At 40.3% G+C, this 115,343-nt stretch carries 107 protein-coding genes, 4 tRNA genes and 1 riboswitch (1 of these 112 running past the window's edge); of the genes, 64 read left to right on the top strand and 47 right to left on the bottom strand.

What is annotated here, in order from left to right; genetic code table 11:
• Positions 1-2,142: the end of an EAL domain-containing protein gene (locus tag RF53_RS16120; RefSeq protein WP_039038276.1), read on the top strand. The gene continues 2,385 nt to the left of window position 1, outside the view; the window shows 2,142 of its 4,527 coding nt (coding positions 2,386-4,527); its start codon lies off the left edge, out of view; its stop codon occupies positions 2,140-2,142.
• Positions 2,143-2,266: 124 nt separating this feature from the next.
• On the opposite strand, the gene RF53_RS16115 is transcribed toward RF53_RS16120, so the two are convergent.
• Entirely contained in the window at positions 2,267-4,936 is a 2,670-nt protein-coding gene (locus RF53_RS16115; RefSeq protein WP_039038275.1) for a bifunctional acetate--CoA ligase family protein/GNAT family N-acetyltransferase, read from the bottom strand.
• Between the two features lie 113 nt (positions 4,937-5,049).
• On the opposite strand from RF53_RS16115, the gene RF53_RS16110 reads away from it, so the two are divergent.
• Positions 5,050-5,766, top strand: coding sequence for an SIMPL domain-containing protein (locus RF53_RS16110; protein ID WP_010556584.1), 717 nt, complete (start codon positions 5,050-5,052; stop codon positions 5,764-5,766).
• A 135-nt stretch (positions 5,767-5,901) separates the two neighbouring features.
• Here the strand turns inward: RF53_RS16110 and RF53_RS16105 are convergent, their stop codons facing one another.
• The 8 genes from RF53_RS16105 to RF53_RS16070 form a co-directional block, all read right to left on the bottom strand.
• A complete protein-coding gene (locus RF53_RS16105; protein WP_039038274.1) occupies positions 5,902-6,570 on the bottom strand; it encodes a hypothetical protein in 669 nt (222 codons plus the stop codon).
• Between the two features lie 114 nt (positions 6,571-6,684).
• Positions 6,685-8,517 (bottom strand): DUF885 domain-containing protein, encoded by a 1,833-nt coding sequence (locus RF53_RS16100; RefSeq protein ID WP_006793198.1) that lies wholly within the window; start codon positions 8,515-8,517, stop codon positions 6,685-6,687.
• An 85-nt stretch (positions 8,518-8,602) separates the two neighbouring features.
• Positions 8,603-9,739: a radical SAM family heme chaperone HemW gene (gene hemW, locus RF53_RS16095; RefSeq protein WP_033019380.1), complete on the bottom strand. Its 1,137-nt coding sequence runs from the start codon at positions 9,737-9,739 to the stop codon at positions 8,603-8,605.
• Complete coding sequence (locus RF53_RS16090; protein ID WP_006793196.1) at positions 9,736-10,335, bottom strand: XTP/dITP diphosphatase; 600 nt, start codon at positions 10,333-10,335, stop codon at positions 9,736-9,738. Before RF53_RS16090 ends, hemW begins: the two co-directional genes overlap by 4 nt.
• 4 nt (positions 10,336-10,339) lie before the next feature.
• Positions 10,340-10,786, bottom strand: a complete 447-nt coding sequence (locus RF53_RS16085; protein ID WP_039038273.1) for a DUF4426 domain-containing protein — start codon at positions 10,784-10,786, stop codon at positions 10,340-10,342.
• A gap of 59 nt (positions 10,787-10,845) precedes the next feature.
• Positions 10,846-11,379, bottom strand: coding sequence for a YggT family protein (locus RF53_RS16080; RefSeq protein WP_006793194.1), 534 nt, complete (start codon positions 11,377-11,379; stop codon positions 10,846-10,848).
• 27 nt (positions 11,380-11,406) lie between these two features.
• A complete protein-coding gene (gene proC / locus RF53_RS16075) occupies positions 11,407-12,228 on the bottom strand; it encodes a pyrroline-5-carboxylate reductase (RefSeq protein ID WP_006793193.1) in 822 nt (273 codons plus the stop codon).
• A 17-nt stretch (positions 12,229-12,245) separates the two neighbouring features.
• Positions 12,246-12,959: a YggS family pyridoxal phosphate-dependent enzyme gene (locus tag RF53_RS16070; protein ID WP_039038272.1), complete on the bottom strand. Its 714-nt coding sequence runs from the start codon at positions 12,957-12,959 to the stop codon at positions 12,246-12,248.
• Positions 12,960-12,961: 2 nt separating this feature from the next.
• On the opposite strand from RF53_RS16070, the gene RF53_RS16065 reads away from it, so the two are divergent.
• Together RF53_RS16065 and RF53_RS16060 are read left to right on the top strand one after the other, a co-directional pair.
• Positions 12,962-14,002 carry a type IV pilus twitching motility protein PilT gene (locus tag RF53_RS16065; RefSeq protein WP_006793191.1) on the top strand — a complete coding sequence of 347 codons (1,041 nt, stop codon included), beginning with the start codon at positions 12,962-12,964 and terminating at the stop codon, positions 14,000-14,002.
• Positions 14,003-14,011: 9 nt separating this feature from the next.
• A complete protein-coding gene (locus RF53_RS16060) occupies positions 14,012-15,142 on the top strand; it encodes a PilT/PilU family type 4a pilus ATPase (protein WP_039038271.1) in 1,131 nt (376 codons plus the stop codon).
• A 73-nt stretch (positions 15,143-15,215) separates the two neighbouring features.
• Here the strand turns inward: RF53_RS16060 and ruvX are convergent, their stop codons facing one another.
• The 6 genes from ruvX to RF53_RS16030 all read right to left on the bottom strand — a co-directional run bounded on the left by ruvX (position 15,216) and on the right by RF53_RS16030 (position 19,799).
• Complete coding sequence (gene ruvX, locus RF53_RS16055) at positions 15,216-15,665, bottom strand: Holliday junction resolvase RuvX (protein ID WP_006793189.1); 450 nt, start codon at positions 15,663-15,665, stop codon at positions 15,216-15,218.
• Between the two features lie 128 nt (positions 15,666-15,793).
• On the bottom strand, positions 15,794-16,351 hold the full coding sequence (locus RF53_RS16050; RefSeq protein ID WP_008132397.1) for a YqgE/AlgH family protein: 558 nt from the start codon (positions 16,349-16,351) through the stop codon (positions 15,794-15,796).
• Positions 16,352-16,519: 168 nt separating this feature from the next.
• Positions 16,520-17,470 (bottom strand): glutathione synthase, encoded by a 951-nt coding sequence (gene gshB, locus RF53_RS16045; protein ID WP_008132396.1) that lies wholly within the window; start codon positions 17,468-17,470, stop codon positions 16,520-16,522.
• Positions 17,471-17,546: 76 nt separating this feature from the next.
• Positions 17,547-18,281: a 16S rRNA (uracil(1498)-N(3))-methyltransferase gene (rsmE, locus tag RF53_RS16040; RefSeq protein ID WP_008132394.1), complete on the bottom strand. Its 735-nt coding sequence runs from the start codon at positions 18,279-18,281 to the stop codon at positions 17,547-17,549.
• 74 nt (positions 18,282-18,355) lie between these two features.
• Positions 18,356-18,832, bottom strand: coding sequence for a hypothetical protein (locus RF53_RS16035; protein WP_006793185.1), 477 nt, complete (start codon positions 18,830-18,832; stop codon positions 18,356-18,358).
• Positions 18,833-18,905: 73 nt separating this feature from the next.
• Positions 18,906-19,799: a DUF350 domain-containing protein gene (locus RF53_RS16030; RefSeq protein ID WP_006793184.1), complete on the bottom strand. Its 894-nt coding sequence runs from the start codon at positions 19,797-19,799 to the stop codon at positions 18,906-18,908.
• Positions 19,800-19,876: 77 nt separating this feature from the next.
• Between RF53_RS16030 and glnE the strand changes: the two genes are divergently transcribed.
• Positions 19,877-22,669, top strand: a complete 2,793-nt coding sequence (glnE, locus tag RF53_RS16025) for a bifunctional [glutamate--ammonia ligase]-adenylyl-L-tyrosine phosphorylase/[glutamate--ammonia-ligase] adenylyltransferase (protein WP_039038270.1) — start codon at positions 19,877-19,879, stop codon at positions 22,667-22,669.
• Between the two features lie 96 nt (positions 22,670-22,765).
• Here the strand turns inward: glnE and RF53_RS16020 are convergent, their stop codons facing one another.
• The 3 genes from RF53_RS16020 to tolC all read right to left on the bottom strand — a co-directional run bounded on the left by RF53_RS16020 (position 22,766) and on the right by tolC (position 25,748).
• Positions 22,766-23,338: a toxin co-regulated pilus biosynthesis Q family protein gene (locus RF53_RS16020; RefSeq protein WP_006793182.1), complete on the bottom strand. Its 573-nt coding sequence runs from the start codon at positions 23,336-23,338 to the stop codon at positions 22,766-22,768.
• Between the two features lie 44 nt (positions 23,339-23,382).
• On the bottom strand, positions 23,383-24,309 hold the full coding sequence (lpxL, locus tag RF53_RS16015) for an LpxL/LpxP family Kdo(2)-lipid IV(A) lauroyl/palmitoleoyl acyltransferase (RefSeq protein WP_010556574.1): 927 nt from the start codon (positions 24,307-24,309) through the stop codon (positions 23,383-23,385).
• Between the two features lie 98 nt (positions 24,310-24,407).
• A complete protein-coding gene (gene tolC / locus RF53_RS16010; protein WP_039038269.1) occupies positions 24,408-25,748 on the bottom strand; it encodes an outer membrane channel protein TolC in 1,341 nt (446 codons plus the stop codon).
• A 151-nt stretch (positions 25,749-25,899) separates the two neighbouring features.
• Between tolC and RF53_RS16005 the strand changes: the two genes are divergently transcribed.
• The 9 genes from RF53_RS16005 to rraB all read left to right on the top strand — a co-directional run bounded on the left by RF53_RS16005 (position 25,900) and on the right by rraB (position 34,985).
• Positions 25,900-26,538: an NUDIX domain-containing protein gene (locus RF53_RS16005; RefSeq protein WP_008110587.1), complete on the top strand. Its 639-nt coding sequence runs from the start codon at positions 25,900-25,902 to the stop codon at positions 26,536-26,538.
• A 33-nt stretch (positions 26,539-26,571) separates the two neighbouring features.
• On the top strand, positions 26,572-27,030 hold the full coding sequence (locus RF53_RS16000) for a DUF1249 domain-containing protein (protein WP_008128954.1): 459 nt from the start codon (positions 26,572-26,574) through the stop codon (positions 27,028-27,030).
• Complete coding sequence (locus RF53_RS15995; protein ID WP_039038268.1) at positions 27,017-27,802, top strand: metallophosphoesterase; 786 nt, start codon at positions 27,017-27,019, stop codon at positions 27,800-27,802. The genes RF53_RS16000 and RF53_RS15995 overlap by 14 nt, the downstream gene beginning before the upstream one ends.
• Positions 27,787-28,347: a YqiA/YcfP family alpha/beta fold hydrolase gene (locus RF53_RS15990; RefSeq protein WP_006793176.1), complete on the top strand. Its 561-nt coding sequence runs from the start codon at positions 27,787-27,789 to the stop codon at positions 28,345-28,347. The genes RF53_RS15995 and RF53_RS15990 overlap by 16 nt, the downstream gene beginning before the upstream one ends.
• A gap of 42 nt (positions 28,348-28,389) precedes the next feature.
• A complete protein-coding gene (gene parE / locus RF53_RS15985) occupies positions 28,390-30,279 on the top strand; it encodes a DNA topoisomerase IV subunit B (RefSeq protein ID WP_006793175.1) in 1,890 nt (629 codons plus the stop codon).
• 29 nt (positions 30,280-30,308) lie between these two features.
• The gene (locus RF53_RS15980; protein WP_039038267.1) at positions 30,309-31,403 is read left to right on the top strand and encodes a PQQ-dependent sugar dehydrogenase; all 1,095 of its coding nucleotides are present in this window, start codon (positions 30,309-30,311) and stop codon (positions 31,401-31,403) included.
• A 10-nt stretch (positions 31,404-31,413) separates the two neighbouring features.
• A complete protein-coding gene (gene parC, locus RF53_RS15975) occupies positions 31,414-33,711 on the top strand; it encodes a DNA topoisomerase IV subunit A (RefSeq protein WP_039038266.1) in 2,298 nt (765 codons plus the stop codon).
• A 225-nt stretch (positions 33,712-33,936) separates the two neighbouring features.
• Positions 33,937-34,650, top strand: a complete 714-nt coding sequence (locus tag RF53_RS15970) for a 1-acylglycerol-3-phosphate O-acyltransferase (RefSeq protein ID WP_006793172.1) — start codon at positions 33,937-33,939, stop codon at positions 34,648-34,650.
• A complete protein-coding gene (gene rraB, locus RF53_RS15965) occupies positions 34,650-34,985 on the top strand; it encodes a ribonuclease E inhibitor RraB (RefSeq protein ID WP_006793171.1) in 336 nt (111 codons plus the stop codon). The genes RF53_RS15970 and rraB overlap by 1 nt, the downstream gene beginning before the upstream one ends.
• 219 nt (positions 34,986-35,204) lie before the next feature.
• Here rraB and RF53_RS15960 read toward each other — a convergent pair whose 3' ends face one another.
• Positions 35,205-36,176 (bottom strand): zinc transporter ZntB, encoded by a 972-nt coding sequence (locus RF53_RS15960; protein WP_039038265.1) that lies wholly within the window; start codon positions 36,174-36,176, stop codon positions 35,205-35,207.
• A gap of 266 nt (positions 36,177-36,442) precedes the next feature.
• On the opposite strand from RF53_RS15960, the gene RF53_RS15955 reads away from it, so the two are divergent.
• The 3 genes from RF53_RS15955 (at position 36,443) to RF53_RS15945 (ending at position 38,891) form a co-directional block, all read left to right on the top strand.
• Positions 36,443-36,865 carry an ATP-dependent zinc protease family protein gene (locus tag RF53_RS15955; protein ID WP_006793169.1) on the top strand — a complete coding sequence of 141 codons (423 nt, stop codon included), beginning with the start codon at positions 36,443-36,445 and terminating at the stop codon, positions 36,863-36,865.
• Positions 36,866-36,940: 75 nt separating this feature from the next.
• Entirely contained in the window at positions 36,941-37,846 is a 906-nt protein-coding gene (gene rimK / locus RF53_RS15950; protein WP_006793168.1) for a 30S ribosomal protein S6--L-glutamate ligase, read from the top strand.
• On the top strand, positions 37,833-38,891 hold the full coding sequence (locus RF53_RS15945; RefSeq protein WP_006793167.1) for a succinylglutamate desuccinylase/aspartoacylase family protein: 1,059 nt from the start codon (positions 37,833-37,835) through the stop codon (positions 38,889-38,891). The genes rimK and RF53_RS15945 overlap by 14 nt, the downstream gene beginning before the upstream one ends.
• Before the next feature lie 60 nt (positions 38,892-38,951).
• Here RF53_RS15945 and RF53_RS15940 read toward each other — a convergent pair whose 3' ends face one another.
• From RF53_RS15940 to recQ, 4 genes are all read right to left on the bottom strand, one after another.
• Entirely contained in the window at positions 38,952-39,524 is a 573-nt protein-coding gene (locus tag RF53_RS15940) for a mechanosensitive ion channel domain-containing protein (RefSeq protein WP_006793166.1), read from the bottom strand.
• Between the two features lie 119 nt (positions 39,525-39,643).
• Positions 39,644-41,293 (bottom strand): BamA/TamA family outer membrane protein, encoded by a 1,650-nt coding sequence (locus tag RF53_RS15935; RefSeq protein WP_425273080.1) that lies wholly within the window; start codon positions 41,291-41,293, stop codon positions 39,644-39,646.
• Positions 41,294-41,457: 164 nt separating this feature from the next.
• Positions 41,458-41,742, bottom strand: a complete 285-nt coding sequence (locus RF53_RS15930; protein WP_039038263.1) for a DUF3630 family protein — start codon at positions 41,740-41,742, stop codon at positions 41,458-41,460.
• A gap of 7 nt (positions 41,743-41,749) precedes the next feature.
• Positions 41,750-43,573 (bottom strand): DNA helicase RecQ, encoded by a 1,824-nt coding sequence (gene recQ, locus RF53_RS15925; RefSeq protein ID WP_039038262.1) that lies wholly within the window; start codon positions 43,571-43,573, stop codon positions 41,750-41,752.
• Between the two features lie 107 nt (positions 43,574-43,680).
• Between recQ and RF53_RS15920 the strand changes: the two genes are divergently transcribed.
• Positions 43,681-44,136: a thioesterase family protein gene (locus RF53_RS15920; RefSeq protein WP_200888056.1), complete on the top strand. Its 456-nt coding sequence runs from the start codon at positions 43,681-43,683 to the stop codon at positions 44,134-44,136.
• Positions 44,137-44,187: 51 nt separating this feature from the next.
• Positions 44,188-45,108 (top strand): EamA family transporter RarD, encoded by a 921-nt coding sequence (gene rarD, locus RF53_RS15915; RefSeq protein ID WP_039038261.1) that lies wholly within the window; start codon positions 44,188-44,190, stop codon positions 45,106-45,108.
• 8 nt (positions 45,109-45,116) lie between these two features.
• Here rarD and RF53_RS15910 read toward each other — a convergent pair whose 3' ends face one another.
• Complete coding sequence (locus RF53_RS15910) at positions 45,117-46,352, bottom strand: GGDEF domain-containing response regulator (protein WP_039038260.1); 1,236 nt, start codon at positions 46,350-46,352, stop codon at positions 45,117-45,119.
• Between the two features lie 85 nt (positions 46,353-46,437).
• Complete coding sequence (locus RF53_RS15905; protein WP_039038259.1) at positions 46,438-46,812, bottom strand: DUF413 domain-containing protein; 375 nt, start codon at positions 46,810-46,812, stop codon at positions 46,438-46,440.
• 91 nt (positions 46,813-46,903) lie between these two features.
• On the opposite strand from RF53_RS15905, the gene RF53_RS15900 reads away from it, so the two are divergent.
• The 8 genes from RF53_RS15900 (at position 46,904) to ung (ending at position 54,537) form a co-directional block, all read left to right on the top strand.
• Positions 46,904-47,758, top strand: coding sequence for a LysR family transcriptional regulator (locus RF53_RS15900; RefSeq protein ID WP_008128976.1), 855 nt, complete (start codon positions 46,904-46,906; stop codon positions 47,756-47,758).
• Positions 47,759-47,943: 185 nt separating this feature from the next.
• Positions 47,944-48,873, top strand: a complete 930-nt coding sequence (locus RF53_RS15895; RefSeq protein ID WP_039038258.1) for a porin — start codon at positions 47,944-47,946, stop codon at positions 48,871-48,873.
• A 47-nt stretch (positions 48,874-48,920) separates the two neighbouring features.
• Positions 48,921-49,059: riboswitch (cobalamin riboswitch) on the top strand.
• Positions 49,060-49,135: 76 nt separating this feature from the next.
• Positions 49,136-49,936 (top strand): ABC transporter ATP-binding protein, encoded by an 801-nt coding sequence (locus RF53_RS15890; RefSeq protein WP_008128979.1) that lies wholly within the window; start codon positions 49,136-49,138, stop codon positions 49,934-49,936.
• 1 nt (position 49,937) lies between these two features.
• Positions 49,938-50,942: a FecCD family ABC transporter permease gene (locus RF53_RS15885; protein WP_039038282.1), complete on the top strand. Its 1,005-nt coding sequence runs from the start codon at positions 49,938-49,940 to the stop codon at positions 50,940-50,942.
• A 2-nt stretch (positions 50,943-50,944) separates the two neighbouring features.
• A complete protein-coding gene (locus RF53_RS15880) occupies positions 50,945-52,426 on the top strand; it encodes a cobyric acid synthase (protein WP_039038257.1) in 1,482 nt (493 codons plus the stop codon).
• A complete protein-coding gene (cobO, locus tag RF53_RS15875; protein ID WP_039038256.1) occupies positions 52,419-53,018 on the top strand; it encodes a cob(I)yrinic acid a,c-diamide adenosyltransferase in 600 nt (199 codons plus the stop codon). The genes RF53_RS15880 and cobO overlap by 8 nt, the downstream gene beginning before the upstream one ends.
• Positions 53,018-53,875, top strand: a complete 858-nt coding sequence (locus tag RF53_RS15870) for a cobalamin-binding protein (RefSeq protein ID WP_039038255.1) — start codon at positions 53,018-53,020, stop codon at positions 53,873-53,875. The genes cobO and RF53_RS15870 overlap by 1 nt, the downstream gene beginning before the upstream one ends.
• Positions 53,875-54,537, top strand: coding sequence for a uracil-DNA glycosylase (ung, locus tag RF53_RS15865; protein WP_039038254.1), 663 nt, complete (start codon positions 53,875-53,877; stop codon positions 54,535-54,537). The genes RF53_RS15870 and ung overlap by 1 nt, the downstream gene beginning before the upstream one ends.
• 69 nt (positions 54,538-54,606) lie before the next feature.
• Here ung and RF53_RS15860 read toward each other — a convergent pair whose 3' ends face one another.
• Together RF53_RS15860 and tal are read right to left on the bottom strand one after the other, a co-directional pair.
• Positions 54,607-54,795, bottom strand: coding sequence for a DUF3545 family protein (locus RF53_RS15860; RefSeq protein WP_006793150.1), 189 nt, complete (start codon positions 54,793-54,795; stop codon positions 54,607-54,609).
• A 300-nt stretch (positions 54,796-55,095) separates the two neighbouring features.
• Complete coding sequence (tal, locus tag RF53_RS15855; RefSeq protein WP_006793149.1) at positions 55,096-56,046, bottom strand: transaldolase; 951 nt, start codon at positions 56,044-56,046, stop codon at positions 55,096-55,098.
• Positions 56,047-56,267: 221 nt separating this feature from the next.
• Between tal and yaaA the strand changes: the two genes are divergently transcribed.
• From yaaA to RF53_RS15840, 3 genes are all read left to right on the top strand, one after another.
• Positions 56,268-57,047 (top strand): peroxide stress protein YaaA, encoded by a 780-nt coding sequence (gene yaaA, locus RF53_RS15850; protein WP_039038253.1) that lies wholly within the window; start codon positions 56,268-56,270, stop codon positions 57,045-57,047.
• Between the two features lie 96 nt (positions 57,048-57,143).
• Positions 57,144-57,554, top strand: a complete 411-nt coding sequence (locus RF53_RS15845; RefSeq protein WP_039038252.1) for a hypothetical protein — start codon at positions 57,144-57,146, stop codon at positions 57,552-57,554.
• Between the two features lie 289 nt (positions 57,555-57,843).
• Positions 57,844-58,800 carry a mechanosensitive ion channel family protein gene (locus RF53_RS15840; protein ID WP_039038251.1) on the top strand — a complete coding sequence of 319 codons (957 nt, stop codon included), beginning with the start codon at positions 57,844-57,846 and terminating at the stop codon, positions 58,798-58,800.
• A 769-nt stretch (positions 58,801-59,569) separates the two neighbouring features.
• Here RF53_RS15840 and RF53_RS15835 read toward each other — a convergent pair.
• Together RF53_RS15835 and srmB are read right to left on the bottom strand one after the other, a co-directional pair.
• Positions 59,570-59,890: a BON domain-containing protein gene (locus RF53_RS15835; protein ID WP_006793146.1), complete on the bottom strand. Its 321-nt coding sequence runs from the start codon at positions 59,888-59,890 to the stop codon at positions 59,570-59,572.
• Positions 59,891-60,130: 240 nt separating this feature from the next.
• Complete coding sequence (srmB, locus tag RF53_RS15830; protein WP_039038250.1) at positions 60,131-61,357, bottom strand: ATP-dependent RNA helicase SrmB; 1,227 nt, start codon at positions 61,355-61,357, stop codon at positions 60,131-60,133.
• Positions 61,358-61,432: 75 nt separating this feature from the next.
• On the opposite strand from srmB, the gene RF53_RS15825 reads away from it, so the two are divergent.
• Positions 61,433-62,134, top strand: coding sequence for a tRNA1(Val) (adenine(37)-N6)-methyltransferase (locus RF53_RS15825; RefSeq protein WP_039038249.1), 702 nt, complete (start codon positions 61,433-61,435; stop codon positions 62,132-62,134).
• Positions 62,135-62,285: 151 nt separating this feature from the next.
• Positions 62,286-64,295: an alpha-amylase gene (locus RF53_RS15820; protein ID WP_039038248.1), complete on the top strand. Its 2,010-nt coding sequence runs from the start codon at positions 62,286-62,288 to the stop codon at positions 64,293-64,295.
• 136 nt (positions 64,296-64,431) lie between these two features.
• Here the strand turns inward: RF53_RS15820 and fldB are convergent, their stop codons facing one another.
• Positions 64,432-64,953, bottom strand: a complete 522-nt coding sequence (fldB, locus tag RF53_RS15815; protein ID WP_039038247.1) for a flavodoxin FldB — start codon at positions 64,951-64,953, stop codon at positions 64,432-64,434.
• Positions 64,954-65,047: 94 nt separating this feature from the next.
• On the opposite strand from fldB, the gene xerD reads away from it, so the two are divergent.
• From xerD to RF53_RS15745, 14 genes are all read left to right on the top strand, one after another.
• Positions 65,048-65,974 carry a site-specific tyrosine recombinase XerD gene (gene xerD, locus RF53_RS15810; RefSeq protein ID WP_006793141.1) on the top strand — a complete coding sequence of 309 codons (927 nt, stop codon included), beginning with the start codon at positions 65,048-65,050 and terminating at the stop codon, positions 65,972-65,974.
• Positions 65,975-66,036: 62 nt separating this feature from the next.
• Positions 66,037-66,765 carry a bifunctional protein-disulfide isomerase/oxidoreductase DsbC gene (gene dsbC / locus RF53_RS15805; protein WP_039038246.1) on the top strand — a complete coding sequence of 243 codons (729 nt, stop codon included), beginning with the start codon at positions 66,037-66,039 and terminating at the stop codon, positions 66,763-66,765.
• 80 nt (positions 66,766-66,845) lie between these two features.
• Positions 66,846-68,567 carry a single-stranded-DNA-specific exonuclease RecJ gene (gene recJ / locus RF53_RS15800; protein ID WP_039038245.1) on the top strand — a complete coding sequence of 574 codons (1,722 nt, stop codon included), beginning with the start codon at positions 66,846-66,848 and terminating at the stop codon, positions 68,565-68,567.
• 144 nt (positions 68,568-68,711) lie between these two features.
• Positions 68,712-69,810, top strand: a protein-coding gene (prfB, locus tag RF53_RS15795) for a peptide chain release factor 2 (RefSeq protein WP_096801177.1) whose coding sequence is annotated in 2 segments (ribosomal slippage) — positions 68,712-68,786 and positions 68,788-69,810 — 1,098 coding nt in all. Because the reading frame shifts where the segments join, the coding sequence is not laid out codon by codon here.
• A gap of 26 nt (positions 69,811-69,836) precedes the next feature.
• Positions 69,837-71,372 (top strand): lysine--tRNA ligase, encoded by a 1,536-nt coding sequence (gene lysS, locus RF53_RS15790; RefSeq protein WP_006793137.1) that lies wholly within the window; start codon positions 69,837-69,839, stop codon positions 71,370-71,372.
• A 425-nt stretch (positions 71,373-71,797) separates the two neighbouring features.
• Complete coding sequence (locus RF53_RS15785; RefSeq protein WP_006793136.1) at positions 71,798-71,980, top strand: hypothetical protein; 183 nt, start codon at positions 71,798-71,800, stop codon at positions 71,978-71,980.
• 128 nt (positions 71,981-72,108) lie between these two features.
• A tRNA-Ser gene (locus RF53_RS15780) sits at positions 72,109-72,201 on the top strand.
• A 35-nt stretch (positions 72,202-72,236) separates the two neighbouring features.
• Positions 72,237-72,313, top strand: a tRNA-Arg gene (locus tag RF53_RS15775).
• Positions 72,314-72,360: 47 nt separating this feature from the next.
• A tRNA-Arg gene (locus tag RF53_RS15770) sits at positions 72,361-72,437 on the top strand.
• Between the two features lie 49 nt (positions 72,438-72,486).
• Positions 72,487-72,563 (top strand) — tRNA-Arg (locus tag RF53_RS15765).
• A 505-nt stretch (positions 72,564-73,068) separates the two neighbouring features.
• On the top strand, positions 73,069-74,244 hold the full coding sequence (locus RF53_RS15760) for an exo-beta-N-acetylmuramidase NamZ family protein (protein ID WP_039038244.1): 1,176 nt from the start codon (positions 73,069-73,071) through the stop codon (positions 74,242-74,244).
• A gap of 9 nt (positions 74,245-74,253) precedes the next feature.
• Positions 74,254-75,906 carry a penicillin binding protein PBP4B gene (gene pbp4b / locus RF53_RS15755; RefSeq protein WP_039038243.1) on the top strand — a complete coding sequence of 551 codons (1,653 nt, stop codon included), beginning with the start codon at positions 74,254-74,256 and terminating at the stop codon, positions 75,904-75,906.
• 177 nt (positions 75,907-76,083) lie between these two features.
• A complete protein-coding gene (locus tag RF53_RS15750; RefSeq protein ID WP_006794362.1) occupies positions 76,084-77,460 on the top strand; it encodes a Na+/H+ antiporter NhaC family protein in 1,377 nt (458 codons plus the stop codon).
• Between the two features lie 183 nt (positions 77,461-77,643).
• Positions 77,644-79,314, top strand: coding sequence for a KAP family P-loop NTPase fold protein (locus RF53_RS15745; protein WP_039038242.1), 1,671 nt, complete (start codon positions 77,644-77,646; stop codon positions 79,312-79,314).
• Positions 79,315-79,393: 79 nt separating this feature from the next.
• Here the strand turns inward: RF53_RS15745 and RF53_RS15740 are convergent, their stop codons facing one another.
• The 3 genes from RF53_RS15740 to RF53_RS15730 are packed head-to-tail and all read right to left on the bottom strand — an operon-like array spanning position 79,394 to position 81,232.
• The gene (locus RF53_RS15740; RefSeq protein ID WP_039038241.1) at positions 79,394-80,005 is read right to left on the bottom strand and encodes a hypothetical protein; all 612 of its coding nucleotides are present in this window, start codon (positions 80,003-80,005) and stop codon (positions 79,394-79,396) included.
• Positions 79,992-80,582, bottom strand: a complete 591-nt coding sequence (locus RF53_RS15735) for an RNA polymerase sigma factor (RefSeq protein ID WP_039038240.1) — start codon at positions 80,580-80,582, stop codon at positions 79,992-79,994. The genes RF53_RS15740 and RF53_RS15735 overlap by 14 nt, the downstream gene beginning before the upstream one ends.
• A gap of 14 nt (positions 80,583-80,596) precedes the next feature.
• Positions 80,597-81,232, bottom strand: coding sequence for an energy transducer TonB (locus RF53_RS15730; RefSeq protein WP_039038239.1), 636 nt, complete (start codon positions 81,230-81,232; stop codon positions 80,597-80,599).
• 146 nt (positions 81,233-81,378) lie between these two features.
• On the opposite strand from RF53_RS15730, the gene RF53_RS15725 reads away from it, so the two are divergent.
• The 3 genes from RF53_RS15725 to RF53_RS15715 all read left to right on the top strand — a co-directional run bounded on the left by RF53_RS15725 (position 81,379) and on the right by RF53_RS15715 (position 82,964).
• Positions 81,379-81,885: a DUF3087 domain-containing protein gene (locus RF53_RS15725; protein ID WP_008129031.1), complete on the top strand. Its 507-nt coding sequence runs from the start codon at positions 81,379-81,381 to the stop codon at positions 81,883-81,885.
• 21 nt (positions 81,886-81,906) lie between these two features.
• A complete protein-coding gene (locus RF53_RS15720) occupies positions 81,907-82,356 on the top strand; it encodes a low molecular weight protein-tyrosine-phosphatase (RefSeq protein WP_039038238.1) in 450 nt (149 codons plus the stop codon).
• 95 nt (positions 82,357-82,451) lie between these two features.
• Positions 82,452-82,964, top strand: coding sequence for a hypothetical protein (locus tag RF53_RS15715; RefSeq protein WP_039038237.1), 513 nt, complete (start codon positions 82,452-82,454; stop codon positions 82,962-82,964).
• Positions 82,965-83,023: 59 nt separating this feature from the next.
• Here the strand turns inward: RF53_RS15715 and RF53_RS15710 are convergent, their stop codons facing one another.
• Positions 83,024-84,136: an energy transducer TonB gene (locus tag RF53_RS15710; protein ID WP_039038236.1), complete on the bottom strand. Its 1,113-nt coding sequence runs from the start codon at positions 84,134-84,136 to the stop codon at positions 83,024-83,026.
• Positions 84,137-84,780: 644 nt separating this feature from the next.
• Between RF53_RS15710 and RF53_RS15705 the strand changes: the two genes are divergently transcribed.
• The 6 genes from RF53_RS15705 (at position 84,781) to csrA (ending at position 90,849) form a co-directional block, all read left to right on the top strand.
• Entirely contained in the window at positions 84,781-85,404 is a 624-nt protein-coding gene (locus tag RF53_RS15705; RefSeq protein ID WP_006794352.1) for a GTP cyclohydrolase II, read from the top strand.
• A 77-nt stretch (positions 85,405-85,481) separates the two neighbouring features.
• Positions 85,482-86,270 carry a BPSS1780 family membrane protein gene (locus tag RF53_RS15700; RefSeq protein ID WP_039038235.1) on the top strand — a complete coding sequence of 263 codons (789 nt, stop codon included), beginning with the start codon at positions 85,482-85,484 and terminating at the stop codon, positions 86,268-86,270.
• The gene (locus RF53_RS15695; protein WP_006794350.1) at positions 86,270-86,722 is read left to right on the top strand and encodes a regulatory protein RecX; all 453 of its coding nucleotides are present in this window, start codon (positions 86,270-86,272) and stop codon (positions 86,720-86,722) included. Before RF53_RS15700 ends, RF53_RS15695 begins: the two co-directional genes overlap by 1 nt.
• A 19-nt stretch (positions 86,723-86,741) precedes the next feature.
• Positions 86,742-89,342 (top strand): alanine--tRNA ligase, encoded by a 2,601-nt coding sequence (gene alaS / locus RF53_RS15690; protein ID WP_039038234.1) that lies wholly within the window; start codon positions 86,742-86,744, stop codon positions 89,340-89,342.
• 6 nt (positions 89,343-89,348) lie between these two features.
• Complete coding sequence (locus RF53_RS15685; protein WP_006794348.1) at positions 89,349-90,566, top strand: aspartate kinase; 1,218 nt, start codon at positions 89,349-89,351, stop codon at positions 90,564-90,566.
• Positions 90,567-90,657: 91 nt separating this feature from the next.
• On the top strand, positions 90,658-90,849 hold the full coding sequence (gene csrA / locus RF53_RS15680; RefSeq protein ID WP_004587515.1) for a carbon storage regulator CsrA: 192 nt from the start codon (positions 90,658-90,660) through the stop codon (positions 90,847-90,849).
• Positions 90,850-90,900: 51 nt separating this feature from the next.
• Here csrA and RF53_RS15675 read toward each other — a convergent pair whose 3' ends face one another.
• From RF53_RS15675 to RF53_RS19310, 3 genes are all read right to left on the bottom strand, one after another.
• The gene (locus tag RF53_RS15675; protein ID WP_010556539.1) at positions 90,901-91,368 is read right to left on the bottom strand and encodes a YcxB family protein; all 468 of its coding nucleotides are present in this window, start codon (positions 91,366-91,368) and stop codon (positions 90,901-90,903) included.
• A gap of 130 nt (positions 91,369-91,498) precedes the next feature.
• Positions 91,499-91,690, bottom strand: coding sequence for a hypothetical protein (locus RF53_RS15670; protein WP_006794346.1), 192 nt, complete (start codon positions 91,688-91,690; stop codon positions 91,499-91,501).
• Between the two features lie 51 nt (positions 91,691-91,741).
• On the bottom strand, positions 91,742-91,915 hold the full coding sequence (locus RF53_RS19310) for a DUF1328 family protein (protein ID WP_006794345.1): 174 nt from the start codon (positions 91,913-91,915) through the stop codon (positions 91,742-91,744).
• A gap of 512 nt (positions 91,916-92,427) precedes the next feature.
• Here RF53_RS19310 and RF53_RS15660 point away from each other — a divergent pair.
• From RF53_RS15660 to RF53_RS19535, 5 genes are all read left to right on the top strand, one after another.
• On the top strand, positions 92,428-92,673 hold the full coding sequence (locus tag RF53_RS15660; protein WP_006794344.1) for an OadG family protein: 246 nt from the start codon (positions 92,428-92,430) through the stop codon (positions 92,671-92,673).
• 11 nt (positions 92,674-92,684) lie between these two features.
• Positions 92,685-94,466 (top strand): sodium-extruding oxaloacetate decarboxylase subunit alpha, encoded by a 1,782-nt coding sequence (oadA, locus tag RF53_RS15655; protein ID WP_006794343.1) that lies wholly within the window; start codon positions 92,685-92,687, stop codon positions 94,464-94,466.
• Between the two features lie 13 nt (positions 94,467-94,479).
• Positions 94,480-95,610 carry a sodium ion-translocating decarboxylase subunit beta gene (locus tag RF53_RS15650; RefSeq protein ID WP_010556538.1) on the top strand — a complete coding sequence of 377 codons (1,131 nt, stop codon included), beginning with the start codon at positions 94,480-94,482 and terminating at the stop codon, positions 95,608-95,610.
• Positions 95,611-95,749: 139 nt separating this feature from the next.
• Positions 95,750-96,721: an aldo/keto reductase gene (locus tag RF53_RS15645; RefSeq protein WP_039038233.1), complete on the top strand. Its 972-nt coding sequence runs from the start codon at positions 95,750-95,752 to the stop codon at positions 96,719-96,721.
• Between the two features lie 12 nt (positions 96,722-96,733).
• Positions 96,734-96,910, top strand: a complete 177-nt coding sequence (locus tag RF53_RS19535) for a hypothetical protein (protein ID WP_010556537.1) — start codon at positions 96,734-96,736, stop codon at positions 96,908-96,910.
• Positions 96,911-97,058: 148 nt separating this feature from the next.
• On the opposite strand, the gene RF53_RS15640 is transcribed toward RF53_RS19535, so the two are convergent.
• Positions 97,059-98,372, bottom strand: a complete 1,314-nt coding sequence (locus tag RF53_RS15640; protein WP_010556536.1) for a peptidoglycan DD-metalloendopeptidase family protein — start codon at positions 98,370-98,372, stop codon at positions 97,059-97,061.
• A gap of 323 nt (positions 98,373-98,695) precedes the next feature.
• On the opposite strand from RF53_RS15640, the gene tyrS reads away from it, so the two are divergent.
• Entirely contained in the window at positions 98,696-99,895 is a 1,200-nt protein-coding gene (gene tyrS / locus RF53_RS15635) for a tyrosine--tRNA ligase (protein WP_006794338.1), read from the top strand.
• Between the two features lie 66 nt (positions 99,896-99,961).
• On the opposite strand, the gene RF53_RS15630 is transcribed toward tyrS, so the two are convergent.
• From RF53_RS15630 to folE2, 4 genes are all read right to left on the bottom strand, one after another.
• Positions 99,962-100,906, bottom strand: a complete 945-nt coding sequence (locus tag RF53_RS15630; protein ID WP_039038232.1) for a cobalamin biosynthesis protein CobD/CbiB — start codon at positions 100,904-100,906, stop codon at positions 99,962-99,964.
• Entirely contained in the window at positions 100,907-101,614 is a 708-nt protein-coding gene (gene mtnN / locus RF53_RS15625) for a 5'-methylthioadenosine/S-adenosylhomocysteine nucleosidase (protein ID WP_008130923.1), read from the bottom strand. It abuts the gene before it with no gap.
• A gap of 113 nt (positions 101,615-101,727) precedes the next feature.
• Positions 101,728-102,321, bottom strand: a complete 594-nt coding sequence (locus RF53_RS15620) for a DUF2726 domain-containing protein (RefSeq protein WP_006794335.1) — start codon at positions 102,319-102,321, stop codon at positions 101,728-101,730.
• 106 nt (positions 102,322-102,427) lie between these two features.
• Positions 102,428-103,348 (bottom strand): GTP cyclohydrolase FolE2, encoded by a 921-nt coding sequence (gene folE2, locus RF53_RS15615; protein ID WP_039038231.1) that lies wholly within the window; start codon positions 103,346-103,348, stop codon positions 102,428-102,430.
• Positions 103,349-103,562: 214 nt separating this feature from the next.
• Between folE2 and arcB the strand changes: the two genes are divergently transcribed.
• Entirely contained in the window at positions 103,563-105,881 is a 2,319-nt protein-coding gene (arcB, locus tag RF53_RS15610) for an aerobic respiration two-component sensor histidine kinase ArcB (RefSeq protein WP_039038230.1), read from the top strand.
• A gap of 7 nt (positions 105,882-105,888) precedes the next feature.
• Here arcB and arcA read toward each other — a convergent pair whose 3' ends face one another.
• From arcA to trmB, 4 genes are all read right to left on the bottom strand, one after another.
• Positions 105,889-106,605, bottom strand: coding sequence for a two-component system response regulator ArcA (arcA, locus tag RF53_RS15605; RefSeq protein ID WP_006794331.1), 717 nt, complete (start codon positions 106,603-106,605; stop codon positions 105,889-105,891).
• Positions 106,606-107,057: 452 nt separating this feature from the next.
• Complete coding sequence (locus RF53_RS15600; protein WP_039038229.1) at positions 107,058-108,662, bottom strand: sensor histidine kinase; 1,605 nt, start codon at positions 108,660-108,662, stop codon at positions 107,058-107,060.
• Between the two features lie 147 nt (positions 108,663-108,809).
• Positions 108,810-109,835 (bottom strand): methyltransferase, encoded by a 1,026-nt coding sequence (locus RF53_RS15595; RefSeq protein WP_039038228.1) that lies wholly within the window; start codon positions 109,833-109,835, stop codon positions 108,810-108,812.
• A 45-nt stretch (positions 109,836-109,880) separates the two neighbouring features.
• Positions 109,881-110,606: a tRNA (guanosine(46)-N7)-methyltransferase TrmB gene (gene trmB, locus RF53_RS15590; protein WP_039038227.1), complete on the bottom strand. Its 726-nt coding sequence runs from the start codon at positions 110,604-110,606 to the stop codon at positions 109,881-109,883.
• A gap of 162 nt (positions 110,607-110,768) precedes the next feature.
• Between trmB and mutY the strand changes: the two genes are divergently transcribed.
• Together mutY and RF53_RS15580 are read left to right on the top strand one after the other, a co-directional pair.
• Positions 110,769-111,830 carry an A/G-specific adenine glycosylase gene (mutY, locus tag RF53_RS15585; protein ID WP_039038226.1) on the top strand — a complete coding sequence of 354 codons (1,062 nt, stop codon included), beginning with the start codon at positions 110,769-110,771 and terminating at the stop codon, positions 111,828-111,830.
• 34 nt (positions 111,831-111,864) lie between these two features.
• A complete protein-coding gene (locus tag RF53_RS15580) occupies positions 111,865-112,137 on the top strand; it encodes an oxidative damage protection protein (RefSeq protein ID WP_006794326.1) in 273 nt (90 codons plus the stop codon).
• A 62-nt stretch (positions 112,138-112,199) separates the two neighbouring features.
• On the opposite strand, the gene RF53_RS15575 is transcribed toward RF53_RS15580, so the two are convergent.
• Positions 112,200-114,974: an ATP-binding protein gene (locus RF53_RS15575; protein WP_039038225.1), complete on the bottom strand. Its 2,775-nt coding sequence runs from the start codon at positions 114,972-114,974 to the stop codon at positions 112,200-112,202.
• Between the last annotated feature and the right edge of the window lie 369 nt (positions 114,975-115,343).

Below are 115,343 nucleotides of genomic sequence, written 5' to 3'. Positions count from 1 at the left end.
TTTTTATTTTTTATTGCCATGTGGGTCAGGCGACGTAATAAAATTCAACGTATCTTATTGGCTGCGCATAAAGAAAGTAAAGACAGTGAGTCCCGTTTAAAGCTTGCCCTTGAAGGCAGTGAGTCTGGCGTATGGGATTGGCAGTCAAGTAATCCAAGTATTTATCAGCCTCGTTTAAGTAATGAGCTGGGTTATAAACACGATACTGTAAGCCTTGATGAATACTTGGCTAAAATACATCCGCAAGAGAAACAACTATTTCGTTTAGAGTGGTTAGAGTTTTTGTCGACTGATAAAGGCTACTTTAACTGCACATACCGTGTACGCCATGCCAAAGGCTATTGGCGTTGGTATAAAGACTTTGGCAAAGTGGTTGAGTGGGATGAAAAAACGCCTCAAAAAGTAGCGGGTACATACACTAACATGACCCGTGAAATGGTATTTGAAGAGCACGCACGCTTATTTACTGCTGCATTTGAACAAACTCGTGATTGGGTTTTTATTCTCGATAAAAACTTTAATGTTCGTGCATCTAATAAATCACTTCAAACCGCTTTTAACTTTGCTGCAGAGCCCATTTCAAGCAGGGCGTTAAACTTAGGTATGTCGCCTAAAAGCCGTGTTGATTACTTACGTATTATGAAAAAGCTCTCAGAAGGGGAGCATTTTTCTTGTGAAGATATGGTACGCCTTCACAATGGAGAGTCGCGCCATGTGCTAGTTAAAATAAGTGCGGTTGCTGATACAGAACAACGCTTAAGCAGCTACGTGATTATTTTAACGGATATACATGCACAAAAACTGGCAGAAAGTGAACTGCACCAACTCGCTAACTTTGATGTGTTAACCGGCTTACCAAATCGTACGTTGTTTAATGATAGGGTTGAGCATGCCCTTGAGCAAGCCCAAAAGCACTTATGCAAAGCTGCGCTTTTACATATTAATATTAAGCGCTTTAAATATTTTAATGATTCATTAGGCCACGAAGTCGCCGATGAACTTATTAAAAAAGTTGCAGAGCGATTAAAATGCTCACTACGTTCATCAGACAGTATTGCACGATTTGGTGGTGATGAATTCGTGGTCCTGGTTGAAGATATTCACCAAATAGAAGAGGTATTACTTATTTGTACCAAACTTATGGATTGCGTGAATCAAAATATAAGTATTAACGACCAAGTAGTGAATATTAATTTAAGCATTGGTGTTGCTATTTCTCCTGATGATGCAACACAAAGTGGTGCCTTACTGAAGGCGGCAAACATTGCGCTCTATCATGCCAAAGGTGCGCTTGAAAGTAATTATCAATTTTACAAACAAGAAATGAATCAGCATGTTCAAAAAGCCCTTCATTTAGAATCACAGTTAACAAAAGCTTATCAAGAGCATGAGTTTTGTAATTACTACCAACCTATTATAAATGCTCACACACATCAAACTGAAGGCTTTGAAGTATTACTTCGCTGGCCTGAAAATAAACGAATCCAAACACAGGAGTTTTCGTTAGCGGCTGAAGGTGTTGGTTTAATAACTAAAATAATGCTACAAACCTTTGGCAGAGCATTGAATGAGCTTAACGAATGGCGAAAAGCATCTCCTGATTTGTATTTATCGATTAACTTATCGGCATTAGATTTTGAATTTATAGAGCTTGTGCCAGAGATTAAAAAAGCGCTTATTAATGCTAACGTGCCATCAGAGGCTATTGTATTTGAAATAACAGAATCTATTTTAATGCGTGACTCAAGCCTTGCACTGCAAAGTATGAAAAAGCTAAAAGAGTTAGGCTGTAAACTCTATATGGACGACTTTGGTACCGGCTATGCATCGCTGACTTACTTAAAGCGTTTTCCTATAGATGTGCTTAAGATTGATCGAAGTTTTGTTCAAGACATCGGCATTGATTCTGATGATGAGGCAATTATTGAATCAACACTCACATTGGCACACAGTTTAGGCAAAGAGTGTGTGGCTGAGGGCGTTGAAAGCCTTCAGCAGCTTCTGTTTTTAACCGCGTTAGGGTGCAAGCATTTTCAGGGCTATTTATTTAGTAAGCCTGTTCCAAGTGAAGATGTACCAGCGCTCATAGTACGTGACTGGCAAGATATTTTTAGTAGTAACCTACACGCAGATCATAGATAAGCGGTCATAAATATCAAAAATGGTGTTATTAGCCTTTTTGAGCACAGTGCACGTTAAGTTGCAATATTATAGCGCCTTACTGGTTTTAGGCGCTCTGAACATAACGTAAGTTATTGGGCTGAGTTTATTTTGTGTTGAGCACCATGTTAATGCTGCCTTCTTCAAAATCGCGGCTTACTTTAAAGCCCAGCTTGCGGGCAAGTTCAATCATACCTGTGTTTTCTGGTAGTGTTATACCTTCAATCCATTCAACGCCTTGGCGTTTACAATGGTTAATTGCAGCATTCATTAAAATTCGACCTAGCCCTAAGCCTTGGCAATCAGAACGAACCACAATAGCAAACTCAGCATGCACGTTGTCGGGATCCATAATCACACGCGACACCCCTAAGGTACGGGTTTTTCCCTCTAAGCGTTGGCAAACAATAAACGCCATTTCTCGGTCGTAATCAATTTGAGTCATTTTAGCGAGTTGATCGTGGTTAAATTGAGGTAACTCGCCAAAAAAGCGTTTGTAACGATCTTCTTTATTGAGTGATTGATCAAATGCCTTGTGGGCTTGTTCATCTTCAGGTTTTATTGGCCTAAGCGTTGCTTGAGTATTATTTTTTAGCGTTACTATTTCTACAAGATCTATAGGGTAGGGGCGAATACATAACCGTTTACGGTTACTTTTTGACTGGTATCGATTTAGCGTTATGGTGGCATCAAGTACTAAAAATTGCCCGTTACTTGCAAGTATTGGGTTAAGTTCCATTGCGCTAATATCGGGTTGATCCACAACGAGCTGTGAAATACGCGTGAGCAACGCACATAAACGATATTTGTCGACCTTTTCAGGTAAAATGCGATCTTTTAATACGCCTTTATCATGTGCGGCAGCAATTAAATATTTAGCCAAGTTCATATTAAGGGGAGGGAGAGCCACTGCCGCTTGAGCGTACTCAAGCCCTGTACCTGCCTCACCAAGTAAAATAACGGGGCCAAAATTAGGCTCTGTTTTAATTGCAATCCGCAGCTCGTTTGCACCTGCACGCGGTGCCATTTTTTGGAGTGAAAACCCATCAATAGTGGCATCCGGATAAGTGTTTTTAATTCGAATAAGCATCGCAAATGCGGTTTGCTCAACTTCATTGGCATCGTTTAGATTTAAAACCACGCCGCCGACTTCAGACTTAGAAGCAATACTTGGGCTTATAAGCTTAAGCGCAACGGGAAAACCAAGCTCTATTGCTTGCTCTTTTGCCTCAGTGGGTGTGTACGCCACTTTAGTTTCAATACATTCAACACCATAGTGGCTTAGTACTTGGCTTGCATTATGAGTGGGTAGATAGGTTTGTTCTTCATCTAAATATTCAGTTATTAACGTTGTGGCAGCAGCTTTGTTTATTTTTCCATCGTCAGTGTTCGACTCTGGCGTTTGCGTTAAATGTTTTTGGTTTCGACGATACGATACCAAGTGCATAAACGCACCGACAGCGCCTTCAGGTGTTCGATAAGTAGGAATTGCATTATTAGCGCATATTTTTCTGGCTGCGAATGAAGCATCTTCACCCATAAAGTTGGTAAACACATAAGGGCGAGCCATTTTGGGCAATGTTTGTAGCGCTTGAACAATTACATTGGCATAGTCTTCACTTGGAGCCAGTGCCGATGGGGTGTGTATTATCAATAAGTTTTTTACTTCTTTTGCATGCAATAATATTTCTAATGCTTGTTTGTAACGCGCTGGTGCCGAGTCACCAAAAATATCAATCGGGTTGGAGGTTGCTTCTGAGCGGGGAATAACGTGATTAAGCGCACTGCGTGTTTCACTACTAAGCGCCGCTAATTTCCCAGAACGTTGAATTAGCTCATCGACCGCCATAACACCCGGACCTCCACCATTTGTTAAAATAGTGAGCTGTTCAACTTGTAATAATTTTGGGTGCATGGCGAGCGTTTGTGTTGCAGCAAATAGCTCTCGTAGGTCGTTAACGCGCAGCATACCCGCACGTTGAAATAACGCATCGTATACGGCATCAGAGCTTTGTTTTCCACCGGAATGGATCTCTGCCGCAAGAGCGCCAGCATTTGTCTTTCCAGTTTTTATGGCAATAACAGGTTTACTAAATGCAGCCGCTCTTGCGGCTGAAATAAAGCCACGGATGTCTTCAATATTATCAATATAAAGTAAAATAGCTTTAGTTTTTGAATCACGCCCTAAAAAGTCGAGCAGCTCATCAAAATCAATATCTAAACACCCTCCCACAGAAACAAAGTACGAAAAGCCAATATCTTTATTTTTAGCCCAATCTAATATGGTTGAACATACCGCTGCAGATTGAGATACAAAGGCAATTTTACCTGGGCTTGCCACTGTATGAGAAAAGCTGGCATTTAAGCCAATATGGGGAATTAATAGCCCTAAGCTATTAGGGCCTAATAAAGTAACGTGGTGTTTATGGGCGCATGCTTTTAGCGCACTCTTTTGATCGTTCGTTAAGCCATCGGCAATAATAATAGCGCTTTTACAGCCCAGCTCGCCTAGTTGGCTAATAATGTCGAACAGAGTATTTTTATTGGTACAAATAACGGCAAGGTCAGGCACTTTAGGTAGATCATTAATACACGGGTATGCAAGTACGCCATGAACAGCGCTATAGCTTGGCGTTACAGGCATGATTGGTCCTTTAAAACCGCCTTGTAATAAATTACGCATAACGACAAAACCGGCACGAGAGGCATTATTTGACGCGCCTATCACTGCCACTGAGCTTGGATTAAAAAACTGACTAATTCGCTTTAGGCTCATTGCGTTTCCTTAGCTTTAAAATTTTGCGTTATACATTGTCTCAATGTACCCTGTTTAACAGGTTATTTCGAGTTTATAGATACGTATTATTGATATCAATCAAGGAGTGTACTGTGATCAAAACACCTGGTTTTCACACTGTGCTGGCGGCTATTTTTTTAAGCCTAGGCTTAATTAGCTTAGGGTTTATTTTAAAAAGTGCAGCACTAAATGTAAAAGAAATGGAGCGTACAGTACAAGTTAAAGGATTAGCAGAGCAAGAGGTGATTGCCGATACTGTTATATGGCCTTTGCAATTTAGCGATGCAGATAACGACCTTGAAAAGTTGGTAAATAGGGTTGAGAAAAAAAACGCTGCCGTGATCGCATTTTTAAAACTGCATGGTTTTGATGACGCCGAAATATCACTTGGTAGCCAATCTATTGTTGATAAACAGGCGCGCGAGTACGGCAATGAAAACCAGCAATTTAGGTACATTGTTCGTTCAAATATGACCGTTTATTCTAGCGCTGTAGACAAGGTGCAAAATGCGCTGAGCAAAGTAAGCCAATTAGCTAAACAAAATATTGCCATAGTACAAGATAGTTACGAAACACGTGTTGAGTATATTTTTACAGGGCTAAACGATGTGAAACCGGCCATGGTTCAACAAGCAACTGAAAAAGCCCGCGAAGTAGCTAACAAGTTTGCTAGGGATTCCAATTCAAAACTAGGAAAAATAAAAACAGCTCGCCAAGGGCAGTTTAGTATTACTAATCGCGATTCAAATACACCACAAATAAAAAACGTAAGAGTAGTAACCACTGTTGAATACTACTTAAACGACTAGGATCTATTTATTATTCTAGGTAAAATTTATAGCGGTGTGTTTGGTATTTATGTAACTCATTAGGTTAAAAATTTGGTACCTTGGTAAAATAGTTACTCGATTGGCCAACGCTTAATCTATCAAGGTTCTCACGTCCTAAACCGCTTTAACTAAATGAGCAACTTGCGCGGTTGAACGTTGCAGGTAAGCAGCACTAAGTAAAATACTGGTTTCGTTAAGATCTGTTCCTTTTAATATATTTGCCAACTGCTGTTTAGCTGTTGGGTTCTGTTTTTGTTCTATTTCCATCAAGGCTAACAGTGCCGAAAATTCATGCTTTACCGGCGTGCTTGGTTTATTTGCGTACGCAATGTAACACGCAACAGGTGTTAGGCCACGAGCATTGGGTTGAGCAAGCGCTTTTACTAAGTCATCGTTAGATTCAAATAACATTAATGAGCGCACATAATTAAACGCCAGCTTTTGGGCATTAGCGTGTTTAAATACAGTGTGCAACACATTATTTCCTTGGGTATCTTGTGCCAAGAAGCCCTTATTTTCTCTAAGCGCCGGAGTAAAAAACGTCAAGGCATCTGTGGTTGTTAACTGACTGATAAAAGGCGCAGGTGGGGTATTGCTTGTTAAAATGCGTGTTGCTACATTTTGCATAAAATCGTACTTAATACTCATACGCAAAGCGCTTTCGTATAGATGATTAAGCTGTAATGTTTGTTGTGCTTGGTTTAACTGCTTAAAATCATTATCAAGTTCATTTAATTGATGCTTTGAAATACGTGCGTTAAGTAACTGTATGCATAACTCCATAATTTTTGCGCCTTTTAAATACCTTTTTGTTTAGCTTAACCTATTATTGCCAATTGGTACAAAATACAAAAAAGGCCGCATAAGCGACCTTTTAGTTAGCTTTATAAATTGGGATTAAGCTTTTTTGCTTGCTACCCATTCATTTACAAAGTTTTCTAGTACGTTTAGTGGCACAGGGCCATTTTTTAGCACTACATCGTGAAACTGACGAATATCAAACTTGTCGCCAAGTTGCTTTTTAGCGTCTTCACGTAGTTCTAAAATTTTCAACATACCTACTTTGTAAGCCGTTGCTTGCGAAGGCATTACAATGTGACGTTCAACCATTTTAACGCCGTCAGAAGTGGCATTAGGGGTGTTATTCACGTAGTAATCAATCCCTTCTTGGCGAGTCCACTTCATTGCGTGAATACCAGTATCAACCACTAAACGGCACGCGCGCCATAATTCCATAGAAAGACGACCAAAGTCTGAGTATGGGTCTGAGTACATACCCATTTCTTTAGGTACAAGCTCAGAGTATAAACCCCAACCTTCAATGTAGGCTGTGTAGCCGCCAAACTTACGGAACTTAGGCACACCTTCTAGTTCTTGCGAAATAGCTATTTGCATGTGGTGACCCGGAATACCTTCATGGTAAGCCAGTGCTTCCATTTGGTACGTTGGCATCGCTTCCATGTCATAAAGGTTTGCGTAGTAAATACCTGGGCGTGAACCATCTGGCGCAGGCTGCTGGTAAAATGCTTTACCCGCCGCTTTTTCACGGAAAGCTTCAACTGCTTTTACTTTAAGGTCGGCTTTTGGCTTCACAATAAATAGCTCATCAAGACGCACTTTCATTGTGTCGATCATGGCTGTTGCTTCGTCAAGGTAGCGTTGTTTACCCTCTGCTGTATTTGGGTAGTAAAATTGCTTATCAGTTTTCATAAACTGCATAAACGCTTTTAAGTCGCCTTTAAAGCCTACTTTATCTTTAATTTCACGCATTTCGTCATGTATACGGCTTACTTCTGATAGGCCAATAGCATGAATTTCTTTTGCAGTTAAATCAGTGGTAGTTGTGCGTTTAAGTGCATTATTGTAAAAGGTATTACCTTCAGGTAATTTCCAAGCACCATCACGGTCGTCAGCACGTTTTTCAAGTTGTGCTAGGTAGTTAATAAGCTTTGAGTAAGCAGGCTTAACTGCTGATTTTAACGCGTCAGTTGCCTCATTGATAAGTGCATCTTTCTCGTCTTGGCTGATTTCAAGTGCCGTTACTTTACGTTTAAAGTCTGCTAAAAGTGTTGAGTCGTCACCTTTTTCAAATGGTGCACCTTGAATAATGTTTTTGCTTGAATCAATGACATGTGGAAACACAAACTTAGGCGCAATAATGCCTTTGTCTGCTCGTGTTTCTAAATCAGTTACTAATTGGTCAAATACCGTAGGCACCCCATTTAAACGCGAAATGTAGTCTTTTGCTTCTTTAACATTACTAATTGAATGTTGGTTTATTAAAAAAGCAGGCACCATAGAGTGTGTACCAAACATTTGGTTTACAGGGTAGTTGTGGTAACGCCATTTAAAGTCAGCAATTGAGCTTTCTAAGTCTTGTTTTTTTAAGTCGTAGCTTACTTTAGTTGCATCGTCTAGCAGGTCGCGGTTAATCGCATTTAGGGCAACTAAGTCGGCTTTAGTTTCAGCGAGGTCTTTGAGTTTTTGCTCTTCGCTGCCGTCATCCCATTTATCGTAATCTTTTTTAATACCCATGTAAGTTTGGTAAACCGGGCTGCTCATCACATCTCGGTTAAAGGTATCTTCAAAAAACGCATTGGCTTTGTCAATTTCGCTTTGTACAGGTTGCGCTTGTACAATTGGAGTGGTGACAGATTGTTGTGGTGCTTGTTGGCAACCAGCAAGGAGTGCAACACTCACAGCTGCTGCAATAAAGGTAAGTTTACGCATTGTTTTCCCTTTTGTTGTTAGAAACCCATTAGGGTATTTTAATTTTTCATGTATTCGCTTTACATGACGTATAACGCCCAATGCATTATACGAACAATTCTAGCAGGTCATTTAAAAAGCGATGCCCTTTAAGGCTCACTTGCCAGTGACCGTCTTTTTCTATTAATAAACCGGTGTTTATGGCTTTATTTAAAGCTGCTTGTTGGCTTTGCAATGGCTGATTAGTCAGCGCACTGTAGTCTTCAATCGGGCATGGTTCGACAAGGCGAAAGCGATTCATAAAAAACTCAAAGGCCAAATCGTCTTGCTCAACGTGCCAACTTTTGTACAAATAAGGTTTTACCATATCCATGTAGCCACGGGGATGTTTGACCTTTTCAGTTCGGGTGATTATGCCAGTTTTTGCATTGGTGACCTTACCATGAGCACCACAGCCAATCCCCAGATAATCGCCAAACCGCCAATAATTTAAGTTATGTTGGCATTGATAGCCCGGTTTTGCATACCCTGAAATTTCGTATTGTATATAACCTGCCTTTGCAAGTAAGGCTTGGCCTTGCTCTTGAATATCCCACAGAGTTTCATCTTGAGGCAGTGTTGGCGGTTTAGATGCAAACTGAGTATTAGGTTCAATAGTGAGTTGGTACCACGAAATATGTGGGGGATCGAGCGCAATAATTTGCTTTAAATCACTTAATGCATCGTCTAGGGTTTGCCCTGGTAAGCCGTGCATTAAATCAAGATTAAAACTATTTAAACCAGCCTCTTTGGCTTGCTCTGCTGCATAGGTCGCTTCGTTAGCACCATGAATGCGGCCAAGCGCTTTTAACTTGTCGCTTTGCAGGCTTTGTATGCCAATTGAAATGCGGTTTATACCCGCTTTTACGTACTCTTTAAAGCGGCCTGTTTCTACTGTACCTGGGTTTGCTTCGAGGGTTATTTCACAGTTATCAGTGAGGCCTATAAGGCTATCTACTTCGCTTAGTAGGCGTGTGTAAGCATCACCAGTTAATAAACTTGGCGTACCGCCACCAATAAATATACTGTGAATTTTACGCCCTTGTACCAAGTGCAAATCGGCTTTTAAGTCGTCAATTAAATGCTGAACATATTCAGCTTCAGGAATGTCGCCTTTTTGCCCATGGCTGTTAAAGTCGCAATAAGGGCATTTTTGCACGCACCATGGTACATGCACATATAAACTTAGAGGAGGAAGAGTCACAGGCCGCCTTTTAGTTGTAGCTCATTTAGCAAAGCCTGTAGTGCTTGACCGCGGTGGCTCACTGCATTTTTTTGTGCTTTTGTAAGCTCGGCGCTTGTACACTCAAGTGACGGAACATAAAAAATGGGGTCGTATCCAAAGCCACCTTCACCATGTTGAGTTTGTGTAATCTCACCTTCCCAACTCGCACTGCAAATAAGCGGGGTAGGGTCATCGGCGTGGCGCATTAATACTAATACACACCAAAAACGCGCTTTACGATTTGGGTTATTACCTAAATCATTAAGTAGTTTATCTATGTTATCTTGATCGCTTGCGCCTTGTCCTGCAAAACGAGCAGAATAAACACCTGGTGCACCATTTAAGCCATCAACTTCTAAGCCGGAATCGTCAGCAATTGCTGGCATACCGGTAATTTTAGCTGCATGACGCGCTTTAATAATGGCATTTTCAACAAAAGTAGTGCCCGTTTCTGCTACTTCGCCAACGTTAAAATCACTTTGTGGAACTACATTAATACTAAGTGGGCTTAGCATGTTGGCCAGCTCACTTACTTTGCCAGGGTTGCCCGTGGCAAGGACTAAAGTTTTGTTCATAATATTATTTATCTACGTAAAATTTTTGCTGAAATTGCAGTGTTTGAAATTGATTACTTTGCTGTATTTCAATTTCAAAGCGCAGTATTTCTTCGTTTGTAAAATCGACTTGGGCAAGATAATAAACTGACTCGCCTTCAATTACTTCTTTAAAGTTTAGCGTTTGTTTGTTGCCAAGTAAGTTTCTGGCTGTGCCAGATAACTTGGCCTTTTGAGCTGTATTGCCTGTATTGTTTTTTAACACAGAAATATTAACAATCCCTTTATATCCACTGCGCTCAAGCCCATAGGCCTTGGCAATTTGTGGCTGAATAAAGGTTGATGGAAAAGCAATGTAATGTACTTGCCACGGGCCAAGTTCTTTATATTGCCCGCCCAATGTTTGTTCGCTGTGTGCGTTAAATGCGAATGTTAAACAAGCAATAAAACAAAATTTAATTAATCGATTCATTGTTCACTCCAAAAATATAAAAAAGAGGCCATAAGGCCTCTTTTACTTAAAACAAAAGCTTAAGCTAAAAAGTCCATTAACAGCATTTGCAAAAACTGAATACCAATAATTAATACAAGTACTGATAAATCTAACCCACCCATTGGTGGAATAATTTTACGAAGTGGCTTGAGCATTGGCTCAGTAAGCTGATGGAAAACCGCTTCAATAGGGTTATAACCTTGGCTTACCCAGCTGAGAATTGCGCGGATAATTAATACCCAAAATACTAAGTTTAAGCCTTCTTTTATTACGGTAATTAGAGCTTGAATAAACACGGGTTGCGCAGCCCATGCGCCGTAAATTACCAACATTAAAGTACTAATTTTGGCAATAGCTACAATAAATGCCAGCAATAGTGAGGCTAGATCAAGCCCACCTAACCCGGGTATAATTTTACGTAAAGGGTTGACTGCAAACGACGTTGCTTTAACCACAAATTGGCTCATTGGGTTGTAAAAATCGGCTTTTGCCCACTGTAGCCAAAAACGCAGTAGTACCACCATTAAAAACAAATCAAACAGAGTACTGATCAAAAATTGCATGGCATTCATAGTGTAACCTTTAATAATAAAGTAGTTTTAAAGTTCTTTTTCCATTTGCATCGCGCGAGCAATACACGCATCCATCGCATCGCCAACGGTTTTAGTTAAGCCTTCGTCTTTTAAATGCTCAACTGCGGCATGTGTAGTACCGCCTTTAGATGTTACGTTTGCGCGTAGCTGAGAAATGCTAATTTCTGGTTGGCTTAATGCCATTTCTGCTGCGCCAAGTGCTGTTTGTTGTACTAAACGACGAGCATCTTCATCATTAAAGCCAAGCGCTTTAGCTTTTTCTTCAATGGCTTCCATAAATAAGAAAAAGTAAGCTGGTGATGAACCTGTTACTGCAATGATATCGTTAATTTGCGCTTCTTGTTCGACCCACACCACAATACCTGTGCACTCAAATACTTGTTGAACAAATTCATGTTCTTGCTGCGTTTCGCCAGCGCCAAATAAGCCAGAGACGCCACGCCCTAATAAAGACGGTGTATTAGGCATGCAACGTACAATTTTTACATCTTGCCCTAACATTTCGCGCAAGCGGCTTACTGTTAAACCAGCAGCTACTGAGATAAATAGTTTATTACTGAAATCGATGCCAGACTCTTGAAACGATTTACATAAATCGCCCATCATTTGCGGCTTTACAGACAAAACAATTACATCAGCATCGCGTAGGGCTTCGTTATTGTCACTGGTGGTTTGCACCTTGAAATCGGCTGCTACCTTTGCAAGCTTTTCTTGGTTGCGGTTAGTCGCAATGATGTTGTTTGCGTCAAAGCCGTTTTTTACCATGCCACCAATAATAGCGTAGCTCATGTTACCTGTGCCTATAAATGCGATTTTTTTATCTGACATAAATCTGTTTTTACCTTTTAAGTTCGTGTTCCAAAAATGTCTGTTCCGATCCTCACCATAGTTGAGCCTGCACTAATTGCGGCTTCAACGTCATTACTCATACCCATAGATAGAGTGTCTAACTGTGGATATTGGGCCTTTAGTTTATCAAAGCAAGTTTGTAATTGCTCAAAATATTGAGTTTGTGTCGTTGGATCGTCACTTTTTGCAGGAATAGCCATCAAACCACGTAATCTTAACTGATCACATTGGCTAATAAATTCAGCAAGATTTGCGATGTCATCGGGATGACAGCCCGACTTTGCCTCCTCGGCGCTAATATTTACCTGAATAAGTACATTAAGTGGTGGTTTACTGGTTGGGCGCTGAGCGTTGAGGCGCTTGGCTATTTTGATTCGATCGACGCTTTGTACCCAATCAAAATTTTCTGCCACTAAAGCACTTTTATTTGACTGGATAGGGCCAATGAAATGCCAAATGATATCGCTATATGTGTGCAGTTGAGCTATTTTATCTACAGCTTCTTGAACATAAGACTCACCAAACTGGCGTTGGCCATAATTGTAGGCAGCAACGATATCGTCGCTAGGTTTGGTTTTAGACACCGCCAGCAAAGTTATTTCATTTTTGCTTCTGTGCGTGTTTTTTACCGCGTTTGAAATTCTTGCGTAGGCGCAAGTGAGTCGTTCTGCTATTGTAACCATATAATTATCAGCCAGTTGTGGAGTCATAAATGGATATTACCGAATTATTAGCGTTTAGTGTGCAACACAATGCATCCGATTTACATTTATCGTCGGGTGTTTCACCTATGATACGCGTAGATGGTGATGTTCGCCGCATTAATATACCAGCCCTTGCAGATAAAGACGTAAACAGTTTAGTTTACGATATTATGAACGATACTCAGCGCAAAGATTACGAACAAAACCTTGAGGTGGATTTTTCGTTTGAGGTTCCTAATCTTGCTCGCTTTCGTGTTAATGCCTTTAATTCAAACCGCGGTCCTGCGGCAGTATTTCGTACTATACCGAGTGAAGTATTAACTCTTGATGATTTAGGCGCGCCAGATATTTTTAAAACAATATCAGACAACCCGCGTGGGTTAGTCCTTGTTACCGGGCCAACAGGGTCGGGTAAATCAACAACACTTGCGGCCATGGTTGATTACATAAATCAAAATAAGCATCACCATATTTTAACGATTGAAGATCCAATCGAATTTGTTCACGATAACAAGTTAAGCTTAGTTAACCAACGTGAAGTTCATCGTGATACACACAGTTTTTCAAACGCACTACGTAGTGCGCTGCGTGAAGACCCCGATGTAATATTAGTGGGTGAGCTGCGTGATTTAGAAACTATTCGCCTAGCGATGACCGCTGCTGAAACCGGTCATTTAGTGTTTGGTACGTTGCATACAACCTCAGCGCCAAAAACCATCGACCGTATTATTGATGTATTCCCTGGTGAAGAAAAAGCAATGGTACGCTCTATGTTGTCAGAGTCATTGCGTGCGGTTATTTCACAAACACTCCTTAAAAAAATTGGCGGTGGGCGAGTGGCTGCTCATGAAATTATGATTGGTGTACCCGCCATACGTAACTTAATTCGTGAAGACAAAATTGCACAAATGTACTCGTCTATTCAAACGGGGGCATCAATTGGTATGCAAACAATGGATCAATGTTTAACAAACTTAGTTAACCGAGGCATTGTGACCAACACCGCAGCGCAAGCTAAAGCGCAAGACAAAACACAATTTGGTGGTTAAGGAATTATCATGACTTTATCTTTAAACCGTTACTTAATCACTATGATTGAGAAAAAAGGCTCTGATTTATTTGTATCTAGCCGTTTACCTGTTAGTGCAAAAATAAACGGTGAACTAATTCAATTGGGCGATGACAAACTCACTGACGAAGAGTCTTTACAGTTGGTTGAGTCTGCGATGAGCGAAAAGCAAAAAGCGGAGTTTCATGCTACTAAAGAATGTAACTTTGCTATTGCAACCGACGAAGGGCGTTTTCGTATTTCTGCGTTTTGGCAGCGCGATAGAGCAGGTATGGTTATTCGCCGAATTGTGACACAGATCCCCGATGTCAGTGATTTGGGCCTACCCTCGACACTTACCGACGTCATTATGGCTAAGCGTGGTTTAGTTCTGTTTGTTGGTGGAACAGGAACCGGTAAGTCGACCTCATTAGCAGCCCTGATTGGCTACAGAAACCGAAACCAACGAGGTCATATTTTAACAATAGAAGATCCTATTGAGTTTGTTCATGAGCACCGTAAAAGTATTATCACCCAACGCGAAGTAGGGCTCGATACAGATAGTTTTGAGTCGGCGCTCAAAAGCTCATTACGTCAAGCTCCAGATGTTATTTTAATTGGTGAAATACGTTCGCAAGAAACTATGGAATACGCATTAAGCTTTGCTGAAACAGGGCATTTATGTGTGGCTACACTACATGCCAACAATGCTAACCAAGCCATTGACCGTATTATGCATTTGGTGCCAAAAGAGAAGCATGACAAGCTAAAATACGATCTAGCCCTTAACTTACGTGCCATTGTTGCTCAACAATTAATACCTACCTCAGATGGCGAAGGACGCGTTGCCGCCATAGAGATATTACTTAATTCACCTATGGTGGCAGAGCTGATTAAAAACGGCGATATTGGCGGCATTAAAGAGGCTATGGCTAAATCTAACGATATGGGCATGCAAACCTTTGACCAAGCCCTTTTTGAGTTATACAGGCAGCAACGTATTAACTATGCAGATGCATTGCATCATGCTGACTCACCAAATGACTTACGCTTGATGATTAAACTGCGCAATAACGAACAACAAGGTGCGGGCTTTTTACAAGGTGTCACTATTGATGGAATGGGGGATGACGATAACTAATTAGTTATTGTTATTAAAAAAGCGCGACTTTCCAGCCGCGCTTTTTTAGTATTTAACACACCTAATTACAGCGTTACTCACCGTAAAATGATTCAAAAAAACTTTCTAAAATAATTACCGCAGACATATTATCTACATTTCCCTTTCCCAGGTTTTTATAACCACCTTGCTCAAATAAACGGGCTTTTGCGTCAGCAGTTGTTAGGCGCTCATCTTGTGTTTGTACAGGAATGCCATAGTGATTATGTAATCTGTTAGCAAACTTTTTAGCTTTGAATGTCACCTCTTGTGAAGTGCCATCCATATTAAGCGGTAAACCGACCACCATTAAATCTGGCTGCCATTCGTTTACTTGTACTGCGATATGATCCCAGTTTGGAATACCATCTTGCGCCTTTACGGCTTTAAGGCTTGATGCGCTGCCAGTGAGTTCTTGCCCTACGGCAATACCAATACTTTTAGTGCCAAAATCAAACCCCATTACGGTGCGCTCGCCTTGTGGCTTAAATGTTCTTTTTGTCATTGATAATGTTTTACTTAGGCTGCTTTTCAAGCCGTTATGTTAAAGGTTTACATAAAAAAATTCACTTGTAATAGGGTATCTATTTCCAAGTGAATTTATATTTTAAACTGTATTTAGAAAGGGAATATTTACGCATGCCCGGCTTCAGGGCTGAGTTGCCCTATATCAAAGCCAAGCATTGAAACGGCTTTTTCCCATCGTTTTTCAGCGGGCGTGTTAAAAATAATGGCCGGATCCGCTTCTATAATGAGCCAGCTGTTATCAAGCAGTTCTTGTTCTAGTTGGCCTTGTTCCCAACCTGCATAACCTAAGGTGATAATAAACTGCTCAGGGGCATGTGCTGTCGTTAAGCTTGCAAGCACATCTTTAGAGGTGGTGATCATAATATCACTACTGAGCTTTTGGCTTGAGGTATACCCGAGTTTAGGGGAGTGAAGCACAAAACCTCTATCTGTTTTAACTGGACCACCTGCAAACACAGCCACTTTAGCTGCTTGCTGGGTTTTGTCGTTATCGATTTCTATTTTATCAAGTAGCTCACCAACGGTTACGTTGATGGGTTGGTTTATCACTAATCCCATTGCCCCATCTTCATTGTGCTCGCAAATATACGTAACAGCACGTTTAAAAAAAGGGTCTTGCATTGACGGCATGGCGATTAAAAAATGATTTTCTAATGACTGCATAGATTTCACCCTTTCAGTTAATGAATTTTGAGTATGGCACAACCCTGTATTTTATAACTAAATAAGTTAACTGATTTTATTAAAATATTAATACAGCAGGTGCTGCATTAATATTTAAACGTTAAACGCATTGCGTTAAGCCAATTTAACTTATTTAACCTAAGGCTACTATTTAGCTAATTTTCTCTCAATAGCATCAAACAGAATACCTGTGATTGATATATCATACGCGGCTTCAATTTCACGCACACACGTAGGTGCTGTTACGTTAATTTCGGTTAGCTTGTCGCCAATAATATCAAGGCCAACAAATACAAGGCCTTTTTCTTTAAGAGTGGGCGCAACGGCCTGTGCAATTCTCATATCTGACTCGCTCAATGGGCGAGCTTCACCACGACCGCCTGCTGCTAGATTTCCGCGAGTTTCACCGTTTTGTGGAATACGTGCTAAGCAGTAGGGAATGACTTCACCGTCAACCACAAGAACGCGTTTATCGCCTTGTGTAATAGCAGGAACATAATTTTGTACCATGGCATAGCGGCTGCCATGCTCGGTTAGGGTCTCGCAAATAACACCTATGTTTGCATCATCTTCTTTAACACGAAAAATAGATGCGCCGCCCATACCGTCAAGTGGCTTTAAAATAATGTCTTTGTGCTCAGCTAAAAATTCACGAATTTGTTTTTGGCTGCGCGTAACTAAGGTGTCTGGCGTGTGTTCGCTAAACCATGCAGTAAACAGCTTTTCGTTAGCATCACGCAAGCTTTGTGGTTTATTAATAATTAACGTGCCTTCATCTTCAGCGCGCTCTAAAAGATACGTTGCGTAAATGTATTCAGTGTCAAACGGCGGATCTTTGCGCATTAAAATTACATCAAGATCGGCAAGGGCAATGGTGGTTTTTTCTTCTAGTTCGTACCATTTTTCTTCGTTGTTAAATACACGCGCTTTGGCAGCGGTGGCATAAGACTTACCTTTACGAAGTGATAAATCATCCATCTCCATATAGTAAATTTCGTAGCCACGCTCTTGCGCCTGCATCATCATTGCAAAGCCGGTGTCTTTTTTGATGTTAAACCCACTAATAGGATCTGAAATAATACCTAATTTAATTGCCATGCGCTGTGCCTTAATCTATGTGTAATTACTACTAGAGTTTACTAATAGCTTTGATATGAGGGTGTTTTTAGCTATTTCAATTAGCTAAATCACCAAATTGTAGCTGTAATGCACTTAAGACCGTTAAAGCGGCGGTTTCAGTTCGTAAAACACGTGGCCCTAAACGAATATCAACAAATTCTTGTTGTTTAGTTTGTGCCATTTCTTCGTCAGTAAAGCCGCCTTCTGGGCCGACTAAAAACCGAACGCCATCTTTAGGTACAGTAATGGTTTTAATGCTGTGTTCTGCGCGAGGATGAAGCGTGAGCTTTATCGCGTTAGTTGATTGCTCAAGCCACTGTTTTATGTCTATAGGGGGGTGAACAACCGGTACATAATTACGCCCCGACTGCTCGGCTGCCGCAATCGCTATTTTTTGCCATTGTTGATGCTTTTTATCAAGGCGGTCGCCAATGAGCTTTACGCCACAGCGCTGACTAAAAATAGGGGTGATTTCGGTAATACCTAACTCAACTGACTTTTGAATTGTAAAATCCATTTTATCGCCACGCGATACGCATTGGCCTAAGTGAATTTTTAATGGTGATTCTACGTCGTGAGGATTAAATTGCTGTGGCATAACCACTACATTCTTTTTACTCACTTCTATAATTTCACTTAGGTATTCACCACCTTCGCCATTAAAAATAGACACATGTTCGCCTACTTTCATGCGAAGTACTCTGCCTATGTGGCCAGCTGCATCGTCATCGAGTGACACGGGAGTGTTTAGTGTAATAGAAGACGCTTGGTAAATATGAGGAACTCGCATGTGATTTCACTTATAAGTTGGCGATAAAGTTATATACCGCTATGTTAAGTAAGCTGCGAGCTAGGTGCAATTATTTATTGTTTATTAAGTAACTCTGTTAACTCAATAATATCGACTGATGTATCGGCTATGTCGGTATGACAAGATAGGTGGTTTGAAAAGCCTTCGTCTTTTACAGGGCTAAAAGCAAAACCGCTTTCATCTTGAGTGACTAAAAAACGTTTTTCATGCAGTGAGTTATAAATAAAACGTTGTTTTTCATCAGCCAGTAAATAATCGGTTTGATTAAACAACACACCTTTAATATCATGATGTTCATGCAAATAACTGGCAAGCTCAGAAACGCTAATTTCGTTTTCAAAATCGCAATAACAATAATCTTTAATGAGTTCATCAAACATCATTTTAACTAACTGGCGAGTATTAGCACCTGCAATGACTAAGGTACTTGGGGCATCTCGCTTTGCACTATTAAAATAGTGACCAGCAAACGCTCTGCTAAATTCGTTATCTATATCGATTAATAGATAGTTAGTAACTTCAAATGGCATAATGTCCCAGTGCAATTAAGCAAAGTGTTATGTAAGCAAATTTTGTGTAAGCCCAAGCGAAAAATGTTTAATGTTAAATAGAAAACATGCTAATTAGTAAATAGCCTATTGCACAAAAAACAGCAAATTCAATACAAGCAATACCTATGTTGTCTTGATGATCAACTTCAAGTGCTGCATCAATATTGGGTAGTGATATTTTTTTTACAATAAATGTTAACGCATATAACAGTATCCACATTACACCGCAATGCATTACCAGTGTAAACAGGTTTTCAACCATTTTACCGTTTTGAAACGTAGCACTCGACAAGCCTGCATACGAGGCAAGCGCTAAACCAATTGATTTACCAGCATAGCGAATACCAATAGAGGTATTTTCTAAATTAAAATTACTTTGTAGCGAAGCGCCTTGATTGGCTTTTGCAAAACGGTGTTCGCGTATTTTACTATCAAGTGCAAACATACCTTGCAGTAAAAAAAAGCTGACTAACGCGATTAATAAGTTACTGAAGCCTTGAGTGTGGGTCCATGTGTAAAGGCCTAAGGTCATAATGAAATTAGCTATTAGCATGCCAGAGTCTACTAAGGCGGCGCATACATTTTGTTTTAAAATAGCCGCTTCTTCGTTAAAACGATGCAAAATCCACTTTCGGTGAATCAAATGTCCCACTTTTATAAATGAAAACAACAGCAACACTAATATTGCTACTTTAAGTGGATTAGATTGTGCGGTACTTACACTTATTTCATCAAATAAAAAGGCAATAGTTGCAATAACAACCGAAATCTCTGAAGCAAAATTGATCCCCATGGCAAAGTTATCATGCTGGGCTAATTCATCTTTAAGCGCTTGTTTTAATTTAATTTGAGTTATTATTCTTAATGAAAAAATAGTTAAGCAAATAACAGCAAAACTAATAGTAATCGCAACAAAACTAGTGTTAGATAAAGATAAATATGACATGGTTGTCCTAATTAGAGTTAACCTTTAAGGTTTTAATCATTCTAGTACGGTTACTGATGATATAAAAGAGAGGATTGATGAGTAACGCAATACAACTTCCTATTCAATTACAAAAACTTGGGTTAAAGCGCTATGAGCAGCTGTACCCGCAGCATCCTATAGAAAACGAAGTTGTAAGGTTATTAGCGTTAAGCGACTTTGCTTGGCGCTGTATTCAGTCTCAGCCTGATTTAAAAAGCGGGTTACTATGTGAAGACGAAATTAAAAGTAGAGACATACCTTCCCCCTTCGACAACTTAACACTGGCAGATATAAACGAAGCACAGTGTCATCAAATACTTCGCAAATATCGTGAAAAATACTGGCTTAAAGTCGCTTTTTTAGATTTATGTTGTGAAAACCCAATTGCAGATAGCATTGAGTATATTAGCCAGCTCGCTGATAAGTTAATTCAAAGCGCTAACGAGTGGGCCCATGCGCAGGTGGCCACACTTAATGGTGAGCCTGTAGATGAGCAAGGGCAATCTTTGCCTTTAATGGTACTTGGTATGGGCAAGTTAGGTGGCAAAGAACTTAACTATTCTTCAGATATCGACCTTATATTTGCATACCCTCGTAGTGTTAAAACTCAAGGCGGTCGAAAAAGTATTGAGGCGCAGGTGTTTTACACAAAAGTGGCTCAAAAGCTAATAGCAGCACTTAACCAAACAACAGGGGATGGACAGGTATTTAGGGTTGATATGCGCCTTAGGCCATTTGGTGAAAGTGGCCCATTGGTCATGAGTTTTAACGCTATTGAAGATTATTACCAAGAGCAAGGGCGTGATTGGGAGCGTTACGCCATGCTTAAAAGTCGTTTAATTGGTAAGCCCAATCATTATTGGGATGAATTTAATCAATTGCTTAAACCTTTCGTATACAGACGCTATATTGATTTTTCAGTTATTGAATCGCTTCGTAAAATGAAACTCATGATTGCACAAGAAGTTCGCCGCAAACGTTTAACCAATAATATAAAACTGGGGGCTGGCGGAATACGAGAAGTTGAATTTATTGTTCAGGCACTACAAATGGTACGCGGCGGGCGAGAGGCTAATTTACAGACACAATCATTACTTAATGCTTTAAACCAGTTGGCACTAAACCAAGTTATTGATGACGACGAAGCAAAAGAGCTGAAAAGTAATTATCTTTATTTACGAAAAGTAGAGCAATACCTGCAAATATTCGACGATCAGCAAACACAAACTTTGCCTGATGATGAAATAAACCAACAACGATTAAATTACCTAATATCGCAACCAGACTTTGCAGCGTCAGTAAATGAAATTGAGCAGGTAATGGCGCAGGTGCACAATGAGTTTATTCAGGTAATAGGGGAAGAAACAGAGCCTCTAGACACGTGTGAAGGTGCATTTATAAGTGCGTGGGATCATTGTGATGTCAGTTTTTTAAATGAACCTAAAGACGAATGGCAAGAACCACTGCAAGACTTTAAATTACGTTTATCTAAAGTAAAAGTTGGAAATCGAGGGCGTGAGATTCTTGATAAACTCATGCCAGCCATGCTTAAACAGCTAAGCGACTTTAATGCCAGTGCCATAGTATTTGGTACTGTGTGCCAAATTCTTAATAAAATTATTTCGCGCACTGCCTACTTAGAACTGCTATATGAAAACCCAGGCACGTTAAAGCAGTTAGTTTCTTTGTGTTGTCATAGTAAGTGGATTGGCGAGCATATTTCTCGTTACCCAATTTTACTTGATGAATTAATTGACCCTGCCGTGCTTTATAAACCAACACCACTTAGCGCTTATAAAGACGAAATACGTCAATATTTTTTACGCATAGAGCACGACGATTTAGAGCTACAAATGGAGTCGTTAAGGCAGTTTAAACAAACTCATCAATTACGGATAGCTGCCGCAGACGCCACTGGCGTTTTGGATGTTATGAAAGTAAGCGATCACTTAACTGCATTGGCAGAAGCTATAGTCGAGCAGGCCGTAAACATTTCATGGCATAACACGGTAAAGCGTTTTGGCATGCCGCCAAACACTGACAATGAACACAAGGGTTTTGCCGTTATTGCCTATGGTAAAACGGGTGGTTTTGAAGTGGGCTACGACTCAGATTTAGATCTTGTGTTTGTTCACAATCACGATGGCTCGAGTCAGACCAATGGCGATAAAGCGATTGATTCTCGCCAGTTTTATTTAAAACTTGCCCAACGTTTAATGCACTTATTTAATACGCGAACGGCGTCGGGTATTTTATACGAGTTAGATACACGTCTTCGCCCAGAGGGTGCTTCGGGTTTACTTGCTATCAATCTAGAGAGCTTTAATCACTATCAACAAACACAAGCGTGGACATGGGAGCATCAAGCGCTGGTTCGTGCTCGTATTATTTTAGGTCAAAATGAGTTAGAAGAACGCTTTTCGCAAATACGTAAAAATATACTTTGCCAAGCGCGTGAAACGGCTGTGTTAAAAGATGATGTCATTAAAATGCGAGAGAAAATGCGCGGCCACCTTGCAAAAGGGAACACGCAGTTATTTGACCTAAAACAAGATGCTGGTGGCATGGCCGACATTGAATTTATTACGCAATACCTTGTTCTTAAAAATGCACACTATAGCGAGCAACTAAGTGTATTTTCAGATAACGTAAGAATACTTACTGATGCTGCTAAAATAGGCTGTATTACAAAAGAGCAAAAGCAGCAGTTAATTAAAGCGTATATTGACTACCGTTCGTGTTACCACGTACTCAGCTTAGATCAGCAAGGAAAGTTAGTTGAACGCGAGCAGTTTTTACAAGACATCGCTAATGTGACTGTTATTTGGAAAGCGGTTTTTGAGCTGTAGGATTTGTTCAATCATATTTATTTGCTTTATAAGCAAACACGCTCTAAGTGATGTGCTTTGATAAAAATCACGCAATAGCGTGATTTTTTATCAAACTCAAATGTTGAGTTTTAAGCAGTTAGCACGCACAAATTCAGAGGGCAATTCAGTAATTACTGCCGCTCTTTGCTTATTACAAAAGTAGGTGTAAACCTCGTGTTCAAAGTCATCATTTATAGCTCTGCCTACTTGGTACAGGGCTGAGGTGAAATTACTGTCGACCCTAAAATGATCTTTAACGACATAGTCTTTACTTAAGTACCAATAGAGCTCAATGCCTTCGCTTTTAGCATACTCAACTAAAACATCTTTCAATGTTGAGCCGTTTTCGAAGCGCCTAGGCTCCACACTTCCTGTCCAACTTGCTGGCATGGGGGTAACAGTGCGCGTACGCTCAGCTAAAACTCTATCGACAGTTTGATCTGGCTTTTTTAAACTCAATACGTATTGGTCGCGCTCTTTGTTGCTTTTAACTTGATTTCGAATCGAGGCATAAAAGCGAGATAATCCTTCGGCAGCGGCATTTTTAGATTCTTTTAAATCTAATGTTGGAACATTTCCCATTAAAAAGTACGCAGCAAGCGCTATTAATATGACTGCAAATGACAAGTACCTAATCCAAAACCACATTACAACAACCACCCTTATTTGTTCCTGTTATTGTTATACCATTACTATTTGTAAAATGAAGGAGTATTTTTATCTGGTCGCGTTTTAAAACGGCGATGTAGCCACATGTATTGCTCTGGTGCGGCATTAATTGATAATTCCATGCGTTGATTAACACGCGTGACATCGGCTTTGTCATCACCGCTTGGGAAGTTTTCAAGCTCTGGAATAATTTCTAAATGGTACTTTCCACTTTCGTCTCGGCGGGTAATCAAACTCATTGTTTCGCAATTTTTACTGCCAGCAAACATCAGTGTACCTGTTGTAGTTGCGGTATCTTGCACTGCATAAAAAGGGACGAATTCACAGCGGTTACGGCCGTAGTCTTGATCGGGTAGGTAGTAGCACACTTTTTTATTTTTTAAGGCTTTTAGTAAGCCTTTTACGTCTTTTTTACCGACCAAGTATTCATTAGAGCGAAGGCGACCATTAGTTGTAAAGTACTCCATTAATGGGTTGTTGTGCGGGCGGTAAAAACCAATACCCATACAACCCAATCCCATTAATCGGCCTGCCATTTCAAGGTGTAAAACATGAGGTACTAGTAACAGTACGCCTTTTCCAGATTGTTGCACTCGTTCAAAGTGTTCAAGCCCTTTTAAAGACCCTAAAGCTTTTTTCGCTCGCCACTGCGGCCACCACCATGCCATTCCGGTTTCAACCATCGCAATGCCAGTGTTTTCCATATTTTTTAGCACCAATGCTTTTTGATCTTCGTCGCTCATATCAGGAAAGCAGCGTTTAATATTTACTTCGGCAATGTGTCGGCGGCGTTTCATGTATTTATGAACTAAACGGCCAAGTAGTTTGCCCAGGGCTAATTGAAGTTTTTGCGGAAGCCAAGAAATTAGGTATAAGAAAAAAACGCCAATCCACGTTAGCCAGTATCGAGGGCCTAAAAAAGATGCTTTAAAAGGAGATGAGGTGACCACAAAAATTGCTCTAAAATTAAAAACGCTAGTTTAACGCTAAGCGCTGTAAAATACAAAAAGCCAGCATGTAGCTGGCTTTGTATGTGTTTTTTGACTGCTTAGACTGCTTTTAAACCCTGGTTTATAGCTACTAGGTCTTTGCTTGTTAGTGTACCCGCCGCTTGCTTTAAGCGCAGAGTAGACAGGACATAACGATAACGTACATCAGCAAGGTTACGTTTAGCATTGTATAGGTTTTGTGTGCTTACAAGTACATCAACAATTGTACGCGTACCAACCTCAAAACCTGCCTCTGTTGCTTTTAAAGCACTTTGGGCAGAAACAACAGCTTGCTCTAACGCTTTGTAAGTTGCAATGTCAGACACTACTTGATTATAAGAGGTAATAACCGTGCGGGTAATTGCGCGGTAATTGGCTTCGTAATCTTGGCTAGCTGCCACGTAAAATGCACGTGCTTGATCAGTAGCTGCAACTGTTGCACCCCCAGAGTATAAAGGCAGGCTAAAGTTAAGACCTACCGAGGTTGAGTCTGCACGAGGTTGTCTAGTTAGGCTTGTACCATTTCTGTCTGCGTCTGTTAAAGAGTCGCCATAACTTGCGCTTAGGGTTAGCTTTGGATAGTGGCCCGCTCTTGCCAGTTTAATTTGATCTTGGGCTATATCTACGGTTACTTTAGCAACTTGCAAGCTAATATTTTTATCTTTAGCAATATTTAAAAAGTCGCTAGAGTCTCGAGCTGGCTTAGTTGTAGAAAATGTCTCTGTATTTAAAAAGTCTAACTTAGCGTGGTATTTACCCGTAATTTCTCGTAGTTGCTCACGCGCTGTTTCTACTGAGTTATTAGCAATAATTTCTTGTGCAACAGAGTTGTCGAACTGTGCTTGTGCTTCGTGTACATCGGTAATTGCCGTTAAACCAACAGCATAACGTTGTTTAGTTTGTTCAAGCTGGCGTTCGATGGCGCGTTTTTCCGTTTTAATAAATTCAAGGTTATCAATCGCACTTAAAACGTTAAAGTAGCCTTCAGCAACACGAACAATTAAGTTTTGTTTAGCCGAGTCGTATTGAGCATTTGCTTGCAACGCTTGTTTGTCTGCAATGTCTAACGAGTTCCATGCGCCTAAGTCGAATAAGGTTTGGCTTAAGCTAAGACCACGGGTGAATTGATCAGAGTCGCTTTCAACTTTTTCATCCACACTTTCAAAAGAGGTTGAGTCACTTTTTGTGTAACCCATTGTTAAACCAATTTGCGGCAATAATGCAGCCATTGCAGTATCTGCTTGGTAAGATTGTGCATCTGCTTGGGCTTTTGCTTTTAAAACGGTAGGATCGTTGGCCGTTGCAATTTCAAAAACTTGTAGTAAATCTTCAGCGTTTGCTGCTGTTGTGCCTAATGCGCATGATAAACTAACTAGCGCCGCAAGAATGTTCTTTTTCATGTGTTGTTCGGTCCTTAGACAATTTTTATACTAAAACCATGGTAACCTGTTTTACGTAATAACTAAAAATAAAAAGAGTAAAACAGTGCGTCGAAATGTAACAGAATATATTAACGTACTTCAAAGTTTTTAATAAGTAGAGGATGCTTACGTGCCAGATAAAAAACTTGTTCAGTTTACGCATAAAGATGTCAGCGTAAAGCCGGTCAAAAATTTGTATAAAGGCTTTTTTCAGGTTGATTTGTATCAGTTTGAACATGCCTTGTTTGCGGGCGGTAAATCAGAACTTATTAGTCGCGAGATTTTAGAGCGTGGAGACGCCATTGCTGTGTTGCCTTACGACCCCATATCAGACACTGTGCTTTTAATAGAACAAATACGTATTGGGGCTATTAAAAGCAAACATTCACCTTGGCTACTAGAATGTATTGCTGGAATGACTGACGGCAGTGACGATTATGAATCGGTCGTAAAGAAAGAAGCGTACGAAGAAGCTGGGCTTAATTTAACAGAGCTTGAATTTATGCTTTCGTACCTTTCAAGCCCTGGTGGTACAACAGAGCGGTTACATTTATATCTTGCACGAGCCGATTTAAGTGACGTTGAGTCTGGTGTGTATGGCCTTGAAACCGAAGGTGAAGATATAAAAACTCATGTACTCAGCGTTGATGATGCGCTAACTCGCCTCAACAATGGTGAAATGGATAATGCTGCAACCGTTATTTGCATGCAGTGGCTTGCGCTTAACCATGAAAAAATGAAACACAAGTGGACAGACTCTTCTTCATAGCCACAAATTGGCTCACAGTATAATGGTGGTATTTTGACAGTACAATTAGCAACAAATAGATATATCCAAAGCCTCCCAAAGTATTTAACGCTTTGTGAGCACAATTACTTACGACTTTTAAAATTGTTACCGGCTGAACGAGCGATTGGCTGCAGCCGAGAAGTGAAGTTGGGGAACAGTGAGTTTGCGACTAAGGTTGATGGCAGTGCAAAATACACTATGGATATTTCTATTAAGCAGCTAAGCGGCATGGTAAAGGGGATTGCACCGCTTTATTTAACTGTGAGGTTGTATCACGATGCTAAAGTGGCTGAAATTATCCATCACGATTATCATCAGCGTATTAAGCCTTCTTATGGTTACCCTAATCCAAAAATGCACCAAAAAGATGAAAAATATCAACTCAATGCATTTTTATACGACTGGCTTGTAGCCTGTGTAGAACACGGACAAGCAACGCTGAATTGGGATGTAAATAATGGCTTGGTTTGATGAACCTTACCTCATTGATAAGTCGTCGCTACGCATAGCACATGTTACCGATTGTCATTTATTCTCAAATAAAGCAGGTGAGTACTTTGGCGTAAATACGGCGAATTACTTTGAACAGGCGCTGGCTCATATGGCTAAGCAATCCCTTGATTTTGTAATATTTGGCGGCGACCTTACGCAAGATCATAGCCCAGAGTCCTATTTTTTATTTAGTGAGCTGATTAACCAAAGTGATTTAACATGCCCTGTTTTTTGGGTTCCAGGTAACCATGATGACATCGCTCAGCTTAACCGAATGAGTGGTGGGCAAATAAATCGCGCTAAACATATAGTGGCAAATGGCGTTGAGTTACTTCTTATTAATTCTAAAGGGCCAACGCCTGCAGGGTGGGTAACAGGCACGCATTTGAATGAAATTACCGAACGGCTGTTTGCTTCGGCGAGTTCCAAAATTATGTTTTGTCACCATAACCCACTCCCCATTGATGGCTACCTAGACAAACACATGCTCGAAAACGGGCCGCAATTACTTAATATTTTAGTTAATAGCGAAAACGTTTTAGGCTTGTTTCATGGTCATGTTCATAACGAATACATTCAAACGTTTAGAGCGCTTCCCATTTACGCGACCCCAGCCAGTTCAGTGCAGTTTAAAAAACACAGCCCCGAATGGATACAGCAAGACTATGGGCCAGCATACAGGTTGATATGTATTAGCACGAAAAAAGAGAATATAAGCACAGATATGGAAGTAGTATGGCTAAACGGGTAATCTATATTCATGGTTTTAATAGCTCAGATAAATCATATAAAGCTGTGCGCTTTGGCGAGCTTATGGCACACTATGACGTTGACTATTGTGTACCGTGCCTAAACCATGAGCCCATACAAGCCATCATAGCGCTTGAGCAATTACTTACACCTAATACTGTTTTATTAGGTAGCTCATTAGGTGGATTTTTTGCCACGTATTTATCGCAGCGTTATCAAATTCCTGCTGTGGTTATAAATCCCGCGGTTGCGCCATACACTTTATTAAAGCCGTTGCTTGGTTTAAATTATAATCCGTATCAAGATTATCATTATGAATTGAATAGCAGCCACATAGCGGCTTTAAAAGCGTTGGCTGTTGATGACCTAAAGCACCCTGAATTACTGTATTTATTACAGCAAACAGGCGATGAAGTGTTAAATTTTCAACACGCAGTAAACTATTATTCGCAATGTAAGCAAAGGGTCGAGTTTGGTGGCGATCATAGCTATCTTGGCTTTGAACAAACCTTTGCAAGTATTGTAGATTTTCTTAAAATCACGTAAAACTAGTTAAGCATAGCCTTAGCGCATATAAAGATAAAAACTATGAGTGATCAAAATTATAACGCCGAAGCCATTGAAGTACTTAATGGATTAGATCCGGTAAAAAGACGCCCCGGGATGTACACCGATACTGTGCGCCCAAATCATTTAGGCCAAGAAGTAATCGATAACAGTGTCGATGAAGCTATGGCGGGCCATGCAACTAAGATTGATGTAATTCTACACGAAGATAACTCGCTTGAAGTCAGTGATGACGGTCGTGGTATGCCCATAGATATTCACCCAGAGGAAGGTATTCCAGGTATAGAGCTTATTTTTACTAAGCTGCATGCAGGTGGTAAATTCTCAAACAAAAACTATCAGTTTTCAGGTGGTTTACACGGGGTAGGTATTTCAGTTGTAAATGCATTATCTACACGTGTAGAAGTAACGGTTCGCCGTGATGCACAGCAATACAGAATGGCCTTTGAAAACGGCGATAAAGTTGAAGATTTAAACGTTATAGGCACTGTTGGTAAACGTAACACCGGGACTACCGTGCGCTTTTGGGCTGATGCCAGCTATTTTGACTCTGCTAATTACTCTATTACCAAGCTTAATCATTTATTAAAAGCCAAAGCGGTACTTTGCCCAGGTTTGCGTATTAAATTTGTTAATAAACAAACAAAAGAAACGCAAGAATGGTTTTACGAAACCGGTTTAAAAGATTATTTAATTGAAGCGGTTAAAGGTTTCGAAACGCTGCCACAAGACCCATTTGTAGGTGAGTTTAAAAGCGCTATAGAAGGTGTTGATTGGGCTGTTGTATGGCTGCCAGAGGGCGGTGAGTCGATAGCTGAAAGTTATGTAAACCTAATCCCCACTGCGCAAGGCGGTACACATGTTAATGGTTTACGCCAAGGCTTACTTGAAGCCATGCGCGAGTTTTGTGAATTTAGAAACCTATTACCTCGTGGCGTAAAACTTACCCCAGACGATATATGGGAGCGCTGTAGTTATGTGCTTTCGGTTAAAATGCAAGACCCTCAGTTTGCCGGCCAAACAAAAGAAAAACTGTCTTCACGCACGTGTGCGGCACTTGTTTCGGGTGTTGTAAAAGATGCATTTAGCCTTTGGTTAAATGAACATACAGATACAGCAGAATTGTTAGCTGAGCTGTGTATATCAAACGCACAAAGTCGTTTAAAAGCCGCTAAAAAAGTAGTGCGCAAACGCGTTACAGCGGGACCTGCATTACCGGGTAAACTTACCGACTGTAGTGCTGCAGATAACGACCGTACTGAACTATTTTTAGTAGAGGGTGACTCTGCTGGTGGCTCGGCTAAGCAAGCGCGAGATCGTGAGTTTCAAGCAATAATGCCGCTGCGTGGTAAAATTTTAAATACGTGGGAAGTTGAGTCAGGGCAAATATTAGCATCGCAAGAGGTGCATGATATTTCGGTGGCTTTAGGGATCGATCCTGATTCAGCCGACATGAGCGGGCTACGCTACAATAAAATTTGTATATTGGCCGATGCTGACTCTGATGGTCTTCACATTGCCACACTGTTATGTGCTTTGTTTGTTCGACACTTTCCGCAGTTAGTAAAAACAGGTCATGTATACGTAGCAATGCCACCACTATTCAGAATAGATATTGGTAAAGAGGTATATTACGCTCTAGATGAAGATGAAAAAACCAGTATTTTGGCCCGTATTGAAGCAGAAAAAAAACGCGGTAAAGTAAACGTACAGCGATTTAAAGGATTGGGTGAAATGAACCCACTGCAACTTCGCGAAACCACCATGGATCCAAATACAAGACGTTTAGTTCAGCTAACACTTGATGAAGAAGTTCAAACCATGGAAATGATGGATATGTTACTTGCTAAAAAGCGTTCGCCAGACAGGCGCCAATGGTTAGAAGATCATGGTAACAAGGCACAAGTATAATGATGCGTGTTGGCCACTAGGAGATAGAAATGAATAAACTACTAGCAAGTGTATTGTTACTAAGTTTAATAAGTGCGCCTGCAATGGCTAAAAACATACTAGACAAGCTTAGTGTTGCGCCTGGTTTTGAACTTAGTTTATTTGCAGACGACGTTGAAAATGCGCGCCAAATTGCAGTATCAAAAAAAGGCATTGTTTACGCAGGCTCGCGCAAAGCAGGTAATGTGTATGCGCTTATCGATCATAATAGCGATGGCGTAGCCGATAAAAAAATTGTGATTGCAGAGGGTTTAAATATGCCCTCAGGGCTGGCTATTAAAGAGGGTGATTTATACGTAGGTGAAGTGCATCGTATTATTCGCTTTAAAAATATAGACACCCAATTAAAAGACCCAAAGTTTGATGTGATCTACAACGCATTGCCTTCAGAGCGCCACCATGGCTGGAAGTTTTTACGTTTCACACCCACAGGCGAATTGCTTATTCCTGTAGGTGTACCGTGTAATATTTGCGCCGAAGACGAGCGCTTTGGTCGTATTTTTTCACTAAACGTAGAAACCAAGCAAATTAAAACAATAGCGCAGGGCGTTCGAAATACCGTTGGTTTTGATTTTCACCCAAGCACTCAGGCTTTGTGGTTTAGTGATAATGGCCGCGACATGATGGGCGATGATATTCCACCAGATGAAATAAACCGCGTAAGTAAAGAAGGGGAGCACTTTGGGTTCCCTTATATTCACGCCGGTGCGATTAGTGATCCTGAATTTGGTGAAGGAAAAAATATTGCTGATTACACGTCTCCTGCGCTCGCATTGCCTGCCCATGTGGCACCATTAGGTATTCATTTTTACAACGCAAAACAATTCCCAGCAAGCTACAAAGAGCAGTTATTTGTTGCTGAACATGGCTCATGGAATCGTAGTAAAAAAGCAGGCTACAAAGTAGCTATAGCTACAATAGAGCAAGGCCGTGTGACTAAATACACGCCGTTTATTACCGGCTTTATGAAAGACGAAACAACATTTGGACGCCCAGTTGCATTTGCAGAGTTAGGTGACGGCAGTCTGTTAGTAAGTGACGATTACGCCAATGTAATCTACCGCGTAAGCTATAAGAAAAACTAGGTAAGCTTTAATGAGTGATACAGATACCTTGCTAATGCAAGGAATAGAGCAACAAACAATGGGGCGCTTTACTGAAGACGCCTATTTAAACTATTCCATGTACGTGATCATGGATCGTGCTTTGCCACATGTTGGTGATGGCTTAAAACCAGTGCAGCGTCGTATTATTTACGCGATGAGCGAATTAGGTTTATCGGCCGCAGCTAAATACAAAAAGTCAGCTCGTACCGTGGGTGACGTACTCGGTAAATATCACCCTCATGGCGATAGTGCTTGTTACGAAGCCATGGTACTTATGGCGCAACCGTTTTCGTATCGCTATCCACTTGTCGATGGTCAAGGAAACTGGGGTGCTGCTGATGATCCTAAATCATTTGCTGCAATGCGTTATACTGAAGCGCGTTTATCTAAGTTTTCTGAAGTACTGCTTAAAGAGCTTGGCCAAGGCACGGTAGATTGGACACCAAACTTTGATGGTACACTAGACGAACCAGTTGTATTGCCCTCACGCTTACCGCATATTTTACTTAATGGCATTACCGGTATTGCTGTTGGTATGGCAACTGATATTCCGCCTCATAACGTTAGAGAAGTAGCCAGTGCATGTTGTTTATTACTCGACAAACCAAAGACAGAGCTTGATGAATTATTAGAGCTAGTACACGCACCTGACTACCCAACCGATGCCGAAATAATTACCCCAAAAGCCGATATTCATAAAATATACAAAACCGGCCGAGGCTCAATTAAAATGCGTGCGGTGTATAGTGAAGAGCAAGGCGATATTGTGATCACCGCGCTTCCGCATCAATGTTCAGGCGGTAAGGTACTTGAGCAAATTGCAGCGCAAATGAACGCAAAAAAACTGCCTATGATTGCTGATTTACGTGACGAGTCAGATCACGAAAACCCAACACGTATAGTGATTATACCGCGCTCTAATCGTATTAAAGCTGAGCCATTAATGGCTCACTTGTTCGCGACCACCGATTTAGAAAAAAACTACCGCGTAAACTTAAATATGCTGGGGCTAGATGGTCGTCCGCAGGTTAAAGATTTGCGTAGTATTTTAAGTGAGTGGCTCATATTTAGGCGCGAGACTGTTCGTCGTCGTTTGCAGTATCGTTTAGATAAAGTACTGGCGCGCTTACATATTTTAGAAGGCTTATTAGCAGCATTCTTAAATATTGATGAAGTGATTGAAATTATTCGCAGTGAAGATAAGCCAAAGCCTATTTTAATGCAGCGCTTTGATTTAACCGATATACAAGCAGAAGCTATTTTAGAGTTAAAACTCCGCCATTTAGCTAAACTTGAAGAGTTTAAAATTCGTGGTGAGCAAGACGAGCTTGCTAAAGAACGTGATAAATTAGAACTCACGCTTGGTTCTGACCGCCGTATGTCAACGTTGCTTAAAAAAGAAATTCAAGAAGCGGCAGAAATGTATGGCGACGATCGTCGTTCACCAGTTATTGAACGTAGCGAAGCTAAAGCCCTTAATGAAAAAGATTTAATTCCATCGGAATCAGTGACTGTTGTTCTTTCTGACAAAGGGTGGGCACGCGTTGGTAAAGGCCATGACTTGGATGCGCAAGGGTTAAGTTACCGCTCAGGCGATGCCTACAGAGCCTCAGCTCGCGGTAAGAGTAATCAGCCCGCCGTATTTTTAGATTCAGCAGGGCGTGCATTTGCAACTGATGCACATAGTTTACCGTCGGCACGTAGCCAAGGCGAGCCAATGACTGGGCGTTTTAACTTAACAACAGGTGCAAATTTTGAGCACGTTGTTATGGCTGAAGATAGCCAAGTATTACTTATGGCATCGGACGCGGGTTACGGTTTTATCACTGATTTTAAAGATCTTGTGAGTAAAAACAAAAACGGTAAAGCCTTAGTGAGCGTGCCTAAAGGCGGTATTTTACTCAAGCCAATTAGAGTGAGCGATGTAGCTAGCGATTACTGTATGGCTATTTCTAACGAAGGACGCATGCTTTTATTCCCATTACGCGATTTACCTAAACTAGGTAAAGGTAAGGGTAATAAAATTATTTCTATCCCTGGTGCCAAGGTACAGGCTCGTGAAGAGTTTGTGAAAGTACTGGCTGTTGTCCCTCTAGGGAGTAGCGTTACATTGCATGCCGGTAAACGCAAGCTAACCCTTAAACCAACAGATTTAGAGCATTATCATGGTGAACGAGGTCGTCGTGGGAATAAGTTACCGCGAGGCTTGCAGCGTGTTGATGAAGCTGTTGTTGAGCTAACGCCTCAAGATGAAGGGCCTGTTGAAAGTACAGTAGATGAATCATAAGCGTTGAGCTCACGTATTACGGCCTGCAATTGCAGGCCGTTTTTGTTTTTAGAGCCCAATTTTTACCATTTTATTGTTACGTGTTAAGCAATTAATTTTAGCATTGACTCTATTTGAGCGTACAGTTGTTCGCTATTGTCTCGTCTGTGTTACAAAAAAACGCTATAATAGTGTCATAGTGCGTAATGACATGCGCACCGCACACAATTGATTTGGAGAACGAGTTTGTTAGCTGTAATACGTGTTTTTATTATGTTTATGTTTATATTATTGAGTTGTATTTTTGGTTTATTACTTTCATTAGTCAGGCCTTTTCACCCAAATAATGTTCACATAATTGCAGGTTGGTTTGGTTCTATGGCCAAAATGATCGGTGTTAAATTAGTGCTGACACGCCATCAAGATGCTGAAAATATTGGCCCTGCAGTGTACGTTGCAAATCATCAAAATAGTTATGATTTATTTACAGTACCAGCAATGGTACCAAAAAACTGTGTAAGTCTTGGTAAAAAGAGCCTAAAGTGGATCCCGTTTTTTGGTCAACTTTATTGGCTGTCGGGCAATATTTTAATAGATAGAGCAAATCGTTCAAAAGCGGCTGGTACTATTTCAAAAGCAGCTGAAAAAATTAAGAAAAATGGGTTATCTATATGGGTATTTGCAGAAGGTACACGAAGCTATGGGCGCGGTTTATTACCTTTTAAAACAGGTGCTTTTCATACCGCGATGAGTGCGGACGTGCCAGTGGTTCCCGTGTGTATGAATACAACGCATAAAACCATTAAGCTAAATCGTTGGGATAATGGTACAATTTACATCGAAATGTTAGCGCCTATATCACTTGATAAAAGTATAAGTGCGCGAGAGCACGCTCAAAACGTACATACTGTTATGGCTGCTAAAATAAACGAATTAGATGCTCAAGTGAGAGAGAAATAATGGAAAACTGGCGCGAAATAAGTGAAGACATCGTAAGTTCATTACTTGAAGATGGATCAGATCCTGAAATACTTTATGAAGTAGAACACCACTTTGTGTGTGAAGACTTCCCTAAACTAGAGCAAGCCGCATTGGCTGCTTTTAAATTAGGCTACGATGTTGAAGAGCCAGCAGAGCTTGAGCTTGAAGACGGCAGCAAAATTTGGAGCTTCGACATAGTCGTAGAAGCTGAGCTAGACGTAGACGTTATTATGGAAGACGTTGATAAACTAGCAGCACTTGCTGTTGAGTGCGACGTTGAGTACGACGGTTGGGGCACTTACTTTCAAGAGTAATTAGCGACTCAAGTATGAAAAATAAAAAAGGCGAGCATTTAATAATGCGCGCCTTTTTAGTTTTTAATTGATGGCTATATCAGGTTTATATCAATACTTAATAAACTTGAAGGGCTAAACCAGGGAGGCACTGGTTTAAACTTAGGTATTTAGAATAACAAAATATTTGCCCTGTCATCGACATGATTTTTTAGCCTCCAGATAGATTACTTAATACTATTAGAGCCACTTTTTATTTTTAAAATACACACCAATACCACCAGTAAGTATCACTAAAAAAACAATAAACAGCGTAAATGCATAGGGGTTGTCTGTGCCTGGAATTCCCCCAACGTTTACCCCTAGCAAGCCTGTTAAAAAGCCTAGCGGTAAAAACAAGGCAGCTACTACCGACATCACATACATACGTTGGTTTAGCTGCTCAGAAACATGGTTAGTAACTGTTTGTTGAATAATTTGTGCACGCTCTATTGAGCTGTCTAATTCTTCAAGGTAGCGAATAAGTAAGTTAGTGGTTTCGTTTAGCTTTGCCTTATCGTCATTTAAAAGCCACTCATAATGACCGTTTACCATTGTAGTGAGCGCCTCTTTTTGAGGCTTTAAATAACGTTTAAGCGCAATAGTTTGGCGGCGTAACTGCGATAGCGCTTGGTTATCAAAACGCTTGCTTGGCTCGTCTATTTCTTCTTCAAAGCCATCAAGTGTTTCATCTAACGAGTCAATAACACTTTGCATACGTGAAGTCAGCTTTTGTGTAATAGCACACACAAGCTCTGATATAGAACACGGGCCTTTATTGTCTTTTAACGAGTTAAGTACATCGTCAATAGATAAAAGGCGACGTTTACGCGAAGTGATGACGATATTTTCGTTAATAAATAAACGTACCGACACCATGTCCTCGGGGCTTTGCGCTGGGTTTAAGTTTACACCGCGCAAAAACAGCATGTGTCCATTTGCAGACTGCGTGATACGTGGGCGTGTTTCATCCGCCGTAAATGACTCTAGCTCATAATCGGTTAAAAGCTCACAGTGTTTGAGCCAGTTGACTACGTCGGTTTGGCTGTAATCCATATGGACCCATAATTTACCTTGCTCAGGTTTCCAGTTGTGAAGGTCTTCGCTGCTTTTAACAGCACGTGTACCGCCTTTTTCATCAAGCACTAGGGCATGAAGCAAACCATTAATCATAATAAGATCTCAAAAGAGTGTATTTTTAATACTGTAAACTATAGTGTATCTACATACCCAAAACATATTTACTTTTAATAAGTTAAAACATATTCAATTTAAGTATAGTCATAGTGCTGATTTAATTTTATGCTCAGCAAGGCGCGCATTGTGTGATGAGTTACCTTAAAAGATCAATTTAATTTACTCATCGACTAGATAAATTTATTTCGTTGGTGTTTTTTCACCCGTAGCGTATAAACCTCTTTTTTACTAAGGGCACATTTATGACGACAAAAATAACAATAGGTTGGCGTGAGTGGTTAAGTTTACCTGAGCTTGGTATTGAGCGGATCAAGGCTAAAGTTGACACTGGTGCACGCACTTCATGTATTCATGCAATTAACATTGAAGAATACGAAGTTGATGGCGAAAAGTGGGTTAAATTTACAGCTCAACCGTTACAAGATGACGAAGAAACTCAAATTACTTGTAATGCTAAAGTGAAAAAAATGAAATACGTAACCAGTTCCAGTGGTGAAAAACAGCTGCGTTATTTTATAGAAACAACATTACATGCGGGTGAACATAGCTGGCCTATTGAAGTCACCCTCACAAGCCGTGCAACCATGAAGTTTAGAATGTTGCTAGGTCGAACAGCCATGGAGAATCGTGTCATTGTTGACACGGCATTATCTCATTTATTATAAAAAGTATTGGGCTTAAGTTGCATAAAAAGCAGCTATTAAGCACTAATGCTATAAAATTTAGTTAAGGTTTTAACTATGAAAATCGGTATTTTATCTCGTAACAGAAAGCTATATTCAACACGTCGTTTAATCGAGGCTGCAGAGGCTCGTGGGCACGAAGTGAAAGTGATAGACGCACTTCGCTCGTACATGAATATAAACTCTGAACAGCCAGAAATTCACTATCGCGGTGAAAACTTAAAAGATTTCGATGCCATTGTGCCGCGTATTGGCGCATCGGTAACATTTTATGGCTGTGCCGTTTTACGCCAGTTTGAAATGATGGGGGTATACCCAGTAAACGAATCTGTGGCTATTTCTCGTTCACGCGATAAATTACGTTCGTTACAGTTATTATCACGCAAGGGTGTAGGCATGCCTGTAACGGGGTTTGCGAGCAAACCTGATGACGTGAAAGATTTACTCGAAATGGTTGGCGGTGCACCGGTTGTGATTAAATTACTAGAGGGCACACAAGGTATTGGTGTTGTACTTGCTGAAACGCGCAAAGCTGCTGAAAGTGTAATCGAAGCTTTCATGGGCTTAAAAGCCAATATTATGGTTCAGGAATACATTAAAGAAGCGGGTGGTGCGGATATTCGCTGTTTTGTGTTAGGCGATAAAGTAATTGCAGCGATGAAGCGCCAAGCGCAAGAAGGTGAGTTCCGTTCAAACCTTCACCGTGGCGGTAGCGCTACACTAGTTCGCATTACGCCTGAAGAGCGTAAAACCGCCGTTGCTGCAGCAAAAGCAATGGGCTTAAATGTAGCGGGTGTAGATTTACTTCGCTCATCTCGTGGGCCTTTAGTGATGGAGGTTAACTCATCACCAGGTCTTGAAGGTATAGAAATAGCAACAGGTAAAGACATTGCTGGCATGGTGATTGATTTCATCGAAAAAAATGCCTCAATCAAAGGAACCGCAACTCGTGGCAAAGGTTAAAATTAACCGTCCTTTCACTTTATTAGGTGAAAGCATTGGTGTTGGTGAACGCAAAACGTTAGCTTTAGAAGCTGCAAAGCTTTATACCCACTCACCCCTTAATATACCAATAGAGGTTGTTAATGGCGTAATGGAAGGCCCTGTACTGATGGTATGTGCCGCTATTCATGGTGATGAATTAAATGGGGTAGAAGTTGTTCGTCAATTACTGGCTAAAATAGATCCAAGCCAGCTACGTGGCACGCTTATCGCGGTACCCATTGTTAACGTATTTGGTTTTATTCATAAGTCGCGCTATTTACCCGACCGTCGTGACATGAACCGCAGTTTTCCAGGTTCTGAAAGAGGGTCGCTAGCGGGTCGTATGGCGTATATGTTTTTCAATCAAGTTGCAGTGCATTGCACACATATTATTGACTTACATACTGGGGCTATACACCGAACAAACTTGCCACAAATACGTGCAAATTTGGCGGATGAAGCTACGGCGCAGATGGCCAAAGCCTTTGGCACACCAGCAGTAATAGATGCGTCATTGCGTAATGGTTCATTAAGAAGTGAAGCGGCGAATTTAGGCATACCGGTTATTACTTACGAAGCGGGTGAAGCACTGCGTTTTGACCCGATTGCAATAGCCGCAGGTGTACAAGGTGTTGATTATGTAATGCGTCATTTAAAAATGATGCGTGGTAAACGCCCTAAAAAAATACCTGAGCCTATCATTGCGCGTTCAACAAGTTGGGTGCGTGCTGAAGTAGATGGTATTGTGCGCGCTCAAGTTTCGTTAGGAGAGCGTGTTACAAAAGGGCAAGTACTGGCGTTTATAAGTAGTCCACTTGGTGATTCTGAGCTAGAACTGCGTGCGCCACGAAGTGGGATTATTATAGGTCAGCAAACTATGCCATTAGTAAATGAAGGCGATGCTGTATTCCACATTGCTTACTTTGCAAACGACAATAGCGTGGTTGAGCAGCAGCTAGAAACATTTATTGATGGAATAAATGATTTAGAAGATGAGCTAAAAACTGCAGAGCTAAATAACTAATACTTAAGCAATTAGTAAAAAGCCGCTTTAATCATTAAAGCGGCTTTTTTTATATAAAAATTATGATTTTTTAGGGCCTATAATACGTTTAACAGCAGGTGCTTTTGATGGTTTAGGTTCTGCGTTTAAAACCAAAACAGGGCGGGTAACAAATAAGTTATTAGGGTAAATGACGCGGTGCCCATCAATATGTTCAAGGACGACATTCATTAAGCCCATTTCGACAATTCGCCCTTCAATATGGTTTGCGCCATCGATAATGCGTACCCAAAAGCCAACACGGCAGTCGTTTTGAATAAACATTAATAAAAACGCGGTCAGGTTACTTAATAATGACCATGCTGCAAATAGCGCTACACCTAACATTGCAAATAGTGACGAGCCTAGAACCAATAATCCTCTTAGTTCAATACCCCAAAATACCAGCACTAAACATAACATGACAAAGGCAAGAATAATTTTAAGAAGTAACTCTGCGCGGTATTTACGGTGCAAATCAACTTTACCTTTAATGGCTTTTTCAAGTAGCTTTTTAGTTAGCTTTAAAAGCACTGGAAACAGTAACAAGGCAATAATAGTAACTATGAGTTTATATTGATTGGTGAGTAATTCTAAAACATCTAAAAATTCCAAAATAGCGCCTTTTGCAGTTATGTGACAATTAAAAGTAGTAAATAAAGCAACGTGTTAGATGAGTCTTAACTAGCTTAAAGGCCTTAGTTTAGCGTGTTATTTTGGTGCTAAGTAGCTATTTAAAAAGATTTTTTTACACTGACAAGCCACTGTACAGAGTCGACATCGTCGGCGCTATCTATGGGGGCGGCTATATCAAGGTGGATCATAGTTCCTGCATTTGCTCTACTTGGTGCTAGGCGCAAACCAACGCCTACATTTTTGAGTACATGATTATTTTCACCATTTGTTTGGTCATTAAACCATGCTCTACCAATATCTATAAAGCCTGCGCCACCTACTTTAAATAGTTGTAGCAAATCGTACTCCCAGTAGTAGCGTTTTTCTAGGCTCACTAAAAAGCTACGGTTGCCATGTTGGTAATCCATAGGGTAACCACGCAGGCCTGTCTCGCCACCTAAGGTAAGCTGTTGGTCGGCAGTTAGATTTTTTGCATATTGCACGCGACCTTTTACATACCAAGACTGATCAACACTTGTATTTAGATAATATTGTACTTGCGAAGTTGCTTTAAAATTTTCGAGTTGTTTTTGTTCTTTGTTCCAAAATCCCTCTAGGTTCGTGCTAAAACGCCAAAGCGTATTATCGCCAGAAAAGTGCGCTGTTTTAACATTAAGCGAATACACCAAACGGCTATCGTCATCACTTAATGACTCATCTGAGTAACCGAGTAATGCTTGTGCATTCCAGCCTAGGTTTAAATCTTCAGTGCGATAAATACTGTCAAAATTTCGTACTTTAATAAAATTATCTTCAAGCCAATGGCCGCTAATATAGGGATAACTGTAGCTTCTATCTTTAGCTAAAGGCTCAAGCGTGGTTTGAATAGCAGTAAATGTATGCTGCTCATCTACATAACCTAAGCTAATTCGCTGGGTCCAGCTATTACTTAATGCTTTAGAATGACCAATAAAAATGCGATTGAGATCGGTTGTTTGATCAAATTCACTAATTTCTTTACCGCGCCGATATAAGGATTCTTCTCGCTGCTCTGAGTAGCTTAAAATACCGTAGCTGTAAGGTGTGTCTATGGCATAAAATGGATAAGTAAGCTCAAGTAAATGACGCTTTCCATCGCTGTTATCGGCATACTCTACGCGACCACGGTAGCGGCTAGAAAAAATATTAGGATCGTCGTAAACAAATAAATAACCGCTGCGGTCGCTGTCGGTTGTGCGAGAAAAAGACAACCTTTTACCCCAGCCAAACAAGTTTGATTCTCTAAAACCAATGCTCGATTTATTTTCGCCTCCGCTACGGCTAAAGTTTATTTCTGGTAAGAGCGTCCATAAATCACGGGTAATTACTTTAACATCTATATCGCCATCACAGTTTTCTGTTGCGCTAATTTGTGCGTCGTATAGGTAGTTTTCTTTTCGCAGCAGACGCTCTGATTCAGAAAGTTTTTTGGCATCGTAAAGGTCGCCAGAGCTAAAAAGCAGTAAATTTTTAATTACCTCAGGCTCAGTTTGAATGTGTGCGCGGTTAGCAAACCTAAACAATGCGTTATTTTCTTCTTCAAGGTGGGTATTAAATACGTTGAGTTGCTCAAGCGTAATGGTGGCAATTCTTGCATCAGGCTTTGCGGCAACAAGCACTGTTTCATCGTTAATTTGGCGACGTAGTTTTTCTTCGCTCAAATTTATTGATGACTCAAGAGGGCAGCTACCAATGTTTGAAGGAAATTGCTCAGCAAAGGCGCAAGGCATTAATAAAAAAAGACAAATTAACCCACCACAATAGGGCGAAAACCACGTATTACTAACCATTAAGCCTCTTATCTACTGCGTAGCAAACGACTACCGTGATATCAGCTTACATCATTGTTATTTAATTGTAAGTAAAAAGCATGGGTGTTAACAAAATAATTAATTTAGCTTAAGTAATAGGCCAGCGCTGCTAATAAGTGCTCAGCTTCTGGGCCTTCGCCGTTAATCCAAATACTTTGGCTGTAGTGTTCGTAATTTAGGTTAAACGCTTGTTGGCTATAAGAAAAACGTACCTGATGCCTATCCGCTCCCGCCGAATACTCGCTAATAGCGATATCATCTGAGTGTAAAAATAAGGTACTCCATAGCTCAAAGTCTTCATCGTGTGGCGGCTCTGTTGGGGTAATGATGATGCATTGGTGCGTGTGGTCGTAATCTATTTTGCTCATAATTGGCTTATTGTGTGGCTAAGTAGTTGCGAATTGCTGTTAAAAAAGCTCCGCCGTATTTGTTTAACTTGGTAAAACCAACGCCAGACACTTTTAAAAACTCACTGTCGTTCGTGGGCATTAGCTGCGCCATTTCGGCTAACGTTTTATCATTAAATACCACATACGGTGGCACATCGTCGGCATCTGCAAGTTCTTTACGTAATGAACGCAAGCGAGCAAATAGTTTTTTATCATAATTAAATTGCGCTAGCTTATCTTGATATACGTGTTTTGCTTGTAAGCGAGGTTCAGCTAATTGCAGCGCGTATTCGCTTTTTAATATAGCGCGGGCGGCTTCGGTTAAGCGCAAAGAGGCGCCTTGTGTTATATCTTGGCTTAGTAATCCTTGGTGGATTAATTGGCGTAAAATACTCAGCCAAAACTCACTGCTTCTGTCTTTACCTATGCCGTAAGTGCTCAACTGATGGTGGTTGTTATCGCGAATACGACTCGTGTTGGCGCCACGTAATAGCTCTACAATGTATCCTAAACCAAATCGCTGTTCAGCTCTGTATACACACGAAAGCGCTTGTTGGGCAACAAGCGTACCGTCAAAGCTTTTTGGTGGGTTTAAGCAAATATCACAGTTACCACATTGCTCGCGTTGGTATTCACTAAAGTAGTTAAGTAGTATCTGACGGCGGCACGTTTGTGCCTCAGCAAAGCTTGCCATGGCATTAAAGCGCTGCTCTTCTACACGGCGACGTTGCTCGTCGTCAATATCTTCAAAAAAGCGCCTTACACGGCCTATATCGGCAGGATCAAAGTACATAATTGCTTCGGCGGCTAAGCCATCGCGTCCTGCTCTTCCTGTTTCTTGATAGTATGCTTCTATACTTTTGGGAATGTCGTAGTGCAAAACAAAACGTACATTGGGTTTATTAATCCCCATACCAAAAGCCACGGTTGCCACCACTATTTGAATATCGTCACGGGCAAACCCTGTTTGCACAAACTGGCGTTGTTCGTTGCTCATACCTGCATGGTAAGCGGCTGCATTAAGGCCTGCGTCGGCAAGTTTTTCTGCTATGTCGTCAACACGCTTTCGGCTAGTACAATAAATAATGCCACTTTGGTTTTTTTGTTCTTTTAAGTAGCGTAATAGTTGCACCATAGGTTTAAATTTCTCTTCTATGGTGTAACGAATGTTAGGTCTATCAAAGCTGCCAGTATGAATGTAAGGCTGCTGAAGTTTTAACTGTTCAACAATATCAAAGCGTGTGGCTTTATCGGCCGTCGCTGTAAGGGCCATCATAGGCACATGGGCAAAGCGTTGCTTAAGTTCGTTTAAGCGAAAATAATGCGGTCTAAAATCATGACCCCAATGCGACACACAATGCGCTTCATCGATCGCAAATAAGCTTATTTTTAAATGCGATAATCGCTCTAAAAAGTCACGTTGTAATACTTTTTCGGGGGCTACATACAATAGTTTAATAAGCCCTTGGTGAAGTTGCTGATAAACACGTTGCTGTTCTTCGCGAGCTAGGCTGTTATTAACATATGCCGCTTTTACACCCAAAGCTTGAAGCTGCGCGACTTGATCTTGCATAAGCGAAATAAGTGGCGAGATAACAATGGTCACCCCTTCAAGAACTAACGCCGGAATTTGATAACACACAGATTTTCCGCCACCAGTGGGTAGCAAAACAAGTGTGTCCTGAGCATTTAAAGTGGCATCAATAACGGCTTTTTGGCCATCTCGAAACTCGCTGTAACCAAACACTTGTTTGAGGACAGTCTCGGGTTTTCGCACTAAGGTGCTTGAAGGTAGTGTAGATGTATTCATTGGCGGGTATTTTAGTGTTTTTTTTATAAGATGTCTTTAGCTTTACGCTCGTAGTTTTAAACAAGGTATGTTTTACTCGATGTACCTATTAATATCAGAGAATAATAATGAATAAAGAAATGTTAATTGAACAAGTGGGGGCGCTATTCGTAAATGGTATGCCGTTTAATCAATTTTTAAATATATCGGTAGAATTGCTTAGCCCAGAACAAGCTAAAATTACATTCCCGTGGCAGGATGTTTTTATAGGTAACCCAGCCCAAAAAATTCTTCATGGTGGGATTATTTCAGCGGTGCTCGATAACGTCGGTGGTATGCTCGCAGCGGCGAGTGTGATAGATAAGCTGACCGATTTAGATATGAACAGTGTACAAAAAAAATTAGCAACACTAGGCACTATTGATTTACGCACCGATTATTTGCGCCCAGGAAAAGGGGATGTGTTTACCGCCAGTGCCACGCTTATTCGTTCAGGTAATAAAGTGTGCGTGTGCCGAATGGAATTACATAATGAGCAATCTGTACAAATCGCTTTTGGCACGGGCACGTATTTAGTTGGATAAAACCTGTTTGGCGAGTAAACTGGCGACCTTTTAAATCACTAAGTGTTTACTATGCCAATTGTTACCGAGCAGCGTAAAGGCGCAATATTTGCCTGTCTTGCTTTTGTTATGTGGGGTCTTGCTCCCATTTACTTCAAGTTAATACAACATGTGACTGCATTTGAAATATTAATGCATCGTGTTGTGTGGTCAGTCGTATTTTTAATTTTAGTGGTAAGTGTTTTAAAGTACTGGCGTAAAATTAAGCACATTATAATACAGCCCAAACTGATGCTAATGCTGGTTGTCACCTCGGGGCTACTTGGTTTTAACTGGGGATTATTTATATGGGCGATTAACAATAACCATATGCTCGATGCAAGTTTAGGCTATTACATAAATCCGCTGTTAAATGTTTTATTAGGCATGCTTTTTTTAGGTGAACGCCTCCGAAAATTTCAAGGTGTGGCTGTTGGGCTTGCGTTCTCGGGTGTGATATTACAGTTGGTGAGTTTTGGCTCGTTCCCTGTTGTTGCTTTTTCACTCGCGATATCGTTTGCACTTTATGGCCTGTTACGAAAAAAGCTTCCTGTTGAGGCGTTGCCGGGCATTTTGCTCGAGGCGTTAATATTACTACCAGTGGCGTTGGTTTATTGGTGGATGATGGCACCTTCTGCTACTTCAAGCCTGCCAAATAACGATTGGCTTACTAATTTACTTCTTATTAGTGCTGGTATTGTTACCACATTGCCGCTGCTTTGCTTTACAGGTGCCGCTAAGCGCTTGCAATATACAACCTTAGGCTTTTTCCAATATATAGGGCCTAGTTTAATGTTTATACTTGCCGTGGTGTTTTACGATGAGGTATTTGATACAGAAAGGCTTATTACCTTTGCATGTATTTGGAGTGCTCTGGCTATTTTTAGTTGGGATTCTTACCATCAATCACGTAAGCGTAAAAAAGCGGCCATTACAGCCGCCGAAATTGCTTAAATTTTAGTTTAACTGACTACCTTATTTCGGCCGGATTCTTTCGCCTCGTAAAGTTTTTGGTCGGCCTGTTTTAATAACGTATCCATTTGATAAACAGGTCCTGTAGAAAAGCCTATTGAAATGGTCAGTTTTATCTTCTCTTTACTAAATTCTTGGCTATTATTTTCTACAAAATACCTAAACCCTTCGAGTCGTTTAAGCGCTTCTTGCGGGGTTTCATCTGCAAAATAAACAGCAAATTCTTCGCCACCTAAACGCGCAACTAAATATTTTTTAAAGTATTTTTTAAGGCAGATAGCCAGCCCTTTTAAAACCTGGTCGCCTGCATCATGGCCATAAGTGTCGTTAATAGATTTAAAGTGATCTATATCAATCATGGCCAGTGCGCCGTTTACCTTTTTGAGACTAAGCTCTTTAAGAGAGTTATTTGCTTGCTCAAAGAAATAACGACGATTAGGGAGGTCAGTTAGGTAATCTGTGTTGGCTTGGCGTTTTATTGTCGCTATTTGTTCAAGCATGCCAACGTTTTGGCTTAGCCTGCAATAAAACTCTTCGTTATTAAACGGTTTATGCAGGTAATCGTTTGCACCATTTTTTAGGAATAAGCTTGATAGCTCAGATGAATCAGCACCAGAAATACCAATAATTGCCTTTTCATCGTTACTGTAAATTCTGCGAATTTCGCTACACAACTCATCGCCGTTCATGTTGGGCATCTCGTTGTCGGTAATGATCACTGAGATATCGGGTGAGTTAGCAAGAACTTCTAGTGCTTTTTTTCCATCTTCAGCTTCGGATACTTGGTATTTGTGACGTAACAATAAGCTCACAACATAGTGGCGGGTAGATATAGAGTCATCAACAACTAGTACTTTTACATTTTCATTGCGAGGTAAACGTTTTAACTGTTTTTCAAGATATTGATAGGCCTGTTTATTTTCTTTTATTATATAGTCAATAATAGGGTACTTTTCTACCATGTTACGCGTTTTTTTATCTATATTTCCCGTCATAACAATGGTAGGAATTTCAGCGTCAACGGTGCAGGGAATCGCTTCACCCATTGGCGCATCAGGCAAAATAAAATCTACAACAGCGCAAAAGTAATTATTTTGACTAATTAGTATTTTTGTTTGTGCTAACGTTTCTGCTACATCTACTTCGTAGCCTACTTTTAGCGCTATATGTTTCTGCACAAGCGCTATAGCAGGTGTATCTTCAACTATTAATATTTTTCGCTTCACGGAACACCCAGTTTATATTATGCAAAAAAATTGCTTAATACACTTTGTAACCGTAAAAGCGCCAAAAAGCAAATAGCTGAGTGTGTTATAGGCTATCTGATTCTGAAAAACGTTCATGATTTATTGGCGCAGGGCTCGATATTTTTGAGCGGCCAAATAAGGTATGAAACTTCGTTTTACATGTCGTAAGCTTTAGGTATTTTAGCCATGCTCGCTCAATCGGATTAGTGGGTTCTTGTGAGCCAGTTACTACGGCTACAAAATTTTCTTGGTGCCCATTTTGTGGTTCAATCGTCTTACTATATAAACCTTTTAAAACAATGCCATGTTGTTCTAGTATACTGGCTTCTAATAAGGTGAAATTTCCGCTGCGGCTAAAACCACGTGGAAAATTTTGATCATCATAAAATTGACGTTGGCTAACAAATGCTTGGCGTAGTAGTGAAATGTTAATGCTCATAGCTATATCCTCATACCCTATTAATTAGTTGGAGTATGATGCAAGTTTGGCATTTTTTTAAACAAGTTATTTTTATCGTGAGGATAAAAAAGTGGATATCGATTTATTAAAAACATTTGTTGAAGTAGTGCGCACGCGTCATTTCGGTAAAGCCGCAGAGAACCTCTATATAACGCAGTCGGCGGTCAGTTTTCGTATTCGTCAATTAGAGCAAGGGCTTGGTGTTAATTTATTTATTCGCCAGCGTAATAATATTCAATTAACAGCGCCTGGTGAGCGGTTGTTGCCTCATGCGCAAATGATCATAACTGGTATGCAGCGCGCCAAAGTAGATGTAGCCCTTGCTGATAATATGCATAAACAAATTAGCTTGGCCGGGACGCCTAATATTTGGGATGCCTTTTTGCAGTTTGGTATTACTAATATTGTGTCGGCTATGCCGGGAGTCTCTTTGGTTGCTGAAGTTAAAGCCCAGCAAGAAAGCACGCGATTATTGCTTGAGCGCACGCTTGATTTAGCCATTTTATTTGATCCACCAAAAGTAGATGAGTTAGTTGTTGAGCGTATTTGTGAACTGCCTATTATTCCTGTAAGTGGGTATGACACTGCAACAAACGAAAACTTTTTTGATAATCAGTACGTGTATGTTGACTGGGGAACGACATTTTCACTTTGGCATGCACGCCAGTTTACCGGTAAAACGCCTCCTTACTTTAGAACAAGTACCGGACGAATTGCACTCGATTTAATACTACAATGTGGTGGTAGCGCATTTATTCCACATGTTTTGGTTGAGCAACATTTAGAAAATGGTGAATTATTTCATGTAAAAAATGTAGAAAATACGTCAAGAGATATATTTGTAGCCTACCATAGAGATAACGAACAAAAGGAACTGATAGAAACACTCATAAATTTACTACCTACCATTAAGGCACATGCTTAGTAATTGGGTTTTAAGTGGGTACATATTTGTATGATTGATGTTCATGTCCTTTTGATTTCATAAATAATGCAGTTTTATTAACTTTAAAAGTCAAAAATATTTCATTTGTAATATTTCTGTCATTTAGTGGTGACAAACTGCAGTCGTTTTAAAAATTAGTCTTTTGTGATTATCGAGGAAATAACATGAAATTTGTAAAATCGAGCTTATGTGTCGCTTTGCTAAGTGGTTTATCTTTTAATGTACTTGCTGACGTTGATGTTTACGGTAAAGCAAATGTGACTGTTCAGTCTACAGATGACGGCGAAGGGTCGTTCACTGAAATTAAAAGTAATGCATCTCGTTTTGGCCTTAAAGGTTCTGAAAAAATTACCGATGGCTTAGAAGCAGTTTATAAGTTTGAGTTTCAAGTTGATGTAACTGATGCAGACTCAAAAGGCGACGACGATAATATTTCTGCGCGTAACCAATATGTTGGTGTTAAAGGCTCGTTTGGTCAGGTAGTAGTGGGTCGTAACGACACGGCGTTTAAACAAGCGCAAGGTAAACTCGATTTATTTAATGACCTTGAAGGCGATATTAAAAACGTATTCAAGGGTGAAAACCGTTTAGGTGATTCAATTACATATACTTCTAACTCATACGAAGGTTTTAAAGTACTTGCTACTTTTATTGCTGAGGATGATGTAGATGCTGATAACGGTTACTCAATGGCAGTAACTTACGGTGATTCAGCACTTAAAAAGAGTGCGGTATATGCCTCAATTGCAGCTGACAGCGAAGTAAATGGTTACGATGTTGTACGTGCGTCAATCCAAGGTAAAGTTGAAGACTTTAAACTCGGTGCTATGTACCAAACTCAAGAAAAAGTAGACGGTTCAGCTGAAGGTGACGGTTACTTATTAAATGCAGCATACAGCATGGGTAAAAATACGTTTAAAGTTCAGTACCAAGCAATGGACTTTGACGATAGTGATGATAAAACAGCTATTTCAGTGGGTGTTGATCACAAGCTTAACAAAAACATTAAAGTATTTGGCTTTTACTCAAGCTTTGATATGGACAACAACGTAGACCAAGATTACTTAGGTTTAGGTATGGAATATAAGTTTTAACGACGAGTTAAAACACTCCCTTTTTAACCGCGCTGTAATTAGCGCGGTTTTTTTTGCTTTAAATTATTTACTTACCCGCCCATAATAGAGCTTCATTTGGAATGAGGTGCAATTCCTCAACTGTTCCCGCAACTGTAATTAGCGCTATGCTTTAAGTCAGATACAAATCAATTTTTAATGAGCGGGCCTACTCATGCTAATTTTAATGTACTCCTTTTTGGTGGTTGCATTACAAGTGGGTACTCGTGTCTAGGACAGAGTATTGCAAACTAAAGCACCATTATTAAACGTTCAAAATCTCTCGTGGGGAATAGCAAATAAACCTATTCTCAAACACATTAATGTGCAAATACCTGAAGGTAAATTTGTGGGCTTAATTGGCCCTAATGGTGCAGGTAAGTCGAGTTTACTGCGTTGTTTATATCGTTTTAATAAGCCTAATGAAGGGGTTATAGAGTTTAATAACCATGATATTTGGCAGCTTAAAAGTGATGAATATGCAAAGTGCGTTGCTGTTGTTTTACAAGAGGCGCCATCGCATTTTAATTTGTCGTTATTTGATGTTGTGGCTCTTGGCCTAACGCCTCATAAATCGTTATTTAGTTCAACATCGCAAAGCGAAAAACAACAAATCACTCTAGCTATAAAAACGGTAGGGCTTGAGCTGCACACAAATCAAAATTTTGAATCGCTCTCTGGGGGCGAAAAGCAGCGCGCACTCATTGCACGTGCTATTGTTCAGCAACCTCAGCTGTTAATTATGGATGAGCCCACTAGCCACCTTGATGTTAAATATCAAATACAGGTTATGGAGCTGGCAAAGTCTCTTGGTGTTACAGTATTTGCTTCGTTTCATGATCTTAATTTGGCTAGCGCTATGTGTGATGAGCTTGTCGTCATTAAAAATGGAGAAATAACGCATACCGGCTCTCCCGCAGAGGTACTGACTGAGCACATGCTTGATGATGTATTTGGTGTATGCGCTCAGGTTAGTAACCATCCTCAAGAATCTCAATTGGGTAAAGTTACGCCTCATATTACCTACTTTTATGGTTATAAATAATATGTTTGCCATGCATGTACGCCATTCAGTTGCACTGATTATCTGTATTACTATTGCCTTAGTGAGTTTATTTTTAGCATTGAGCTTTGGTGCTGCAGATACCTCAATACAGGATGTATTTAACAGTTTTATTTATTTAAATGATGCTTCATTGACCAGCCGTATTATTTTTGAATTAAGAATGCCCCGTACATTATTGGCGTTTTTAGCCGGTGCGGGGTTAGCTATTGCTGGGCTAATTTTACAAACCGTGACACGTAACCCATTATCAGATCCTTACTTATTCGGTATATCGTCAGGTGCTTCGTTTGGTGTAGTTGTACTTATGGCATTTGTGGGAATTAGCGCGGGTTTTATGCTTTCGGCCGCAGCCTTGCTTGGTAGCTTATTAGCAATGAGCTTACTTATATTAATTGCCACAAGGCAGCAGGGCGGGCAAGTTGAGTCTATGTTACTTGCTGGTGTTGCACTCTCGTTTTTATTTAGTGCATTTACGAGTTTGTTGCTTTATTGGAGCGAGCCGCAAGCCGTTGCAGCTATTTTATTTTGGACCTTAGGAAGTTTTGCACGTGCGCAGTGGGCAACGCTTTGGATACCCTTTTTAGTGATTACACTGTGCACCTGCGTAATGATTAGCTTTAGGCGCCAGCTTAATGCCATGTTATTAGGTGACGAAAGTGCCATAACCCTTGGTGTTAAAGTGCATCGATTTAGGTTGCTGATGCTAATTTTAAGCTCATTAATAACCGCTGTGCTGGTGGCAATGTGTGGCGGTATTGGTTTTGTTGGATTAATGGTGCCACATATTGTGCGCTTTTTTATTTCACAAGGCACCGTAGCAGGGCTATTAATAACAAGCATAGTGGGAGGTACATTTATGGTGTGGGTCGATGTACTGTCTCGTTCTTTACTTCAAAATCAAGAGTTGCCAGTAGGGGTGATCACGGCCGCTATGGGGAGTGCGTTTTTCTTAAGTTTACTCTTTTTTAGAAAGTCTAAGGTGTAGCCATGAAAACACTCATGATACAGGGTACTACCTCGGATGCGGGAAAAAGCACCTTAGTGGCTGCACTTTGCCGAGTATTTGCAAATCAAGGCATAAAAGTCGCACCGTTTAAGCCACAAAATATGGCACTTAATAGCGCAGTGACAAACGACGGTGGCGAAATTGGCCGTGCGCAAGCTTTGCAAGCTATTGCTGCTAAGGTAGAGCCCGAAACCGACTTTAACCCGATATTACTTAAGCCCAATAGCGATACAGGCGCCCAAGTTATTATTCATGGTAAAGCGATTAGCAACATGGAAGCCGGCAAGTACCACGATTATAAAAAAGTCGCCATGGACGCTGTCATTACATCACACGAGCGTTTAGCAAAACGGTTTGATCTTTTATTGGTGGAAGGTGCGGGAAGCCCCGCTGAAATAAACCTGCGTAAAAACGACATAGCTAACATGGGCTACGCTGAAAAAGTAGACTGCCCAGTGATTATTATTGCTGATATAGATAAAGGCGGTGTATTTGCTCATTTAGTGGGGACATTGGCATTACTTAGCGGATCTGAGCAAGCACGTGTAAAGGGTTTTGTAATTAACCGTTTTAGAGGTGATATAAGTTTGCTTCAAGGAGGGCTTGACTGGTTAGAGCAATACACGGGTAAGCCTGTTTTAGGAGTACTGCCATACCTTCACGATTTAACTCTCGACGCGGAAGACGCTGTTGCAATAAACAATAACGTTACCCATGCAACTATCAATATTGCAATATTATTAGTGCCGCATATTAGTAACCATACCGATTTTGACGCACTGCGTTTACACCCAAATATTAATGTTAACTATATACGCCATACGCAGGTCATTCCTGATGTTGAGCTTATTATATTGCCAGGTAGTAAAAACGTACTTGGCGATTTAACCTTTTTGATAAACGAAGGGTGGGATAATCAGATAAAACGCCACTTACGCTATGGTGGAAAAGTACTTGGGATTTGTGGGGGAATGCAAATGCTGGGTAATATAATTTACGACCCCGAGGGTGTTGAGTCGTCATTAAAAAGTGTGGATGGGTTAGCCTTATGTGAGTTTGAAACCACACTCATATCGCAAAAAGTATTAAGTAAAGTGACGGCCACTTTAAAGCTAAATAATCGACAAACTTTATGTAGTGGTTATGAAATCCATGCTGGAGTAAGTAAAGGCAATGGATTAAAGACCCCTTTAATTACCTTTAGTCAGCATCCAAATGGGTTTAAAACAGATGGTTTTATAAGTGACGATAATGCAATTGCGGGCACTTATTTACACGGTTTATTTGATGAGCCCAACGCCACGATGGAAATTTTAAAATGGGTAAAGCCAGATTTAAATATTGATCCAATAAGTATTGATACACACCGCGAACAGCAGTTAGCGCGTTTAGCAACCATGTGCGAAACACATTTAGATATAGCGCAAATTACCTCGATTTATAAAGGGCATAATAATGACTGAACAAACAAACGACAAACACAAACAGCGCCAGCAAAAAGTAAAAGAACACGTAGATGCCCGTGTTGAAGCCGCGCAAGAGGTTAAAGGTATTTTTCAGGTTATTACTGGCAATGGTAAAGGTAAATCGACTTCTGGTTTTGGCGTGGTAGCACGCTGTGTTGGCCACGGTCAAAAAGCCGCTGTGTGTCAATTCATAAAAGGGACATGGGAGTGTGGTGAGCGTAATTTATTACAAGGCGCAGGCGTTGAATTTGCTGTAATGAATACTGGCTTTACATGGGATACACAAAATAAAGAAGCCGATACCTTAGCAGCGCAAGCAACATGGCAAGAGGCAAAGCGCATGCTTGCCGACAGCAGTATTAACTTAGTGTTACTTGATGAGCTTACCTACATGGTGACTTATGGTTATATCGACTTAGACGAAGTACTAAGCGCACTTAATAATCGCCCAGCTATGCAGTCGGTTATTATCACAGGACGCGCAGCGCACAGAGCATTGACTGACCTTGCCGATACAGTGAGCGAAATACGTAATGTAAAACACGCATTCGACTCAGGTGTAAAAGCGTTAGAAGGGTTTGACTACTAGTGTTTAAATTGCTTTTTATAGGTTTAATGCTGCTTAGTTTACACGGTAATGCTGTGGCGAACTCAGCGCCTGAGATTAAAAAACTACGTATAGTTGCGCTTGCCCCACACATAGTTGAAAACCTATTTGCCATTGGTGCAGGTGACAATATTGTGGGTACCGTTGACTATGCCGATTACCCATATGAAGCAAAAAATATAGCTCGCATTGGCGGGTACTATGGTATTTCTCTTGAGAAATTATTAGCCTTAAAACCTGATTTAGTGATTGCTTGGAAAAGCGGAAATCAGCAGGAAGATATCGCACAAATAGAGCGCTTGGGTATTCAAGTTCATTTAAGTAACCCTACAACCATAGAAGGCGTGCAAACTGAGCTACTAACACTTGGCAAACTGACAGGGTACGAAAAGCAAAGCCAACAGGTTGCTAAAGCTTTTAAGCAAAAGTTAACCGCTATTATTAAAAACCAGCAAGGGAAGCAGCCTATATCTGGCTTTTATCAGTTGTGGGCTGAGCCTATGATGACCATCAGTGAAAGTACATGGATTGGCCAACTAGTAAATACCTGTCACGTAAATAATGTGTTTGCTAATAGCACGACCCCGTATCCACAAATCAGCATTGAAAATGTCATTGTTACTAAGCCTCAAATTATTATTATTCCTGACGAAAAATCTAACACCCCGCAGCCTAAAGTTAATTGGCAGGCATGGCCAGAAGTGCCTGCAGTTACAAATAACCAGTTTATTCGCGTTAATGCCGATTTACTTCACCGCTTTACACCGCGTATGTTAGATGGGCTTGCTGATATGTGTGATAAAATAGACGCGTCACGAAAAATAATAAAGAGTATGTAATGAGCGACTGGGATACATTTTTACAAAACGAGCTACAGCACCCTTATATGCAGCAAACTTTAAATGCAGTTGAAAACCGCCGAGCGGAAGGTATTGCTGTTTACCCTCCCGAGTCGCACGTATTTAATGCATTTAATGCCACGCCGCTAAACAATATTAGGGTGGTAATTTTAGGGCAAGACCCTTACCACGGCGAAGGGCAAGCTCATGGGCTGTGTTTTTCTGTTATGCCCGAGGTAAAAAAACTCCCACCCTCGCTTAAAAATATGTACAAAGAGCTAGCTACAGATATTGATGGCTTTGTTATTCCTGAGCATGGTTACTTACAAAGCTGGGCAGAACAAGGCGTGTTTTTACTAAATACTGTTTTAACGGTAGAGCAAGGGCAGGCCCATTCCCATAAACATTTAGGTTGGGAGCAATTTACTGATAATGTTATTGCCCATATTAACGCGAACTGTGATGGGGTTGTGTTTATTTTGTGGGGAGCGCATGCGCAAAAAAAAGGAAAAGACATAGATAGCACTCGCCACTCTATTTTGATTGGGCCGCATCCTTCGCCGCTGTCGGCTCACCGAGGCTTTTTTGGTTGTAAGCACTTTTCGAAAACTAACGAACTGCTGTTAGCGCAAGGTAAAAAACCTATAAATTGGCAGGTTTAGCTTAATAAGTTTAAGCATTAAAAAAGCCCTCATAAATGAGGGCTTTTGTGTAATTGGTGGGTATAGAAATTAAAAATCTAGCTCATCAATTGCAATTGTGTCTGCAAAGTAATCAAACTCCTCTAATTCTTTACGTAGACGTTGTTTATCTTTTATTGCTTCTATTTCGCGCCATTTTCTTTTTTTGTTCTTCTGAGAGGTTTTTCTTTTTTCATCAGGACCTTCTAGTATCTCTAATATATCGTTTAGGCTATCCATGAACTTCTCCTATTGATTTTATTGACCTCAAGATTACCTATACCACAGGCCCAGCTAAAATAGAATAAAAAAGTGACAGAGATGTTACGAAGTTGTGATGTTTAAATGAAGGTTTATACAAGTAAAGTATTGCTTTTAAATAAAAAACACTTTGCATTAAGTTTACAAAGAAATTTAAGTCGATGAGGGTTATTTTTTTTACAGCTAAAATGTATGAGGGAGGTCGGGTTATTAGTCCGTACTTTACAGGCATAAAAAAACGCCGCAATTGCGACGTTTTTTAAAGTACGTTCAAACCAATTACATTGCTTTAAAACGTGCTTCTAGCTGTTCTTGTGCATCAGCAAAAGAGCGAATACCTTCAGCTAGCTTTTCAGTTGCCATTGCATCTTGGTTATGTAACCAACGGAACTGAGCTTCTGTAAGCGGCTCAGGTTTTGGCTCTTTAGGAATATCACTTTCTAGTAAATATTCTTGTGCGCCTTCAAGGTTACCTAAGTCTTCTAAAAGGTTAGGGCTAATAGTTAGCTTGTCACAACCTGTTAGTGCAATAATTTCGCCCGTATTACGGAAACTTGCGCCCATCACTACTGTTTTGTAGTCATGACGTTTGTAAAATTCAAAAATGCTGCGTACTGATTGAACACCTGGATCTTGTAGTGGATCCGTTGGTTTTTCCATGCCGTTAGCAACGTGCCAATCTAAAATACGGCCCACAAATGGCGAGATTAGAAATACATTTGCATCAGCACATGCACGGGCTTGGGCGTCGCTAAATAATAAAGTAAGGTTACATTTAGTCCCTTCTTTTTCTAACTGCTCAGCGGCTTTAATACCTTCCCACGTAGACGCAACTTTAATTAAAATTTTGTCTTTGCTTACGCCTTCTTTTTCGTAAAGGCTAAGTAAAGTGTGTGCTTTATCAATAGTTGCTTGAGTATCAAACGATAAACGTGCATCTACTTCGGTAGAAATATAACCCGGTACAATCTCACTAATTTCTTTACCAAGTAAAACAGCAAAGTAGTCACATGCAAGTTCTAGTTGTTTAGCTGGATCTTGCTCGGTTTCTTTTGCATAGCTCCAAGCTTTATCTAGGTAAGGCTTATAAGCTTCAATCTCGCTCGCTTTTAATAAAAGCGACGGGTTTGTGGTTGCATCTTCTGGTTGATGCTTTTTGATCGCTTCAATATCGCCAGTGTCGGCTACGATAGATGAATGTTGTTTTAGCCTTTGTAGAGCTGAAGTCATTTGCTTTCCTCATTCCAAGCAAGTTAAAAGAAAAATCGACCCTTAATATATAACATCCATACTGCAACAGTGTGACAATGCTTGATAGGTCTTATGTCCTTATCAATTAAAAAACGGCAATGTATGAATTTTTTAGGGAGGATTTATATAAACAAAACGTGCTTTTCGTTTCATTTAATGTTGAAATTGACATTAAATAATTTACAAGTCAATAGCTAACTATGATCACTGTTATTTCACCTGCAAAAAATCTTGATTACGAAACGCCACCGGCAACCGATAAGTTCACTCAGCCTGAATTACTCGAGCACAGCGAGGAACTCATGAAAGTATGCCGTGAACTAACACCTGCGCAAATTGGCAGTTTAATGAAAATTAGCGATAAGCTTTCTGGCCTTAACGCTGCTCGCTTTAGCGAATGGTCGCAACCCTTTACCATTAATAATGCCAAACAAGCCGCGCTTGCTTTTAATGGTGATGTATACGGTGGGTTAGAGGCGAGCACTTTAACTGCAAGCGACCTTGATTACGCGCAAAGTCATTTGCGTATATTATCTGGATTATATGGCCTATTAAAACCGCTTGATTTAATGCAGGCGTACCGACTAGAAATGGGGACTAAGCTTGAAAACCCTCGTGGTAAAAACCTGTATGATTTTTGGGGCAGTATTATTGCTGATAAGCTAAATGAAGTAACAAAAGCACAAGATGCACAATATCTCGTTAACCTAGCTTCAAACGAATACTTCAAAGCGGTAGATAAAAAAGCGCTCAACGCGCAAATTATTACGCCGCACTTTAAAGACTGCAAAAATGGTCAATACAAGGTAATTAGCTTTTATGCTAAAAAAGCGCGCGGCATGATGGCGCGTTACATTATAGAAAACCAAGTAACGCAGTTAAGTCAGTTAAAAGAATTTACCGTAGACGGGTATTACTATAGTGCAGAGGCGACAGCGAAAGAATTAGAGCCGGTATTTTTACGCGACGAGCGAAATTAATATTTACAACCCCAAGCTTATTTCGCTTTTCAAAAGCAAAGTAAGCCGGGGTTTTACCTTATTTAGCAAAAAAAGTAAATTTAGAGGAACACGTCATTGTCACCCGATTACTCCCGTTACTCTCTTAAAGAGCTGCGCGAAGCGCTAGAGACGATAGACAAAGCTAGATACCCTGAGCGACTAGAGCAAATTTATTGTGAAATAACAAAACGAACCGTTGCAGCGAACTCAAACATCCCTACCTCAGATATACCTCCAAGCTCCTGTGAAAATGTAATGATGGGTCGTCGAGTCTTTGTGTTCATCCTTGGCATTATTTTTATCTGCTGGGGAGGGTATAGTGCAATAGAGGGAGAAATGGTGGGGAAAAATCGTATTTATACAAAAGAAAATGACCCATTTTTATTTTATTTTCGAGTTCTCATTTGCATAGGTGTTGGAGTCATTTTGCCCTACTATGCAGTAGTAGGAAAAAAGAATAATCACTCTAGTGCGCACAAAAAATAGCATATAGAGTAACATCACTGGCTTATATCTGAGCCCTTATATGCGTTAGTTATGCATTAAATCGTCACCTGCAGCGCCAGGGTATTCACTTTTTTGGCAATTTCTTTTGCACCGCTTATTGAACCGAGCGAGCATTGTCTTTTATTACAAAACTTTCATCTATAGTCACTTTTTATTTTAAACCTTCGCTATGTGCACCGACTTGACCTTTTGCAGGTCGTTAACTTTTTTTGCTGGTACTAAATTTGCAAAGTGGTTCTATTCATTTCATACATTAGGTGCAAATTAAATGATTAGTATTCCCTCAATTAGTGAAGCTGAAAAGCTAATAGAAGAAAAACTCGGCGGTTGGTTTGATGTTGTTATAAGTCACATTCCTAACTTTATAGTGGCGGTTATTATTGCCATTATATTTTCAATGCTAGCGCGCTTTGCTGGCAACCTAATGAAAAACATATTGCGCCGTTCACTCGACTCTCAACAAATAGCCGATTTAATGGCCTCAATATTTAAGGTTATTGTACTGTGTGTTGGGGTATTTATAGCGCTGGATTTTGTGGGTTTAAAAGGTACGGTTACCTCTTTATTAGCCGGTGCGGGTATTGTTGGTTTAGCCATAGGTTTTGCGTTTCAAGATATGACCGAAAACTTGATTGCGGGCATAGCAATGGGTATACGCAAACCCTTTAAAACAGGAGACGTAATAGAAACCGACGACGTGTTTGGTTCAGTACACTCAATAAACCTGCGTAACACGCTAATAGAGAGCTTTTACGGGCAGTTAATTTTAGTACCAAACAAGGTATTATTCAGAAATGTGTTAAAAAATTACACCACACTTGGAGTTAGGCGCATAGAGGTACCGGTAGGCATTTCGTATGGTGACGACATTGAAAAAGCTAAAGAAGTTATTGTAGATAAGATTAACGATTTGGACTTTGTCATTCGTAAAAACGAAACCGATGTTTATGCTGAAGGCTTTGGCGACAGTAGCATTAATTTATTGGTATGGTTTTGGATTAAATACCCAGGTGAACCAGACTTTATGACAGTGCGCCATAAAGGTGTAGTTGCCGTTAAACAAGCGTTGGATGAAGCTGATATTAGTATTCCATTCCCTATTCGCACGCTCGATTTTGGTATTAAAGGCGGTGAAAAACTCGATGCCATGATCAGCGATAAAATTAACCAGCAATCATCAAATAAAGGCAACGCTGGTGGAGCTGATTCAGGCCAAAACGAATAAATGAGCCATTAATACCAGTGGGAATTATTTACTCACTCGCAACGCAATTTTACATTTAAATACGCGTTGTGGCCTTAAATAAAAATGACTTATGAGTCACAACGACTAAATGCAGCTTTATAAAGCTGCATTTTTTTATGGCTATTTAAGTGTTTGAGAAGGTGAGAGCAACGTTAATTGATTATTGATTAAGGCCTATTTACCTTTAGGGGTGAAATTGAAAGCGGGCTATGTGATATATCGATAAGGCTAAGCCTATTTTGTGGTTACTTCCCGAAACCGACGATAACGCAACATAAATATAAAACATGCAATAACTTTTGTGGTCCTCTCATAGGTTACTTCTCCTTGTTGCCTAAATAATAGGTAATAAGGAGCAAGTAGGGCGAATAAGCTGTATACGACTTTAGGTTATACCTACATAGGCGTAGTCATTAAAATAATGCAGGAGTAGGTACTTAGCTTACTGGGTCACAAATCGCGCACCGTAATTATGTTGCTCCTTGATAAAACACGCTTTAATAATGGCAGTTAAACAGGCCTAGGCTTAATATAAATTTATTATTTAAAGAGCGGGTTATTTTGGCAAATATTAGGTTGTGATGTATGCAATTTACAATTGGTATTAGGCGGTAAGTAAGAGGTAATTAAAGCGAGTTTTTTATTGTAGTTAATGTGAGTTGCAAGTAAATACTGGCACAAAAAAGGCGCAGCATGTGTTGGAGTAACATGCTGCGCCTAGGATCAATTGAGTTAATAAAAATGCGATTCAAATAACACTAATTTTGTTACGGATGATTTTAACACCATCCATATTTTCTAAAAACTTTTGAGCAAGCGCACGTTCAAAACCGGTTTGCGCTTGACCATGTAATACTACCTCGCCATCTTTAACTTGTACGCGAATATTGCTTAATGCAAAGTTGGGGTTAGTACGAAGCGTGCTTGTAATGGTTTGCTGAAGGTTAGGTTGAGTTGCTACGCTGCTGACTACGGCTAGGTGTGTTGCTGCACTCACTTTGGTAGCGCAGGCTAACAAAAATAAACAACAAAACGAAACTAACGCGATAGTTAACTTTAAGCGGTTCATAACTCAATCCTTTTATATCAATTAAAAATTTAGCCAAACCATTAAATATTCTGGCTATTCTGTGTTTAATATTACAAGTTCAGTGCCAGTTTTAATTTGTTGAAATATAAGGTTATTTTATTAAGTGGGAATTCAGGTGGGCAATAATTACATTTAAATGGGTAGGTGTTACATGCACCGGTTACATATGTTACACGTATTAAAAAGCCGGCATACGCCGGCTTTGGTAAATATGCTAAGTTACTTTTTCTTTTTAACTTTCGCTTTTTTCTTTGCTTTCATTTTTACCGGATCTTTGCGCTTTTTAACCGGTGGCTTAGCCTCTTTATGCTGAGGCTCTATTCCTTTAATTACACGGCGTTTAAGCTTTTGTTCAATGTAGCGTTCTACTTTGTACAAAATACCAATATCATGCGCTTCAACTAATGAAATAGCGATGCCTTTTTTACCTGCGCGACCAGTACGGCCAATACGGTGAACATATACGTCGGCGGTACGTGGCATATCAAAGTTAATAACGTGGCTAATGTCAGATACGTCAATACCGCGAGCAGCTACATCTGTTGCAATTAATATTTTAGTGCGGCCACTATGAAAGTTTTCCATTGCTTTCATGCGCTTGTCTTGTGGCATTTCACCTCGCAGCCAAGCGGCTTTTACACCGTTATTAGTTAATTCACCAATGAGAGTTTCTAAACGTTCACGGGTTTTAACAAATACAATGGCTTTAGTTACGTCTGGGCCATTTAGGGTGTTGACTAAAAGCTCGAGTTTATGGTGGTAATCATCAGCAAGATGAACCCACTGGTGAATTTTAGCTTTTTCTTTACGAGACGACTCAGCTTCTAACAAAGCCGGATCGTTTAATGTGGTTTCTGCAAATCGCTCTACGCTGTCACCCTCAAGGGTTGCTGAGAATAAAAAACACTGACGGCGGTTTTTAGCTTCGTCACAAATACGGCTCATTTCTTTTTTGAAACCCATGTCTAGCATGCGGTCGGCTTCATCAACTATAAGCATTTCGACATGTTCAGCATGAAAGTTTTCAGTTTCAAGGTATTCCATTAATCGCCCTGGTGTAGCAATTAATATGTCGTTATTTTTTTCAAAAATTTCTTTATGCGTTCCGTAGTTAATACCGCCGGTCACGACACCTATTTTTAGGTGTGTACGTTTGGCTAGTAACTCACATTGCTCATGAATTTGATAAGCCAGCTCACGTGTTGGCGTCATTATTAATACGCGGGCAAAACCAGGTTCACGGCGCGGAAAATCCAATAAGTATTGAATCGCAGGAATTAAAAATGCCGCTGTTTTACCTGTGCCAGTTGGCGCAGACGCTAAAATATCACGCCCCTGAAGAGCTTCAGGAATAGCTTGTTGTTGAATACTGGTTGGCTTCTCGTAGCCCATTTTATCAATGGCATCGAGTAATTTGGTATCAAGATCAAATTCAGAAAATTGCATAGAGTGTCTAAAATAGTGGACAATTACCTTGATTATACGCGCTATGCTGCGCTTGGTGAATGAAAAGGTGAAAAAATGTCTGGTTTTGCATTTAAACAATTTAAGGTTGAACACGACCTCTGCGCAATGAAGGTTTCAACCGACGGCATTTTGCTTGGTGCGTGGGCAAACTTAGCTGGTGCAAACTCGTTACTAGACATTGGTACAGGCACGGGGTTATTGGCGTTAATGTGTAAACAGCGCAGGCCAGCATTAAGTATTACTGCGGTTGAAATAGATGAAAACGCATACAATCAAGCATTACAAAACGTAGCAAATAGTCCGTGGCCCAATATAGCTATTAAGCATCAAACTATTCAAAGCTTTAATAGTGACGCTCCCTTTGATGTCATCATTTCTAATCCGCCTTACTTTAATCACAGTTTAAAAGGCAATAATGCCGCCCGAAACACTGCGCGTCACACCGATGGTTTGAGCTTTGAGGAGCTAATTAACGCGTTTAAGCGGCTTAGCCATTCACAGTCACGGTTCAGTCTAATACTGCCAAGCACAGAGGCTTTAGTATTTATTGAGCTTGCTACTCAAAAAGGGCTTTATTTAAATGCACACTGCCAAGTAAAAGCGACACCTAGCAAACCCATAAGCCGCAGTTTAATGACATTTAGTTATCTAGAATCACAAACCGACAATTCAACGCTATGCATTAGAGAGCTAAACAATAATTACACTACTGATTACATTACTTTGTGTAAGGCATTTTATTTAAAGATGGCGTAATTGTGAGGGGTATTATCTAATAATAAAGGATAGTTTACCCATAATGCATACGTATTCAGTTGTTATTTAATCAATCTCAAGACTAGTGTTAACCACTTGTAAATAACGTTGGGCATGTTGTTTAGCCCGCCAACATTTGGAAACACACACTATGAAGCTGAATAAAATGGTCACCACCGCCGGTTTAAGCCTAGGTTTGCTTTTGCCTAATCTTGCAGCTGCTGCACCCACTACGTTTGTTCATTTATTTGAATGGAGTTGGCCCGATGTTGCACAAGAATGCGAGCAGTTTTTAGGGCCAAAAGGGTATGCTGCTGTACAAGTGTCTCCGCCTAACGAGCATATTACAGGCAACCAATGGTGGACTCGCTATCAACCTGTGAGCTACCAACTGCAAAGCCGAGGCGGTAACCGAACGCAGTTTGTAGATATGGTTAACCGTTGTAAAAGTGCAGGGGTCGATATTTATGTAGATACCCTAATTAATCACATGGCGGCTGGCAGTGGTAATGGCGTTGCGGGTAGCACGTTTGGTAATAAACAATACCCAATTTATAGCCCACAAGACTTTCATGAAAGCTGTAGTATAAATCCAGAAGATTACGGTAATAATCGTTACCGCGTTCAAAACTGCGAGTTAGTAGGACTTGCTGATTTGAATACGTCTTCAAATTACGTGCAAAATACTCTCGCTGCTTATATTAACGACCTTCAGTCTATTGGAGTAAAAGGTTTTAGATTTGATGCGGCTAAACACGTAGCAGCTAGCGATATTCAAAGCCTTATGGCTAAAATAAATGGCTCGCCGTTAGTGTTTCATGAAGTGATTGATCAGGGAACAGAAGCCGTTGATGCCTCTGAGTATTTAAGTACAGGGCTAGTTACCGAGTTTAAATACAGTACACAACTCGGTAATACATTTAGAAACGGCTCGCTTGCATGGTTAAGTAATTTTGGTGAAGGGTGGGGCTTTATGCCAAGCTCGTCAGCGGTCGTATTTGTAGATAATCATGATAATCAGCGGGGGCATGGTGGTGCGGGTAACGTAATTACCTTTAAAGATGGCCGCTTATACGACCTAGCTAACGTATTTATGTTGGCGTATCCGTATGGCTATCCAAAAGTAATGTCGAGTTACGATTTCCATGGTGATACCGATGCGGGCGGGCCGAGTGTTCCCGTTCATAACAGCGGTAATTTAGAATGTTTTGCAAGCAATTGGAAATGTGAGCATCGTTGGTCATACATAGCGGGTGGCGTCGATTTTAGAAATAACACCGCCGACAACTGGGCTGTGACAAATTGGTGGGATAACACTAATAATCAGATTTCATTTGGCCGCGGTAGCTCAGGTCATATGGCCATTAACAAAGAAGACGCAGCGCTCAATGCCACTGTGCAAACAGACATGGCGCCAGGCCAATATTGTAATGTATTAAAAGGTGAACTATCGGGCGATGCTAAAAGTTGTAGCGGTGAGGTTATTACAGTTAATAGTAACGGCACTATTGATCTAAATGTGGCACCTTGGGATGCGATGGCAATTCATAAAAACGCTAAGTTATCACAAGGTTCGACTTCAAATCCGAGTGGTGATTGGCAGCGTACCGTCATTTTTATTAACGCACAAACTCAAAGTGGGCAAGACATGTTTGTACGCGGCGGAATAGATCATACCTATGCAAATACAAATTTAGGTAGAAACTGTCAAACAACTAATGTGGAATGTGCGATGCCTATTCGTCATAACAATTTAAAAAATGCCACTACAAGCCCATGGAAAGTAAACGATAACTATCTAGATTGGTACGGTATTGAAAGCGGGCAAAGCGCCCAGGCAGAAGGTACCGCAGCCGATTGGACTACAAACGTGTGGCCAAGTACATATGGTGCCCAAAAAACAGTGACTAATGACGGCTTTGGCGTTACGCCGCTGAATATTTGGGGCGAACACTATTGGATGCTAGATGTAGACATGGATTGCAGCAAAGCAGTAAATGGGTGGTTTGAGGTAAAAGCATTTGTTAAAAATGGCCAAGGCTGGGAAAGCGATATAAACCAAGCCAATACACCCTTTGCCAGCACTAACCATGTGGCACAATGTGGAAAAATAAATATGTTTAAATTTAATAGCTCAAATGTAGATATTCGTAACTTTTAAACCTATTCGTTAAATTTAGCGATGTGCATTATTACTAAAGCCAAACACCTAAGCGTGTTTGGCTTTTTACCATAAACAATATTGGTAATGTGTTAAATCGCTGTTATATAGCATGGCAAGTATTACGCTTAAGCAGTTAAAGCGTTTCACTGTACTCGGTCATTACTTGCTCAACCCAGCTGGCTATGCGCTCATCGCTCAGCTCGTACTGGCTGTCTTCGTCAAGGGCGAGCCCTACAAACTGTTTGCCATCTGGGGTGAGTGCCTTTGAGGCTTCAAACTCATAGCTGCTGTCGTTCGGCCAAAAGCCAAGCTGTGTAAATGTTTGTGTGTTTATTTCGTCGTGCAGCATACCTAGAGCGTCTTGAAACCACTGTCCGTAACCTTGTTGGTCGCCCATACCAAACAAAGCAATGGTTTTACCATTTAGGTTTACGTCTTTTATGTCGTCCCATTTAGACTCCCAGTCTTCTTGTATTTCGCCAAAGTCCCATGTTGAAATACCAAAGATGATAAAGTCGTACTGCTCTGCATTTTTTAGTGGTTCGTCTTTAATATTGTGAAGGCTAACTATATCGTCACCAATAAGGTCACGTATTTTTTCTGCTGCCATTTCGGTGTAGCACGTAGTAGAGCCAAAAAATAAACCAATTTGCATCGTATTTATCACTGTGTAATTGCCTGATATGATAGGCTCAAGTTTACCGTAAGGTATTTTTAATTGATACCTTAGCAAAGCATGAGAGCATAATGTGACAACGCTATCTGACGATTTTTCAGAAAATAAAAGCAGTATGAGCACCAATAGCGACTACCTAGAAACCTTTTTAGATAGCCTTTATTTAGAGCAAGGTGTAAGCGAAAACACATTAAGTGCTTACCGTAGCGATTTAGATAAGTTTTGCCAGTTTTTAAAAGGCGAAAACTTAATGACGGTAACAGGGCACGACATTGAAAGCTACTTAGCGCATCGGGTTGATTTAGGCCTAAAGCCGCGCAGTACAGCGAGAAGTATCAGTGCGCTAAAACGGTTTTATCAGTACTTTGTGCGTGAAAAAATGATTACCGACACACCAATGCTAAATATTGCCCAACCCAAAGCGGGGCAATCGTTACCTAAAACACTTTCTGAAACTGAAGTAGAAGCGCTTCTTAACGCCCCCAATACTGAAGAACCCATGGGGTTACGAGATAAAGCCATGCTTGAATTGCTTTATGCCACAGGCCTGCGTGTCAGTGAGTTGGTTGGGCTACGTATGGAGCAAATTAACTTACGCCAAGCGGTTGTGTTTGTAAAAGGTAAAGGCAACAAAGAACGTTTAGTGCCGCTGGGCGAAGAAGCCATGCATTGGCTTGAGCTTTTTTTAAAAGTGGGCCGCGCACAAATGATCAAACACGCCACCGACTTTGTATTCCCGTCAAAACGTGGTGTAGGCATGACTCGACAAACCTTTTGGCATAGAATCAAACACTATGCTATTTTGGCATCGGTTGAATCGCCATTATCACCCCACACATTGCGCCATGCATTTGCTACGCATTTATTAAATCATGGGGCCGATTTACGTGTTGTGCAAATGATGCTGGGACACAGCGACCTATCAACAACGCAAATTTATACTCATGTTGCTAATGAACGGTTAAAATCGGTACACGCGCAGCATCACCCGCGCGCTTAATTTGAAATTAAATAGTATTAAGCCGGTCAATATATTAAGTATTTTTAGGATAGAGAGAAGTTATGAAAAAATTAATGTTAGCAGGTGCCATGTTGTGCACAAGTATGAGTGCATTGGCAAATGACGTTGCAGTAACGCCAAATGCTAATGATCCTATTGTTACTAAGTTTGCGGCACTTGGCGTTACGGTTAAGCAAATAAATCCAAGCCCAGTAGCTGGTTTAAAAGAGCTAATTACAAATAAAGGCGTGTTATACGCAAGCCCAGACGGCCAGTTTTTAATGCAAGGCACGTTAATCGATTTAGACAACCGTAATAACCTAACAGAACAAGCTTTAAATAGCGTGCGTGCTGAAGGTATTACAGAATACGAAGAGTCGATGATTGTGTACAAAGCACCAAACGAAAAACACAGCATCACTGTATTTACCGATATTAGCTGTGGTTATTGTCGTAAATTACACCGTGAGCTAAACGATTTACTTGATGCGGGTATTACCGTTAAGTACTTAGCGTTTCCGCGTGGTGGCCTACAAGGTTCAGGCTATGCAGATTTAATGAATGTATGGTGTGCAAAAGATCAACAAGAGGCGTTAACAGAAGCTAAAGCTGGTGAGAGTACCACGGCAGTTGTAGGTTGTAGTGCACCCATTGCTGAACACTACCAGCTAGGCCAAAGCTTTGGTATTAGTGGCACGCCAGCCATTATTTTAGACGATGGCACAATGATCCCAGGTTACCAACCTGCTGCTGCATTAAAAGCAGCGTTAGATGCTAATAAAGCATCTTAATAACGTGTTTACGTTTACAAAAAGGCCTTAATGGCCTTTTTTTGTCTTTTTAATACGATTTAATAAGTTAAAAAAACTGCATGAAAAAACTGATCATTGCGCGCGAAAACGTTAACGACTCGCACTTACCGAGTCATTTGCATCCGGTAATAAAACAAATTTACGCGACTCGTCGTGTGGTTGATGCCCAAGAGCTCGATAACGGTGTTGCTACGCTTCACGATTATAAATTGTTTAAAGACATCGACAAAGCAAGTGCATTACTAGTCGATGCGCTTAAGGCGCAAAGCCACATTTCAATTGTGGGCGACTTTGATGCCGATGGCGCAACCAGTACTGCAACCTTAATGCAGGGGTTGCAAATGTTTGGTTTTCAAAATTTAGATTACCTCATTCCAGACCGCTTTAGCTTAGGTTATGGCTTAAGCCCCGCACTGGCCGAACAAATAGTACAAATAAAGCCCGATTTAGTGATCACCGTAGATAACGGTATATCCTGTATTGCCGGTATTGATATTTTAAAATCGGTAGGTATAAAAGTGTTGGTTACAGATCACCATTTACAAGGTGAGCAGCTTCCCAATGCCGATGCCATTGTAAATCCAAACAGACACGAATGTAACTTTCCGTCAAAGTCTATTGCTGGTGTAGGCGTTGCGTTTTACTTATTAATTGCACTAAGAAGCCTAATGCGCGAACAAGGTTACTTTACGCAACAAACACCGCCTAACTTAGCAAACTTATTAGACATAGTTGCACTGGGCACAGTCGCTGATGTAGTTGCACTTGATGCAAATAACCGAACATTAGTACACCAAGGCTTAGCGCGTATTCGCAGTGGTAAAACACGCCCAGGTATTACAGCACTTATTGAAGTGGCCAACAGAAATGCAGCGCGTTTAAGCGCCAGCGATTTTGGTTTTTCACTTGCGCCACGTTTAAACGCAGCAGGGCGACTAGACGACATGAGTTTGGGCATAGCGTGTTTACTGAGTAACGATATAAACCAAGCAAGGCGTATCGCAAGCGAACTCGACAGCTTAAACCATGCAAGGCGTGAAATAGAGCAAGGTATGCAAGCTGAAGCACAAGCCGTGCTTGATAGGCTCGCCTTTACCGACGATAACATTCCTGATGCTATTTGTTTGTTTCAAGATGACTGGCACCAAGGCGTAATTGGTATTTTGGCTGGCCGTTTAAAAGAAAAGTACCACCGCCCAACCGTTATTTTTGCGGGTGGTGAAAATGGCGAAATTAAAGGCTCGTGCCGCTCTATTGAAGGGCTGCATATGCGTGACCTACTCGAAGGGTTAAATACCGCCACGCCCCATTTAATAAATAAGTTTGGTGGCCACGCAATGGCTGCGGGTTTAAGCATAGACGAGCAAAATTTTAACGACTTTAAAAGAGCATTTGATGCCGCAGTCAGTGCGCAATTAAGCGAAGAAAGTAAGCGTTGTATTGTATTTACCGACGGCGAGCTGCCAAACGACTGCTTTACCATGGAGTTTGCCCAATTATTAAAGCAATCAGGCCCATGGGGGCAGCAATTTCCAGAACCTGTGTTTGAACATACCTTTGAATTAATTCAGCAACGTATTGTTGGTGAAAAGCATTTAAAACTGGTGCTTAAACATCAATCAGGGCGATTAGTTGACGCTATTGCTTTTGGTATAGACGTAAAAGAGTGGCCAGATACCGAAGCACGCTTTGTTAAAGTGGCTTATCAACTTGATATAAACGAGTTTAGAGGTAAATTTAGCTTGCAGCTAATTGTACGAGAGCTTGAAAAAGTGCACTAAAAAATATGCACAATACATGCATAAAAGGCTAATAAAGCGCGCGATTTTTTGTTAAAATCGGGCGTTTTTATCATTTGACGATAATTTATTGCGGATATTCCTCAAGTCGGGCCGTAATAATCTAGCCATTTTGGAGTAATGTACATGTTTGAAGTGAATCCTGTGATTAATCAAATCAAGGAAATTCGCGATCGTACTGAACTGCTTCGGGGGTACCTTTGACTACGCTCTTAAACAAGAGCGCCTAGAAGAAGTTAACGCCGAACTTGAAGATTCAGCTGTATGGAATGAACCTGAACGCGCACAGGCACTTGGCCGTGAAAAGTCAGCATTAGAGGCGGTTGTTGAAACAATTGACAACTTAGTTGCTGGCGCTGATGACGTTGAAGGCTTGCTTGAGCTTGCAATAGAAGCGGAAGACGAAGACACCTTTGACGAAGCAAATGCAGAGCTTGAAGGCCTAAACGAGCAATTAGAAGGTTTAGAGTTTCGTCGAATGTTTTCGGGCACGCACGACGCAAATGATGCATACCTTGATTTACAATCAGGTTCAGGCGGCACTGAAGCTCAAGACTGGTGTAACATGTTACTTCGCATGTACCTACGCTGGGGCGAAGCAAAAGGCTTTAAAGTTGAGCTAGTAGAAGCAACCGATGGCGATGTGGCCGGGATAAAAGGCGCAACAGTTCGCTTTGTTGGTGAATACGCTTACGGTTGGTTACGTACAGAAACAGGCGTACACCGTTTAGTTCGTAAAAGCCCATTTGACTCAAGTGGCCGTCGTCATACATCGTTTGCCTCTGCGTTTGTATACCCAGAGATAGACGACAATATTGAAATTGATATTAATCCGTCTGACTTACGTATAGACGTGTACCGTGCATCGGGCGCAGGTGGTCAGCACGTTAACACCACCGAATCGGCAGTACGTATTACTCACGTGCCTACAAACACGGTAGTGCAATGTCAAAACGAGCGTTCGCAGCATAAAAATAAAGCCCAAGCAATGAAGCAATTAAAAGCTAAATTATTTGAGCTTGAGCTACAGCAGCAAAATGCTGAAAAACAAACGCAAGAAGATGCAAAATCAGATATTGGTTGGGGCAGTCAAATTCGTTCATACGTTCTTGATGACTCGCGCATTAAAGATTTACGCACCGGCGTTGAAAACCGCAATACCCAATCGGTACTTGACGGTAACCTAGACAAATTTATTGAAGCCAGCCTTAAATCTGGCCTATAACCACCAAGCTAATAAAGAGCTAAAAAATGACTGATAAAATCCAAGACGAAAACAAGTTAATCGCTGAGCGTCGCGGCAAGTTAGATGCTATTCGCGAAAATTGCCCAGCCAACGGTCATCCAAACCAATTCCGTCGTGAACATTACACGGCTGATTTGCAAGCTGAGTTTGGTGATAAAACAAAAGAAGAATTAATTGAGCTACAGCACGTAGTATCAATTGCTGGTCGTATTCTTGCCAAGCGTGGTCCATTTATGTCTATTCAAGACATGAAAGGCCGTGTACAAGTTTACGCATCAAAAGACGTACAAAAAGACTTAAAAGCAAAATATGGTCAGCTTGATATTGGCGATATTATTGGTGTTAAAGGTCCACTTAATAAATCAGGCAAAGGCGATTTATACGTAGATATGGCCGAGTACGAATTACTTACTAAGTCACTACGCCCATTACCAGAAAAGTTTCATGGCCTTTCAGACCAAGAAACAAAATACCGCCAACGTTATGTTGATTTAATTACTAACGAAGCAACGCGCGAAACGTTCCGTATTCGTTCACAAGTAGTTGAAGGTATTCGTCGTTTCTTAGCAGATCGTGACTTTATGGAAGTAGAAACGCCAATGCTGCAGGTTATTCCTGGCGGAGCGTCTGCGCGTCCATTTGTGACTCATCATAACGCGCTTGATATCGATATGTACTTACGTATTGCGCCTGAGCTTTACTTAAAGCGTTTAGTGGTAGGTGGTTTTGACCGCGTATTTGAAATTAACCGTAACTTCCGTAACGAAGGGTTATCAACGCGTCACAACCCAGAATTCACTATGATTGAGTTCTACCAAGCATACGCCGATTACATCGATCTGATGAACATTACCGAAGACATGCTACGTACAGTTGCAACAAACGTTTTAGGCAGCCCAATTGTTGTTAATACAACGAAAGATGAAAACGGCGAAGTAATCGACTCAGTAGAGTACGACTTTGGTAAGCCGTTTGAGCGCCTAAGCATGGCTGATGCTATCTTAAAATATAACCCTGAGTTTGATGCTGCGGTATTTAATGACCCAGAAAATCACTTTGAAGAATTAAAAGCGTACGCGAAACAAGTGCACGTTAAAATTCCTGAAAACTGTGTTTGGGGCCCAGGCAAGTTTTTATGTGAAATATTTGAAGAAACGGCTGAGCACATGCTTATCCAACCTACATTTATTACAGGTTACCCATGGGAAGTGTCGCCACTTGCACGTCGTAACGACGACAATGCATTTGTTACCGATCGCTTTGAATTTTTTGTTGGCGGACGTGAGCTTGCAAATGGTTTCTCGGAGCTTAACGATGCACAAGACCAAGCAGAACGCTTTACTCGCCAAGTTGAAGAAAAAGACGCAGGCGATGATGAGGCAATGCATTACGATGAAGATTACATACGCGCACTAGAGTACGGTTTACCGCCTACTGCTGGTGAGGGTATTGGTATTGACCGATTAGTAATGTTATTTACTGACTCATCTACAATTAAAGATGTTATTTTATTCCCGCATATGCGTCCGCAAGCTGACTAAGCTTAACGAAAAATAACACCTTGAAACGCCGCTTAATTGCGGCGTTTTTGTTTTAAAAAATTAGTATGCTGGCCCGCTCTTAACTTGAGATAATTAATTTATATTAAGCAGCTAACATTCGTGTTAACAGATCTGATTTTCCCGCGATAGGGAAGTTTATGCCATGTAGATTTTATTTGTTATTACCGTAAGTATTTTAACCCGTATTCTGGCGAATTAATGAGGCGAAGATGCACATTTTAAGCTGTTGATAGTTAGTCATTATCTATATGAAAAATTTTATGTGTATATAACAAATTAATGGGTAACTTTTAAACATTATGTTGTATTTTTGTAACTTTATTAGCTACACTATGGCCAAATTTTAAACGGCCTAATTTCTTTAGGTGCTGTAAATAATAAAAACGGATTTACAAAACAATAAAATGACAGATAAAACTATCGAAGAGTCGGAAGAACTCAGTCAAACAGAGCGAGAGCGAGAAGCTTTTTACCGAGCATGCATTGCAGAGTTTCAACAACTAGGTTATCAAGAGCAGTACCTAGCTAGTTTAAAAGATAAATGCGACCCAACCGACGACACACATACGCCTAACGAAGAGAGTTAATTAGCTTAAAAATTAGGCTTCTTTAATATAAAAACATAACATATGTGTGTTCTGTAACCATATAGACACTTTTGATAGAAAAGTGTTTGACATATTTTCTGAAATCTTTATTATACGCCCCACAAGACGGAGAGGTGTCCGAGTGGCCGAAGGAGCTCCCCTGCTAAGGGAGTATAGAGTTTGTAGCTCTATCGAGGGTTCGAATCCCTCCCTCTCCACCATTTTTTAAATGGCGAAATCTTGTAAAAGTAAAGATGGGCGCATAGCTCAGCTGGATAGAGTACCTGGCTACGAACCAGGCGGTCGGAGGTTCGAATCCTCCTGCGCCCACCACTCTTTACACACTCTGCTTAGAGTATAAAAAAGCAAATAGTAAAAGTGGGCGCATAGCTCAGCTGGATAGAGTACCTGGCTACGAACCAGGCGGTCGGAGGTTCGAATCCTCCTGCGCCCACCACTTTTACACACTCTGCTTAGAGTATAAACAAGTAAAAAAGAATGAAAGTGGGCGCATAGCTCAGCTGGATAGAGTACCTGGCTACGAACCAGGCGGTCGGAGGTTCGAATCCTCCTGCGCCCACCACTTTCATACATAAGCCGACGCTAAGTCGGTTTTTTTGTGCCTGAAATAAAGTGAATATGGGAAAATAGCAAGCCACGAACCCGACGGTCAGAGGTTCACTCTTAGAAGGCACTTCCTGCGCCCACCATTTTCATAAATAAGCCGACATTAAGTCGGTTTTTTTGTGCCTGAAATTTGAGAAAGCTTTCAGATATCAGTTAAACCTAATGATACATACTGCCAAATCTTCCATTTAGTCACTTCTTTATAAGCACAGCGCCTCTAAACCTCTTTGTGAATAACACTCTTAAAAATAACTGCATAAAGAGAAATAAAAGAGGAGTAAATGAGTAGTTCAAAACCACTATGAGTAATTAAACGCTGAAGCTTAAATCGTCGTAGACGTAGAGCTTGCTCACGTGAGAAGCGTAGCTTCTAATTACTTATGTATCGACTCAAAAGCATTCGCTGCTCTTTAACTTAAGCTGTGGTATTTTAAACACCTTGTTTAAAAGGATCTTGCTGTATGTTTAAAACCGTATTTTTTATATTTTTATTGAGTTTAAGTGCGCTTTTTACTATTACCACACACGCGAATGAAGCAAAGCATTCAGTAACCGTAGGGGCTGAACAACCGGCAGTGTACTTACCGCAATTACAAAATAAACGTGTTGGGTTGGTGGTAAATCAAACCTCTTTAGTAGGGCAAGCACACTTGGTTGACAGCCTACTGACTAAAAACATAAACATTACTAAAATTTTTGCACCTGAGCACGGCTTTAGAGGCGATCACGACGCCGGTGCTCATGTTAAAAACGCCATAGATAGCAAAACCGGCATTCCACTAATTTCTATTTACGGTAAAAATAAAAAGCCAAGCGCTGAAGCTCTTAGCAATGTAGATGTTATTGTTTTTGATATTCAAGATGTGGGTGTACGTTTTTATACCTACATAAGCTCTATGCATTACATGATGGAGGCTGCGGCTGAACAAGGTGTTGAATTTATAGTGCTTGATAGGCCAAACCCCAATATTGCCTATATTGACGGGCCAATTCTTGAGCACGAATTTAAATCGTTTGTAGGCATGCACCCAATCCCAGTATTGCATGGTATGACGGTAGGTGAGCTGGCTAACATGATCAAAGGCGAGGGCTGGATCAATAAAGCCACCGATCTAAAGCTCACCGTGATCCCCGTTGATAGTTACACACGCACAACCCGTTATAGCTTACCTGTAAAACCCAGCCCTAATTTACCAAACGATCAATCAATCGCGCTTTACCCGTCGCTTTGCTTTTTTGAGGCTACACCTGTAAGTATTGGCCGTGGTACTGACTTTGCATTTCAGGTAATTGGTTACTCACCCGTTGCGCTTGGAGAATTTAGTTTTACACCACGCTCTATTAAAGGCGCCTCAGCAAACCCTAAATTTAAAAATACCCCTGTAAAAGGGCTCGATTTACGCACGGAAAATACGTATGGGCTTAATTTAAGTTACTTAATAACGGTTTATAGTAAATTAACTAAAAACAATATTACCTTTTTTGAACGCGCTGGTTTTATGGATAAATTGGCAGGTACTAATAAACTGCGTTTAGCTATAGAGGCAGGGCAGTCGGCTGCGCAAATAAAGCAAAGCTGGCAACGTGGCCTTACACAATTTAAAGCGCAACGAGCGCCTTATTTGTTATATGAGTAAGGCTTAACCATGTTATTTATTTTAAAAAATACTCGCTTCATAAAAAACGCATGGTTAGCTACTTTGAGTTTAATTATTGTAGGCTGCAGTAGTACACATAATTCATTAAAATCGCAGCCAGTGCTGACTAAAAGTCAGCTAATAGCGCTGCCAAACGCACAAGTTGTAGCCAGCTTTCCTGAGCCAAATCCAAGTAGCCGGTTTTATGTAAACAACCGTGGCACATTTAAAGCGTATAAAGGTCGCGGCCAATTATTAATACAAAACCACAGTGCCGAAAGTGCCGATATTTACATAAACAATCAAAAACTTGCTACCAATACGTTAACCACTAATACGCTTTATAATTACAGCTTAGCGGCGCATACTCATAATGGGATAAACACATTTAAGGTAGAAAATATTTTACCTAAAGGCGCAAGCTTAACGCTGCGTTTTGCATTTCCTACATTAAATTTAACGCCTAACAAGCCAGTTGATTTTACTGACGTTGATGAACTTATTGAGCGTGATATTAAAGCGGGATTTCCTGGTGCAGTGCTGGCGGTTGTTAAAAATGGCGAGCTAATAAAACTTACAGCTTATGGCGATGCAAAGCAGTACCAGCAAAACGATCTAATGCTACTGCGCCCAGAGCCTATGCAAACCAATACTCTATTCGACTTAGCCTCAAACACTAAAATATTTGCTACTAACTTTGCACTCATGAAACTAATAAGCGAAGGGCAACTCAATATAAACAACCCCGTGCAAAGTTATTTAACAGAATACACCGGCGATAGGCGAGAGCAACGCACAGTAAAAGAGTTACTTACTCATAGCGCAGGCTACCCACCCGTGTTTGATTTTCACCGAAAAGATACACAGCAAGGCGATGCATTTTATTCTCAAAATAGCCAAACCACTAAACAGCTTTTGCTCACCAAAGTGCCGCTCAATAACAAAAAACCAATGCAACATGTATATTCTGATATTGATTACATGATTTTAGGTGTATTGGTTGAGCGCATAACAGGGCAGCCACTAGACGAGTACTTAGAGCAGCACGTTTATACACCCCTTGCACTGAGTAACACGCTATTTAACCCACTTAAAAAAGGCTTTGAGCGTAGTCAATTTGCAGCCACCGAACTTAGCGGCAACACCCGCGATGGGCGTATAACTTTTGATAATATTCGAACACATGTGTTGCAAGGCCAAGTTCATGACGAACGCGCATTTTACTCGTTTGGCGGCGTTGCTGGGCATGCCGGGTTATTTAGTAACGCCCACGATTTAGCTGTGCTTTGCCAGCTATTATTAAATAATGGTGGCTACGGCGACCAACAATTATTTAGTGCAAGTGCCTTAGCGCAGTTTTTAACGCCGCAAAGCACTAACGAAACGTACGGCCTAGGTTTTAGGCTTGCAGGCAATAACCAAGCACGGCGTTGGCACTTTGGCCCTTATGCCAGCGCACTAGCGTATGGCCATACCGGTTGGACAGGCACCGTAACAGTAATCGATCCCGCTTACGACTTGGCCATTGTTTTGCTTACTAACGCGCGCCACACTGCAATTAAAGGCACACAAAAACGTTATGAATTTACAGGCAAACAATTCGAAACCGCGCAATACGGATCTGTGGTATCGCTTGTTTACGAAGCGTTGTTAAATCAATAAATTATCGTATAGGTTAAAATGGGCTAATACAGTTACGCCCAATGGCTTATTTGCAGGTGACTTGGCAACATCAATCCATTAAGCTAGGCGGTTTACTCCATTAAGCCACTTTTTAAGTTTTAGGCTTAACATATAAGCGTTTAAGCGCGGGTTGTTAATAATTAAGGTTAACTTTTTATGCATTGGTATTCTATTTTACCGCCGCTAATTGCGATTGCTATCGTGTTTTGGCGCAAAGAAGTCATTATGGCGCTGCTAGTTGCCGTGGCGTCTTCTGAGTTTTTACTTGCCCTACAAGGGGAAGGAAATAGCGTATTTACAACATTTTTAAATACCATAGAGCGTATTATTTCGGTGGCAAGTTCGCCGGGTAACAGCCGCATACTCATATTTAGTATTTTAATAGGTGCTTTACTTGCCTACATTCGTGAATCTGGCGGTGTGGCGGCAACGGTTAACTTATTAATGAACAAAGGGGTTGCAAAAGGTAAGCGCCAAGTTGGCTTTTTAACTATGTTTACTGGCGTTGCGGTGTTTATAGAGTCAAACCTAAGCGTGCTTACGTCGGGTATTTTGTCGCGTGGCCTGTTCGACAAATTTAAAATGAGCCGTGCACGCCTTGCCTACATTATTGATAGTACCAGTGCGCCTGTGTGTATTTTAATACTACTTAACGGCTGGGGTGCATTTGTGCTGGGCTTATTAGGTAATTACGAATTGGGTGAATCGGCGGTATCGGTATTGTGGGGCAGCGTTGGGTATAACTTTTACGCCATAATTACCTTGGTTATTGTTTTTTACACCATTGCGTTTGATAAAGTACACGGCCCAATGAAAGAGGCCGAACAAAAATTAGAGCTACAAACAAACGAGCTAAAAGAAGAAGTAAAAGGCTCTAAAGCGCGCTTTATGCTAGTGCCATTATTTACGCTAATTGCCAGCATGGTAGGCTTTATGTTTTACACTGGTAACGGTGTGTTGGCAGAAGGTAGCGGCTCTAAATCGGTATTATATGCAACTGTGCTCGCGATTGTGGTTGCTTACTTACTAATGATTAGTTCGCGCCAATTTACCCACCACCAATTGGTTGATACTGGCTTTAAAGGCATGGGTGAATTACTCCCGTTAGTAAGCATTGTTTTGCTTTCGCTTACGCTAGGTGCAAGCTTAAAAGAGCTAGGTACGGGTGTGTTTGTTGCGTCATTGGTAGGCGACTACTTACCTATTTACTTAATAGTGCCCGTGCTGTTTTTAACAGGGGCGGTTATGTCGTTTACTACAGGCACATCGTGGGGCACGTTTGCCATACTTATTCCTATTGGCGTACCGCTCATACAAGCACTGGGTTTACCACCTTCATTGGTGGTCGGTGCTATTTTAGGCGGCGGTATATTTGGCGATCACTGTTCGCCTATATCCGACACCAGCGCGGTGTCGGCGCTTGCATCGGGGTGTGACTTACTCACTCACGTTAAAACCCAGCTACCGTACGCGTTATTTGGTGGCGCACTGACCTTTATTGCTTATTTGGTTATTAGCATTATTGTGCTGTAAAAACTCGGAACTCAAATATTTAAAAGCCTGCTTAATCGCAGGCTTTTTTGTTTAAGATTGATCACCATCGAGCACATCTAGGCGCTACACAGAGATAAATAATAATAGCTTTTTATTAATAGGTTACGTTCATTGAATGTTGTATGGCATTATGTGAAAAAGAATGATTTAAAGGGAAATTAAATGCACGACATTAAAGAATTCAATTGGAGTAAAGCAACTAATCCTCCATTAGAAGAGTATTTTCCTGCAGATAAATTAGATCGTGCTCGCTACGCTACATTTTTATCAAGGCTATTGGCTCAAGAGGGATTTGACGAAAGCAGGCCTGATGAAGAGCAAAAGAAAAACTATGTATTAAACTTAAACGCTGAGTGGGGGGCAGGTAAAACCTATTTTCTTAAGCGTTGGTCACAAGAATTAATAGTAAATTATCCTGTAGTTTATATTGATGCATGGCAGCAAGACTATTCGGACGATCCATTTTTAACTGTAATTGCAGGTATCATCAAGCAGCTTCAACGTCAGGCTAAGTTTAATATAACTATTCCTAAGAGTGCAGTTTCTATGTTTAAGGCTGTTGCACCTGCTATTGCACAAGGCCTAACTAAAAAAATATCAGGCATAGATTTAGATGAGTTACACACATTACTATTCTCTGATGAAGAAATTGAAGATGATCAAAAGCAAAATTCTAACAAGTTAACTGGCAGCGACTTTTCGCCCGCAGTAAAGGCGCTTGCACAAAACTTAATTAAAGATCATGAAGCTAAAAACAAAAGTATTGAAGTAATAAAATCTAAGTTAGCTGATTGGGTCTGTAAGTTTGAAGAGCAGGAAGGTAAATCGTTACCCATATTTATTTTTATTGATGAATTAGACCGTTGTCGCCCAAGTTATGCAGTAGAAATGCTTGAGACAATTAAACATATTTTTGATGTAAAAGGTATCGTATTTGTTGTGGCTACGGATACCGAGCAGCTACAACATACAATAAAATCAATATACGGTGAAGGGTTTGACGCTAAGGTTTATTTAGGCCGTTTTTTTAATAGTCGTTACAGTTTAAAGCGTCCTGTTTTAAAAGACTTTTTATCAGTACATAGCGATACAACTAAATTTGAAACTGCGTATTTAGAAAGTAAAAATATTGAGCTGCTCCCTCGTACCAAAACGTCCGAAACCACTTTAGCTAATATCTCAGTTGTATTAGATGCCTTTCAGGTATCAGCAAGAGCAGCTATTCAAATTACTGAACGTATTACAGCCATTATTATTAATTTACCAAGTGGCAAAAAAGTAGATGTTCTTGTGCTCGCTATTTTGTTTTGTATCCATGAAAAAGACCACCCACTTTATGAGGAGATAATAAATGGTAGGTTCAAAAGAACAGAACGAGGTGATGAAAATAAGATCATAGATATTAGCCTAGCTGACTTCTTACAAAAGGATATATCAAAAGAGTATTTATCAGCCGAGATAATCTATTTTATTGAGCCACAGAGATATATAAGTACATTTTATAATGACAATTTTGGTCCAAAAGAAAATAGCTATTCCACGGGGAATTATCCTATTTCACTATCAAAATTTATTAAGAATATTTTTTTTCGTGCTTTTGTCTCAGAATTAAACCCTTATGATGTTTGGATTCCTGATAGCGATTACAGTTCAACTCAGTTGCAAAACGCAGAAAAGGCGTTAGCACAGCATAAAATAGAAATTTCTCCAGAAGTTACTTTATTATGGCTTGACTATATTTATATCGAAGATGAATACAACAAAATCATAAAAGAACACTACCGTGATTTTATAGAGCTTTCTTCACCATTAGATTACATGGGTGATAGTTAACTATCTCTGTGCAGCGCGAAGCGCCTCTGTGTTCTCGGTGGTAATTACTTATTTAAATTACCACCATGCTAAAAATAACCTAAGCCTTGCACTGCCTCACCCCAACTCCTGCATGCTTCAGGGCAATAATTTCCCCTTTGCCGTTATGTGCCATGGCCAGCATGTCGCCGGTGTTTATGCCACTTTCTACCGCGTGTTTAGTTTTTAAATCACTTAAGAGCGACTGCTTAATTTGCACGAGTACCTCGTCATGACAGCTGGCTATATACCAGTCGTTGTCGACCTTAACGAGCGTGCCGTATTCTATGTGGCGTTGTTGATGGCGGCGTAAGTCGTTTGCTAATTGGGTGTCGAGCGCGTGTTTTTGTTGCGTTATGGCGCTTGCGTAGCTACCTGTTTGATCTATTTCATGCGTTGTTATGAACGAGTAGTCGTGTATATCTATGGTGTTTAATACGGTTTTAGGGGCGGTATTTATCACGTTGTTGCTGTCGAGCACTATAAAGGCCAGTAAGCCCAGAGCGCAGGTAAGGCTTGTGAGTTGCAGGGCAAAGCCTAACTTTTTAGGTTGTTTTTGAGCTACGCTGTGTTTTAACGCCTGTTGTTGAGCATGCGAAAGGGTGGTACGAGCTTTACGCGCTTTAAAGTGGTTTGTAAGCTTTTCATCAAACTGCTCATCAGGCTTGTTCATTATAATCTCCTAATAATTGTTTTAGGTTTTGTTTGGCGTAGCGCAGTCTTGTTTTTATGGTTTGGGCGTTGCTTTGCGTTATAAGCTCTATGTCGGCAATGCTAAAACCTTCTTGTTGTAAGGTGATGGCTTCGCGCTGCACAAAGCTCAGTTCCTTGAGCGCCGTGTTGAATGCTTCGTAGCTTATGTGTGTGTCACCTATGTGCGAGTCACTACGTGTTAATTCGCTTTGATTGCCACTTTGCAAAGGTTGTAGGCTGTTTTCGTCAAGCTCTACAAAGTGTTGCTGTTTGCGGTATTCGTCTATTAACGTGTTACGTGCGAGTTTAAATAACCACGCTTTAGGCGTGGTTTGCGCTTGGTAAAGGTGGCGCTTTTCAATTACTTTTAGCCATGTTTGCTGGCTTACGTCGTATGCTAAGTGAGTATTAGATTGCGTAACTAGGTAGTGGTATAAATCGTTACTGTAGAGTGCAATAAGCTGCTCTAAGTGACGGTTTTCTCCACTTTTTGCATAACGCGCCATGCAGTCTTTGCTAGGCGTTTCAAATAACCAGGTTTTAATACTCATTAGCATAGGCGTTTAGTCCGTTAAATAGAGTTATCTAATTTAAAATCAAGTTGAACCGTTTGATCTGTTTGTAATTGTGCCACACCTTCAATTACTTTTGGGCGGTATTTCCAACGTTTAATGGCGCGTAGTGCTTCGCGGTTAAAAATACGTTTTGGTTCGGCGTTTAAAACTACCGCGTCTATTACTTCGCCAGTGGGCGAAATATTAAAGCTAAGTTGTACCCAGCCTTCTATTCCATCGCGGGCAGCAGACGTTGGGTACTTTGGATTTATGCGCACAATGGGTGAGGCATCTCCCGTTGGGCGGTTAAGGGTATTGTTAATACCGTCACCAAAGTCATCCATTATTAATGGCGGTGCCGTGTTGATTGCCATAACGGGGTCGGCACTCGGTGTAACCCGCGGTGGCGCTTTAGGCGGCATTTTTGGTGTAGGTGGTTCTGGCATTTTATCTATGTGTCTTACTTTTGAATCTTCAGGCACTTTAAATATTTCAACCGTTATTTCTTTGCCAGGGTCTAGTGGTGCGCGTTGGTCGCCACTGATTAGGTATTGCATAAATGCAAAGGCGGCAAAGGTCATTGCTGCACCACCAATTACGGCGGTTGATGTTTTTATAAATGTTGGGTTATTTGGGGTTTCAAGTGTGTGCATAAGCCGCTCCTAGTTAACTCATTATGTGGTTTTCAGAGCTATAACGGGTGGCAAATCAAAAAGGGGTGAAATATTTTTATAAAAAATGCGGGGTTTAGTTACAATAGCGTTTCGCATTCTTTTACTTATTAACTTTTTAGGCTGTTATGCAACTCATTGAAATAAATAAAGCGCGTTACCGTAAGCATTTAAATCGTGTCATTGTGGGCTGTGCGGCTTCGCTTGCGGCGGGGAGCTTAGCTATATCGCAAACGCTGATTGCGTTGTTTCCGGATGAAAGCGGAAGCCATTTTCATTGGAACTTAACTGGTGTGGTTATTACAAGTTTAGCCATAGGGTGGTTGTTAAATAAATACCGCACTCATCCTTATATGACCGAAGTGGTTTATGTATGGGAGCTAAAACAGGCACTTAATAAAATAACCCGTAAAATGCCAAAGTTAAAAGCTGCTGGGCGCGAAGGTAACCCTGCTGCACTATTAGCCATTCATTACAGTTATGCGGGATCGCGTTTATTGTGGCAGCTAGACGACAACCTCATAACAATGGAAGACCTAGCCATTAAGCAAGCTGAGTTAGATTCGGTTGCCGCGCAGTTTAATTTAACGCTAAATGCTGACGATTACGAAGAGAGCATATTAAAACAGTTTTAAAGCCTTATTTAAGGAGCCGCAATGAAAAAGGTACTGATTGTTTGTTTAGGTAATATTTGCCGTTCACCTACTGCTGAGGCGGTTTTAAAAGCGCGTGCAAAAGCCTTGGGTGTAAAGGTGGTGGTCGATTCTGCAGGTACAATTGGCTATCACGAAGGAAAATCGCCCGATAGCCGTTCAATGGCGGCGGGTGAAAAGCGCGGCTATAGCTTTAAAGGAATACACTCGCGTAAAGTTCGCACTAGCGACTTTAACGAGTTTGATTTAATTTTAGCAGCCGACAAACAAAATTTAACTGATTTAAAAGAGCAGTGCCCAACGCATTTACACTATAAGTTAGCGTTGTTTTTAGAGTACGGGGAGCAAAGCACAAGTGCCATACCTGATCCCTATTACGGTGGTGACGACGGCTTTGAAAACGTACTTGATTTAATAGAAGCGGCCAGCGATAACATACTTGCTAAAATGTAAGCGCCTCTTATCAGTTTGTTACATTAACGAACATTTGTTTTATTGCCCTTCGTTCCTTAATTGAGTACGATTTATCCTTACTCAAAAGGAATATTATGAATACAAAAATATTACTACTGGTTTTATCACTTGGTTCGGGTTCTGCTTTTGCTAATGATGTGAGCTTTTCGATTGGGGGTGGCTACCCTTACTTGGTTGTACCTGAAGTGTCGTTATCGGCAGATAACAATTCTCAGCGCTGGTACGCAAACTATAAAATTGGCCTAGATGATGGCTTTTCAGTGGGTTTTGAACACGCAGTTAGTGATAACAATAAACACGCATTGGGTGTGTTAGTTGGGGCTATTGGCGCACGTGATACCGACCAACCATGTGAAAACACAAACACTGACGACATTGCTAGCGAGCTAGGTAATATTTTTGGATGTGCGCTAGGGCAAATATTTGATGATGAAACCACAAATGGTATTGGGCTTACATACAGTTATAACTTTAACGGCTTAAATAATAGTGGTTTTAGACTAATACTTGATGCGGGCTATGGTAAAACAAGTGACAGCAACGAAAAAAGAGCCGATGGTGCTATTCGTATTAGTTACGAATTTTAGGGCGTCGTGAGTAAAAATAAAAAAGGCGCTAAATAGCGCCTTTTTTATTTGTAAAACCGCTAGCGGTTTATTTTAAAATCTATTTGCACCTGGGTGCTTGCTACTACGGGGCTTCCGTTTTCAAATTTGGGGGCATAACGCCATTTTTTAAGTGCCTCTAATGCTGACTTTTCAAATGCGTGGCCACCTTCTGAGCTTATTACTGATGAGTTTTTTACAAATCCGGCAGTGTCTACATCAAACTGAAGAACAACAATACCATCTGTATTTTGGCGTGCTTTATTTACTGGGTACTTAGGTGGTTGGCGGTATACCGGTGTTTGTTCTTGTGAGTCTTTCCATGGCACCATTTCGGCAATAGCTAAACAATGTTTAGTTGCTTGTTCGCTTTGACCTGTTTTTTCGTAAAGGTTTACAAGTTTTGAGTGCGCGGTAAGTTCGGCGTTATGATCAAAGCTTAGGTTGCTATCAAATACCGAAACAACATGATTTAAACGCTCAATCGCTTTTTTATATTTTCTCTTACTTTGCGCAAACGAGGCGACTAAAAAGTCTGTTTTGATTCGCTCAACCGTGTTTTCGTCTAAATTTTCACGGTAGTATTCATCGGCTTCGTTCAATAACTTTTGCGCTGCACGAAACTTTTTATGTGCAAACTTACTTGCTAACAACGACGCGGCTTCAAATTGCATATCGGCAACAAATTTTGGTTTATTTTGTGCTTTAGCAATATCGATTATACGTTCGAGATGATCTTCTGCCAAAGACGCTGATTTAGCATTTTCGGCTTTACCTAAAAGTGCGTCGAGCGTTTGTAATGCATTTTTGCCGTGGTTATCAGCTAAGATTGTATACGCTTGCGAGTAAAGGCTATAACGCTGCTGCCTTATGTTTTTTTTGTTGCTTGTTGTGCTTGGCGGTGTAATGGCTTTAGCATAATTAATAGCAAGGTTTGCTGTGTTGTCGCTTTTATCGCCGTAAAAAGTAAGGCCTGTAGTGTAAGCTCGTTTTGCGGCTTGCTCAATATCGTGTTTTGTTTCTACTGCGTTTAGGTAACTTTGATAGGCAGTTGAAAAAGCCGTTTTAGCGTTGTCAGTTTGGCTAGCAAGTGTATTATTTGTAAAGGCAGATAAGCTTAATCCAACAAATAGGGCAAGGTGTTGTGGCTTCATAATGATCCTTATTAATTGTGAACCTGAACTTTGAATAATAACTCTATGCTAAGTGGTAATTACAGCGCTAACTACATTGAATTTATTTGCAAAAGATATGTAATTTTACAAGTAGATTTAAATTTTATTCACTAAAAGCGTTGGTTAAAAAGCAGTAGACTTAAATGTCATTACTCTCGTGTTATTAAACGTTTTATTTAAAATTCAGATAAATTTAACTAAAAATAACTTACTACAGATGATAGCTATTGTCATTAAATAGGTACGAAAAGCCAATATTATATGTTGATTTAATGTGTTTTTTACTTAACAGGAACGCTGGTTAAGAGACTTGCTAAAATATTGACTAGTAGTGATATTTTAAATTTATTCTCTAGCTAGATGTTTTCAATGAAAACAGGGCGAGTTTACGCGTCAATAGCTGGCCTATTGCAAGTACATTCAACGCAGTTAGCGCTGAAAATAGCTGCTAGAGATAGGTTTATTATCTCGAGTTCGGGTTAATTAAGGTTAGTCATTGAAAACAGGCGCTGTCGTCGCCATATAATTGCGATAAACAATGTTGTACTACGATCTAATTTTACTCTTTTGTGATACTATCACTTTATTGTCGTGTCGTAGTTATTTAAATATTTGGATTTGTCGTGGCGCAAGTAAGAGCAAGAGTCCAACTTAATGTTGGCAAAAATAGTGATATCCCTGCAGAAATAGTGTCATTTACTGACCTAAAAGATGGCCAAGAACATATTGCTATGGTGTTTAACAACGCCGATACCGAGCAAGATGTACCGCTTATTCGTATGCATTCGGAGTGTTTAACGGGAGATGTTTTTCATTCGTCACGCTGTGATTGCGGCGAACAGTTAAACGAATGTATTGAAATGATGCACGAGCAAGGCGGTATTTTACTTTACTTACGCCAAGAAGGCCGTGGTATTGGTTTATACAATAAAATTGATGCTTACGTATTGCAATCGCAAGGTATGAATACCTACGAGGCCAATAACCATTTAGGTTTTGCAGACGACTTACGCGACTTTTCGGATGCGGTATTAATGCTTAATGCGCTTAACTTAAAGCACGTTAAATTAATGACCAACAATCCTAAAAAACTCAATGCTTTGAAAGATGCGGGTATTGAAGTTGATACAGTTATTGGTACACACGCACACATAAAGGCGGGTGTAGCAGGTAATAAAGCCTACTTAGAAACCAAAATAAAGCATGGCGCACATATGCTAGATATTAAAAAAATTAAAAAACCTTAATATTACTGGTCTGCCTCTGTGATCCCACCCAACGCCAAGTTATACTTGGCGTGTTTCGTTATAAATTAAGAGCAAGTATGTCTACACAATTACGAGTATTTAAAGCAGATGCCGGGCTAAAGTGGTTAAAAGCGGGATGGCTTATTTTTAAAACCCAGCCAATGACGTTTATTTTTATGCATTTATTTATTGGCATTGTGGGCTTACTGTCGTTGTTTTTACCTTTGCTGCAAGTGGTTGCTGCACTGGCTACGCCTTTTTTAACTGCTGGCTTTTACCAAGCAGTGCTGACCAAACAGCAAGGCGGTAAAATAATGTTGGCTGACATTCTTAAGCCATTTTCAGCTAAAGGAAACCGTTTAGGCTTGGTACGTTTGGCGTTATACCAAATGGGTGCGGGTATTTTAATGGCGTTATTAGCAAACGGTTTATTTGCTGATGCCGTGGCAATTATGAGCCAGCCAGGGCTTGAACCTCAATCTGCACTTGAGCAAACTATTGCGAGTATTTCGGGTGCGAGTGTTATTTTATTTTTTATGGCCATGCTTATTTATTTAACGGCCTTTGCCTATGCGGTACCGCTTGTTTATTTTAATAAAGAGCAACGTATTTTAACGGCGCTTAAGCAATCGCTTATGGTTTTTTATCATAATTTGTTTCCGTTGAGTGTTTTTGGCGTTATTTGCGTACTATTTATGGCGGTTTCTATGTTCTTATCGTTCTTACCACTGTTGATTTTAATGCCGATTTGCTACATTAGTTTTTTTGTTTCTTATCAGGCGATTTTTATGCCGATTGTCCCGCCAAGTGACGACAAAAATGTTAAGCCACTAAGCAGTGAAACAAGCGGACGCTTCGACGCTTAATGGATGATAAGTTAAAACAAAAATTAAAAAATTATGTACTTTGGTTACTCGGGCGCCAAGAATACTCGCGTCGTGAGTTAACCTTTAAATTACAGCAAAAAGAAGCCACAGATGAGTTTATCGAAAACTTGCTTGATTGGTGCGAAAAGCACAACTTTATAAACGAGCAACGTTACTGTGAAGGCTTTGTAAGAAAACACATTTTTAAATGCCATGGGCTTAAGCGAATTCAAAGCGAGGCCATGGGTAAAGGGATTGACCGTTCGCTACTTGAAAGAGTAGTTGAAGAGCTTGAAATAGACTGGTTTGAGCTTGCGCAGGATGCGTATAACAAAAAATATTCAAATACACCGGCAAACCTCGATTACAAAGACAAGGCTAAGCGCGTGCGCTACTTAATGTATCGAGGTTTTAGCTACGAACAAATCGATTTTGCAATGCAATCACAGTAAATACAGGTGAGATTTTCACATGCAGCACATGACTACCGCACAAATTAGGCAACAGTTTTTAGACTTTTTTGCCAGCAAGCAACACCAAGTTGTTCCTTCAAGCTCGCTTATTCCGGGTAACGATGCCACGTTATTGTTTAACAATGCCGGTATGGTGCAATTCAAAGATGTATTTTTAGGCGCAGAATCTCGCCCATATACACGTGCAACAAGCTCGCAGCGTTGTGTGCGTGCCGGTGGTAAACATAACGATTTAGAAAACGTGGGTTACACGGCGCGCCATCACACATTTTTTGAAATGTTAGGTAACTTCAGTTTTGGTGACTACTTTAAGCAAGAAGCAATTAAGTTTGCGTGGGAGTTTTTAACTGAGGTTGTTAAATTACCTCAGGAAAAACTGCTTGTTACTATTTACCACGATGATGAAGAAGCGTTTGAGTACTGGTCAAAAGATATTGGCTTAAGTGAAGATCGCATTATTCGTATTGCTACCTCTGATAACTTTTGGTCTATGGGGGATACAGGCCCGTGTGGTCCGTGTTCTGAAATATTTTATGATCACGGTGAGCATATTTGGGGTGGTCCTCCAGGCTCTCCAGAGGAAGACGGCGACCGTTTTATCGAAATTTGGAACCTCGTATTTATGCAGTACAACCGTCAAAGCGACGGTACTATGCTGCCATTACCTAAGCAATCTGTTGATACGGGCATGGGCCTTGAGCGTATTTCTGCTATTTTGCAGGGCGTGCATTCAAACTACGAAATCGATTTATTTCAAGGCTTAATTGCAGCAGCGGCGAGTGTCACTAACGCGCAAGATATGGACGATAAGTCGCTTCGCGTAGTTGCGGATCATATTCGCTCATGTGCGTTTTTAATCTCCGACGGTGTTATGCCATCTAACGAAGGCCGTGGTTACGTACTTCGTCGTATTATTCGCCGTGCAGTACGCCATGGTAATAAGCTTGGCGCACAAGGCGCGTTTTTCTTTAAATTAGTTGCTGCACTTATTGAGCAAATGGGTCAAGCGTACCCAGAGCTTGCTAAGCAACAAGAAATTATCGAAAAAGTACTGCGTATTGAAGAAGAGCAATTTGGTAAAACACTTGAGCGTGGTTTAGCTATTTTAGAAGAAAGCTTAAGCGACCTTAAGGGCGATGTGATCCCAGGCGATTTAGTATTTAAACTTTACGATACGTATGGTTTCCCTGCTGATTTAACCGCCGATGTTGCGCGTGAGCGCCAAATGACCATTGATCATAAAGGCTTTGAAAAATGCATGGCTGTACAGCGTAAAACTGCGCAGCAAGCTGGTAAATTTGGTGCCGATTATAACGAGCAGTTAAAATCAGATAAACACACTGACTTTAAAGGCTACGACAGCACGCATTACAGCGCAACAGTGGTTGAAGTGTTTGCCGGTGGTGAGGCCGTACAGTTATTAGAAGATGGCCAAGAAGGCATTGTAATACTAGATCGCACACCGTTTTACGCAGAATCTGGTGGCCAAACGGGTGATACCGGTACAATTACAGTGGCTGGTGGCGAGTTTAATGTGACTAACACTACTAAACTAGGTAATGCATTTGCGCACCACGGTACAGTACAAGGCCGTATTGGTGTTAACGATAAAGTGGATGCCACTATTGATGATGCTCGTCGTGAGAACATCAAGAAAAACCACACAGCTACACATATTTTACACGAAGCATTACGTCAGTTATTAGGTGAGCATGTAAGCCAAAAAGGCTCGTTAGTTCAAGCGGATCGTTTACGATTTGATTTCTCGCACTTTGAAGCGGTAACTAAAGACGAACTACGTGACATTGAGCGTGTAGTTAACGACGAAATTCGCCGTAACTTTGCACTTAATACTGAGCTTATGGCTATTGATGATGCTAAAGCGAAAGGTGCTATGGCGCTGTTTGGCGAAAAGTACGACGACGAAGTACGCGTAGTCACCATTGGCGATTACTCAATTGAGCTTTGTGGTGGCACACACGTTGAACGCGCGGGCGATATTGGCTTATTCAAAATAGTATCTGAAAGCGGTATTGCTGCAGGTGTTCGCCGTATAGAAGCAGTAACTGGCGCAGATGCGGTTGCTTATGTAAGTGAGCAAGAGCAACAGCTTAGCGATGTAGCAGCGCTTGTGAAAGGCGATAGCGCATCAGTACTTGAAAAAGTAACTGCGCTTCTTGAGAAGTCTAAAGGCCTTGAAAAGCAAATTGCTCAGCTTAACGATAAGCTAGCGAGCGCTGCAGGTGCATCGTTACTTGATTCGATTGTAGAAATTAATGGCGTTAAGCTATTGGTTGCAAATGTTGAAGGCACTGAGTCTAAAGCGCTTCGTGGTATGGTTGACGACCTTAAAAACAAGATTGGCTCAGGTGTTATTGCCCTCGGTGTTGCCAGCGGTGACAAAGTAAGTCTAATTGCCGGTGTGACTAAAGACTTAACTGGCAAAGTAAAAGCCGGTGAGCTTGTAAACCACATGGCTTCTCAAGTAGGCGGTAAAGGTGGTGGTCGCCCTGACATGGCACAAGCAGGTGGTTCTGAGCCACAAAACCTTGCTGCTGCACTTGATAGCGTTACTGCTTGGTTAACTGAGCGTACTTAAGCCTAAGTGGCGTTAATTGTACAGAAGTATGGCGGCACGTCGGTTGGCTCAATAGAGCGAATAGAAGCGGTCGCCGACCTTGTTGTTAAAACTAGGCAACAAGGTCATCAAGTGGTTGTAGTGCTCTCGGCTATGTCGGGAGAAACCAACCGCTTAATTAATCTTGCCAAACAAATAGATTCCCGTCCTAGTAACCGCGAGCTCGACGTACTAATTAGTACCGGCGAGCAAGTATCGGTTTCGTTATTGGCTATGGCTATTATCAAACGCGGCCATTCAGCCGTTAGCCTATTAGCTGATCAAGTTAATATTCAAACCGATAATATGTTCGGTAAAGCCCGCATTACAGACATTGCAGCTACACGTTTAAAGCATGAACTTGAGCATAACCGTATTGCTATTATTGCCGGATTTCAGGGGCGTGATGTTGAAGGCAATATAACAACCCTTGGCAGAGGCGGTACTGATACGTCGGCTGTAGAAATAGCTGCGGCTATAAAAGCTGATGAATGTCAGATCTATACTGATGTTGACGGCGTATATACTACAGATCCTCGGGTTGAACCTAACGCACGAAGAATGAGCCAAGTGACCTTTGCTGAAATGCTAGAGTTAGCAAGCTTAGGTGCTAAAGTATTGCATATTCGTTCTGTTGAGGCGGCAGGTAAACACAATGTTCCATTAAGGGTGCTTTCGAGCTTTAACCCCGATGAAGGAACATTGATTACGTTTGAGGAAGACGATATGCCAAGTAAAGTTGTTTCGGGTATTGCATTTAATGCTGATGAGTGCTTAATTAAGGTACAGGGTGTGCAAAGCGGCACTCAAAATCTTGTAAAAATATTGAAACTTTTTGCTGATAACGGCATCGAAATAGATATGATTAATCAAGTTAATCATATCTTTGAAAAAATAGACTATGCTTTTACTGTGCACTCGAACGACTACCCGCAAGCACTTGAGTTACTAACCGAGCAAAAGGTGTCTTTAGGTGCTGAAAATATAATCGGGCTAACAACCATTGCAAAAGTATCTGCTGTTGGTATGGGAATGAAATCGCACTGGGGTGTTGCTAGTTTATTTTTTGATGCCTTAGCAAATGAAAATATTAATGTAGTTTTAGTGTCTACATCAGAGATTAAAATTTCAGTTTTAATAGATGAAAAGTACCTCGAACTGGCTGTTCGTGCATTACATAAAGTATTTTTAACGGAAAGTAGATAGATAGTGAGTTTTTACTTACTTTTTAGTCTATTTTTCATTAATATGGATAAGCGGAATCTTATAATTTTTATTGGAACATGGGAGCAAGAGAATGCTAATACTAACTCGTAGAGTAGGTGAAACCCTTATGATCGGTGACGAAGTAACAGTGACCGTTTTAGGAGTTAAAGGAAATCAAGTTCGAATTGGTGTAAATGCACCAAAAGACGTTTCAGTGCATCGTGAAGAGATTTACATGCGTATACAAGCTGAAAAGTCTAACCCTAATCCGGGCAATGCTTAATCAACACGTATACTTAACTAAATAATTTATTTAGCTAAGCCAAAAAGCCACTCATTGAGTGGCTTTTTTGTTTATAAAGTCGAGCATTTCATCTGTGAGTATTTGCTTAGAGATATATTGCATGTTGTTTTTATTTTTTATCAATAAGCCCTGTGGTGTTTCGATTACTTCAGTGATGTCTTGCCAAGCGAGCTGGTAGCTTTTGTAATGGTTTGCCGATTTAATGCCTTCATCATCAAAAGTGAGTGTAACCTCAGAGCCTGATGCTCTGCTAAACATTTGTCTGGTTACCCACCATGGCCTGCGATAATAAAAAGCAACGCATTCGAGTACAGCAACCATGATCAAAAATGTTCCTAAATAATGATCAGCTAAACCGTAAATGCTAAATAAACCAAGCGAAACTAATAGTACCAGTAAAAAATACTTAGGTTGCGCGCGTTTACTGTAAGGAAGTGACTCGTCAAAGCATTCATAAAAGTAGGGTTTATCAAGTGTGTAGGTAGTTGAAAATGACATAGTGCCTTGCTTTAAAAATCGTTTTATATATTTTAGCAAGTTCGCTTATAAATGAGCAGCTTTATAATGCGTGCATTTATTTCGGGCACAAAAAAACGGCCAGGTGGCCGTTTTTTTAATATACTAACTATTAACAGTTAGTTTCTTCAGCGTTTACGCCTTCTTTTACTTCTTCACACGTATCTTCAACAGAGTTTTGTACATCTGTTACTACTTCATCAATACGTTCACCGGCTTCTTCTGCGTTGTTATCTTGGCAACCCATGATGAAAAAACTTGCGAAAAGACCAATTAGTGCTGCTTTTAAAGTTGTAGAGTTCATAGTGTAATTCCTTGTAAATAAATAAAATTGTAGTGTTAGTTGAGTATATGCCTACCTGGGCGATTTACCACGCAGCGCACCTGAAACTAACGAAATAACTAAAAGTACTATAAAAATAAAGAATATAATTTTTGCTATACCAGCTGCGGCACCCGCGATGCCACCAAAACCTAACACTGCAGCGATTAAAGCAATAACTAAAAATGTGATTGTCCAGCGTAACATTGTTTTCTCCTTGGTTATCAAATTTGTACACAATAGTTAATGCTAGTTGCGTGCCATGATGTATTTTTGTTTAATATCAGTTGCTTACGTGTTTTCTCTGTGTTTTTGAGTTTGCTTGATTGGTAACTTTTACGTTGGGTTGTGTAACTTATTCACACACAAAAATATATCGCCACCGGAAAGCTATGTTTGGTAAGACCAATTAACAAATTTTATTTTCTCTACATTTTATGACTCACAGTAGGTTTAGTAGAGTACGCAAAAATAGGCTTTGTTTAAACTTTACCTATAGCTTATAGATATAGTGAGTATTTTTTCTGTGTATTATGGGGTGTTGATGAGTAAGGGTTTTTACTGTGGTTAATAAATTTGGTTATATGTTATTTTTATTTTAATTGGTTTTACCAATTTACAATGGCTAGACAAAGGTATTTGTTTTGTTATTATCTAGTGAATAAATATTTAACTAAATCGATTTTTTATTTTTCGATATGGGTTTCAAGGGGAGAAGAATGGATATAGGTGCTGTACTTGCAACTGCTGGTAGCTTAATGCTAACAGGAATGGTTGGGGTGTTTGTCTTTCTTTCAATATTAATTGGTGCAGTTACAATTATGTCTAACTTGGTGGCGCGTTTTAGCCCTGCTGACGTTGCGGCTCCAGTTAAGTCACCATCATTTAAATCTCAAGGTGTGCCAAATGAGCACATCGCTGCTATTAGTGCTGCCATTGCTCAGTACAAATCAAATAACAAATAAGGAGCTCACACATGGCTAAATTAAAATTAACAGAATTGGTTCTACGTGACGCTCATCAGTCATTACTTGCCACTCGTATGCGTTTAGACGACATGCTACCGATTGCCAGCAAACTAGATGATGCAGGTTATTGGTCAATTGAGTCGTGGGGCGGGGCAACATTTGATTCGTGTATTCGCTATTTAGGTGAAGATCCATGGGAACGTATTCGTGCGCTAAAAAAAGCGATGCCAAACACTAAACAGCAAATGCTATTACGCGGTCAAAACTTATTAGGTTACCGCCATTATGCTGATGATGTAGTTGAAAAGTTTGTAGAGCGCGCACATAAAAATGGCGTTGACGTGTTCCGTATTTTTGATGCAATGAATGATGTGCGTAACTTAGAAACTGCGATTAAAGCGGCTGTAAAAGTAGGTGCTCATGCTCAAGGTACTATTTCGTACACGGTAAGCCCTGTTCATACACTTGATATGTGGTTAACTTTAGCTAAGCAACTAGAAGAGCTTGGCTGTCATTCAATTTGTATTAAAGATATGGCGGGTTTATTAAAACCGTACGATGCAGAAGAGCTTATAAAAGCGCTTAAAGAAACGGTGTCTATTCCAATCGCTATGCAGTGCCATGCTACAACAGGTTTAAGCACCGCTACATATCAAAAAGCTATTGATGCCGGTATTGATATGCTTGATACCGCTATTTCTTCTATGAGTATGACTTACGGTCACTCAGCAACAGAAACAATTGTAGCGATTGTTGAAGGTACCGCACGCGATACCGAACTCGATTTAAACCAACTTGAAGAAATTGCTGCTTACTTTAGAGATGTACGTAAAAAATACGCTGCATTCGAAGGTAGCCTTAAAGGGGTTGATGGACGAATCTTATTGGCTCAAGTACCTGGTGGCATGTTAACTAACATGGAAAACCAGCTTAAAGAGCAAGGTGCAGCCGATAAGCTTAACGAAGTGTTACTTGAAATACCGCGTGTACGCGAAGATTTAGGCTTTATTCCACTTGTTACGCCAACGTCGCAAATTGTAGGTACGCAGGCAGTACTTAACGTATTAACCGGTGAGCGTTACAAAACAATCACAAAAGAAACTGCAGGTGTATTAAAAGGTGAGTACGGTTTAACTCCAGCTCCAATGAATAAAGAGCTACAAGAGCGAGTACTTGATGGTAGCGACGTTATTACGTGTCGCCCAGCTGACAATATTGCGCCTGAACTTGAAACGCTTGAAGCTGAGCTATTAAAAGAAGCGCAAGAACAAGGTTTAACACTCGCTGATGATAAAATTGACGACGTACTTACTTATGCACTGTTCCCGCAGGTTGGTTTGAAGTTTATCAAAAACCGTAACAACCCAGATGCGTTTGAACCAGTCCCTAGCGTAGAAGATAATTCAAGTAAGTCACCAGCTAAGGTGTCAGCCAAAGGTAACAGTGTTAAGGCTGAGCAATATAGCGTTAAGGTAGACGGTAAGGTTTACGACGTTGTCGTAGCGCAAGGCGGTGAGCTTAAAGAGGTAACGTTAAAAGATTCTGAGCACTTACCTCAGTCTGCTTCAGTGGCTTCGGGTGAAACGTTAAATGCACCTTTAGCAGGTAATATTTTTAAAATAAAAGTAAAAGCCGGCCAAGTTGTAAACGAAGGTGATGTTGTTGTGATTATGGAAGCCATGAAAATGGAGACTGAAGTTCGCGCAATGCATACTGGTACCATTGCTGAAGTGCTTGTGTCTGAGGGTGACTCAGTGACCACGGGCGACGCAATTATTGCGTTGGCTTAAGGAGTAAATGTAAATGGAAGGTCTTTTAAACCTTTGGCAGGCTACTGGCCTTGCTAACTTTACGTTTCCTGGTTTGATAATGATTGCAGTAGGCTGTTTGTTATTGTTTTTAGCGATATCTAAAAACTTTGAGCCACTGCTTTTATTACCAATTGGCTTTGGCGCGATATTAACTAATATTCCGGTTGCTGGACTATCAGACCCTGGTGGGCTTTTGTACTCAGTTTACTATGTGGGTATAGATACCGGTATTTTTCCACTATTAATATTTATGGGGGTTGGTGCACTAACTGACTTTAGTGCGTTAATAGCAAACCCTCGTATGTTATTGCTGGGAGCTGCGGCTCAGTTTGGTATTTTTGCGACCTTATTTGGCGCAATTCTACTTAACTTTATTCCGGGTTTTGAGTTTACCCTTCAAGATGCATCGGCTATTGCTATTATTGGTGGCGCTGACGGCCCAACGGCAATATTTTTAGCCTCAAAATTAGCGCCTGATTTATTAGGTGCCATTGCGGTAGCTGCTTATTCATACATGGCGCTAGTTCCAATTATTCAGCCTCCTATTATGCGTGCACTCACAACACCAGAAGAGCGCCAAATTAAAATGCCTGAGCTACGTAAAGTATCTAAAAAGGAAAAAATTATTTTTCCACTTATGGTACTTACTGCAACAGCCATGTTTTTACCAGCGGCAATACCGCTAGTAGGTATGTTCTGTTTGGGTAACTTAATGCGTGAATCGGGTGTTGTTGACCGCTTAAGTAACAGTGCGCAAAACGAAATTATCAATATAACCACTATATTTTTAGGGTTGGCGGTTGGCTCTAAGCTCGCTGCAGATGACTTTTTGACAGTAGAGACTATTGGTATTTTAGTGCTGGGTGCGCTTGCTTTTGGTATTGGTACAGCATCAGGTGTGTTTATGGCTAAAGGCTTAAATAAAATATCTAAAACACCTATCAACCCGTTAATTGGTGCCGCTGGTGTGTCAGCCGTTCCTATGGCTGCGCGTGTAGTTAATAAAGTAGGGCTTGAAAATAACCCACATAACTTTTTACTTATGCACGCAATGGGCCCTAATGTGGCGGGCGTTTTAGGCAGTGCTGTTGCCGCAGGTATTTTGTTGGCACTTGTTGGCTAAATTGAGATTTAATTTCAACCAACCATTGAGCGCAGTTTACTGCGCTTTTTTTTGTCCGAAACTTCTGTTCGTTAATGGTTTCTTGTTTTGAGGTTTTTGTTTAAAGTGGTGGCTCTTCGCAATTTTAAGGATAGTCATTATGCTTCACACTCCATTAGCTCACTACTTACCTAATGTTAGTAAACTTGTATTTGGATGTATGGGGTTGGGAGGTGGTTGGAATAAAGACCCGATTACCAGCACACACCTTAAACAAACCCACGAGTGCATTGATAACGCGATTGAAGGCGGTATTAATTTTTTTGATCACGCAGATATATACACTTTTGGCAAAGCAGAGCAGGTATTTGGTCAAGCACTCAGTGAGCGACCAGAGCTTAGAGAGCACATATACATTCAGTCTAAATGCGGTATAAAGTTTGCTGATGACAAAGGGCCTAAGCGATATGACTTTTCAGTCGATTGGATTGAACAGTCTGTAGAAAACTCACTTAAGCGATTAAATACGCAATACCTTGATGTACTCATGTTACATCGCCCAGATCCTTTGATGGAAGTTGATGAAGTTGCACGTGTATTTAGCTGTTTAAAAGAAAGTGGCAAAGTAAAACATTTTGCCGTATCAAACATGCAGCAACACCAAATGAACTTTTTGCAGCATGCTCTTGATATGCCTATTGTAGCTAACCAAATAGAGGCCAGCTTACAAAAACATCAATTTATAGATGAAGGCTTGCATGCTGGTAATAGCGACGGTAAAGACATTAACTTTACGCCTGGTAACATTGAATATTGCCGCAGCTTTGACATTCAAATACAAAGTTGGGGGAGCTTGTGCCAAGGTTTGTATACCGGCGGTGATTTATCAAATGCGTCGCAAGCCGATATCAACACAAGTATTTTAGTAAATAAACTTGCTGCAATTTATGGTACCTCTGCAGAGGCTATTGTACTTGCATGGCTACTGCGCCACCCAGCATCGATTCAACCCATTATTGGCACTACTAACGCTAAGCGTATTAAGGCATCGTGTGAGGCTATAAATGTTCATTTAAGCCGAGAGCATTGGTATGCCTTATACGAAAGCGCTAAAGGCTGCGAAGTACCATAAAAAGGCTTTTCAATGAATGTAATTATTATTTTAGTTTGTTTATTTGTAGCATTGGCATTACTGATCCCATTACTTGAAAAATATCAAAGCAAAATGGGTCTAGAAGGAGCGACAAAATACAGCAAGTATATTTGGCCATTAGTGATGGGGTCTTTAGTTATTCAGCTTATTTATGTGTTAATGAATTAGGCGTGTATCGCTATTGCAGGAAAATTAAGATTAGAAGCCTTTAATATAGAGCACCCTGAGTGAGCTAACTATTGTTAATAAACAAAAAGCACAAAAAAGCCCTTGCAGGTTAAACCTGCAAGGGCTTTTTAATACAGTGATAGCCTGATTACTTAAGTGCCAGTTGTAACTCGCGGTTACGCTCTAACTGAGCAATAAAGTTATCAGCAATAGGTTTAAACTTAGCAAGCTCAGAGCGTGGTAAAGGCTCTGATTTTGGTAATTTAACCGTTTTAGGGTTACGGTGAACACCGTTAACTAAAAACTCATAATGTAGATGCGCGCCAGTTACACGACCTGTAGCACCTACAGTACCAATTTTATCACCTTGTTTAACCTTTTGACCTGTTCTAACAAGCTTTTTATTAAGGTGTAAATACTTAGTGACATACTGTGTGCCATGGCTAATAAATACGTAGTTGCCGTTGTACTTGCTGTAACCTGCCTTAACGACTTTACCGTTACCCGATGCAACAACAGGTGTGCCAGTTCGTGCCGCGTAATCAATACCACGGTGTGCTTTTACTTGTCCAGTAACGGGGTGTAAGCGACGTGGATTAAAACTCGAGCTAATGTACTTAAAATTAACGGGGGCACGTAAAAATGCTTTTTTCATACTGCGGCCTTCTGGGGTATAGAAGTTTCCATCAGTATGTCTAATTGCTGTAAAGCGCTGTCCTTGGTTAATGAACTCAGCCGCTATAATTTTACCAGTACCTATAAATTCGCCTTCAACATAGTGCGACTCGTAAATTAAGCCAAATTGATCGTTTTTACGAATGTCGTTAGCAAAATCCACATCCCAGCCAAAAATGTCAGCAAAGTTCATAATTTGGCGTTCGCTTAAACCCGCTGCAATTGCAGAAGTCCAAAAGTTGCTAGAAATTTCGCCGCCAGCTGTTTTGGTCAGGGTTTCTATTTCTTTACTATCTATCGCTGTATTGTAGTTACCTTCGTCGTCTAAGGTTACATATAGCGTATCTGTTTTAGAAATAACGTAACGCAATTGTTCAAGTGCGCCGTCTTTACCTGTTGCAAAGCTCAGTACTTCGCCTGGGTGAATTTTAGTTAGCTTACGGGTTTCTGCGTTTGTGTTGATTAGTTTATGAAGCGTTTGCGCTGAAAAGCCCGCGCGTTTAAATATAATTGCTAAGTTGTCACCCGTTTTTACTTTGTGGTCGACTAAATCGTACTCTGGAAGCTTTTCTGCTGCTTGCTCTGAATTTAACTCGGTAAGTTTTTCGTTGTCATCGACTTTAACTTGAAGCTCGTAGCGTTTGCCAATCTCTAATGCGTTTGCATTGTTGTCTTTAGACGCTGTTGCTTTCTCAGATGGAAGAAACGTTAAAGCGGCAATAGCAGAAACCAAACATAAGATAAGCAATTTGTGTTTTTTGGGGAGGGTATTAACCACGTGAACCATAACGTGCCTTTTTCTGCTGTCAAGATAATAAATACATAATATTGCAGGATATACCTAATATTGTGTGAATACCAGTGCTTTGTAGATTTTAAATCGCGCTGAATTACGCTAAAATCGGGCTTTATATGCCTTTTTAGCGCTTAATTTATCTCAGACTGTGCGCATTTTATTTAGTTGCATTAATCACTTAAAAAGTTGTTTTAATTAGGTAGAAATTTGTTATGTTAGTTGCACATATAAGTTTGATTTAGCCCTTGTTAAACTAAGGTTATACAAAACAACTAGTAGCCCTCTTTGTTGGCAGAATTTTGGAGTAATAGACTGTGGATTTACAAACCGCTCTTGCAGAGATAAAACGCGGTGCAGAAGAAATATTAATTGAAGACGAGTTAGTTGAAAAACTAAAGTCGGGCAAAAAGTTAAAAATCAAAGCGGGTTTCGATCCAACAGCGCCAGATTTACACTTAGGGCACACAGTACTAATTAATAAAATGAAAACTTTTCAAGACTTAGGTCATGAAGTTATTTTCTTAATTGGTGATTTTACAGGAATGATTGGTGATCCAACCGGTAAAAATGTGACGCGTAAACCGCTTACCCGCGAAGATGTTCTTGCCAATGCTGAAACGTATAAAGAACAAGTTTTCAAAATTCTAGATCCGGCAAAAACAACCGTTGCTTTTAATTCAACGTGGATGGAAAAGCTGGGTGCTGCAGGCATGATTAAATTAGCTGCAAACCAAACAGTTGCGCGTATGCTTGAACGTGATGATTTTAAAAAGCGTTACAATGGCGGGCAGCCAATTGCAATACATGAATTTTTATACCCGTTAGTGCAAGGTTGGGATTCGGTTGCATTAGAATCTGACGTAGAACTGGGTGGTACCGATCAGCGCTTTAATTTACTAATGGGTCGTGAGCTTCAAAAAGTTGAGGGCCAAAAGCCACAAACTGTTTTAATGATGCCATTACTTGAAGGTACTGACGGCGTTCAAAAAATGTCTAAATCTTTAGGTAACTATATCGGTATTACTGATGCACCAAATGACATGTTTGGTAAAGTTATGTCGATTAGTGATGTATTAATGTGGCGCTACTACGATTTACTAAGTGGTCTTTCGATTGAGCAAATAGCAGCACAAAAAGAACGTGTAGAGCAGGGGACTAACCCGCGCGATATCAAAATTGAACTTGCTAAAGAGCTAATTGCACGTTTTCATAGTGAAGAAGATGCACAAGCTGCGCACAACGATTTTATTCAACGCTTTCAGAAAAAAGCGCTGCCAGATGAAATTCCTGAGCTGACAGTAACCATTGCAGAAGACACTATTTTAATTGCTAACTTATTAAAAGAAGCTAATTTAGTTGCAAGCACATCAGAAGCGATGCGCATGATAAAACAAGGTGCAGTTAAACTGAACGGTGAAGAAAAAATCACCGATACCAAACTAGAAATAGCAAAAGGCACAACCGCTATTTATCAAGTAGGTAAACGTAAGTTTGCAAACATTACCGTAGCTTAAGTGTGCGGGTAATAAAAAAACCAGCTTAGGCTGGTTTTTTTATACTCAATTTTTACTAAGTAAAGCTCAAATGCTTTTTAGGATTTCAATACACACAATAACGAGTACCCAAAAGGCGCGCGCCTGATTAAGCCGATTTAATACGGCTGGTACATCGTCAGCGTTAGGTAGCCTATCAGTACCAACCCGCATTTTGTTATGCCGCTTATTAAAGTACATAGCGGGTCCACCTAGTTGCACGCTAAGTGATGCAGAGCATGCACTGAGTAACCAGCCTGTATTTGTTTGATAAAAGTGTTGGCCGTAGTGTTTTATGTAGTGAACACTTTGTTTTGTGGCCTTACTTGCAGCAATTGTGAGTGTAAGTAAACGCACTGGAATATACTCAATAACAAATAAAATAAGCTTTAACGGTTTTAAAAATTCGCTGTTTGGTGAAATATCACTACGCCATGCTTGCTGCATCAAGGTAAGTAGTCGGTAACCAAGTGCTGCAACTGGCCCTAAAAGTAAAAAAACAAATATAACCACAAAGTAATAACGAGCAGTACGAAGTATTAAGCTTTCAATGAGGGCTTTAATAATGCCTGTGGTTGAAAGCTTGCTGACTTCACGAGCAAGCAGTGGTTTTAATAGCTCGCGTGCGGCTGACTTTTGGTTTTGTTTAGTGAGCTTTGCAATACGAAGGGCTTTTTTATTGAGGCTTTGGCTTTCAAGGCAAAGGTATAAAATAAGGCCCGCAAGTAGCTCTGGGTAAAATGCAAATTCAAGTAGCAAGGTAACAATTAGTAAAATAACACTGAGCACCAGCACGCTTGCAAGTATGGCTGCTAAATAGTGGTAGCTGTTTGTATTTTGTTTATTATAAATACGTTTGCCCATGGCGCTAAATACGGCCACTAAAACGGTATTCGGGTGGTACCAACTAACAAGTGGTAAAAAGCGCTCAGCAAGGAGCGCTATTATAAATACAATAAAGTCCAAATGGTTTTGAACAATATTGCTAAGCATTTACAGTGTTACAGCTGTTAGCTTTTCAAGCAGAGCAACAACCATTTTAGATGAGTTGATTGATGCTGTTTCTAAGTATTCTTCAAACGACTGTGGCGATTCTTTGCCAGCAATATCAGACATTGAACGAATAACAACGAAAGGAGTTTCAAGCGTATGACAGGTTTGCGCAATAGACGCACCTTCCATTTCTACAGCAAGCATTGAAGGAAAGTCGCTGCGGGCTTTATCAATACGAACAGGGTCACACATAAATGTATCGCCAGTACAAATAAGGCCCACTAACGTTTTAACTTCGCTAATTTGCGCAATAGTTTGCTCGGCTGCTTCAACTAATTTAGGGTGCGCAGTAAAACCTGCAGGCATTTGTGGTACTTGGCCAATTTCGTAACCAAATGCAGTTACGTCTACATCGTGGTGACGAACTTCTGACGATATAACGACATCGCCAACACTTAATGATGGATCAAAACCGCCAGCAGAGCCGGTGTTAATTACGCAATCAGGCTTAAAATTATCAATAAGTAATGTAGTTGCAATGCTTGATGCTACTTTACCAATACCTGATTGAACAAGAGTTACTGTGCAGCCAGCTAATTCACCAGTGTAAAATGTAAAACCTGCTTTAGTTAAAATAGCTGGGTTTTGCATTGCTTCACGCAAAATTTTAACTTCTGGCTCCATTGCGCCAATAATACCAACATTCATAGTGTTTGATTCCTGAGTTTGAATAGCTTGATTATACGTGAAGTTAGCAATAAAAAACAAAAAAGCGAGACATTTAAAATGCTCGCTTTAATGCAAATTAAGTAACCTGATAATTATATTTCGGCTAATGCTGTTGAATGGGCTTTAGCTTGTGAGGGAGATAAAACAGCAGGTTTGTGAACTCGGTTACGTAATGGGCGCTGTGCTGTTGGAGCTGGTTTACCCAGTTTGAACATAATGGCATCGCGTACTTCTGATGGACGATAGCCTGCTTTTACCTTCATGCGAATGTGTGGTATGCCTGCAGCTTCTAAGGCGCCATTTACAAACCAGTCGCGCTGGGCTTTGTGGCCATCTTTATTTGCGTTATTTACTAAATCAACAGCTGCTACGATGGTCATTTTTTCTTTGTCGATTAACACAAAATCAAGCTGCTTATTTTTGGCTTTAGCAATAGCGGCACGTTTTGATTTAGGTGATAAACCTTCTTTACAGTCGATCACATCAATAAGCTTAACTCGACTCACTATTTTATATTGATCGCCAATAGCGCGTTCTAACAGGTTTAAAAAGGCGCTTTCTACTTGCGTAAATACACTTTGTTTACGTTTAAAAGGATAAGGATTACCGCCGTCGTCACTAAATTTTGACGCGGCAATTGATGCACCTACCACTAATACTAAAATCGACAATAAAGCGAATTCCATACGGTAACTCCATAACAACAAATTGACACTGTTTTGTTAAAGCAAGTACCGTGCCCAAATATTGTATGTGATTTACCGAATGGTGATTTAAGTTAACGCAGGTGTTTTATGCCTTATACCCGCCATTAATACCTTTAACAGCAACCGCCACAGCGTCGTGGGCGTGAAGCGATTCGTAATGGTTTATTTGTAGCCAGTAATCTGCGTAACCGTCTGTTTCTAATATTGCTTTAATTTTACGCGCGGCATCTTCGCAGAACATTAAATTTTGCCCATTTAAACGGGCAAATTCTTGTTCATCTTCACGCTTTACTGCCGCTTGCACTGGCGTTTTAAGCTCGCCTTCAAGGGTATTTATTAAGTTAACTACATCAAACTCATTAATGTTGCTATTGAGTTTAACTTTTACGTTAGCAATTGAGCGCTGCGAGTGAGGGGTTGCCACAATGCCTTGTGTTGTGCCAAGCCACTCAAGTACCTCTTTTTGGTTGAGCGTGTCTTGGTTAAATTTTTCACTAAATGCGTTTTGTATTAGCTGGCGTGCAAGAGCCGCCGAGCAAGGGCAAGTTGATGAGTAGGTAACATCAACGGTTAGCTCGAAACTAATAATATTGTTTTCAATTGTACTTGTAAGTGTGATTGGATAGCTTTTCCAGCCAGCTTTGCCACTCAATAGAGACTTACGGCGAAGTGGTAGCTCAAATTTAAACTCAATCTGTGCCTTATTACTCAACCCTTCATGGCTAGATATAAACGTATTTAGTGCTTGGCTAATTGTTTGAGGATTTACTTGTTGCTCTGTTGAGAGTAAATCAAGCGCTAAAAATAAGCGCGACATATGAATGCCTTTGGCGTCTTCTTTGTGCAAGTTAACAAATGCGCGGGCTTTGGCATTAACAGTAACAGGGCTTAAATCACGCGATTCAAAAATAAATGGCAGTTCAATTTCACCCATGCCAACCCAGTCTAATTTACCTGTTTGTAATGCAGGAGCGGTGTCAGCTATATCGGGCATATTGGTTTGCATGCTATGTTACTCGTTATTGGCAATGATAAGGCGCATTATTTTACACGAAATAATCAATGGCTGAAACGAGGACTTTACTGCCCGCTAAAATTGCGTATGAATATTTTCTGTTTTTGTCGCACAACATGAAAATAGCGAATAGAAAAATGCTAAAATCTGTAATTAGCATTGCCTTTCTTATATTTAAGCAAACAGCAAAGAGATAAAACTACGTATGACCGATTATTCTTTGAGCCCTTGGGTTCGAGTGCTTTCAAGTTCAATAGCGCGATTTGGTGAGTTAAAAACAGCTGCCATTTGTTACGCTTTATTTTTAGCAGCGTCTCTTATTTTATCGAGCATGTTTTATTACGTAGCTATAGGCGAATTGTTTCTTGTAGATATATTGGCCGTGGTATTTTTTTCAGCTGTTGTGTCACCTTTAATTATAAGCGTACTTATTAATTCAATTCGTCAGTTAGATGCTTCCTACGCCTACTTAGATAGCGCAACTAAACAAGAAAAACTATTAAACCAAACACTTAAAGATAATATTAGTCGGCTTAATATTGAAATAGATGAACGTAAAATGGCTTTTCATGCTAAGCATCGCGCCATTGAAGAACTACGTAGAGAAATTGCCGAGCGTAAAAAAACACAGCAAGAGCTTGCTCAGCAAAGCATGTTGCAACGCTCAATTGTTGATTCATCCCCCGATCTATTTTATTACCGCGATAACAATGGGGTATTTGCTGGCTGCAATAAAATGTTTGAAGAAGTAATGGGTAAATCAAGCAGTGAGCTTATAGGTAAAACGGTTGAACAAATATTCCCAAACGACTTTTTATCTGAAGTATTGCGCACAGATAAAGAGGTAGAGCAAACTCACAAAGCACTCACCATCGATGTAGGTTATGAAGTTGATGGTGCAACGCGCTGGTTTGAGCTACGAAAACTTCCCTTTATAAACGATGAAGGCGACTACATAGGTTTACTTGGTTTTGGGCGTGATATTACGAGCCGTAAAGAAGCGGCTGAGGCGCTTGAAACCGCATATAAAGATAAAGGGAAATTTATAGCCACGTTAAGCCATGAGTTGCGTACCCCGCTTAACGGTATTGTGGGCTTAACACGTATGTTGCTCGATACCGATCTAAATAAGCAGCAACGCAGTTGGTGTAACACGGTTTTTTCAAGTGCTGAAACGCTCGGTAATATTTTTAACGACATTATAGATTTAGATAAAATAGACAGAGAGCAACTCGATATTGCCGCCAACTCTATTAATGTATCTGATTTTATAAACGATGTTGTGAATTTTGCAGGGTTAATAACTGAGCAAAAAGGGCTTGAGTTTGATATTGAGCGAAATGGCATGCTTGATATATATGCACTGCTTGATCCTACTCGTTTACGCCAAGTGGTTTGGAACCTGATAAACAATGCAGTGAAATTTACCCAGCATGGCAAAGTCACACTTGAATGTAGCCGTGAAAATCGCCCTGAAGGCCCATGGTTAGTTATTAAAATCTCAGATACAGGGCAAGGTATTCCACAAGAGCAGCTTTCTCGTATTTTTGATATGTACTATAAAGCACCTGATTTACAAGGCACTAATGCAATAGGTTCAGGTATTGGTCTTGCGGTAACTAAAGCGCTAGTCACGGCTATGAAAGGCAGTATTACAGTAAACAGTACAGAGGGTGAGGGCAGTTGCTTTACAGTGCAAATACCGCTGAGCTTATGTATTGCGCCTACAGAGCAAAGCTATGTTGGCCGAGAGCTTTATATTTTACTCGTTGAAGACGTACCACTTAACGCCGAAATAGCCACTAATTTATTGGAGCAACGCGGACATGAAGTGCTATGGGCTGAAACGGGCGAAGATGCACTTTCGTTTGTTGATACCGAAGACGACCTAGATTTAGTATTACTTGATATGCAGCTACCCGATATAAATGGCGATGAAGTTGCAAGGCAAATCCGTGCTGATAGCCACTTTGATAACCTGCCTATTGTTGCACTAACCGCTAATGTGAGAAGTGCAGAAGAAGAGCTTGAAGGTATTTCTATTCAAGGCGCTTTAGCTAAACCTATTAATACAGTAAAGCTTGATAAAATGCTCGCTGACTTATTTGATATTAAGCAAGCTCAATGCAACGAGCCACAGCTAAAAGTAACCGACGAAGCACTTAAAAGTATTGATGCGCATTTGCTAGATATTGAAACAATAGAAGACTTTGTTAATTCTATGGGGTTAGTTGTGTTTAGGCGCAGCAGTCAGTTGTTTGAAAAGCTAAATCCGCAATATCAACAAGAACTGCTTACGTCATTAAATACAGGCGACAGGGAAGAGTACAAATCGGTTGCGCATAAGCTTAAAGGTGCCGCAGGTTCTGTTGGTTTGAACGATGTTCAACTGCATGCAAAAGTAATGGAATATGGAGCGATAGATGAGAGTGATGAAGTGCTTAAGGAGTGGCTGCTGGTGTTGGCAGATAAAATAAATGAAGGACAACGTGCCCTTCATTTATTTCTACAGCAATTAGAATAAACGCTAATTAGCTGTCGATTTTACCAATAAAGCGGTAGCCTTCACCATGAATGGTGCTGATAAGCTCTGATGTAGAATTATCGCTTTCAAAATGCTTACGAATACGGCGAATAGTTACATCAACAGTACGGTCGTTTGCACGTAGCTCACGGCCTGTCATATGTTTAATTAGTTGTTCACGGCTAAAAATACGACCTGGAGAATCAAGCATTAATCTCAGTGCTCTGTACTCACCTTTAGGCAAGCGCTTAGCATCGCCATTAGGAGATGTTAAACAGCGGCTATTTTCGTCTAATTCCCAACCGTTAAATGTAATAACACCATTAGTTTCAAGTGCTGATTCATCATCGCTTAGGCCTGTACGCGTAATAAGGTTACGCGCTCTAATAGTCAATTCACGAGGGTTAAATGGTTTAGTAATGTAATCATCAGCGCCAATTTCAAGCCCTAAAATACGATCAACATCGTTATCACGACCTGTTAAGAAGATAAGGCCTACTTTGCGTTTTTGGCGTAATTCACGGGCTAATATAAGGCCGTTTTTGCCTGGAAGATTGATATCCATAACTACGAGATTAACGTCGTCGTTATTTGTAAGCTTGTCATGCATGTCATCGCCATCAATGGCTTCAATAACTTTGTAACCTTCAGCTTCAAATAAACTAACGAGGTTTAGTCGAGTTACGTCTTCATCCTCTACGATTAGAATGACTGGCGTTTGCATTATTAATTAACCTTTTTGGAATATTTTATTTACAAAAAATCGGTATTTAGTATAAATCCGACTACTAGAGATTATAGGATTATATCCAATTGTTAACAAGAAAAAACAAGTTGGATAAAAATAAAACAGTAAGAGTTCAAAGTTTGCTCAAAAAGCCCGTGCAAAAACTACTGTTAAATCGATCAATACACGTATGAAGTTCATTTACTTTGATAATTTATGGACCGGCTGACTACGCAAAGCTGTTAAATAATCAGACTAATTCAAAGTTAAATTATATCACTATCTAATCTTTCATCAATGTATGTGATATCGCAAAAGTAATAAAGTTCAAAAAATTGCGCTATATAAACGATAACTATTACACTTGTTTACCACATGAAGCATAAATAGGGTCAATAAGTAGTAATTCAAGGAATACAAGTAAATATATGTGTTTGGTTACTTCACTTTTAAGGGATGGTTATGATGAATCGCGCACCGCGTTTTTTTTCTAAATCAATTAATATATGGCCGCCTAAAGCTTGGGTTACTAAATTGTAAACTAAGTGCATGCCCAAGCCACTTGCCCCTTGTCCTCTTTTTGAGGTTACAAATGGGTCGAATATTCTGTGTTTAATTTTTTTATCTACGCCTTGGCCGTTATCGCTGTAAATAATAGTGAGTTTTTTTCCTGTTAACTCTACATCAAATTGTATTTCATTATTTTCATTACCAACGAACCCGTGTAGTAGTGAGTTTGTTATTAGTTGTATAAGTACTTGTTGTAATGGTTCTGACTTGCTTTCTACGGTTAAATCGGTTGCACAATTTATGTTTATAACTGGTTTTTTCTCTTCAAGCTCCGAGCTTATTGATGTCAAAACGTCCGTTATTAACTTATGAATATTGATGTAGGTAGTTACGTCATCATCTTGAAAAACAGCTACCTTTTTAAAGGTTGAAATTAAGTCGGCTGCACGGTTTAAGTTACGATAAATTAAATCTAGGTTTTCAATGCCGTCGTCAATAAAGCGCTTTAATTGATTTGAAGTCAGTTTTTTGTCATCAAAGCTAATTTGTAAATCGGCCAACTTATCGCGCAGCAAAGTAGAGCTTGTAATACCAAGGCCTATTGGGGTGTTAACTTCATGTGCAACACCGGCAACCATTTGACCAAGCGATGCCATTTTTTCATTTTCAACAATCTGCGTTTGATACTGATGCATACGCTCAAGGGTTGATAATAACTCCTGATTTGCCTCTCTAAGGGCTATGGTTCGTTGGTTTACTTTTTCTTCTAGCCCTTGGTTAAGCTGTTTAATTTCTTCTTTGTCTTTTTCATGGCGAGTCAATTGTTTTTGGGTGCGTGTAAGCATGATGTTTAAACTGTTAGAAAGCGCTGATATTTCTTTTACGTCGGTTACTGGTGCGCGTACATCGTAGTTATGATTTTTTGATACGTCTTGTAATAGCATGCTAAGCCGCTCTATCGGTCGAGCTATTCTTTTTTGAACATTTATTGCGATAAAATACACAACAACAAGTATCAGTAAAGTCAGTAAGATATCTACAACTATTTTTTGTTTTATATAATCGTCTAAGCTTTCAAGACTTCCACGCATGTATACATGACCAACAAGCTTTTCATTATGAAAAATTGGCTTTATTAGTTCGATATCTTCGTGGGTTATACGTGGTGTTTTTAGTTCTTCAATGCTGTCGGTTCGAAGGGGGACTGGTGGCGTTTTTTTTGCATTAAAACTTATAAAAAAAACAGGTTTTTGAGATGCTTGCTCAATAGAATATACATGTATGTTTTTAACTAAAGGAGTTTTTTCAAAGTATTTAAGGCGTTTCTCTTCTGTTTCTCTGTCATCTTCAAAAACTGATTTTCCAGCGTCAAAAGCAACTATTTCCGCCAAAATAACGAGCTTACTCACTATTAATTGTTTTTGTTCTTTAACACTTAGGTAGGTCGATATAGAAATCGATAATGACAAGCAAATAGCAGTTATAAGCATTATTAGATTTATGAGTGCTTTACGAATACTGCTTTGATGAACTTTTCTAGGCATTATTTGAGTGTCGCCTGAGTCATTGAGTTTTATTATTTTATTAGTCTAGCAAAGAAGAAACACTGTGGTGCAAAAAAATAAAAATAATAGGTAATATTTTATTGCTAAGTTGAGCTCGCAGAATGCTCAACTTAAAATATAAAAAATTTAACTACTATAAACGGCAAATTTATTGTTTTTGAAAACAGTTTGATAAGTTTCAAATTGTGTTTCTAAAATTGGCGGATATTTTAAAAAGCTGTTTGCCACAATGGTTAGTTTTCCGTTTTTAGTTAAATGTTGTTTTGCGTTAGCTAAAAACGTTTCAGCAACGCTGTAGTCTGTTGCAATTCCTGTGTGAAACGGCGGGTTGCTCACTATTAAATCAAACTTACCACTAATATTTTTAAGGCCATCACTGAGAATTGCCTCACCAGTTACCCCGTTTAACTTTAAAGTTTGAGTTGTTGCATAGGTTGCAAGTGCGCTTACATCACTACATACAAATTCAAGAGCTGTATTTTTTAAACCCAGAAAGGTCGCAATTAAGCCAGCACCGCAACCAAAGTCGAGTACTTTACCTTGTTTGGTTGAAGGGGCATTTTCGAGTAGCATTTTGGTACCAGCGTCTAAACAGCCATGGTTAAACACGCCAGGTACGCTGATAGCTGAAAATGATGTATCGGCAATACTAACGGTAAATGTTTTATGGTAATGGCTAATATCAAATTGCGCATTAAGCTCAATTTGAGAAAATGAGTAAAGTACGCAGTGTTTAGCCGAATCAATCTTATTACTATATTGAGCTTTGCCTGCTAATTGTTTTTCAATCGATTTAACACCACTCTTATTTTCGCCAACCACTAATAACTCGGCATCGCTTGTTATTACCGCGCGTATATTATCAAGCGCCATTAGCAATTCTGGTTTTGACTTAGGGTAATAAAGAATAACTAAGTCATAATCGTTACCGGTAATGGTGTGGTTAACGCTTACATCAACACCCTGGGTGTTTTTAGCAAATTCACCATTAGCATGGTTATAGCTAAACGCTGTAATTTTGCTATTTGGATTAAGCGTTTTAAGCTCAGCTAAAAAGCCATCTTGAACAAAGTTGACCACCAATATAGATTTACCCGTTAATGCCTCGCTATTTCGAAGTAACAGTAAACTTGGGTTGGTTAATACGCTCATAAATGGCTTTGCCTTACTATGTGTTAAATTAATATAAATGTGTAATTACTTGGTGCGCTCAAACATTAAGTCCCAAACGCCGTGACCTAATCGGTGGCCGCGTCGCTCAAACTTGGTAAGAGGACGTAAATCAGGGCGAGGCACGTAATCGTTAGTCTCTGATTGGTTTTTATAACCCGGAGCCGCTTGCATTACTTCTAGCATATGTTCTGCGTAGTTCTCCCAATCAGTAGCCATATGAAAAACACCGCCTATTTTTAATTTTGAGCGAAGCTTTTCAGCAAATTCAGTTTGCACAATACGGCGTTTATGGTGGCGCTTTTTGTGCCATGGATCTGGGAAGAATAATTGCAATGTAGTTAGGCTTTCATCGCTTAAGCAATCAGCAAGCACTTCTACAGCATCGTGTTCAAACACGCGTAAATTAGTTACGCCCGCTTCGTCGGCATCCATTAAACATGCACCAACGCCAGGGCGGTGTACTTCAATACCAATAAAGTTTAGGTGTGGAGCATTTTTAGCCATTTCGACAAGCGACTTGCCCATACCAAAGCCTATTTCTAGGACTACATCATTGTTGTTGCCGAATACTTGGCTTAAATCAAGCATGCCGTTTTTATGCTCTAAGCCCATTGTTGGCCAGCATTTTTCGATTGCAGCGGCTTGGCCTTTGGTTAATCGACCTTCGCGTTTTACAAAACTGCGAATGGTGCGGATGTATTTACCTTCTTGCTTAGCTTGCTCTAGGTTGGTATTGCTTGATTCACTCATATCTAATTGGCCTGACAAAACAATGTGTTTAAAAATGGTTGCATATTATCCCTGACGATGGCCTCAATCACAAGTATTAGCTGGTTTTACAGCCTCTATAGCTTGATCTTTTTACTCACTGCAATAGACTGACCCGCCATTGAGCATGAGTAAAAGTATAATATGTTGGACTTAAATAAAGAGCAGTCTCACTGGTTTTCAAAGCAAGTAGTTGATTGGTATCACCTTCATGGCAGAAAAACGCTGCCGTGGCAATTGGGTAAAACACCTTATAAAGTGTGGGTTTCTGAGGTTATGCTCCAGCAAACTCAAGTTGTTACTGTGATCCCATACTTTGAAAAATTTATGAAAAGCTTTCCTGATATTATCGCTTTGGCGAATGCCGAAGAAGATCAAGTTCTTCACCACTGGACTGGTTTAGGTTATTACGCCCGCGCGCGAAACCTTCATAAAACAGCAAAGATAGTTCGCGATAAATACAACGGGCTGTTTCCTCAAACGCTTGAGGAAGTTATGGATTTGCCCGGTATAGGGCGTTCTACAGCAGGGGCTGTATTGTCATTGTCGCTTGGTCAGCATCACCCCATTTTAGATGGTAATGTAAAGCGAGTATTGGCACGCTATTTTATGGTGGAGGGCTGGTATGGGGTAAAAAAAGTAGAAAACCAGCTTTGGCATTTATCGTCGCAATTAACACCTAAAAATAATGTGACTGAATTCAACCAAGCTATGATGGATTTAGGTGCAAGCTTATGTTCACGTAGCCGCTTTGATTGTGAGCCGTGCCCGTTAAACAGCCGCTGCGGTGCGTTTAATGCTAGTAAGGTTAAAGAATTTCCTCATTCGAAGCCAAAAAAAGCAGTGCCTAAAAAAAGCTGTCATCAGCTAATTATAAAATGTGACGATAAGGTTCTTATGGAAAAACGCCCTAGCTCTGGTATTTGGGGGGGATTGTTTGGTTTTTTTGAGTTTGCTGAACGCCAACAGCTAGATGACTTTTTAGTTCAACATGGCTTTAAATCAGAACTTGAACCATTAGCACCATTTACCCATGTATTTTCTCACTTTGAGCTGACTATTAACCCACATATATTAAATCTTAGACAAATCCCGGATGTGATTAACGAACGCCAGCTAGTTTGGTACCCGCTAGATCAATCAGTAGAAGTGGGTTTGGCTGCACCAACTAAAAAGTTGGTTAAACAAATTGCACCAATAGGTTAAACTGTTTGCATTTAACGCTTAAGAGAAATTAATTATGGCACGTACTGTATTTTGTCAAAAGTTACAAAAAGAAGCCGAAGGCCTTGGTTTTCAACTTTACCCGGGTGAGCTTGGTGAAAAGATCTTTAATAACATCTCTAAAGAAGCTTTTGCTCAATGGCAACATAAACAAACTATGCTAATTAACGAAAAGCATTTAAATATGATGGATCCAGAGCATCGTACATTTTTAGAAGAGCAAATGGTTGGCTTTCTGTTTGAAGGTAAAGACGTAGAAATTGAAGGCTATAGACCGCCAGAAAAATAAATAACTTATTAAAAAAGGGGCTAAAAGCCCCTTTTTATTACTAATTATTTAGCTATTAAGTGCTAAAGCTCTTCGTTTTCTTCCTCTGCCTTTCTAACTTGCTCTTTTAAAAATTGAGCCGCTTTAGAATATTCAATTTCTAACTGGTCGCGTAAATCAATTAATTCATCAGTTGTTAGTTCGCCCGCTTTGCATTTATCTTCAAATGCACCGGCAAGCTTACCAACTGTTTCTGCCCCAATGGTTTTAGAAATAGATCTGAGTTGATGACAACCCTCAATTATTTCTGCTAGGTCGTTAACCATAACGCCTGAATTTATTGATTTAATTAAACTTTGACTTTGCTCTAAATACATTTTGAAAAAGCGAAGTTGTTTTGCTTTATCGCCATTTACGTATTTGGCGACTGCATCCATATCTATTGGCAATGCAGTGTTTTGTTGAGGAGCTAGCGCTTGCTTAGGAGCTTGCTTGTCGCTCCAGCGTTTTAAAGTATCTTCAAGCGCATTGAGTTCTATAGGCTTTGTAATAAAGTCATTAATACCTACTGCTAAACAGCGTTCTTTTTCACCTTTGAGAGCGTTAGCGGTAACTGCAACTATATAAGGTTGTGCGTCTATAGCTTCTAGTAATTCAGCTTCGTTACGAATTTTTTCAACCATGTCGTATCCCGACATTTTTGGCATGTGTAGATCGGTTAAAATAAGTGAGAAATTGTTCTTTCTCCACATATCTAGGCCTTCTTCGCCATTGTTGGCAACCTCTACGCCATACCCCAATATATGCAATTGGTCAGTTAAAACTTGCTGGTTTAGAAGGTTGTCTTCAACAAGCAAAATTAATTTATTTGATTCTCGAGCTTGCTCAATATTTAAATAGTTATTTAGCGACTTTGCTTTTTTAATTTGTTTTGGTTGATGCAAGCCTGCGGCAACCAAAATAGAAAGCATAAAGTTTGACTTACAAAGCGGAGATGCATTTATGTAAAATATGTTTTTATGATTAATGGCCGCTTCATCTAGTTTGCTTAATACGACTACTTGCTGATTGTAATCCTCAAGTGAGTACAATAACCGCCTCAATAAAGAGTTAATATCATCAATATTATCTATGCCGTCAGCAACCCAAATAGCACCCTCTGTGTTTTGGTGTTGTTCAATTTCTTTTTCTGTGTGCGCGTAAATAACTTTTGCACCCATAAACGATAAATAACGGTACATTATTTTTTCGCGTTGAAGGTTGTTACTTACAACAATAATTGGTTTGCCGTCTAAGGCATTTTTATGAGCATATTTTATTTTACCAGAGGTGCTAAAAGGCAGCTCAACGGTAAATTCACTGCCAATACCTGCATGGCTATTTACATGAATAGTACCTAACATTAACTCTGTTAGACTCTTACAAATAGAAAGCCCTAAGCCTGTGCCACCAAACTCTCTGGTTATTGAACTCTCAGCCTGAACAAACGGGCTAAATATGTCTCTTAGCTGAGCTTGTGTCATCCCTTTGCCGTTATCGGTCACGCAAAAGCGCAAGGTAAAGTGGTCGGCGGTGTTATGCGCAACCTCAACCGAAATTCTCACATGGCCTTGGGTTTTTTCATCGGTGCTTGTGAATTTAATTGCATTGCTGCATAAATTATAAAGTACTTGGCGCACACGTACGCTGTCACCGACTAGGTTTACTGGAATATCTGGCGCAATTGATAGTTCTAAATCGAGTTCTCGTTTTTTAGCGACCGACGACAAAACGCGAGTTACTTCTTCTAGGGTGTCGCTCACTGAAAAGGGGATTGGGTCTATGTTGAGCTTACCAGCTTCAATTTTAGAAAAATCTAAAATATCATCCAAAATGCTCAGTAGTGAAAATGCTGATTCGCGAATAATAGTACTTAAGCGATGCTGAGCACCATCAAGGTCTGTTTGACGAAGCAAATCGATAGTACCAATAACTCCATTCATAGGCGTTCTGATTTCGTGGCTCATAGTAGCCAAGAAGGTGGTTTTAGTTTCGCTAGCTCTTTGTGCTTTTAAGGTTTCTCTCTCGAGTGCAATAGTGCGGTTTTGCACCTCTGACTCTAAACCATTTTGTAGTTTTTTCAGTTCTTTTTGTACCGACTCGTTATCGCTAAGGGCTGTTTGTACTTGATTAAGAAGTACATTTATACTTTGTGCTACAGAGCCTAAACCAATATCTAGCTGTTCATTAACATTACTATTGTAGTTACCTTGGTCTGTAATAGCCTGAAGTTCTTGCGATAGTGAGTCAGTGCTTTTACGTAAACGGCCATTAATGTATACGTTAAAAAGTAACGCGAAGATAAATAAAGAAATAACAGTTGCGATTGCAACGCCATATGCAATTACCTGAGAGTCTTGCATGCTTAATGGTGGTGGAGCTAACTCTTGTTTTATAATTAGCTCACCAATTGGTTGATCGTTAAGTAAGAGAATATGATGCAACACACCTGTGTTTTCATTATGTTGTGTAATTTTGATGGACTCAGGTGCGGTCTCGCTATTGCTATAAACGAGTTGTGTATCAGAAGTCGCGCTGAAACGATAAAGAGTATATTCAAATTCATCATCTAAAGAGGATGTTAAGTCGAGTAATTGCTTAACCTTGTCTTGGCCATACATTGTTAGCGCGTCGATCATAGGCTGATTTAATGTAGATGCGAGTGTTTTAATATTTACCGATGGCTCAGGTTTAACTGTTTGTGTATCGTTTTTGATGTAGAACGAGTAACCAAATACAGCAAGTGCGGTAATTGCAATATTAAATATAAAAAAAAGTGGTAATAACCCTTTTACCGGCGAAGAGAATTTACTCTGCATTGAATGTTCCCATTGATGTGTTTTTGCTACTTTAGCTATTAGCATAGGTATCTGAACTAATCGTACCATTTACCAAAAATAATTCACTACGGTTTTAGTCTGATTTAGTTATAATATTTCATATATATAGACTGGTTTGTGGTAAAAATGTACGTTATCAATAAAAAATGTACTGAGTTGCTTGAAAACCGTTCAAACAGTCGTAAAGGATAAAAAAAAAGTTGACTTGTAAGGGCAAAACTCGTTTAATACGCCGCACGCCCAAACAGCTGACTTAGTAGATGTTGTTGGGAGTTACATTAAAAATCGGTTAAGATTTTTAATTAGCACTGTTTAAGTGCCTCGATAGCTCAGTTGGTAGAGCAGAGG

It is taken from the genome of Pseudoalteromonas sp. ECSMB14103 (genome assembly GCF_000813065.1).
Lineage (GTDB): Bacteria > Pseudomonadota > Gammaproteobacteria > Enterobacterales > Alteromonadaceae > Pseudoalteromonas > Pseudoalteromonas marina.
This window is presented reverse-complemented; position numbering and strand designations above follow the sequence as displayed.

Bases quoted from the DNA above. Each gene is read 5' to 3' on its own strand.
- RF53_RS15580 (WP_006794326.1), top strand. From the start codon at position 111,865: ATGGCACGTACTGTATTTTGTCAAAAGTTACAAAAAGAAGCCGAAGGC.
- RF53_RS15575 (WP_039038225.1), bottom strand. From the start codon at position 114,974: ATGCAGAGTAAATTCTCTTCGCCGGTAAAAGGGTTATTACCACTTTTT.
- RF53_RS15745 (WP_039038242.1), top strand. From the start codon at position 77,644: ATGCACGACATTAAAGAATTCAATTGGAGTAAAGCAACTAATCCTCCA.
- csrA (WP_004587515.1), top strand. From the start codon at position 90,658: ATGCTAATACTAACTCGTAGAGTAGGTGAAACCCTTATGATCGGTGAC.
- RF53_RS15700 (WP_039038235.1), top strand. From the start codon at position 85,482: ATGTCTACACAATTACGAGTATTTAAAGCAGATGCCGGGCTAAAGTGG.
- RF53_RS15735 (WP_039038240.1), bottom strand. From the start codon at position 80,582: ATGCTAATGAGTATTAAAACCTGGTTATTTGAAACGCCTAGCAAAGAC.
- mtnN (WP_008130923.1), bottom strand. From the start codon at position 101,614: ATGAATGTTGGTATTATTGGCGCAATGGAGCCAGAAGTTAAAATTTTG.
- RF53_RS15835 (WP_006793146.1), bottom strand. From the start codon at position 59,890: ATGAACCGCTTAAAGTTAACTATCGCGTTAGTTTCGTTTTGTTGTTTA.
- RF53_RS16035 (WP_006793185.1), bottom strand. From the start codon at position 18,832: ATGCCATTTGAAGTTACTAACTATCTATTAATCGATATAGATAACGAA.
- tolC (WP_039038269.1), bottom strand. From the start codon at position 25,748: ATGAAAAAGAACATTCTTGCGGCGCTAGTTAGTTTATCATGCGCATTA.
- RF53_RS19310 (WP_006794345.1), bottom strand. From the start codon at position 91,915: ATGTTACGCTGGACAATCACATTTTTAGTTATTGCTTTAATCGCTGCA.
- dsbC (WP_039038246.1), top strand. From the start codon at position 66,037: ATGAAAAAATTAATGTTAGCAGGTGCCATGTTGTGCACAAGTATGAGT.
- RF53_RS15785 (WP_006793136.1), top strand. From the start codon at position 71,798: ATGACAGATAAAACTATCGAAGAGTCGGAAGAACTCAGTCAAACAGAG.
- RF53_RS19535 (WP_010556537.1), top strand. From the start codon at position 96,734: ATGAATGTAATTATTATTTTAGTTTGTTTATTTGTAGCATTGGCATTA.
- recQ (WP_039038262.1), bottom strand. From the start codon at position 43,573: ATGAATACATCTACACTACCTTCAAGCACCTTAGTGCGAAAACCCGAG.
- recJ (WP_039038245.1), top strand. From the start codon at position 66,846: ATGAAAAAACTGATCATTGCGCGCGAAAACGTTAACGACTCGCACTTA.
- RF53_RS16080 (WP_006793194.1), bottom strand. From the start codon at position 11,379: ATGAATGCCATGCAATTTTTGATCAGTACTCTGTTTGATTTGTTTTTA.
- alaS (WP_039038234.1), top strand. From the start codon at position 86,742: ATGCAGCACATGACTACCGCACAAATTAGGCAACAGTTTTTAGACTTT.
- RF53_RS15825 (WP_039038249.1), top strand. From the start codon at position 61,433: ATGTCTGGTTTTGCATTTAAACAATTTAAGGTTGAACACGACCTCTGC.
- RF53_RS15955 (WP_006793169.1), top strand. From the start codon at position 36,443: ATGACGACAAAAATAACAATAGGTTGGCGTGAGTGGTTAAGTTTACCT.
- RF53_RS15595 (WP_039038228.1), bottom strand. From the start codon at position 109,835: ATGAGCGTATTAACCAACCCAAGTTTACTGTTACTTCGAAATAGCGAG.
- RF53_RS15725 (WP_008129031.1), top strand. From the start codon at position 81,379: ATGCAACTCATTGAAATAAATAAAGCGCGTTACCGTAAGCATTTAAAT.
- RF53_RS15620 (WP_006794335.1), bottom strand. From the start codon at position 102,321: ATGGAATTCGCTTTATTGTCGATTTTAGTATTAGTGGTAGGTGCATCA.
- RF53_RS16085 (WP_039038273.1), bottom strand. From the start codon at position 10,786: ATGAATCGATTAATTAAATTTTGTTTTATTGCTTGTTTAACATTCGCA.
- srmB (WP_039038250.1), bottom strand. From the start codon at position 61,357: ATGCAATTTTCTGAATTTGATCTTGATACCAAATTACTCGATGCCATT.
- RF53_RS16030 (WP_006793184.1), bottom strand. From the start codon at position 19,799: ATGTCATATTTATCTTTATCTAACACTAGTTTTGTTGCGATTACTATT.
- oadA (WP_006794343.1), top strand. From the start codon at position 92,685: ATGGCTAAATTAAAATTAACAGAATTGGTTCTACGTGACGCTCATCAG.
- rarD (WP_039038261.1), top strand. From the start codon at position 44,188: ATGCCAATTGTTACCGAGCAGCGTAAAGGCGCAATATTTGCCTGTCTT.
- RF53_RS15730 (WP_039038239.1), bottom strand. From the start codon at position 81,232: ATGCACACACTTGAAACCCCAAATAACCCAACATTTATAAAAACATCA.
- RF53_RS16065 (WP_006793191.1), top strand. From the start codon at position 12,962: ATGGATATTACCGAATTATTAGCGTTTAGTGTGCAACACAATGCATCC.
- RF53_RS15650 (WP_010556538.1), top strand. From the start codon at position 94,480: ATGGAAGGTCTTTTAAACCTTTGGCAGGCTACTGGCCTTGCTAACTTT.
- cobO (WP_039038256.1), top strand. From the start codon at position 52,419: ATGACTGAACAAACAAACGACAAACACAAACAGCGCCAGCAAAAAGTA.
- proC (WP_006793193.1), bottom strand. From the start codon at position 12,228: ATGTCAGATAAAAAAATCGCATTTATAGGCACAGGTAACATGAGCTAC.
- RF53_RS15640 (WP_010556536.1), bottom strand. From the start codon at position 98,372: ATGGTTCACGTGGTTAATACCCTCCCCAAAAAACACAAATTGCTTATC.
- RF53_RS16020 (WP_006793182.1), bottom strand. From the start codon at position 23,338: ATGTGGTTTTGGATTAGGTACTTGTCATTTGCAGTCATATTAATAGCG.
- rsmE (WP_008132394.1), bottom strand. From the start codon at position 18,281: ATGCGAGTTCCTCATATTTACCAAGCGTCTTCTATTACACTAAACACT.
- fldB (WP_039038247.1), bottom strand. From the start codon at position 64,953: ATGCAAATTGGTTTATTTTTTGGCTCTACTACGTGCTACACCGAAATG.
- RF53_RS15880 (WP_039038257.1), top strand. From the start codon at position 50,945: ATGAAAACACTCATGATACAGGGTACTACCTCGGATGCGGGAAAAAGC.
- RF53_RS15980 (WP_039038267.1), top strand. From the start codon at position 30,309: ATGAATAAACTACTAGCAAGTGTATTGTTACTAAGTTTAATAAGTGCG.
- RF53_RS15995 (WP_039038268.1), top strand. From the start codon at position 27,017: ATGGCTTGGTTTGATGAACCTTACCTCATTGATAAGTCGTCGCTACGC.
- yaaA (WP_039038253.1), top strand. From the start codon at position 56,268: ATGATCACTGTTATTTCACCTGCAAAAAATCTTGATTACGAAACGCCA.
- lysS (WP_006793137.1), top strand. From the start codon at position 69,837: ATGACTGATAAAATCCAAGACGAAAACAAGTTAATCGCTGAGCGTCGC.
- RF53_RS15905 (WP_039038259.1), bottom strand. From the start codon at position 46,812: ATGAGCATTAACATTTCACTACTACGCCAAGCATTTGTTAGCCAACGT.
- RF53_RS16100 (WP_006793198.1), bottom strand. From the start codon at position 8,517: ATGCGTAAACTTACCTTTATTGCAGCAGCTGTGAGTGTTGCACTCCTT.
- RF53_RS15645 (WP_039038233.1), top strand. From the start codon at position 95,750: ATGCTTCACACTCCATTAGCTCACTACTTACCTAATGTTAGTAAACTT.
- tal (WP_006793149.1), bottom strand. From the start codon at position 56,046: ATGACTTCAGCTCTACAAAGGCTAAAACAACATTCATCTATCGTAGCC.
- RF53_RS15750 (WP_006794362.1), top strand. From the start codon at position 76,084: ATGCATTGGTATTCTATTTTACCGCCGCTAATTGCGATTGCTATCGTG.
- glnE (WP_039038270.1), top strand. From the start codon at position 19,877: ATGAGTAACGCAATACAACTTCCTATTCAATTACAAAAACTTGGGTTA.
- RF53_RS15960 (WP_039038265.1), bottom strand. From the start codon at position 36,176: ATGATTAATGGTTTGCTTCATGCCCTAGTGCTTGATGAAAAAGGCGGT.
- RF53_RS16090 (WP_006793196.1), bottom strand. From the start codon at position 10,335: ATGAACAAAACTTTAGTCCTTGCCACGGGCAACCCTGGCAAAGTAAGT.
- RF53_RS15600 (WP_039038229.1), bottom strand. From the start codon at position 108,662: ATGCCTAGAAAAGTTCATCAAAGCAGTATTCGTAAAGCACTCATAAAT.
- RF53_RS15920 (WP_200888056.1), top strand. From the start codon at position 43,681: ATGAATAAAGAAATGTTAATTGAACAAGTGGGGGCGCTATTCGTAAAT.
- ung (WP_039038254.1), top strand. From the start codon at position 53,875: ATGAGCGACTGGGATACATTTTTACAAAACGAGCTACAGCACCCTTAT.
- RF53_RS15930 (WP_039038263.1), bottom strand. From the start codon at position 41,742: ATGAGCAAAATAGATTACGACCACACGCACCAATGCATCATCATTACC.
- folE2 (WP_039038231.1), bottom strand. From the start codon at position 103,348: ATGCAAACCAATATGCCCGATATAGCTGACACCGCTCCTGCATTACAA.
- RF53_RS16105 (WP_039038274.1), bottom strand. From the start codon at position 6,570: ATGGAGTTATGCATACAGTTACTTAACGCACGTATTTCAAAGCATCAA.
- RF53_RS15760 (WP_039038244.1), top strand. From the start codon at position 73,069: ATGTTTAAAACCGTATTTTTTATATTTTTATTGAGTTTAAGTGCGCTT.
- RF53_RS16050 (WP_008132397.1), bottom strand. From the start codon at position 16,351: ATGCAGTCATTAGAAAATCATTTTTTAATCGCCATGCCGTCAATGCAA.
- ruvX (WP_006793189.1), bottom strand. From the start codon at position 15,665: ATGACAAAAAGAACATTTAAGCCACAAGGCGAGCGCACCGTAATGGGG.
- RF53_RS15670 (WP_006794346.1), bottom strand. From the start codon at position 91,690: ATGAACTCTACAACTTTAAAAGCAGCACTAATTGGTCTTTTCGCAAGT.
- pbp4b (WP_039038243.1), top strand. From the start codon at position 74,254: ATGTTATTTATTTTAAAAAATACTCGCTTCATAAAAAACGCATGGTTA.
- RF53_RS15860 (WP_006793150.1), bottom strand. From the start codon at position 54,795: ATGGATAGCCTAAACGATATATTAGAGATACTAGAAGGTCCTGATGAA.
- parC (WP_039038266.1), top strand. From the start codon at position 31,414: ATGAGTGATACAGATACCTTGCTAATGCAAGGAATAGAGCAACAAACA.
- RF53_RS15820 (WP_039038248.1), top strand. From the start codon at position 62,286: ATGAAGCTGAATAAAATGGTCACCACCGCCGGTTTAAGCCTAGGTTTG.
- RF53_RS15675 (WP_010556539.1), bottom strand. From the start codon at position 91,368: ATGTCATTTTCAACTACCTACACACTTGATAAACCCTACTTTTATGAA.
- arcB (WP_039038230.1), top strand. From the start codon at position 103,563: ATGACCGATTATTCTTTGAGCCCTTGGGTTCGAGTGCTTTCAAGTTCA.
- RF53_RS15715 (WP_039038237.1), top strand. From the start codon at position 82,452: ATGAATACAAAAATATTACTACTGGTTTTATCACTTGGTTCGGGTTCT.
- RF53_RS15630 (WP_039038232.1), bottom strand. From the start codon at position 100,906: ATGCTTAGCAATATTGTTCAAAACCATTTGGACTTTATTGTATTTATA.
- RF53_RS15895 (WP_039038258.1), top strand. From the start codon at position 47,944: ATGAAATTTGTAAAATCGAGCTTATGTGTCGCTTTGCTAAGTGGTTTA.
- RF53_RS15935 (WP_425273080.1), bottom strand. From the start codon at position 41,293: ATGCCTTGCGCCTTTGCTGAGCAATTTCCTTCAAACATTGGTAGCTGC.
- gshB (WP_008132396.1), bottom strand. From the start codon at position 17,470: ATGGCAATTAAATTAGGTATTATTTCAGATCCTATTAGTGGGTTTAAC.
- mutY (WP_039038226.1), top strand. From the start codon at position 110,769: ATGTTGGACTTAAATAAAGAGCAGTCTCACTGGTTTTCAAAGCAAGTA.
- arcA (WP_006794331.1), bottom strand. From the start codon at position 106,605: ATGCAAACGCCAGTCATTCTAATCGTAGAGGATGAAGACGTAACTCGA.
- parE (WP_006793175.1), top strand. From the start codon at position 28,390: ATGAGTGATCAAAATTATAACGCCGAAGCCATTGAAGTACTTAATGGA.
- RF53_RS15710 (WP_039038236.1), bottom strand. From the start codon at position 84,136: ATGAAGCCACAACACCTTGCCCTATTTGTTGGATTAAGCTTATCTGCC.
- RF53_RS16070 (WP_039038272.1), bottom strand. From the start codon at position 12,959: ATGACTCCACAACTGGCTGATAATTATATGGTTACAATAGCAGAACGA.
- RF53_RS15695 (WP_006794350.1), top strand. From the start codon at position 86,270: ATGGATGATAAGTTAAAACAAAAATTAAAAAATTATGTACTTTGGTTA.
- trmB (WP_039038227.1), bottom strand. From the start codon at position 110,606: ATGAGTGAATCAAGCAATACCAACCTAGAGCAAGCTAAGCAAGAAGGT.
- RF53_RS15885 (WP_039038282.1), top strand. From the start codon at position 49,938: ATGTTTGCCATGCATGTACGCCATTCAGTTGCACTGATTATCTGTATT.
- RF53_RS15990 (WP_006793176.1), top strand. From the start codon at position 27,787: ATGGCTAAACGGGTAATCTATATTCATGGTTTTAATAGCTCAGATAAA.
- RF53_RS16060 (WP_039038271.1), top strand. From the start codon at position 14,012: ATGACTTTATCTTTAAACCGTTACTTAATCACTATGATTGAGAAAAAA.
- RF53_RS15660 (WP_006794344.1), top strand. From the start codon at position 92,428: ATGGATATAGGTGCTGTACTTGCAACTGCTGGTAGCTTAATGCTAACA.
- RF53_RS15720 (WP_039038238.1), top strand. From the start codon at position 81,907: ATGAAAAAGGTACTGATTGTTTGTTTAGGTAATATTTGCCGTTCACCT.
- RF53_RS15840 (WP_039038251.1), top strand. From the start codon at position 57,844: ATGATTAGTATTCCCTCAATTAGTGAAGCTGAAAAGCTAATAGAAGAA.
- RF53_RS15740 (WP_039038241.1), bottom strand. From the start codon at position 80,005: ATGAACAAGCCTGATGAGCAGTTTGATGAAAAGCTTACAAACCACTTT.
- rimK (WP_006793168.1), top strand. From the start codon at position 36,941: ATGAAAATCGGTATTTTATCTCGTAACAGAAAGCTATATTCAACACGT.
- RF53_RS16115 (WP_039038275.1), bottom strand. From the start codon at position 4,936: ATGAGCCTAAAGCGAATTAGTCAGTTTTTTAATCCAAGCTCAGTGGCA.
- rraB (WP_006793171.1), top strand. From the start codon at position 34,650: ATGGAAAACTGGCGCGAAATAAGTGAAGACATCGTAAGTTCATTACTT.